The sequence below is a fragment of the Steroidobacter sp. genome (assembly GCF_036402275.1).
Classification (GTDB): domain Bacteria; phylum Pseudomonadota; class Gammaproteobacteria; order Steroidobacterales; family Steroidobacteraceae; genus Steroidobacter.
In genome coordinates this window covers 169,072-253,754 of record NZ_DASWTF010000029.1, presented here as the reverse complement: position 1 = coordinate 253,754, position 84,683 = coordinate 169,072, and the positions used below count along the sequence as shown (strand labels likewise).

Annotated in this window: 80 protein-coding genes (1 of these 80 running past the window's edge); 28 read left to right on the top strand and 52 right to left on the bottom strand. The window is 62.9% G+C overall.

The window, feature by feature from the left end:
- Window positions 1–105: 105 nt before the first annotated feature.
- The 12 genes from VGD45_RS14605 to VGD45_RS14550 form a co-directional block, all read right to left on the bottom strand.
- The gene (locus tag VGD45_RS14605; RefSeq protein ID WP_331156053.1) at window positions 106–609 is read right to left on the bottom strand and encodes a tetratricopeptide repeat protein; all 504 of its coding nucleotides are present in this window, start codon (window positions 607–609) and stop codon (window positions 106–108) included.
- 148 nt (window positions 610–757) lie between these two features.
- Complete coding sequence (locus VGD45_RS14600; RefSeq protein WP_331156052.1) at window positions 758–1,174, bottom strand: DUF4124 domain-containing protein; 417 nt, start codon at window positions 1,172–1,174, stop codon at window positions 758–760.
- Between the two features lie 116 nt (window positions 1,175–1,290).
- A complete protein-coding gene (locus VGD45_RS14595) occupies window positions 1,291–2,199 on the bottom strand; it encodes a 5'-3' exonuclease (protein WP_331156051.1) in 909 nt (302 codons plus the stop codon).
- Between the two features lie 11 nt (window positions 2,200–2,210).
- Window positions 2,211–2,765 (bottom strand): HNH endonuclease, encoded by a 555-nt coding sequence (locus VGD45_RS14590; protein WP_349263275.1) that lies wholly within the window; start codon window positions 2,763–2,765, stop codon window positions 2,211–2,213.
- Between the two features lie 181 nt (window positions 2,766–2,946).
- A complete protein-coding gene (locus VGD45_RS14585) occupies window positions 2,947–4,347 on the bottom strand; it encodes an efflux transporter outer membrane subunit (RefSeq protein WP_331156049.1) in 1,401 nt (466 codons plus the stop codon).
- Window positions 4,334–5,500 (bottom strand): efflux RND transporter periplasmic adaptor subunit, encoded by a 1,167-nt coding sequence (locus VGD45_RS14580; RefSeq protein WP_331156048.1) that lies wholly within the window; start codon window positions 5,498–5,500, stop codon window positions 4,334–4,336. Before VGD45_RS14580 ends, VGD45_RS14585 begins: the two co-directional genes overlap by 14 nt.
- Window positions 5,487–8,675 (bottom strand): efflux RND transporter permease subunit, encoded by a 3,189-nt coding sequence (locus tag VGD45_RS14575; RefSeq protein ID WP_331156047.1) that lies wholly within the window; start codon window positions 8,673–8,675, stop codon window positions 5,487–5,489. The genes VGD45_RS14580 and VGD45_RS14575 overlap by 14 nt, the downstream gene beginning before the upstream one ends.
- A 77-nt stretch (window positions 8,676–8,752) precedes the next feature.
- Window positions 8,753–10,147 carry a HAMP domain-containing sensor histidine kinase gene (locus VGD45_RS14570; protein ID WP_331156046.1) on the bottom strand — a complete coding sequence of 465 codons (1,395 nt, stop codon included), beginning with the start codon at window positions 10,145–10,147 and terminating at the stop codon, window positions 8,753–8,755.
- Window positions 10,134–10,811 (bottom strand): response regulator transcription factor, encoded by a 678-nt coding sequence (locus VGD45_RS14565; RefSeq protein WP_331156045.1) that lies wholly within the window; start codon window positions 10,809–10,811, stop codon window positions 10,134–10,136. Before VGD45_RS14565 ends, VGD45_RS14570 begins: the two co-directional genes overlap by 14 nt.
- Window positions 10,812–10,904: 93 nt before the next feature.
- Window positions 10,905–12,338, bottom strand: a complete 1,434-nt coding sequence (locus VGD45_RS14560) for an NAD(P)(+) transhydrogenase (Re/Si-specific) subunit beta (protein ID WP_331156044.1) — start codon at window positions 12,336–12,338, stop codon at window positions 10,905–10,907.
- A 6-nt stretch (window positions 12,339–12,344) separates the two neighbouring features.
- Window positions 12,345–12,671 (bottom strand): NAD(P) transhydrogenase subunit alpha, encoded by a 327-nt coding sequence (locus VGD45_RS14555; protein ID WP_331156043.1) that lies wholly within the window; start codon window positions 12,669–12,671, stop codon window positions 12,345–12,347.
- A gap of 69 nt (window positions 12,672–12,740) precedes the next feature.
- Window positions 12,741–13,865 (bottom strand): NAD(P) transhydrogenase subunit alpha, encoded by a 1,125-nt coding sequence (locus VGD45_RS14550; protein WP_331156042.1) that lies wholly within the window; start codon window positions 13,863–13,865, stop codon window positions 12,741–12,743.
- Between the two features lie 203 nt (window positions 13,866–14,068).
- Between VGD45_RS14550 and VGD45_RS14545 the strand changes: the two genes are divergently transcribed.
- From VGD45_RS14545 to VGD45_RS14520, 6 genes are read left to right on the top strand one after another with little or no spacing between them, the layout of a single operon-like run.
- Window positions 14,069–14,680, top strand: a complete 612-nt coding sequence (locus VGD45_RS14545) for a hypothetical protein (RefSeq protein ID WP_331156041.1) — start codon at window positions 14,069–14,071, stop codon at window positions 14,678–14,680.
- Between the two features lie 5 nt (window positions 14,681–14,685).
- Window positions 14,686–15,003 (top strand): hypothetical protein, encoded by a 318-nt coding sequence (locus tag VGD45_RS14540; protein ID WP_331156040.1) that lies wholly within the window; start codon window positions 14,686–14,688, stop codon window positions 15,001–15,003.
- Window positions 15,000–15,968, top strand: coding sequence for a hypothetical protein (locus tag VGD45_RS14535; protein ID WP_331156039.1), 969 nt, complete (start codon window positions 15,000–15,002; stop codon window positions 15,966–15,968). The genes VGD45_RS14540 and VGD45_RS14535 overlap by 4 nt, the downstream gene beginning before the upstream one ends.
- The gene (locus tag VGD45_RS14530) at window positions 15,928–16,554 is read left to right on the top strand and encodes a LolA-related protein (protein ID WP_331156038.1); all 627 of its coding nucleotides are present in this window, start codon (window positions 15,928–15,930) and stop codon (window positions 16,552–16,554) included. The genes VGD45_RS14535 and VGD45_RS14530 overlap by 41 nt, the downstream gene beginning before the upstream one ends.
- A complete protein-coding gene (locus tag VGD45_RS14525) occupies window positions 16,551–18,884 on the top strand; it encodes an MMPL family transporter (protein ID WP_331156037.1) in 2,334 nt (777 codons plus the stop codon). The genes VGD45_RS14530 and VGD45_RS14525 overlap by 4 nt, the downstream gene beginning before the upstream one ends.
- The gene (locus tag VGD45_RS14520) at window positions 18,874–19,299 is read left to right on the top strand and encodes a hypothetical protein (protein ID WP_331156036.1); all 426 of its coding nucleotides are present in this window, start codon (window positions 18,874–18,876) and stop codon (window positions 19,297–19,299) included. Before VGD45_RS14525 ends, VGD45_RS14520 begins: the two co-directional genes overlap by 11 nt.
- Here the strand turns inward: VGD45_RS14520 and VGD45_RS14515 are convergent.
- Genes VGD45_RS14515 through VGD45_RS14495 form a run of 5 tightly spaced genes read right to left on the bottom strand, consistent with a single transcriptional unit; the run spans window position 19,283 to window position 23,674 of the window.
- A complete protein-coding gene (locus tag VGD45_RS14515; RefSeq protein ID WP_331156035.1) occupies window positions 19,283–20,902 on the bottom strand; it encodes an NAD(P)/FAD-dependent oxidoreductase in 1,620 nt (539 codons plus the stop codon). The genes VGD45_RS14520 and VGD45_RS14515 overlap by 17 nt on opposite strands.
- A gap of 8 nt (window positions 20,903–20,910) precedes the next feature.
- Window positions 20,911–21,705: a beta-ketoacyl synthase chain length factor gene (locus VGD45_RS14510; protein ID WP_331156034.1), complete on the bottom strand. Its 795-nt coding sequence runs from the start codon at window positions 21,703–21,705 to the stop codon at window positions 20,911–20,913.
- On the bottom strand, window positions 21,702–22,886 hold the full coding sequence (locus VGD45_RS14505; protein WP_331156033.1) for a beta-ketoacyl-[acyl-carrier-protein] synthase family protein: 1,185 nt from the start codon (window positions 22,884–22,886) through the stop codon (window positions 21,702–21,704). Before VGD45_RS14505 ends, VGD45_RS14510 begins: the two co-directional genes overlap by 4 nt.
- Window positions 22,887–22,914: 28 nt before the next feature.
- The gene (locus VGD45_RS14500; protein ID WP_331156032.1) at window positions 22,915–23,328 is read right to left on the bottom strand and encodes a hypothetical protein; all 414 of its coding nucleotides are present in this window, start codon (window positions 23,326–23,328) and stop codon (window positions 22,915–22,917) included.
- Window positions 23,329–23,383: 55 nt separating this feature from the next.
- Window positions 23,384–23,674 (bottom strand): phosphopantetheine-binding protein, encoded by a 291-nt coding sequence (locus tag VGD45_RS14495; RefSeq protein ID WP_331156031.1) that lies wholly within the window; start codon window positions 23,672–23,674, stop codon window positions 23,384–23,386.
- A gap of 144 nt (window positions 23,675–23,818) precedes the next feature.
- On the opposite strand from VGD45_RS14495, the gene VGD45_RS14490 reads away from it, so the two are divergent.
- The gene (locus tag VGD45_RS14490) at window positions 23,819–24,847 is read left to right on the top strand and encodes a hypothetical protein (RefSeq protein WP_331156030.1); all 1,029 of its coding nucleotides are present in this window, start codon (window positions 23,819–23,821) and stop codon (window positions 24,845–24,847) included.
- A gap of 1 nt (window position 24,848) precedes the next feature.
- Here the strand turns inward: VGD45_RS14490 and VGD45_RS14485 are convergent, their stop codons facing one another.
- The 8 genes from VGD45_RS14485 to VGD45_RS14450 form a co-directional block, all read right to left on the bottom strand.
- Complete coding sequence (locus VGD45_RS14485) at window positions 24,849–26,165, bottom strand: AMP-binding protein (protein WP_331156058.1); 1,317 nt, start codon at window positions 26,163–26,165, stop codon at window positions 24,849–24,851.
- A gap of 16 nt (window positions 26,166–26,181) precedes the next feature.
- On the bottom strand, window positions 26,182–27,405 hold the full coding sequence (locus tag VGD45_RS14480) for a beta-ketoacyl-ACP synthase (protein ID WP_331156029.1): 1,224 nt from the start codon (window positions 27,403–27,405) through the stop codon (window positions 26,182–26,184).
- The gene (gene fabG, locus VGD45_RS14475) at window positions 27,405–28,133 is read right to left on the bottom strand and encodes a 3-oxoacyl-ACP reductase FabG (protein ID WP_331156028.1); all 729 of its coding nucleotides are present in this window, start codon (window positions 28,131–28,133) and stop codon (window positions 27,405–27,407) included. Before fabG ends, VGD45_RS14480 begins: the two co-directional genes overlap by 1 nt.
- The gene (locus VGD45_RS14470; protein WP_331156027.1) at window positions 28,130–29,353 is read right to left on the bottom strand and encodes an NAD(P)/FAD-dependent oxidoreductase; all 1,224 of its coding nucleotides are present in this window, start codon (window positions 29,351–29,353) and stop codon (window positions 28,130–28,132) included. Before VGD45_RS14470 ends, fabG begins: the two co-directional genes overlap by 4 nt.
- Before the next feature lie 9 nt (window positions 29,354–29,362).
- Window positions 29,363–29,818: a thioesterase family protein gene (locus tag VGD45_RS14465; RefSeq protein ID WP_331156026.1), complete on the bottom strand. Its 456-nt coding sequence runs from the start codon at window positions 29,816–29,818 to the stop codon at window positions 29,363–29,365.
- Between the two features lie 5 nt (window positions 29,819–29,823).
- Window positions 29,824–30,612, bottom strand: coding sequence for a glycosyltransferase family 2 protein (locus VGD45_RS14460; RefSeq protein WP_349263274.1), 789 nt, complete (start codon window positions 30,610–30,612; stop codon window positions 29,824–29,826).
- 26 nt (window positions 30,613–30,638) lie between these two features.
- Complete coding sequence (locus VGD45_RS14455) at window positions 30,639–30,887, bottom strand: acyl carrier protein (protein WP_331156024.1); 249 nt, start codon at window positions 30,885–30,887, stop codon at window positions 30,639–30,641.
- Window positions 30,888–31,012: 125 nt separating this feature from the next.
- Window positions 31,013–31,837 carry a lysophospholipid acyltransferase family protein gene (locus VGD45_RS14450; RefSeq protein ID WP_331156023.1) on the bottom strand — a complete coding sequence of 275 codons (825 nt, stop codon included), beginning with the start codon at window positions 31,835–31,837 and terminating at the stop codon, window positions 31,013–31,015.
- Between the two features lie 26 nt (window positions 31,838–31,863).
- Here VGD45_RS14450 and VGD45_RS14445 point away from each other — a divergent pair, with 26 nt between their 5' ends.
- On the top strand, window positions 31,864–32,574 hold the full coding sequence (locus tag VGD45_RS14445; RefSeq protein ID WP_331156057.1) for a 4'-phosphopantetheinyl transferase family protein: 711 nt from the start codon (window positions 31,864–31,866) through the stop codon (window positions 32,572–32,574).
- Here VGD45_RS14445 and VGD45_RS14440 read toward each other — a convergent pair.
- From VGD45_RS14440 to VGD45_RS14425, 4 genes are read right to left on the bottom strand one after another with little or no spacing between them, the layout of a single operon-like run.
- Complete coding sequence (locus VGD45_RS14440; RefSeq protein WP_331156022.1) at window positions 32,525–33,004, bottom strand: DUF3106 domain-containing protein; 480 nt, start codon at window positions 33,002–33,004, stop codon at window positions 32,525–32,527. The genes VGD45_RS14445 and VGD45_RS14440 overlap by 50 nt on opposite strands.
- On the bottom strand, window positions 33,001–33,249 hold the full coding sequence (locus VGD45_RS14435) for a hypothetical protein (protein ID WP_331156021.1): 249 nt from the start codon (window positions 33,247–33,249) through the stop codon (window positions 33,001–33,003). The genes VGD45_RS14440 and VGD45_RS14435 overlap by 4 nt, the downstream gene beginning before the upstream one ends.
- A 2-nt stretch (window positions 33,250–33,251) precedes the next feature.
- Entirely contained in the window at window positions 33,252–33,620 is a 369-nt protein-coding gene (locus tag VGD45_RS14430) for a hypothetical protein (protein ID WP_331156020.1), read from the bottom strand.
- Window positions 33,614–34,276, bottom strand: a complete 663-nt coding sequence (locus tag VGD45_RS14425) for an RNA polymerase sigma factor (protein ID WP_331156019.1) — start codon at window positions 34,274–34,276, stop codon at window positions 33,614–33,616. Before VGD45_RS14425 ends, VGD45_RS14430 begins: the two co-directional genes overlap by 7 nt.
- Before the next feature lie 112 nt (window positions 34,277–34,388).
- On the opposite strand from VGD45_RS14425, the gene VGD45_RS14420 reads away from it, so the two are divergent.
- The 3 genes from VGD45_RS14420 to VGD45_RS14410 all read left to right on the top strand — a co-directional run bounded on the left by VGD45_RS14420 (window position 34,389) and on the right by VGD45_RS14410 (window position 39,057).
- Complete coding sequence (locus VGD45_RS14420; protein WP_331156018.1) at window positions 34,389–36,638, top strand: primosomal protein N'; 2,250 nt, start codon at window positions 34,389–34,391, stop codon at window positions 36,636–36,638.
- Between the two features lie 36 nt (window positions 36,639–36,674).
- Entirely contained in the window at window positions 36,675–38,387 is a 1,713-nt protein-coding gene (argS, locus tag VGD45_RS14415) for an arginine--tRNA ligase (RefSeq protein ID WP_331156017.1), read from the top strand.
- 88 nt (window positions 38,388–38,475) lie between these two features.
- Window positions 38,476–39,057: an SPOR domain-containing protein gene (locus tag VGD45_RS14410; protein WP_331156016.1), complete on the top strand. Its 582-nt coding sequence runs from the start codon at window positions 38,476–38,478 to the stop codon at window positions 39,055–39,057.
- A gap of 548 nt (window positions 39,058–39,605) precedes the next feature.
- Here the strand turns inward: VGD45_RS14410 and VGD45_RS14405 are convergent.
- The 6 genes from VGD45_RS14405 to def form a co-directional block, all read right to left on the bottom strand.
- Window positions 39,606–40,967, bottom strand: a complete 1,362-nt coding sequence (locus VGD45_RS14405; RefSeq protein WP_331156015.1) for a sigma-54 dependent transcriptional regulator — start codon at window positions 40,965–40,967, stop codon at window positions 39,606–39,608.
- Window positions 40,964–43,198, bottom strand: coding sequence for a sensor histidine kinase (locus tag VGD45_RS14400; RefSeq protein ID WP_331156014.1), 2,235 nt, complete (start codon window positions 43,196–43,198; stop codon window positions 40,964–40,966). Before VGD45_RS14400 ends, VGD45_RS14405 begins: the two co-directional genes overlap by 4 nt.
- Complete coding sequence (locus VGD45_RS14395; protein ID WP_331156013.1) at window positions 43,180–43,752, bottom strand: DUF4390 domain-containing protein; 573 nt, start codon at window positions 43,750–43,752, stop codon at window positions 43,180–43,182. Before VGD45_RS14395 ends, VGD45_RS14400 begins: the two co-directional genes overlap by 19 nt.
- A gap of 172 nt (window positions 43,753–43,924) precedes the next feature.
- The gene (gene rsmB / locus VGD45_RS14390) at window positions 43,925–45,277 is read right to left on the bottom strand and encodes a 16S rRNA (cytosine(967)-C(5))-methyltransferase RsmB (RefSeq protein WP_331156012.1); all 1,353 of its coding nucleotides are present in this window, start codon (window positions 45,275–45,277) and stop codon (window positions 43,925–43,927) included.
- Window positions 45,274–46,215: a methionyl-tRNA formyltransferase gene (gene fmt, locus VGD45_RS14385; protein WP_349263268.1), complete on the bottom strand. Its 942-nt coding sequence runs from the start codon at window positions 46,213–46,215 to the stop codon at window positions 45,274–45,276. Before fmt ends, rsmB begins: the two co-directional genes overlap by 4 nt.
- A 142-nt stretch (window positions 46,216–46,357) precedes the next feature.
- Window positions 46,358–46,894, bottom strand: coding sequence for a peptide deformylase (gene def / locus VGD45_RS14380; protein WP_331156055.1), 537 nt, complete (start codon window positions 46,892–46,894; stop codon window positions 46,358–46,360).
- A gap of 311 nt (window positions 46,895–47,205) precedes the next feature.
- On the opposite strand from def, the gene VGD45_RS14375 reads away from it, so the two are divergent.
- From VGD45_RS14375 to VGD45_RS14350, 6 genes are all read left to right on the top strand, one after another.
- Window positions 47,206–48,366 carry a LysM peptidoglycan-binding domain-containing protein gene (locus VGD45_RS14375; RefSeq protein WP_331156011.1) on the top strand — a complete coding sequence of 387 codons (1,161 nt, stop codon included), beginning with the start codon at window positions 47,206–47,208 and terminating at the stop codon, window positions 48,364–48,366.
- Between the two features lie 33 nt (window positions 48,367–48,399).
- Window positions 48,400–49,419 carry a DNA-processing protein DprA gene (gene dprA, locus VGD45_RS14370; RefSeq protein WP_331156010.1) on the top strand — a complete coding sequence of 340 codons (1,020 nt, stop codon included), beginning with the start codon at window positions 48,400–48,402 and terminating at the stop codon, window positions 49,417–49,419.
- Window positions 49,416–49,895 carry a DUF494 domain-containing protein gene (locus VGD45_RS14365; protein ID WP_331156009.1) on the top strand — a complete coding sequence of 160 codons (480 nt, stop codon included), beginning with the start codon at window positions 49,416–49,418 and terminating at the stop codon, window positions 49,893–49,895. Before dprA ends, VGD45_RS14365 begins: the two co-directional genes overlap by 4 nt.
- A gap of 62 nt (window positions 49,896–49,957) precedes the next feature.
- Window positions 49,958–52,528 carry a DNA topoisomerase I gene (locus VGD45_RS14360; RefSeq protein WP_331156008.1) on the top strand — a complete coding sequence of 857 codons (2,571 nt, stop codon included), beginning with the start codon at window positions 49,958–49,960 and terminating at the stop codon, window positions 52,526–52,528.
- Window positions 52,529–52,628: 100 nt separating this feature from the next.
- Window positions 52,629–53,549 carry an oxygen-dependent coproporphyrinogen oxidase gene (hemF, locus tag VGD45_RS14355; protein WP_331156007.1) on the top strand — a complete coding sequence of 307 codons (921 nt, stop codon included), beginning with the start codon at window positions 52,629–52,631 and terminating at the stop codon, window positions 53,547–53,549.
- A gap of 306 nt (window positions 53,550–53,855) precedes the next feature.
- Window positions 53,856–57,041, top strand: a complete 3,186-nt coding sequence (locus VGD45_RS14350) for a S8 family serine peptidase (RefSeq protein ID WP_331156006.1) — start codon at window positions 53,856–53,858, stop codon at window positions 57,039–57,041.
- Window positions 57,042–57,091: 50 nt separating this feature from the next.
- Here VGD45_RS14350 and VGD45_RS14345 read toward each other — a convergent pair whose 3' ends face one another.
- On the bottom strand, window positions 57,092–57,469 hold the full coding sequence (locus VGD45_RS14345) for a hypothetical protein (RefSeq protein WP_331156005.1): 378 nt from the start codon (window positions 57,467–57,469) through the stop codon (window positions 57,092–57,094).
- A gap of 173 nt (window positions 57,470–57,642) precedes the next feature.
- Between VGD45_RS14345 and VGD45_RS14340 the strand changes: the two genes are divergently transcribed.
- On the top strand, window positions 57,643–58,488 hold the full coding sequence (locus VGD45_RS14340; RefSeq protein WP_331156004.1) for a 23S rRNA (adenine(2030)-N(6))-methyltransferase RlmJ: 846 nt from the start codon (window positions 57,643–57,645) through the stop codon (window positions 58,486–58,488).
- Here the strand turns inward: VGD45_RS14340 and VGD45_RS14335 are convergent, their stop codons facing one another.
- Window positions 58,489–59,073, bottom strand: coding sequence for a DNA-3-methyladenine glycosylase I (locus VGD45_RS14335; RefSeq protein WP_331156003.1), 585 nt, complete (start codon window positions 59,071–59,073; stop codon window positions 58,489–58,491). It lies immediately after the preceding gene.
- Window positions 59,074–59,156: 83 nt separating this feature from the next.
- On the opposite strand from VGD45_RS14335, the gene hemB reads away from it, so the two are divergent.
- Together hemB and aroE are read left to right on the top strand one after the other, a co-directional pair.
- Window positions 59,157–60,170, top strand: coding sequence for a porphobilinogen synthase (hemB, locus tag VGD45_RS14330; protein ID WP_331156002.1), 1,014 nt, complete (start codon window positions 59,157–59,159; stop codon window positions 60,168–60,170).
- Window positions 60,171–60,173: 3 nt separating this feature from the next.
- Complete coding sequence (gene aroE / locus VGD45_RS14325; protein ID WP_331156001.1) at window positions 60,174–61,004, top strand: shikimate dehydrogenase; 831 nt, start codon at window positions 60,174–60,176, stop codon at window positions 61,002–61,004.
- A 10-nt stretch (window positions 61,005–61,014) separates the two neighbouring features.
- On the opposite strand, the gene VGD45_RS14320 is transcribed toward aroE, so the two are convergent.
- From VGD45_RS14320 to VGD45_RS14285, 8 genes are all read right to left on the bottom strand, one after another.
- Complete coding sequence (locus VGD45_RS14320; RefSeq protein WP_331156000.1) at window positions 61,015–61,545, bottom strand: gamma carbonic anhydrase family protein; 531 nt, start codon at window positions 61,543–61,545, stop codon at window positions 61,015–61,017.
- On the bottom strand, window positions 61,542–63,551 hold the full coding sequence (locus VGD45_RS14315) for a M3 family metallopeptidase (protein WP_331155999.1): 2,010 nt from the start codon (window positions 63,549–63,551) through the stop codon (window positions 61,542–61,544). Before VGD45_RS14315 ends, VGD45_RS14320 begins: the two co-directional genes overlap by 4 nt.
- A 132-nt stretch (window positions 63,552–63,683) precedes the next feature.
- Window positions 63,684–64,454, bottom strand: coding sequence for a sulfite exporter TauE/SafE family protein (locus VGD45_RS14310; protein WP_331155998.1), 771 nt, complete (start codon window positions 64,452–64,454; stop codon window positions 63,684–63,686).
- Window positions 64,455–64,497: 43 nt separating this feature from the next.
- On the bottom strand, window positions 64,498–65,310 hold the full coding sequence (locus tag VGD45_RS14305; protein ID WP_331155997.1) for a hypothetical protein: 813 nt from the start codon (window positions 65,308–65,310) through the stop codon (window positions 64,498–64,500).
- Between the two features lie 2 nt (window positions 65,311–65,312).
- Entirely contained in the window at window positions 65,313–65,579 is a 267-nt protein-coding gene (locus VGD45_RS14300; RefSeq protein ID WP_331155996.1) for a hypothetical protein, read from the bottom strand.
- Window position 65,580: 1 nt separating this feature from the next.
- Window positions 65,581–66,408 carry an alpha/beta hydrolase gene (locus tag VGD45_RS14295; protein WP_331155995.1) on the bottom strand — a complete coding sequence of 276 codons (828 nt, stop codon included), beginning with the start codon at window positions 66,406–66,408 and terminating at the stop codon, window positions 65,581–65,583.
- A 20-nt stretch (window positions 66,409–66,428) separates the two neighbouring features.
- Entirely contained in the window at window positions 66,429–67,601 is a 1,173-nt protein-coding gene (locus VGD45_RS14290; protein WP_331155994.1) for a Rieske 2Fe-2S domain-containing protein, read from the bottom strand.
- 58 nt (window positions 67,602–67,659) lie between these two features.
- Entirely contained in the window at window positions 67,660–68,436 is a 777-nt protein-coding gene (locus VGD45_RS14285) for a 2-keto-4-pentenoate hydratase (protein ID WP_331155993.1), read from the bottom strand.
- A gap of 60 nt (window positions 68,437–68,496) precedes the next feature.
- On the opposite strand from VGD45_RS14285, the gene VGD45_RS14280 reads away from it, so the two are divergent.
- The gene (locus VGD45_RS14280; protein WP_331155992.1) at window positions 68,497–69,528 is read left to right on the top strand and encodes a 2Fe-2S iron-sulfur cluster binding domain-containing protein; all 1,032 of its coding nucleotides are present in this window, start codon (window positions 68,497–68,499) and stop codon (window positions 69,526–69,528) included.
- 176 nt (window positions 69,529–69,704) lie between these two features.
- Window positions 69,705–70,028 (top strand): non-heme iron oxygenase ferredoxin subunit, encoded by a 324-nt coding sequence (locus VGD45_RS14275; protein ID WP_331155991.1) that lies wholly within the window; start codon window positions 69,705–69,707, stop codon window positions 70,026–70,028.
- Window positions 70,029–70,076: 48 nt separating this feature from the next.
- Here the strand turns inward: VGD45_RS14275 and VGD45_RS14270 are convergent, their stop codons facing one another.
- The 5 genes from VGD45_RS14270 to VGD45_RS14250 all read right to left on the bottom strand — a co-directional run bounded on the left by VGD45_RS14270 (window position 70,077) and on the right by VGD45_RS14250 (window position 75,466).
- Complete coding sequence (locus tag VGD45_RS14270; protein ID WP_331155990.1) at window positions 70,077–71,867, bottom strand: gamma-glutamyltransferase family protein; 1,791 nt, start codon at window positions 71,865–71,867, stop codon at window positions 70,077–70,079.
- The gene (locus tag VGD45_RS14265; RefSeq protein WP_331155989.1) at window positions 71,867–72,397 is read right to left on the bottom strand and encodes a cupin domain-containing protein; all 531 of its coding nucleotides are present in this window, start codon (window positions 72,395–72,397) and stop codon (window positions 71,867–71,869) included. The genes VGD45_RS14270 and VGD45_RS14265 overlap by 1 nt, the downstream gene beginning before the upstream one ends.
- 11 nt (window positions 72,398–72,408) lie before the next feature.
- Window positions 72,409–73,641 (bottom strand): NAD(P)/FAD-dependent oxidoreductase, encoded by a 1,233-nt coding sequence (locus VGD45_RS14260; protein ID WP_331155988.1) that lies wholly within the window; start codon window positions 73,639–73,641, stop codon window positions 72,409–72,411.
- A 189-nt stretch (window positions 73,642–73,830) separates the two neighbouring features.
- Window positions 73,831–74,559: a GntR family transcriptional regulator gene (locus VGD45_RS14255; protein WP_331155987.1), complete on the bottom strand. Its 729-nt coding sequence runs from the start codon at window positions 74,557–74,559 to the stop codon at window positions 73,831–73,833.
- 91 nt (window positions 74,560–74,650) lie between these two features.
- A complete protein-coding gene (locus VGD45_RS14250) occupies window positions 74,651–75,466 on the bottom strand; it encodes an aspartate dehydrogenase (RefSeq protein WP_331155986.1) in 816 nt (271 codons plus the stop codon).
- A gap of 95 nt (window positions 75,467–75,561) precedes the next feature.
- Between VGD45_RS14250 and VGD45_RS14245 the strand changes: the two genes are divergently transcribed.
- From VGD45_RS14245 to VGD45_RS14235, 3 genes are read left to right on the top strand one after another with little or no spacing between them, the layout of a single operon-like run.
- Complete coding sequence (locus VGD45_RS14245) at window positions 75,562–76,506, top strand: acetaldehyde dehydrogenase (acetylating) (protein ID WP_331155985.1); 945 nt, start codon at window positions 75,562–75,564, stop codon at window positions 76,504–76,506.
- Window positions 76,503–77,567: a 4-hydroxy-2-oxovalerate aldolase gene (gene dmpG / locus VGD45_RS14240; protein WP_331155984.1), complete on the top strand. Its 1,065-nt coding sequence runs from the start codon at window positions 76,503–76,505 to the stop codon at window positions 77,565–77,567. Before VGD45_RS14245 ends, dmpG begins: the two co-directional genes overlap by 4 nt.
- Before the next feature lie 32 nt (window positions 77,568–77,599).
- Window positions 77,600–78,451, top strand: a complete 852-nt coding sequence (locus VGD45_RS14235) for a TauD/TfdA dioxygenase family protein (protein ID WP_331155983.1) — start codon at window positions 77,600–77,602, stop codon at window positions 78,449–78,451.
- A 66-nt stretch (window positions 78,452–78,517) separates the two neighbouring features.
- On the opposite strand, the gene VGD45_RS14230 is transcribed toward VGD45_RS14235, so the two are convergent.
- Both VGD45_RS14230 and VGD45_RS14225 read right to left on the bottom strand, forming a co-directional pair.
- Entirely contained in the window at window positions 78,518–79,771 is a 1,254-nt protein-coding gene (locus VGD45_RS14230) for an MFS transporter (RefSeq protein WP_331155982.1), read from the bottom strand.
- Between the two features lie 95 nt (window positions 79,772–79,866).
- Window positions 79,867–82,107: a TonB-dependent receptor gene (locus VGD45_RS14225; RefSeq protein ID WP_331155981.1), complete on the bottom strand. Its 2,241-nt coding sequence runs from the start codon at window positions 82,105–82,107 to the stop codon at window positions 79,867–79,869.
- Between the two features lie 285 nt (window positions 82,108–82,392).
- Here VGD45_RS14225 and VGD45_RS14220 point away from each other — a divergent pair, with 285 nt between their 5' ends.
- From VGD45_RS14220 to VGD45_RS14210, 3 genes are all read left to right on the top strand, one after another.
- Complete coding sequence (locus tag VGD45_RS14220; protein ID WP_331155980.1) at window positions 82,393–84,033, top strand: tannase/feruloyl esterase family alpha/beta hydrolase; 1,641 nt, start codon at window positions 82,393–82,395, stop codon at window positions 84,031–84,033.
- 144 nt (window positions 84,034–84,177) lie between these two features.
- Complete coding sequence (locus VGD45_RS14215) at window positions 84,178–84,645, top strand: hypothetical protein (protein WP_331155979.1); 468 nt, start codon at window positions 84,178–84,180, stop codon at window positions 84,643–84,645.
- Window positions 84,642–84,683: the 5' end (the start) of a hypothetical protein gene (locus VGD45_RS14210; protein ID WP_331155978.1), read on the top strand. Its footprint extends 336 nt past the window's final position; the window shows 42 of its 378 coding nt (coding positions 1–42); it begins with the start codon at window positions 84,642–84,644; its stop codon lies beyond the right edge, outside the window. The genes VGD45_RS14215 and VGD45_RS14210 overlap by 4 nt, the downstream gene beginning before the upstream one ends.

The following is an 84,683-nucleotide window of genomic DNA, read 5'->3' as shown; positions in this document are numbered from 1 at the left end:
ATTGAGAAACAGGGAAGTTTCGCCAATCAGCCCTACAGGGACGTATTCACGCGGCGGTGCCGGAAGGCCCTCCCCCCGGGACCGCTCGCGAGCCACCGGGCCTCTTCAGCTCTTAGCTAGTTGATCGGCCTTAGCCTCATCCGCCTTGGCCTCCGCTTCCTTCCCCATCTCTCGGTAGATATCCGAGCGACGGTAATAGCAATCCGGCTCTTTGGGATCGAGCTCGATGGCCTTATTCGCGTCAGCGAGCGCCGACTCCGCCTTGTCCATCGAAATATAAATCCGCGACCGGTTCAGGTAGCCGAAGGCGTCGCTCGGCTCCATCTCGATGTACTTGTTGGCGTCTTCCAGCGCGCCATCGTACTTGCCCGACGAATCACGCGCCCTCGAACGCAGCATGTACAACTCCGCTCGCGTCGGCGCCGCTTCGATAGCCTTGCGGAGCAGGTTCTCCGCCTCGCGCGGCTGCCCCTTCTGCAGGGCCTTTTGCGCCTGAGCCATCATCTCGTCGACCGCTTTGTCCTGCGCCGACGCCAGCGGCGTCGCGAGCAGCCAGGCGGCTGCCAGCAGCCCGGCGACCACCCCTCTGAATCCTATGCGAGTACCCATGACGACCCCCTGACTTTGGCCATGCCTGCCGAATTGGTTCTAGCTGATCTCGTGACCTCCGCAGCCGGCGGGTCCGCGGCACACGACTGACTCCATACGACGACATTATGCGCTCACATTTCACGACGCAGGTATAGCGCCGCCTGGCTCAATCGCACTTTTGCGCTCGCCGCTGCTCCTCCAACTGCCGCCGCCGCTCTTTCAGCCGCTCGCCTTCCTGCACGCCGTAACCACTGCGCATCTTGATACGAACATCGCGCAATCCCTGGTCCAACCGGACGCATTTGAGCCGCTGCTGGCCGGGATCGGCGGCCTTGCTCGGCTTGGTTCGGCCGGCCTTGGGACGCTTCGACGGGCTCGCCGCCGAGGCGCGCTCGTCGACCGGCGCCGGGGTGTAAACGGTCACGCGACTGTCATCGATTTCGTGGGGATCCGCACCGGCCTCGCAGCCCCGATCCGAAAACACCACGCCGTCTTCGCCCTCGCAGCGATAGATGACGGTCTGAGCATGGGGCGCGGTCGCACCGATCAACAGCAAGGATAGGAAAGGGGTCGCGGCTCTCATGACGGCTCCTAATGCACGGGGGCATTCAGGATCCGTCCGCGACGCGACTGGAAGTGATCGGCTAAAGAGGCTTTTCCCGCGGTAATTGCTTACCCGCGACAACAAGAAAAGGCTAGCTAGCTCAGCGCCGCGATCCGTTCCGCCTGGTTCCGCAGCAGGCGCCCGAAACCGACGGTGTCGTAGAACTTGTTGAGATCGCCCAGATCCGGCGGCCGCCGGCGCAACTGGGCCATCTCCACATCCAGCGGCATATCGCAGGCTATTTCGGTGAGCTGCCGGGCGAGAAACGCAGCCTCGCGATAGTCACGCAACTGGCCGCAGACGAAGCCGGCATTGCGCAGCTTGATCTTCAACACGCGATCCAGATCGTCGTACAGATGACTCAGCGATTCGAAGTGCTGTAACAACGTCGAAGCCGTCTTGCGCCCCACGCCGGGCACACCCGGAATGTTGTCCACCGCATCGCCCATCAGCGCGAGGAAACAGGCCATGCGCTCGGGCCGTACGCCGAAACGTTCGGCGCAGTCGTCGTAACCAAAGCGCTCGTCGCCCAGGTAATCCCAGTATTCATCGCCGGGCCGGACCAGCTGTGACAAATCCTTGTCGCGCGTCACGAGCACAACCTTGCGCCCCGCGGCGCGAGCACGAGTGGCGAGCGTGCCGATGATGTCGTCGGCCTCGTATTCGCTGCTGACGAACGAAGCAATACCCAGGCCGGCGCACACGCGCTGGCACTGCAGGAACTGACGTTTCAATTCGACCGGCGCCGGCTCGCGATTGGCTTTGTACGCCGGATATAACTTGTTACGAAACGAAGTCACCAGGCTCGCGTCGAACGCGACTGCGATGTGCTCGGGCCGCACGCGCTCGACCAGATCGCCGAGGAAACGGCTGAACCCATGCAGCGCGTTGACCGCGTTGCCGTCGGGATCGACCAGCTCGATGGGGACGGAATGCCAGGCACGGAACACGAACACCGATGCATCTATGAGATACAGCGGCTGCGAGACGAGGGGATCGGCCAATGAATCAAAACCTAACACTGCAGTTTGAGTCGGGCGTGCAACGGGCTCGAGCGGGGGAAGTGCGCCAGCAGATATTCCATCTGGTCCGCCAGCACGCGCCGGCCTTTGAGATAAATGTATTCGGCGTACGTCGGCTTGAACGGCACGGCGATGAGCTGCAGGCCGGCCTGTTCGGGTGTCTTCGACGCCTTCAGGTTGTTACAACGACGGCAAGCCGTCACCACGTTGGTCCATAGATCCAGCCCACCCTGGCTCAAGGGGCGGATGTGATCCCGCGACAGCATGCTCGAGGGAAACCGCTGCCCGCAGTACATGCATAGATGCGCGTCGCGTTTGAACAAGGTCTGGTTGTTCAGCGGCGGCGTATAGTCGTGACGCAGGTTGCCGGGATTGTGCGTGTGACCGATGGTGGCGATGATCGAATTCACCTCGACCACGGTCTGCAATCCCGAGCGGGCATTGGTGCCACCGAGCAGCCGATACAACTGGGTGCCGCAGGTGTAGGCCACCTGTTCCGTGTGATACAGACGTACCGCGTCCCGGTAGTCAATCCACTCCAGGGGCATTCCTGAGACATCGGTCCGCAGGATCTCTTGGGTCAAGTTGTACAGTTGAGGTTGCACGACTCGGACACGGCAAGGTGACTGCACCTAAGATACGCGACTGTTGTGTAAAGATTCAACGGGACAAGTGTTTCAGCTGAAAGACTAAATTTATCAGCTGTTTCGCCCTGACCACGCGCGCCGCTCAACCCTCCCAGCCGCCGCCGAGGGCGCGGATCAGGGCCACGCTGGCCCGTAATTGTCGTGTTTCCAGGTCCAGAGCCTCGCGTTGGGCGTTCAGCGCAGTGGTCTGGGACTGCACGACTTCCAGGTAGCTCACCGCACCCTCACGATAGCGATTCATCGCGAAGTCCAGGGATTGCTGGGCCGAAGTGACCGCCGAGCGCTCGGATTCTGCGGCGTTCCCGTAGTGGTGAAGCAGGGCCAGGCTGTCTTCGACTTCCTGAAAAGCGCTCAACACCACACCCCGGTACGTCGCGCCCGCCTCGTCCAGCACCGCCCTGGCCTGCTCGACCCGCGCGCGGCGACGGCCTGCGTCGAACAACTCCAGCAGGAGACTGGGCCCCACCGACCAGGCGGCGTTCGGGGCGGTCAGCCAGTCGCTCGACCGGTTACTTTCGAAGCCATAGACGCCGTTCAGGGCGATGGCAGGGAAAAAGGCGGCGCGAGCCACTCCCACACTGGCGTTCGCGGCGGCCGTGCGGCGCTGAGCCGCGGCGATATCCGGCCGGCGTTGCAACAGGTTCGTGGGCACTTCGCGGGGGATTTGAGGGAGTTGCAAGGGAACCGAACGCGGTTCCAGAGAGAATTGCGACGGCGATTCGCCCACAAGCGCCGCGATGGCGTGTTCGAGCGTCGCGCGCTGAGCCTGGTTCTGCGAGCTCTGCGATCGCGCCGTCTCCAACTGGGTTTGCGCTCGCGCGACGTCGAGGCCGGACACGATGCCAGCTTCATGGCGTTCCTTGGTCAGCGACAAGGCGCGGTCGTAGGCCGCGACGGTGTCCGCGAGCAAGGCGGCTTCGCGATCCAGGCCGTAGAGCGCGATGTAGTAATCAGCGAGCTGGGCTTGGAGGCTCAACCGCGCTGACTCCAGATCCGCGGCGGCAGCGCTCGCTTCGAGATCGCCCGCCTTCACGTCGTTGCGGACACGACCCCACAGATCGACTTCATAAGTGGCCTCGATGCCCGCGCCATACGAATTGTAATAGCGAGGCGACGCCTGGCCGGCAGGCGGGCTGGTTTCGGACTGCCGCGCACGGACGCCATCGGCGCGCAATCCGAAAGATGGAAACAAACCGGAACGCAACTGATCGGCAAACGCCTTTGCCTGTTGATAGCGCGCGAGCGCGGCTTGCAGATCGGGACTGTTTTGAATCAACTGCGCCTGCAATTTATTCAGCTCGGCGTCGCCGTACGGCTGCCACCACGCATCGCGGGGCAATCGATCGGCAGGCGCGGCCTCCGTCCATGGCGCGGGCTCTTTGTAAGAATCCGCAGCGGGAACTTCAGGCAGCTCCAGTTTGGGTGCGAGCGAGCATCCGGCCAGCGCCAGCGCGGCGACGATCGAGAGCTCAACCCGCCGCATTGCCGGCTTCTTGCACTGTCGGTTCGAGGACGCGCACGGCGCTGCCGGCGATCAAGCCGTCGGGCGGCGTGGCGATCACGCGATCGCTGGCATCGAGGCCGGTGGCGACTTCAATGAATGCGCCGTGATCGCGAGCGATGGTGACCGGCTTCATGATCACGCGATTGTCGGATCCAACCGTCGCCACGCGCAGCCCGGACTGATCGAATATCAACGCGCTCGCCGGCACTCGCAGCGCGTGCGCTTCGCCCTCCAGCTCGAAGCTGACGCTGGCATAACCACCGGGCAGTAACTCGCCCGACTTGTTATCGACAATGAGCTGCATCAGCGTCGTGCCCGTCGCGACATTCACGGCTCGCGCTGAAGCTTCCACTGCGGCCGAATATTTCTTGCCGGGCTGGTCGGGCACCGTGATCGTCGCCTTCGCATCGGTGTTGAGCTGGCTCGCGTAGACCTGCGGCACGTTGACGTACACACGCAGCCGGCCCGTATTGGAAACGACGAACAACTCCCGACCAGCGCCGCCGCCGGCGGTAATCAACTCGCCGATATCGGTATTGCGAGCCGTGACGACACCGTCGAACGGCGCCACGATTCGTGTGAAGCCCTTCATGGTCCGCAGCCGCTCGACATTGGCCCGCTCGGCTTTGACCAGCGCTTGCTTGGCCGCGAGATCGCCCACCTTCTCTTCTACTTCCTGACGCGACACCGAGTCGCGACCCAACATCGACTGCCAACGTTTGGCCGTGCTCGCGGCAAGCGCGGCGTTTGCCTCGGCGCTGGCAAGGTCGGCTTCCGCTTGTAACAACTGCTGCTCGATATCCGGCGCTTCGATTTCCGCCAATAGCTGCCCCGCCTTCACCGGCGCACCGATATCGACCTTCCATGTCTTCAGATAACCGGACACGCGCGCATGCAACGGCGCACGCGACAGCGCCTCCAACCGACCGGGCAACTCGATCCGCGCCGCTGCATCACCATTCGTCGGCGTGACCACGGCGACCGTGGGGATCGCCTGCTCCTCCGTCCATTCGCTCAGCTCGCGATGATCGCTGACGCGCATCCCGATCCCGGAAACGACGATCACGATGGCGATGACGGCGATAACGATGCCGGCGCGACGCAACGCGCGATGGGAATCAGTGGGCGGCATGAGGCTCTCCTGCAAGCAACGGCTCCGCCGTTGGCTTGCGGGCGTAATGACGATGCACGATGCTGAAAACGACAGGCACGAAGATGAGCGTGGCCACTGTGGCGAAGATCAATCCGCCCACCACAGCACGCCCCAGCGGAGCGTTCTGCTCGCCACCTTCACCGAGGCCGAGCGCCATCGGCGCCATGCCAATGATCATGGCCAGTGCGGTCATCAGCACCGGGCGGAAACGAACGAAACCGGCGTCGATGGCGGCTGCCACCGGATCCGCCAGCTGCTCCAAACGTTCGCGCGCGAAGCTGACGACGAGCACGCTGTTCGCCGTGGCAACACCCATGCACATGATCGCGCCGGTCAGCGCCGGCACCGACAGCGACGTGAACGTCGTGAACAACATCCACACGATGCCAGCGAGCGCGGCAGGCAGCGCGCTGATGATCACCAGCGGATCGCTCCAGGACTGGAAGTTCACCACGATCAGCAGATAGATCAGCACGATGGCGCCGACCAGACCGAACAGCAGGCCCGAGAACGAGCTGTCCATGGTGCGCACCTGGCCGAGCAGTTCGACGGAAGATCCTTTCGGCAGGTCCTTCGCGTGCGCGTCGACGATCTCGCGAATGCGCGAAGTCACCGCCCCCAGATCGGCTCCTTGGGTGGTGGCATAGATCTGCACCATCCGTTGGATGTTGTATTGGGAGATCACACCGCTCGACGTCGTCCGGGTAATGTCGGCGATGCCGCCGAGCAGATGTGACGTATCGGAATTCGCACCTGTCACCGGCAGCGTCGCCAGCGAGCTCAATTCATCCATCTTGTACTGCGGCGTCTGCACGACGATGGGGTATTGAATGCCGGTCTCCGGGTTGAGCCAGAACGTCGGCGCGACCTGCACCGAGCCGGCCAGGTTCACCACCATGCTGTTGGTCACATCGCGTTCGGTGAGGCCCGCGAATTGCGCCCGCGTGCGATCGACGTCGACGTTGAATGTCGGCAAGCCACGCGCCTGCTGAATGCGCGCATCCGCGATGCCCGGAATCCGCTTGATGTCGGCGAGCAGGTTCTCCGCATAAGCGAAGTTCGCTTCCAGGTTGTTCCCGCGAATCTGCAGGTCGATGGGCGCCGGCGAACCGAAGTTCAGAATCTGACTGACGATGTCTGCCGGCGTGAACGAGAAGCTGGCCCCCGGGAATCGCTTGGGCAACTCTTCACGCAACTTCCGCACGTAGTCCGCGGTGGGCCCGTGATCTTCCTCCAGCGTCACCTGGATATCGCCGTCCTGCGCGCCGATGGTGCCGGTGTTGTTGTACGTCATATTGATGCCGGAGAACGGCATGCCGACGTTGTCCACCAGCAGCATCAGCTCGTCCGGCGGAATGACCTGACGAATGACGTCCTGAATCCGCGCCGACATATTCGCCGTTTCCTCGACGCGCGTGCCGGGCTGCGCGCGGAAGTGAATCATGATCTGACCGGAGTCCACCGAAGGAAAGAAATTACGGCCGAGGAACGGCACGAGCAGAAATGACGCCAGCACAAACAACATGAAACCAGTGACGAACACGCGCCGGTGTGACATGGCCATCGTCAGCAGCTCTTTGTAGCTGCCGCGGAATCGTTCGAACTTCTCGGAGAACGAACGCTGGAACTTCACCAGCGGATTGGACGACGGCGCCGTCGTCTCTTCATGCGAATGGGGACGCAACAGATACATCGCCATGGTCGGCACCAGCGTGCGCGACAGGATGAACGAACAGACCATCGCGAAAATCACCGCCAGCGCCATGGGCACGAACAGGAAGCGAGCGACGCCTTCCAGGAAGAACATGGGCACGAACACGATGCAGATACACAGCAGCGAGACGAACGCAGGCGTGACGATCTGCGCCGCGCCGTCGAGGATGGCGGTTTGCACGTCCTTGCCGTGCTCGAGATGCCAATTGATGTTCTCGATGGTCACGGTCGCATCGTCGACCAGAATGCCGACCGCGAGCGCGAGGCCGCCGAGCGTCATGATGTTCAGCGTCTGACCGGTCATCGACAGCAGGAACACGGAGCCCAGCACCGCCAGCGGAATGGACGTGGCGATGATGACTGTCGAGCGCCAGCTGCCGAGGAACAACAGAATCATCAAACTCGTCAGCACGGCCGCGATTGCGCCTTCCACGACCACGCCGGTGATGGCGCTGCGAACGAAAATGGACTGATCGCCGATGGGCTTGATCTGCAGCTCATCCGGCAGCTGCGCCTTGAGTTGCTCCGCCTTCCTTTTTACGCCCTCGATCACGGCCAGCGTCGATGCCGAGCCGTTCTTGAGCACGTTGATGAGCACCGAGCGCCCGCCGTCCACGTGCACGATGTTCGTCTGAGGCGCAGCGCCATCACGCACGTGCGCGACGTCCCGCAGGTAAACCATCGCGCCATCGACCACGCGAATCGGCAAGCGGCCCAGCTCTTCGATGACTGACGGGCTGTTGTTCAGATTGACGACATATTCGAAGCCACCGATCTTCTGCGTGCCCACTGGCGTGATGAGATTCTGCGCGGCCAGCGCATTCGCCACGTCCGTGCCGGACAAGCCGCGCGCCTGCAGCGCCGTTGGATCGAGATCGATCTGGATCTGACGATTCTTGCCGCCAAAGGGAAATGGCACGGCCGCGCCGGCCACGGTCACCAATTGCGTGCGAATCGTATTCAAGCCCAGATCGCCGAGCTGCTGCTCGTTCATGCCCTCGCCAGAGAGCGCGAGCTGCAGGATCGATACCGTAGAGGCGTTGTAGTTGAGGATCAGCGGCGGATTCACACCCGGCGGCATTTGCCGAAGAATGGTTTGCGCAATCGCCGTCACTTGCGCGTTGGCAGTGTTGATGTCGGCGGTCGGCTGGAAAAAGATTTTGATGACGCCGAAGCCGGTATACGAATTCGCTTCGATGTGCTGGATGTCATTGACCGTCGTGGTCAACGTGCGCTGGAAATTGGTGGTGATGCGTCCGGCCATACCGTCGGGCGGCAAGCCTGCGTACTGCCACACCACGCTGATCACCGGGATGCGAATGTTCGGAAAGATATCCGTGGGCGTGCGCAGGATGGCGAGCACGCCGAAGATGAGGATGAGCACCGCCAGCACCACGAAGGTGTACGGGCGACGCAAAGCGATTTTGACGATACCGAGCATGCGGGGCGAACGATCCTGGAAGGACCATTATGGGTCCGGTCGCCGCCTGTGAAGGCATCGAGCAGATGAAAGCTTTTTTAGGTGCTGGGTGTCTGTGCCGCCGTCGGCCCGCACGACAGCGAGAACCACGCGCCGCCGGCGGGGTTGTCGACGATCTGTAATTTGAAGCCGTGCAATTTGACGATGGCGGCCACGATCGACAGACCCAGTCCCGAGCCTGAAACATCCTTGCTGGTGCAAGTACCGCGATAAAAGCGCTGTAAAACAGCGTCGCGCTCCGCGGTTCGAATGCCCGGACCGCTGTCGATCACGTCGATGCGCACACCCTCGGCGGCATCCTGAAGTAGGCGCAGCCGGATGCTGCCGCCGGAAGGCGTGAACTTGATGGCGTTGTCGACGATGTTAGATACGGCTTCGAGCAACAGATGCGGATCGCCCCGCACCGAAGGAATATCGTGCGCGACCTCGAAAGAAAACGCGATGTGCTTGTCCTCGGCCAGCGGCGTATAGATCTCCCGCACGTGATCGATGGTCTTCACCAGATTCACGTCCGTGAATCCGGCGCGGCGATGCATATCTTCCAGCTCCGAGATACGCAGCAATGCACGGAAACGATCCAGCAACGAATCCACATCGAGGATGGCCTGCTCCATCACGGGGCGATGAGCACTGTCGCTCGGTGCTTCACGGTGCATGCGATGCAGCTGGGTGCGCAGCCGGGTCAGCGGCGTGCGCAAATCATGGGCGATGCTGTCGCAGACGCCTTTGACCTCGCTCATCAAACGTTCGATTTCTTCGAGCATCGAATTCACGATGCCGGCGAGCATGTCGAGCTCGTCGCGACGACCGGAGACCGGCAAGCGTTGGTGCAAGTCGCCGCGCATGATGGGTTGCGCGGCTGTTTCGAGTGCACGAATACGTCGTAGCGGGCCTCGCGCCAGCCACAATCCACCGATGAGGCCCGGAATAATCGTGAGCGACAGGCCCCACAACAGCGATCGATAGATGATGGCGTTCACTTCATCCACGACGCTGGTGGCGCGCGCGAGGATCAAAACTTCGCCGGTGCCGAGTCTGGTTGCGAGACCTCGGGCGCGAATCGGCCGTCCGGTGCCCTCCTGACGCACGCCGCCGGGCAGGAAATGAACCACGCCGTCCAACGAAACGCCCTCCGGCATCCGCTCGATATTGCCGATGGTTTTTCGGCCCTGCTGATCGAACAGGCCGTAGAGCATCACGCCCTGCAGATCCAGCGCGACGGTCTGCGCCATGGCGTCGGGCAGCCGTTCCCGGTCGATGTGATTGAGATAGTGCATGCGCTGGCGCAGGATCTCGTCGACCACGCCAGACAAATATCGTTTGGTGTCGTACTGCACCCAACTCACCAGCAGCACGCTCCACAACACGAACAGGATGCCGTAGATCGGCAGCACCCGGACCGTGCTGATGCGTGACAGCTCAGCGAGCTTCAAGCACGTACCCTACCCCGCGAACGGTGTGGATGAGCGGCTCCCGTTCGGGTGGATCGAGTTTGCGACGCAGGCGACCGATGTGCACCTCGATGACGTTGGTGCCCGGGTCGAAGTGATAACCCCACACGGCTTCGAAAATCATGGTGCGCGTCAGGACGCGACCGCTGTGACGCATGAGAAATTCGAGCAGACGGAATTCGGTGGGTAACAGATCCAGCAGCGTGCCGCCGCGACGCGCCGTGCGATCGATGAGATCGAGCTCGAGATCGCCGACCCGCAGCACCATGGGGCGCGAGACGTTGGCATGGCGGCGCAGGAGCACTTCGATGCGCGCGGCCATTTCGTCGGGATTGAACGGCTTGGTGAGATAGTCGTCGCCGCCAGCACGCAGGCCGCGGACTCGTTCGTCTGCGTCGGACAGAGCGCTGATCATCAGTACGGGCGTCTGCACGCCGGACTCGCGCAGGCGAGTAACCAGCGTCAGTCCATCCATGCCTGGGAGCATGCGATCGAGCGTGATGGCGTCATAAAAACCCCCTCGCGCGCGCTCGAGCCCGGTGTTGCCGTCGCCGACCCACTCCGTATCCAATCCGTACCGCTGCAACTCGGCGCAGATTTCGTCGGCGGTCACGCGGTCGTCTTCGATGATGAGTACTCTAGCCACGGCTCCAAGCCACGCCATCATGGAACCGCCAGCCTACCGCCCCGGCGCAGGACGGGCAATTAAGGATCCTTTAAGTTGCGTCGCTCCCCAAGGCTAGTGGCCGCCGCCTTCGAGCGACTTCACGGCCTGGATCATAGACACCATCACCTTCTGCGCGTCGCCATACACCAGGTTGCAGTTGTCGGCGAAGAACAGCTCGTTCTCTACGCCCGAGTAGCCCTTGCCCTGGCCGCGCTTGATCACATACACCTGCTTGGCCTGGTCGACGTTCAGAATGGGCATGCCGTAGATCGGGCTGGATTTGTTGGTGCGCGCTGCCGGGTTCACCGTGTCGTTGGCGCCGATGACGATCGCGACGTCGGCTTCCTTGAACTCGCCGTTGATATCTTCCAGGTCGTAGATCATGTCGTAGGGCACGCCCGCTTCCGCGAGCAGCACGTTCATGTGACCCGGCATGCGGCCGGCGACCGGGTGAATGGCGAACTTCACTTCCACGCCCGCATCGTTGAGCAGCTTCACGAATTCATAGAGCTTGTGCTGGGCCTGAGCCACCGCCAGACCGTAGCCCGGCGCGATGATGACCTTCGAGGCATAGCGCATGTTGATCGCGGCATCGCCTGCCTCGGCCGGCTTCTGCGAACCTTTGATCTCGCCCTGCTGCTCGCCGCCGCCATCGCCGAAATTACTGAAGATCACATTCGACACGCTGCGGTTCATGGCCTTGGCCATCAGCAGCGTGAGCAGCGTACCGGCCGAGCCCACCACCATGCCCGCGATCATCAGCGCCGGGTTTTGCAGCACGTAACCTTCGAAACCGACCGCCAGGCCGGTGAACGCGTTGTAGAGCGAGATCACCACCGGCATGTCTGCGCCGCCAATGGGCATCGTCATCAACACGCCGAAGATCAGCGCGCCGATGAAGAACGCAGCGACCACGCCCGGATGCGCGTGACCATGCGCGACGAACACGATGTATGCGCCGACACCCAGCGTCGCAAGAAACACGATGCCGTTGAAGATCTGCTGACCGCTCATGCGCCACACGCCGTTGATGCGACCGTCGAGCTTGGCCCACGCGATCAACGAACCGGACAGCGAGACCGCGCCGATCAACGCACCCACCACCGCCAGCAGCAGCGGAACCGTTTGATGTACGGCATTCGTTCGCAGCAACTCGACCGCTGCAATCGCAGCCGCCGCGCCACCGCCCATGCCGTTATAGAGCGCGACCATCTGAGGCATTTCCGTCATGGCGACGCGCTTGCCTTTCCACCACGCCCACCCGGTGCCTATCGCCAGCGCCGTAATCGCGTACGCGACGTTTTCGCCCAGCAGCGGGATCGCTGCCTCGTTGACGCCGAAGTAATAGAGAAAGCTGGCGAGCACTGCGACCAGCATGCCGACGCCCGCGACCACGATGCCGGAGCGCGCCGTCACCGGCGACGACATGCGCTTCAAGCCATAGATGAAAAGAAACGCCGCCGCGAAATAGCTCGCGTCGATGACGAACTGCGGAGTGATGTTCATGGGCGCTTATGCCTTCTTCTGGTCGCCAGCGCTCTTCTTGTCGCTGGGTTTGAACATTTCCAGCATGCGCTCGGTGACCACGTAACCGCCGGCGGCGTTACCCGCGCCGAGCAGCACGCCGAGAGTGCCGATGACCTGCTCCACCGTCGATGTCGCGTTGAGCAGCGCATACATCGCGCCGACCACCACGATGCCGTGCACGAAGTTGGAGCCCGACATCAGCGGCGTGTGCAGAATCGCCGGCACCCGGCCGATGATCTCGTACCCGGTGAAGGCCGCGAGCATGAAAATGTACAGGGCGACGAAGCCCGTCAGCGTCGTAGCTAGATCCATAGTTTCCTCGAAGTCATGGGCTAACTTCTGAATGCTTTGGGAGAGCGGCCCGGCTGGCGCCGGGCGCTCTCAGGGGCCGATGAGTTTCTGTGCAGCTTCGTTGACGATCTTGCCGTCGTGCGTGAGTGCGGTCTTGGCGATGACCTCGTCGCTCCAGTCGAACTTGATCGCGCCGTCCTTCAAGAACAGCTCGATCAGGTTGAATTGGTTCTTGGCGTACAGCTCGCTCGCGTGCTCGCCGAGCAGGCTGGGCACGTTGAGCGGCGCGACGATGGTGACCTGACCGATCTGGATGGTTTCGCCCGGTTGCGTGTATTCGCAGTTGCCGCCGCCCTCGGCGGCCAGATCCACGATCACGCTGCCGGCCTTCATGCCCTCGACCTGCGCCTTGCTGATGAGCTTGGGCGAGGGCCGGCCGGGGATGGCGGCCGTGGTGATGATGATGTCGGCTTGTTGGATGTGCTTGGTGACGACGCTGGCGATCTTGTCTTTTTCTTCCTGAGTAAGCTCACGCGCGTAGCCGCCCGCGCCGCGTGCGTCGACGCCAGTATCGACGAACTTCGCGCCGAGCGATTCGGCCTGCTCCTTCGTTTCGGGCCGCACGTCATAACCTTCTGTCATCGCGCCGAGGCGACGCGCGGTCGCGAGCGCCTGCAGACCGGCGACGCCGAGGCCCATCACCAGCGTGCGGGCCGGACGGATCGAGCCGACGGCCGTGGTCATCATCGGCAGGATGCGCGCCAGGTGCGTGGCGCCCAGCAACGCTGCGTAATAACCGGCAAGCGCGGCCTGGCTCGACAGCGCATCCATGGCTTGAGCGCGAGTGATACGTGGCACCAACTCCATCGCGAAGGTGGTGATGCGCCGGTCGCGAAGCAGCTTAGTGAGATCCACTTCCTTGTGCGCGTAGACGAATGAAATCAGGATGGCATTCGGTTTCATCGCATTGACGATGGCCGCATCGGGCGGCTGCACGCTCACGACCACGTCGGCGTCGCGCACCAGCTCGAGCGGATCGGCGCTGAATTTCACGTTCTTGAATGCCGTATCGGCCAGTTTCACGGCCGTGCCGGCGCCGGCCTGCATGTGAATCTCGGCGCCGAGCTTGCTCAGCTTGTCAGACACCGCGGGGACCATCGCGACGCGTTTCTCGTTGGCGCGCGTCTCTTTCAGAACGGCTATCTTCACCGGCATGCCGATTCAACCTCCCCCGAACGGTTCCAAGCCTGGCTCCAGACCCCAGAGCAAGAGATAAAAATTCCCGCCATTGTGGATGCCTTGCCCGCGCTCGGCAACACGCGCATTCTTCGCCACCGATGTCCAACATCAGCCGCTACAAGGCCGTTTCGGCGCTCGCCTACCCGCTGGTCGCTCACTTCGCCGTCATCCATAACAGCATGACGTTGATCGTCGTCGCGCTGGCGCTGCTGATTCTTGTACCCATGTTGCCGGCCTTGGCCCGTGGCAGCGTCGCGGCGTGGCTTGCCGTGCCGCCGCTCGCCGCCTGCCTCTGGTGGCTGTCTCGGTCCACGCACGCGACGCTGCCGCTGTATATCGCACCGGTGCTGGTCCCAGGATTCATGGCGGGCGTATTTGGCAGCACGCTGCTGGCCGGTCAGTCGCCTCTGATAGAACAGATCGTCCGCCTGATGGATCCGGTCGAGCCCGAGCCGGACGTGCTCATCTACGCCCGCAAGCTGACACTGGCCTGGACGCTGTTCTTCATCGCGCTGTCCGCCACCAATCTGGTGCTGGCGCTGCTCGCCGAGCCGGACGGGCTGCTGCTGGCTGGCGGAATAACGCCGCCGTTCACGGTGCCGCAGGAATGGTGGTCGCTATTCGCCAACCTGATCGGATATTTGCTGGTCGCGGCCTTCTTTCTGATTGAGTACGCTTACCGCAGCCACCGCTTTCCGCGGCAACCCTATCGCAACATGCTGGATTTTTTTGTACGAGTACTCGCGATCATGCCGCGCCTGGTCAGCAATGTCGCCGCCCCGCGCCGCTGAACGACATGACCCCCATCGCTCACGCAACTGTTCTGCGCATCGGCGCGAATCATCCTTCGCTGCCGGGCCATTTTCCAGGCCGGCCCATCGTGCCCGGCGTGGTGCTGCTCGACTGCGTGCTGCAGGAAGCGGAGCGATGGCTCCAGCGCCCGTTGCACGTGGTCGCTTTGCCCAATGCCAAGTTCACCGCGCCGTTGCTGCCCGATGAAGCCGCGGAACTGCAGCTGAAGCTCGACGCTCAGGAACTGCGCTTCAGCCTGAGCCGCGCAGGTGCGGCCATCGCGCAAGGTCTGTTTCGAATCGCAGAGCCCGGCCAACCGTGAAACAGCAATGGCTGGATCGTCCCGAAGCCGGCTCGGCCTTCGGGTATCGGCTGATCAGCACGTTCGCCATGCTGTGCGGGCGCACGGCCGCGCGCCTGGTGCTGTTCCCCATCACAGCTTTTTTCCTCATGAAACGCGCCCCGGAGCGGCGCGCGTCGCGTGACTACTTGCAACTGGCGCTCGGTCGCAAGCCGACGCTGCGGGATGTGGCCAAACAGTTTTACACCTTCGCCGCCGTCATCCTGGATCGCGTCTTTCTACTGTCCGAGCGCTTCAAACGTTTCGACATCCGGGTGCACGGCCTGGACGGCCTGCGCGAGCAATGGGACAAGAAACAGGGCGTCCTGGTGTTCGGCTCGCATCTGGGCAGTTTCGACGCCCTGCGCGTGCTGGCCGAGTTCCGCAAAGACGTGAAAGTTCGAGTGGTGCTGGATACGGAACAGAATCCGCAGCTGACCCGCGTCCTGAACGCGTTCAATCCCGAGCTCGCTCGCTCCATCATCAATGCCCGACAGGACGGCACTGTCACGGCGCTGGCCATCAAGGAAGCGCTCGACGAGGCTGCGCTGGTCACACTGCTGGTCGATCGCGCGCGGCCGGGCAATCAGGTCGCGATCGTCGACTTCCTGGGCCGCCCGGCGCCGTTTCCGACCGGGCCCTGGCAGATCGCGGCGGCTCTGAAAGTACCGGTGGTGCTGTGTTTCGGCCTGTACCAGGGCGGCAATCGATACGAGCTGCACTTCGAGGTGTTTGCCGAAACGCTGCGCGTGGAACGCGCCGACCGCGAGGCGAGTCTCAATGCCATCATCCAACGTTATGCCGACCGGCTGGCTCACTACACGCGCGGCGCGCCGTACAATTGGTTCAACTTCTATGATTTCTGGCAGCTCAATTCACATTCGGACAATAGCGGCTCTGCTCGCGATGTGCCTCCACGCCCTGGCGTGGAGCGCCGCTCAGAGTGATTCCGCTTCGAGCGATCCGACCGAGCAGCGCATCGACGAGCTGGTCGCGCGCCTGGCCAAGCCCGCTCCGGCGACGATTTCTTTCACGGAGGTGCGCTTTTCCAAGCTGCTGCGGGCGCCGCTGATCGTCTCGGGGGATCTCGGTTATTCCGGCCCGGACAGTCTCGACCGACGCGTCACCACGCCTTATCGCGAACATACGGCCATCCGCGGCCAATCGGTGAAAGTGGAGCGTGAAGGCGAAAAGCCGCGCAGCTTCGCTTTGAAACATGCGGAGGAACTACGTGGGTTGCTGTCCGGATTCTCCGCCCTGCTGTTGGGCGACGCCGCGGCGCTTCGCAAGGCGTTCACTGTTGAGCTGACTGGCAACGACGACGCGTGGACGCTCCATCTGACCCCGCCCGAGACCAAGCTGGGCCGCCGCCTGCGACAGATCGATGTCAATGGCCAACAGAGCGAGCCCCACTGTTTCACCATGACCCTGGCCGACGGCGCCTCCAGCGTGCTGCTGCTGGGTAACGCGGCCATGGAACCGGTCCCCGCGGATGTGACTTTGATTGCCTTGCAGCGGCGCTGCGGCGGATGAAGTTCTCGCGCCTCGCGCTGCTGATTCTGTTCGTATGGGTCGCGCTGCTGGCGGGCCTGACCTGGTTCGTGCAGCGGCAGCTGCAGATCGGCACGGATCTGCGGCTGTTTCTTCCCAGCCCGACCACCGCCGACCAAAAGCTCCTGCTGGAAGAGATCGGCGAAGGCCCGGCCTCACGTGTGATGGTCATCTCGCTAGAAGGCGCGGCTCCCGAGCAACTCGCCGACGCCTCACGCTCGCTCGTCGAGCGTTTGCGATCCAGCCCCCAGTTTCGCCTGGTGACCAACGGCGAAGTCTCGATCGACAGCGTGCCGGACGAGTTGCTGGCGTATCGATATCTGCTGTCGCCGACCTTGGACGAGCGGCCGCTCGATCAGAAATATCTGCATGTGGAATTAGAGGCGCGCGGACGGGACCTGGCCTCGCCTGCCGGAACATTCCTCGAACCCTGGCTGGCTCGCGATCCCACCCTGGAACTGCTCAAGGTGTTGCAGCGCTGGCAGCCGATGCAGGAGCCGAACCGGCTGTACGACGTCTGGTTCGATGGCAAAGGCGAGCGCGCATTGTTACTTGCACAGACACGCGCTGCCGCGTTCGATCCAGATCAGCAACGCCTGGCGGTCGACCGGCTGAACGCCGAATCCGTGCGGCTGGCCCGCGAAGACCACGTCAAAATGACGTTCAGCGGCGCGGGCAAGTTCTCGGTGATGATGGAGCAGCGTACTCGCGGCGAAGCTCAGCAACTTGGCGCCGCCGCGACTATCGGCATGATCGTTTTGTTGTTGGTTGCTTATCGCCGCATCGGTAGCGTCGTGTTGAGCGCACTGCCGCTCGCCAGCGCCGGGTTGGCGGGACTGGCGGCTGTGAGTGCGCTATTCGGCACCGTTCACGGCATCACGCTCGCATTCGGTTTCACCCTGATCGGTGTGGCGCAGGACTATCCGATTCATCTGCTCAGCCATCGTCATGCCACTCGCACACCGGTCGAGGTCGCGCGAGAGTTGTGGCCGACGCTCGCGACCGGCGTGGCGAGCACGTGCATTGCGTACCTAACATTCCTGTTTTCGGGCGTCATCGGGCTCGCGCAGCTTGCCTGCTTCACAGTGGCTGGCCTGGCCGTCGCGGGCCTGACGACGCGCTATGCCCTGCCCGCCTTGATGGCTGAGACGGGCCGGGATTTCGGCGACTCGGCCTGGCTCGACAAAGTGTGGCGCCGGATGGAACGTTTGCCTCGGCCGCGCTGGGCCGGTGTAGCGGCCATCGTCACATCCATCGCTGCCATCGTGCTCGCGCCTCAGCCGATGTGGGAAAGCGATCTGAGCAAGCTCACGCCCGTACCGAAGGAATTGCTGATCCTGGACCAGGAGCTGCGTTCGGAGTTGGGAACACCGGATGTGCGTTATCTGCTGGTCATCGACGCCGAAGATACGGAGTACGCGTTACAGCGCCTCGAGAAACTCGACGCATCGCTGCAGGCCTTGGTCACTGAAGGTGCAATCACCGGTTATGACCACGCCGCGCGCTACGTTCCGACAGCAGAGAAACAACGCCAACGACAATCTCGCCTTCCCGAGCCGGCGACACTGCGCGCCGACATCGCAGCGGCGGTGAAGGACACGCCGTTCCGGCCTGACGTGTTCGAGCCGTTGCTCGAAGATGTCGAGAAGGCTCGCCGCTTGCGCCTGCTGACGGTCGAGCAGCTGCGCGACTCTCCACTCGGCGTCAGCGTCGAGATGCTGCTGACTCATCACGACAAACGGACGACCGCGCTAGTGACATTCAGCGGCGTTCGAGATGTGGCCGCGCTGGAGCGCTTCGCCAAAGCCGCTGGCCCGGACGTGACCTTGCTCGATACCAAGAACGCGTCGGAAACATTGGTGACCCAGCAGCGGGTCAAGATTCTGTGGAGTCTGGCTTTCGCCGCTGTCTTGCTGGCGGCCGTGGTGGCCTTCGCATTGCGCCGAGCCTCACGCGTGTATCGCGTGCTCGCTCCAATGGCGCTGACGACTTTGCTCATCATCGGCATCCTGCAGGCGGCCGGCGTATCGATGACTCTGTTCCATCTGATCGCTCTGATCCTCGCCGCCGGCCTTGGCCTGGACTACGCGCTGTTCTTCGAGCATGCGGCCGACGATCCCATGGAGCAGCGGCGCACCTTGCACGCCTTGCTGGTCTGCTCGGCCTCGACCCTGATGGTGTTCGCGCTGCTGGCCACATCGAGCCTGCCAGTGCTGCGAGCCATCGGCTTGACGGTGTCGCTGGGCGTTGTTTCTAATTTCGTGCTCGCATTACTGCTGACCCGACAAGCCACACCCGCCCATGGCACGTGAAGACATCGCTGCGCTGATTCCGCATCAAGGCGGCATGTGCCTGTGGGAGCACATCGTCGAGTGGGACGGCACGCGCGTCGTGCTGGCAACCAGCAGCCATCGCTCGCTCGACAATCCCTTACGCTCGAATAACCGCTTACGGTCGGTGCACCTGTGTGAATACGGCGCGCAAGCGATGGCAGTGCACGGAGCATTGAGGGCCGCACCGGGACGCGCACAGCCGGGCATGTTGGTGTCGCTGCGCTCAGTGACTTTCGCTTGCGACTATATCGACGATCTGGCGGACGAGCTTCGCGTCGAGGCACTCTGCCTGCAGTCCGCAGAATCCAGCCAGCAGTACAGCTTCAAAATTACTCACGCGGGCGAAGTGGTGGCGGAAGGCCGCGCCGCCGTGCTGCTCAAGCTGCCTGCGTAAACAGCAACGATTCCCCAGCGGTCGCGACCTCGCCGCTCAGCAGCTTGCGAACTTCGCTGCTGTCGAGTGCAGGATGCTCGGCGCAGGCGCGCTCGATGATTTCCTTCGCGAGAGAGTCCAATAAGCCCGTGTACTCGATGACGCGCGCGCGGAACGCCTCGTCGTCGAGCTCATCGCGCAAGCCACGGTTCAGTTCCGCGAACCAGGGCAACGATGCCTGATCCAGCAGCACCGCATCGTTACGACGGGCGCTGAGCCGCGACCATTCGCGCATGAAGTTCTGCATGGCCAGGTTCAAATCGCGCGAATGATTCAAATGATCCGACAGCCGACCCAGGTTGCTCATGTCGGTCAGCCGCCGCTGGAAGAACAGCTGGCACAGCACGCCCCAGTAATAGGTGTAGTCCCAGATGACCTTGATGGGCATGACCTCGGGATCGCCGAACATGGCGTATTGATTCGTGTACAGCGACAGCGTGCTTTCGTAAAACGAAAAGTACAGCTGCTGATACACGTGAGCGCGGCCGTTGATCAACTCGCCTTTGAGATCGCGGGCGATCAGATCGGCGATGTAGGTGTTGCTGATGCCGATGAAATCGCTGCCCGGTGAGTAAAACGGATCGAGGAACACGCCGGCCTCGCCTGTCAGCGCCCAGCGATCGCCGGAGAACACCTGCTTGCACCCATAAGAGAAATTGCGCAGGAAACAAAAGTCCTGCAGCAGGTGCTGTTTGCTCTCCAGCTCGCGCGCCAGGCGGGGTTGATGCACGCGGAACCATTCGAGCGCTTTCTCGAAGGTGTTCATGGTTTCGAGCGGATGCGTAACCGCGTCGCAGACAATGCCCACCGAATGCGAGCCAGACGAGAGCGGAATCAACCAGGCCCAGTAACCTTCCCCACACAGATGATTGGTGGACAGCCAGCGATACGGCGGATCGCAGCGCTCCAGCCAGGCCGAGTCGGATGACCACTCATCCACGTCGATCTTGGCGCCGATGCGAAACCAGACCGCGTTGGCATTGTGAGCGTTGTCCTGAGCCAAGCCGAGCTTGCGCTTGATGAGACCGGCGCGACCGGAAGCATCGATCAGCCAGCGAGAGCGAACCTCGTGCTGCACGCCCTCGACTTCGTAACGCACACGATGCTCGGCGCCCTGAGCGCCCATGTCGAAGCTGCGCACCACGGCGCCGTCGATAAATTCAACGCCGAGCCCGCGCACATGCTCGCCAAGGTAATTCTCGAACACGCCGCGATCGAGCTGGTAGCTGGGCGTGGACAGATAGCGGCTCGCTCCCAGCTCGGTGACGTTGTCCAGGTCTTCGCGCCCTTCGGAAAAGAAAAAGCGGAAGCCGAATTTCTTCAGCTGCTGGCTGGTCAGGTGATCTTTGAGGCCGAGCACCGTATCGAAGTAATGCGCGCCGATTTCCACCGACGACTCGCCCACTTTGTGCGCGGCCAGCGGCACCGGATGCCGGCGACGCTCGACGACCCGTATCGACAGCGAAGGAAACTGCTGGCGCAACTGAATCGCGAGCGTCAGCCCAGCCAGTCCGCCGCCCAGGATGACCACGTCAGCGGTGGGGCTTTCGCTCGATGTATTCATGGTGTCAGCTAATTGACCTGGACGTTCAGCGCCATCTGCCGACTCAATGCCAGACAAAGCGTCCGCGGCTGGGACATCGCCAGCACTTCGAAGAACGGCAGGCACGGCGCCAACGCGTTGTCGGCCACCAGAGGCGCGGCTGCCGAGCGCGCAGGTGTAGGACGCGCCTCGGCGACAGTCTCGGTCGTGAGGATCAAGCTGCGATGTTGTTGCGACTGACTCGCCGGCGCGAGCACCAACGCCGCACCCAACAACCCACGACTCGGCGCCATGCTTGCGAGCGCGCCCTTCGCTTCGATATCGAACGCGACGTACAACACGGGACGCTGTTCGCATGCCACTTGGGTGGCGGCTTCGATCAAGCCCGCGGCGAACGTGTATTCGTAGGCGCTGATCGCGGTGTACGGTGCCAAGCTACCCGTGCCGATGCTCCAGTAACCCGCAGCGGCGTTGTGAACCGAGTTATGAAACTTGATTGGCGAGATCAACGCGGGCGTGGCGGCCAACGTCGAGCACATGTAATCGCTGATCGCGAGATCGCCGTGAGTCGACGCAAACACGGACGGCAAGTCAGACGGCTTGCGTCCGGCAACTTCACAAGCGCGAGCCGCGACTTCGAGCGCCACAGCCACTGTATCGGGCGCGCGTCGTCGCTCTGTCGGCGCAAGTAACGTAGGTGCGGGTCGAGCGCTGGCCGCTTCGGGCGGCGCTTGTTCGCCGCGAACCACGGCGCGCGCGATGTCCCAACCAGGAAGCCGTGACGCCCAGAAGGCGACGCCTTCGACCGCGACCCGCAGCGTCATCGATCTCTCCCGAACACCAGCACGCAATTGCTGCCGCCGAAGCCGAACGAGAAGCTCAACGCATGGCGCGCCTTGCGTTGAACGTTGTCGCGCTGGATCTGCGGACCGCAGGCGGGATCGGGAACCTGCAAATTCAACGTGCCGGGCAACAACTGATGCTCGAGCGCGATCAGACTGATGGCCGCTTCGACGATGCCGGCGGCGCCGAGCGTGTGCCCCGTCCAGCCCTTGGTCGAGCTGGCGCAGGTGGTCGCCGGAAACAGATCGGCGACGATCTTTGCTTCGACTTCGTCGTTCTTCTGGCTGGAGGTGCCATGCAGATTGATGTAGTCGATATCGTTCGGCTGGAGTTCGGCGCGCTTCAACGCGTCGCTCAGCGCCAGCCGCGCGCCCAGCCCTTCGGGATGCGGCGTCGACATGTGATGGGCATCGTTCGATTCGCCATAGCCCAGCAGCCACGCGCCCCGCGGCGCTTGTTTTTCCAACAGCGCGAAGCCGGCGGCTTCGCCGAGGTTGATGCCACGACGCTCGACATCGAACGGACGACAAGGCTCCGGCGACACCAGCTCGAGCGAGTTGAAGCCGAACAGGACACTGCCGCACAACGTATCCACGCCGCCGACGATGGCGGCGTCGGCGAGGCCGGTGCGGATCAAACGTTCCGCCTGCGCGAAGACTTTGGCGCTCGACGAGCACGCCGTCGCCACGGTCACGCTGATGCCAGTGAGGCCGAGCGCTTGTTGAACGAAATCACCCAGCGAATGCGGGGTGTGAATGATGGGTCGGCGCAGATCTTCCGGATAGCGTCCGTCGGCTTCGAGCCGTGTGTACGCTTCCTCACTGGCGCCGATGCTGGAGGTCGAAGTGCCGACTACGACGGCGACGCGCCCAGCGCCATAGCGTTCGCGCGCTTCACGTGCAGCTTCGATGAACCCGTCTGCGACCAGACCGCGCCACGCGAGACGGTTGTTACGACACTCCCAATTGGCGAGATCCGCTGGCAGCGGCTGCTCTTCGAGTCCCGCGACCCGCCCGATCCACGTGGGAATGGGCGATGGGCCAAAATCATTTTGCGTCAGGCCGCTGCGACGCTCGCGAAGCGCCGCGAGCGTCGCCGCACGTCCTTCCCCGACCGCGGAGCAGAGTGAGTAAGCGGTGATTCTCAGAGGTCGGGATTGCATTACTGCCGTTGACTAGTTCATGAGGCGGCTATTCGCCCGCCAGGATCATGTTACGGCTGATGTCGCCGACCAGGTTCTGGATCCAGCTGAGATAGTTGCGGTGAATGACCTTCACGCCCTTTTTCTCGCCGTACATCAGCTCGCTGGAGTCGAGATAGCGGACCGCCACCTGCTTGGTGTCGAACGGAATCTCGATCTTGGCCATGTGGGTGCGCAGGTTGAGGGTCGCGATGATTTTGCCGGGCTGCTCCTCGCTGATCACCCAGGTACGACCTACCAGCGCGGCCTTGATGGCCTTGGCGACTCGCGCCTCGGTCAGGCCGGCCGGGACCGCGATCGGATCCGGATCGACCAGGGGCACCTGACGCGCACCCATCAACAGCGCCAGCAACGGCAGCAGTAGCAGACCGGACCACAGACGCGCACGCTTGGAACGAATCATTACAAGACTCCCTATTTACTGTTGTGACTTCACTGACGCCGGCCCGAGGCTTGCCTCAGCCGGTGACTCGATGCGTCTGGATGTGGGCCGCCAGCGACCGCAGCGAGCTGAAAATACGCACATTGTTCTCGTCGTCCGAGCGCAGTTGGAAGCCATAGCGCTTGGAGATCTCCAGCGCCAGCTCCAGGGCGTCGATGGAGTCGAGCGCGAGGCCGGTCTTGAACAGCGGCGCTTCGGGATCGATGTCCGCCGGCGCCACGCCTTCCAGGTTGAGCGCGGTGACAATGAGTTCGGCGAGCTCACGCTCGGCGGCCGACTGAGCGACTGTGGATTGTGATGCTGACATGAACGAAACAGGCCCTGTACTAAAGGCTGATTTGAGCGCTGGAGCGGCGAACCGCGGGGCGCGAAGTGTATCATCCGGCCCGCGCGCGCTCCGAACGGCGCGCACGTTTTCCAACCCAAACCAACGAAGTCATTCGATTCAGTGATGCGCAGCAGTTCCGGCGAGCAGCCAGCCCAGCCCCTTCCCGCCGCGCTCCGCGTCGCCTACCAGCCCCTCCACGGCGCCCAGACCGAGATCCCCACCGGGGTCCTGGCGGCCATTCGCTTCGGGTCGGAGCTGGGTGAGGCGGGCGCTGGAACCGACACGCTGACCATCGACGTGGGGCTGGATCCGCTGCACGGTCCGTCCGACGCGCCCGCCTGGGCGGAATTATGGTTTGCCACCGGACCGGTCCGCACTGGCCGATGGTCCGATAGCGCCGCCAGCGTGCCGGCGCATGTTCGCTATGCGCACGATGAGCATTATTTGTTCGCGGTCATCGAGTTGGACGAGCGCGAGCACGGTGGGATTCTGCTGACAGCCGAGCATGCCTACGCGGCGATCCGGCGCTTCCAGCAGCAGTCGCGCTTTGCTCATCTATTGCGGATGTGGAATTACATGGACGCAATCAACGAAGGCGCCGGCGATATGGAGCGTTATCGCCAGTTCTGCGTTGGTCGCGGCCGCGGGCTGGGCGAGGTTTCGCAGAGTTATCCGTCGGCCACGGCTATCGGCCGCCAGCGGCCGGACCACATCCTGCAGGTGTTTTGGCTCGCAGGTATCGCGCCGGGCCGATCGCTGGAAAACCCGCGGCAGGTCAGCGCATATCACTACCCACGGATTCATGGGCCGGTCAGCCCCACGTTTGCGCGGGCCCTTGTCGCGCCCGACGACACGCTGCTGATTTCAGGGACCGCCAGCATCGTCGGTCACGTCTCCCAGCATCACGACGACGCGATGGCGCAGCTGGAAGAAACCGTCAGGAATCTCGGCTCGTTCGCGCCGCATGTCAGCCGTAGCCGGACGGCGGAAAGCAGGGATTTGCTGAAGGTCTACGTGCGGGACCCGGCGTTGACTCCGCATCTCGTCGAGCGACTGGGGCAGCTCTATCCGGATAGCGACATCATCTTCGTGGCCGCCGATATCTGCCGGCGCGAGCTGCTGCTTGAGATCGAAGCGGTAGTAGGAACTTAATTCACTCGCGTCGTAAGGCGCGCAATAGATTCTCACGCGGCAGCTTGCCGAGCTCGTTGCGAGGGAGTTTATCCACGATCAGTAACGGCCGCGGCAGAAACGCGCTGTCCACACCTGCCGCCAGTCGATCCAGTACTTCACGCGACGTGAGATTCGGCGCGACCACCAGCGCCGCCACCCGCCGGATGGTGCCGACGGCGTCGGGGTCCGGCTGAAACACCGCCGCTTCCTGCACGCCCTCGATCGCAAGCAACCGCCGAGTGATATCGGACAGCGACGCGCGCTTGCCCGCCACTTCGATCATGTCCGAGCTGCGTCCACGTACCATGAAGCGGTCGTTGGGCAGCAACTCGACGATGTCCTGTAACAAGACGGGCTCGACAAACCACGGCGCATGTACCAGCGTGCCGTCGGTGCGCGGTTCGAGCCGCACGCCTTCATATAAACGCCACTGATCTTCCTTCGCTGTCAGGCGGCTGGCGAACACACAGGTCTCAGTGGATCCAAACATCTCGACCAGCTCGCCGCCGAGCTTGGCGGTCACGGCCGCGGCCAGTGGCTGATCCAGGGGCGCGGTCGCGCTGACGATGACATCCACCTGCGGGAACTCCTGCTCGGATCCCACGATGGCGCGCAAATGGACCGGCGTACTGACGAGCACCCGAGGGCGTGGCAGCTCCGCCAGGGCCGCGGCAATGTCCGCAGGAAACAACGGACGGCCCGCGTGAACCGCCATGTCGCCGGCCAACGGCAGCAGCACGCTCATCTCCATTCCATACATGTGCTGCGGTGGAACCGTGGCGAGCACCCATACGCTGGAGGTCTTGTCAGCAATAGCGGCGCGAATGGACGCGGCGTTGCGCGCGTTACTCCCATTCACGCTGCGCAAGAGCTTGGGAAATGTTTTGGGTTGGCCGGTGCTGCCCGAGGTGTAACCCACCATCACCGTCATGTCCGCTGGAATGCGCGTGTTGACGGCCGCGGCGGAGGGTTGCTCCAGAGCGGCGTCCACGGCGGGATCGTCGATGCGATAGCTGCCGGCGTTCGCCTTCTCCACATCGGCGACGACTTGCTCGGCGCGCGAGGAAGGCAACAGCACCGTGTGCCCGACGCTCAGAGCAGCGGCATAGGCGACCAGGAATCGATAGCGATCTTCACAGAGATTGATCATCGCCGCGGCCTGTTTCGGGAGCCGATGAACGACGGACGCAACGTGACTTTGGAACTCGGCGAGCAGCACGGGCGCGCCACGGCGCCAGGCGATGGGCCGCTGCGGATCGGCGGAGACGAACAATGGCAGGGTCGCTGCCGCGGACATGCTCACGAGTGGCGACTCACTTCCAGCGCTTGAACACCATGGACGTGTTCACGCCGCCGAAGGCGAAGTTGTTGTTCATCACATAGTCGGTGTGCAGAGCGCGGCCTTCGCCCGTGATGTATTCGAGCTCGCCACAGCGCGGGTCGATGTTGTCCAGATTCAACGTCGGCGCGAACCAGCCGGCCTTCATCATTTCGATGCTGAACCACGCTTCCAGCGCGCCACACGCGCCGAGCGTGTGACCGAGATAACTCTTCTGCGAGCTGAGCGGCATGCGCGAACCGAACAACGCCGATGTTGCTCGCGTCTCGGCGATGTCGCCGTGCTCGGTGGCGGTGCCATGACCGTTGACGTAGCCGACGACGTCAGGCGAGATGCCGGCATCTTTGAGCGCCAGCTCCATCACGACGCGCATCGTGCTCTCTTCCGGCTTCGTGACGTGCACGCCGTCGGAGTTGCTGCCGAAGCCGACCAACTCGGCGTGGATCCGCGCGCCACGTCGCTGCGCATGCTCCAACTCTTCGAGGATCAGCATCCCCGCGCCCTCGCCGACTACCAATCCGTCACGATCGCGGTCGTAAGGGCGAGGCGTCGTGTGCGGCTGATCGTTACGGCGGCTGGTCGCATACAACGTATCGAAGGCCATCGCTTCGGTGGGGCAAAGCTCTTCCGCGCCACCGGCGATCATCACGTCCTGACGCCCGAATTTGATGGCTTCGTAGGCATAGCCGATGCCCTGACTGCTCGACGTGCAGGCGCTCGAAGTCGGAATGATCCGGCCTTTCGCGCCGAAAAAAATGCCGACGTTGGCGGCGGTGGTGTGCGGCATCATGCGCACATAGGAATTCGCGTTCAGCCCGCTGGCGTCGTTGTCGAGGATCATCTTGGCGAAATCCTTGATATCCGACGTGCTGCCCGTCGAGGAGCCCGACGCCACACCGGTGGCGCCGCTGGAAATGACGGGATGACCAGTCAAGCCAGCGTCCGCGACAGCCAACTCGGCAGCGCGAACCGCGAGTTGCGACACTCGGCCCATGCTCCGCAATTGTTTGCGAGTCCAGTGCGCAGGCGGCGTGAATTCGATCGGCCCGGCGAGCCGAGTATTCATGTCCGTGTAACGATCCCACTCGTGCATGGTGCGAATCGCATTCCGACGCGCACGCAGACCGGCCAGCACTTCCGTCCAACTCGCGCCGAGCCCGCACAAGCCGCCCATGCCGGTGACCACTACACGACGCATCAGCAGAGTCCCCCGTTGACCGCGAGGACTTGGCGAGTGATGTATGAAGCGTCGCGCGACAGAAGAAACGCGACCGCAGCGGCGACTTCCTCGGCGGTGCCGGCGCGCTGCGCTGGAATCGCCTTCAGAATCTCCTCGATGGGCACGTTCTCGTCGACCATGTCGGTGCCGATCAAGCCCGGCGCCACGCAGTTCACTGTGATCTGACGTTTGGCCAATTCGACGGCGAGCGCTTTGGTCGCGCCGATGATGCCGGCCTTCGCCGCGCTGTAATTCACCTGCCCGCGATTACCGATCAGTCCCGAGACGGAGGCGAGCGTGACAATGCGACCCGGTGCGCGTCGGCGGACCATCGGCATGATCAAAGGCTGGAGCACGTTATAGAAGGCGTCGAGATTGGTACGAATCACGCCGTCCCATTGCTCCTCCGTCATCGCGGGGAACGCGGCGTCGGAGTGAATGCCCGCATTGCAGACCACACCGTAGTAAGCGCCGTGCGCGCTCACGTCGGCGGCCAGCGCTTGTGAGCAAGCGGCGCGGTCGGAAACATCGAACTGCAGGATGCGCGACTGTCGGCCAAGCGCCTTGATCTCGCTCACCACTGCTTCTGCTTCCTCTCGCCGCGAGCGGCAATGCACGACCACATCGAAACCGTCCGCCGCCGCGCGAAGCGCGATGGCTCGGCCGATGCCGCGACTGGAACCAGTGATGAGAATGGTATCGCTCATGCCGCGCAGAGCTTAGCAACCATGTCGAGGCGGCGCTCGGGTTCAGCGACGAAGGGGTTGGCTTCGTCCCACGCATAACCCGCGAGGATGGCGCAGATCATGCCGCGAATGCCGGCAGGCTGGTTCTTGGCGAACATGATGTCCTGAAAGCGGCCGTCGTACCACGCGCGAACATAGGCGCGGAACGTATCCACGCCCTTGCGCAGTGGGATTTCGAAGTCGCTGGTCCAGTCGACTGTCTCGCCGCGCAGCTGACGATTCAGCAGCCCGGCGGCCATGCTGGCCGAGCGCATCGCGATGGTCACGCCCGAAGAAAACACCGGATCGAGGAACTCGGCCGCATTGCCGAGCAGCGCGAAACCCCTGCCGTGCATGGACTTCACGTTCGCCGCGTAACCCGACAACTCACGCGCCGGCGTGTCCCACGTGGCATTCGCCAGCACGCGCGTCAGGAACGGCTCCTCGCTCGCCAGCTTTTTGAGACGTTCATCCAATGGCGCTGGATAGCTCGCAAAGAATTCCTTGCGCGCCACGCAGCCCAGCGAGCAGCGGCCGTTAGGGAACGGGATCAGCCAGAACCATACGTCGCGATGCTGGGGATGAACGATGACCTGAATCTTGTTGCGATCGAAAGCGTCGGGCGCGGCGCCATCGGCGACGTGAGTGAACACGGCATTGCGCACCGGAAAATTCGACGGCGTTTCCAGATCGAGCAGCTTGGGCAGCACGCGACCGAAGCCGCTGGCGTCCAGCAGAAACTTGCCCTCGACTTCATATTCCGCGCCCTTGGCGTCGACCGCGCGCACACGCGGCTTGGCGTTGCTGTTGTCGACGGCGGTCACGCGAGTCTCATAGCGGATCTCGACGCCTTGTTTCTCCGCCTCGTCGGCCAGCACCTTGTCGAAGGCGGCGCGCTGCACCTGGTATGTCGAGTTGCGACCTTGCGTGAACTTGTCGCCGAAATCGAAATCGCCGTATTCATCGCCGCGCACGAACGCCGCGCCGTTCTTGAACTGAAAGCCGGCGCGCTCGACCGCCGGCATCATGCCGGCCTCGTCGACGAAATCCAGGCAATGCGCCAGCAGGCTCTCGCCGATGGAAAAGCGTGGGAAACGCTGACCTTCGAGGACCAGCACCTTCCAACCCTGTTTGTTCAACAATGCCGAAGCGATCGCGCCCGAAGGGCCCGCCCCAATGACGATCACATCACGTTGTTCCAAGATCATTCCTCACCGATGTGCGCCCACGTCCGTCGTCCGTGCGCTCAATGCTCGTTGCACGCGCTCCAGCAGCGGCTGCGGAGTTACGAATTGCAGCGCGTGCGTCTTGGCGTCCACCGCCGCCTGCACACTCTGGGCGCGCGCCAGACGCTCTTTGTCCGCCACGCGCGTAATCAAATAATTCATCACGAGCCGGCTCTGCCACTCGACCAGCGACGCGCGCACGTTCAAGCGATCGCCCATGCGCGCCGCATGCAGATACTTCACGTGCATTTCCACGATGGGCCAGGCATAGCCGGACGCGGACATGGTTTCGTAACCGAAGTCGAGATCGTCCATCAGCGCCCAGCGCGCGCTTTCGAAGTACTTCAGATAGTGGCCGTGCCACATGACGCCGATGATGTCGATGTCGTGAAACGCCACCGTCACATCGATGCTCGCGCTGATCGCGCCTTCCTTACGCATGCGCCTCAGGCATTCGCGTCACGCTCCCGCACCTCGCGCGTGGGCTTGGATCGCGCGACTTTTCGCCACAGCAAAACCGGCAGGCGGATCAACATCCCGCAGGTCAGCCGGATGTGCAGCGTGGTCATGCGCACGTTGTCCAGGAACATGCGGAAGTGCGAGACGCCGTCGATGGGATACGACACGCGCGTGTCCAACCAGCGCATGGGCATCTGGCGCCAATGCATCCGCACCAGGATTTCCGAATCGAAGTCCATGCGCTCGCCGATGTGCTGGTGATCGATCAGATCCAGCGTGGCCGCGAGCGGATACAGGCGGAAGCCGCACATGGAATCGATAATGTCGAACGACAGCGTCTGCAGCCAGACCATGCCGTGCGTGAGATAGCGGCCGTAGTAACGTGACTTGGGAATGCTGGCGTCGAACACCGGCCGGCCGCAGATGACCGCATCGGGTTCTTCACGCGCCGCCTCCACGAACCGCCGCGCGTCGCTCAGCGTGTGCTGACCATCCGCATCGACTTGGATTGCGTGCGTAAACCCGAGTTTGGCGGCTGCGCGAAAACCCGTGATGACTGCCGCGCCCTTGCCACGATTGGTGTCATGACGGAATAACGTCACTTCGGGCAGCGCGCTCAGTCGATCCAACTCCTGCGCGCAGGCTGGACTGCAGCCATCGTCGACGAGGATCACCGGTAACGCCTGCGCGCGGAGGCTGTTCACCACGACGCCAATGGCGTGCTCGTGGTTGTAAACCGGGATGACCACGCAGACGGAAAACTTGGCGGGAAACATCTGCACGCTCTCAGACGCCACGCATCTCAGGCTTGCATCAACCGCTGCACCACTGTCGCGAGATCGCCCACGGTGCGCACGGATCGAAAATCCTGGGGCGTGACCTTGCGCCCGGTGTGCTTCTGCACTTCGTCCATCAGGTCGACCACGTCGATGCTGTCGATCTCCAGATCCTCGTACAGGCGCGCATCCGACGTGATCCGCGCTGGCTCGAGCTCGAACAGCTCGACCAGCGTCCCGCGGATGCGTTCGAGGATTTCATCTTGCGACTGCATGGACTGCTCTGTTGGGAAATGTCGGGAGTAGCACGTCTACGCGCGCTGCATCGGGTCCGCGAACTCGGCGCGCAGTTTAATTCGCGGAGGACACACCGTACAGCCGCAACGGCTTCCGGGCAGTCTTACGGCCGTCCGGCCCTCGGCCGGGCGAGTTCCTGCTGAAAATGCCGATGCATGGCCTCGTTCAAGGCTCGTGATGCTAGCGGTAACGGCGCATTCCGGTAGGGACTTAAGTCCAGGTCTTCGCCGACGGCCAGGCTGAAATGCGGGCGCCGGGGCGGGATCCGGTACCACGGCTCGGCCTTGGTAAGCGTGGTCGGCTCGCAGCGGATGTAAACCGGCGTGAGCGCGGCCGCGGCGCGCAGGCCGATATTGGCCGCTCCACGGTGAAACACCATTGGCTCGTTCGGCCGGGTGCGTGTCCCCTCAGGAAAAAAGATCAGCGCCTGCCGGTCGTGCAAGGCGCCGGCCGCGCCTTCGATCATGCTGGCGGTCTGATCGTTGGGAATGAATTCGACCAGGGTCACGGCCCAGCGCGTCAACGGGTTGCGCCACAGGCCCTGTTTGACCACACAACTCGTCCCGGGCACGAATGCCAGGAGAAACACCACATCGATCAACGTCGGGTGATTGGCGACAATCATCTGGCCTGGGAGGCCGAGGCGCTCCTGGCCCTGGAACTCATAGGTCAGCACGCCGCCTCGATGCATGATGCCGATGAACAGGCGAAGCGCGGCGCTCATGACCGCGCGCGCCCGCTTACGCTTCACATCGCGTGTCGCCGGGATCAGCTTCACGATGGGCAACAGCACCGCGCCGACCACCAACGCGCCCAAACCGAACAGGAAAAAGCTGAACCCGGTCATGAACAGCCGCCAATGCCACGCGTCCCGACGGCGCTCGGGGCTGTCGGTGGCGGCTTCGGCGAGTTGCGGTTCGGCGTTCATGGGGACGGAATTATGATGTGCCTGTCATGCACGGCAACCCACACGCGCATGCCGACACTCGCGTCGGCCTAAACAGTGGCCTCGCGGAGGGCGACCTAGCTCTGTGGCTGGGCTTGCCGGCGGCGCGCGAGCATTTCGATCCGTCCACGCTTTCAGCGGCGGACCGTTCTCGTCTCAGCGCGCGGCGTCGGCGCGCGGATTTCGAAGTCAGCCGGGCCTTGCTTGCCCTGGTCGATGCGGGGTCTACACCGCACAGCCTCAGTCATAGCGCCGAGCACGCTGCACTCTTGGTCGCGCCGGCGGGATGGCAGGTGGGTGTGGATCTGGAGATCAATCGGCCCCGCGATGTGCTCCGACTCGCGTGCTTCGCGTTTCATGAACGCGAGGTTCTTGCCATGGAAGCGGCGTCCCCGGAAGCGAGACCGCAGCTGTTCTACACGCTGTGGACCCTGAAGGAAGCGGTCGCGAAAGCTCTGCATCTCGACCTGATCGATGCGCTTCGCCAATGCGTGTTCTGGAAGGAGGATGGCGAGTGGCAGGGGCGCGTGCCCACGATCTCCGCCTGGGGCGCGGCAGTGTTTCAGCCTCGACCGGACATCTTCCTGGCCGCGGTGTGGATCGGCGGATCAGAACCCGCGCGAGTTCAACAATGGGAATGGCCACCCAAGCAGCGCGCCGATTGGCCAGTCATTGCTTGCGCAAGCTCTCCCGCAAGCGCTGACGCTGCTCCGGCGTGAGTTGCTGGAACTGCTTGCGCAGCTTCTGCCGCTGTTCCGGCGGCAGATCCTGGAACCGGCGGTAGTTCTCGCGGATCCGCGCCTGTTCAGCCGGCGGCAGCTTCTTGAACTGATTGAACGCGCGGCGCATGGCGCGCCGCTGCTCCACATCCAGTGACTGCCAACGCTGGAAGCGCTGCTTCGCCTGCTGGCGCTGCTCGGGCGGCATGTTCAGCCAGCGCTGCGAGCCTCGGGCGAGCGACTGCTGCCGCGCCAGGGGCAACTGGGCCCAGCGCGATTCGAACTTGGCCAACAGCTTTTGCTGCTCGGGAGACAGCTCGTGCCAGCTCACTCCGGCGGGTCCTGACTCGATAGCCTGGGCTGCCGGCGTCGCGGCCAGCAGCGCGGCGCTGAGTAGCAGGGGAAGAAGGCAGGTCAGCCGGATAGTCATCGATCTTCCACGGCGGGCTTGGCCGTCTGTTTCGTGGGCGCCTTCCCGGCCGGTTTGTCTTTGGAGTTCTCGGTGGGCTCAGCCTCATCCGCTTCGGGCGGGGCAACTAGCGTCCAGTCGCCATCCTCCGCTTCCAAGTTGGCCAGATATTCCAGAAATGCGCCGTCTAAAGGCTCGATCTCGTCGGCTACCGCGCCACCGGCAACCGCCCAAGCCAGCATCACGGATAGGGCCGAGATACGCATGATCAGCCAGTGTTTTCGGTCACTTCGCCCACCCAGGAGTAAAACTCCACCTCGCGAATCATCTCGAAACTGTCGGTATCGGCCACGATATCGAAGTCATCCAGCAACATTCCGCCATTTTCGAGCTGCGGCACAGCGGGCTCGCCCCCGCTTCGAATCAAAACGAGCGCGATAAGAGCGGCAGCGGCCAAGCCGCCCAGCGGCGCGCCGAGCCAGTACCTGCGGGTCGAACCCTTCTTCAGCTCGTCCAGCGCGCGCTGTCGGGCTTGGTTGAGCCGCGAACGCGTGCGCGCGTCGAGGCGCTCGACGCTCTCCTCGAACAACTCCCGGCTGCGCCCCTCGAATGGATCGGGCGTGGGTGTGTTCACCATGCAGCCCCCAATTCCTCGCGCAAAGTGTGCACGGCGCGAGAATAGTGCGTCTTCACGCTGCCTTCGCTACAGCCCATGGCCTCGGCGGTCTGCGCCACGTCCATCCCCTCGAAGTTACGCAACATGAACGCCTCTTGCTGCCGGCCCGGCAACTCGGCCAGCGCCTGTTCGAGCTTGGCCATGGCCTGATCGGTCGCGAGCAGGTCCTGCGGCAATGGCCGCCCGTCGGGGACGCCGTCGTACGGATCCGCGCCTTCATCGTCGTCAGCCTTCCAGCCGGGCAGCCAGCTCAACAGCTTGGCGCGAACCATCCGGCGGCGCTGACAGTCGCGAATCCGGTTTTGCAGAATGCGGTAGAACAGCGGGCGCCATTCCTCGGCGGGGCGCTGGGCGTAGCGACGCGCCAGCTGCAGCATCGCGTCCTGTACGATATCGAGCGCATCGTCGTCGTGGCGCACGGCAATCCTGGCGATGCGAAACGCACGCTTCTCGACGCTGACGAGAAATCGGTCCAGCGTGCGCACCTGATCCAGAGACTGTTCCTCCACGGCCGCCGGGGCGTCGCCCTGCCCAAGGTTGAGCAGCGCCCAGGCCGAGGTAGAGGCTGCGCGGAGAGTAGCAGAGGGCCGCATGCGTTCCAGAAACCTGCGTGTCATGACCAGGGTGATTCCTCGTGCAACGCTGGTGGCGGCGTCGCGTTGACACTGACCGTGTGTGACTCCCGTCTAAAAAATGAGCAACTCGTAAACACGTCCGTGGAATGAGCACTTGAGTCGGTTCACCCCAAACAATGCACAGACTTTTCCACAGGTTTTGTGCATAGACCGGACGCCGTATCTGGCCGTCGCGATCGACACACCTCTGCGGCAGGTGTTCGACTATCGCGCGCCGGCTGATGGCGAGCCGGCCGCGCCGGGCCATCGCGTGTGGGTTCCATTCGGTCGCCGCCGCGTGGTGGGCGTGGTGGTCGAAGGTCGCGATGACACCGAAATTCCGTCAAATAAGTTGCGCGCGGCGTTCGAAGTCATCGACAACGAGCCGACATTCAGCGCTGAACTGCTCGCGTTGTTGACGTGGGCTGCCGAGTACTACCGCCATCCGGTGGGCGAGGTGCTGAGCTCGGCGATGCCAGTGCACTTGAGAAGCGGCGCGCCTCTTCGCGAGGAAAAAATCGTGTGGCGACTCACGGCGCAGGGACGCGAGCAAGCGCTTGCGACGCTGCCGGCACGCTCCGTTCGTCTTCGCGCCATCGCCGAGTACCTCTCGAATCACGCGCAAGCACCCGCCTCTGAAATCCTCGGCGCGACCGAGAGCCCGCTCTCAGCGCTCCGCAATCTCGAATCGCGGGGATTCGTCGAGCAATTCGCTCGCGAAGCGCCCGAGACGCCGCCTGTATCGATCGTTCGCGAAGGCCCGCCGCTCAATGAAGCGCAAGCCGCCGCGGTTGAGCGAATTACAAACACACTGGGTTCCTTCGCCTCGCATTTGCTTTACGGCGTCACCGGCAGCGGCAAGACAGAGGTGTATCTGCACGCGATCGCAACGGTGCTCGCGCGCGGGCAACAGGCACTGGTCCTCGTGCCTGAAATCTCGCTGACACCGCAGCTGATCTCGCGCTTTCGTGGACGCTTCGACGCCCCTATTGCAGTACTGCACTCCGGTTTGAACGACACCGAGCGCTTGACCGCATGGCGCGACGCGCGTGAAGGGACGGCGCGAATCATCATTGGCACGCGCTCCGCGATTTTCAGCCCGCTCCCACAGCCCGGGCTGATCATCATCGACGAGGAACACGATCCCTCCTTCAAGCAGCAAGATGGGTTTCGTTATTCCGCGCGCGACCTGGCGCTGGTGCGCGCACAGCGGCTCGGCATTCCCGTCGTGCTCGGTTCCGCCACGCCCTCGCTGGAAACATTGGCTCGCGCTCGAAAACAGCCAGAGACGCTCTCGCGGCTGCCGGAGCGCGCGGGCAGCGCGCGACCGCCCAAACTGTTCCTCGTGGACCTGCGTAAGAACGCGACCACGCAGGGAATCGCCACGCCGACGGTGATGGCCATTCGTCGTCATCTGGATGCGGGCGGACAAGTAATGCTGTTCATCAACCGCCGCGGTTATGCGCCGGTGCTGTTCTGCCCGACCTGCGGATGGTCCGCGCACTGCCGCCGATGCGACGCGCACCTCACCGTGCACACGCGCGGACGCGACCTCATCTGTCATCACTGCGGCTCGCAGGAACCGTTGATCGAGGGATGCCCCAACTGTTTCGCCGATGTGAAACCGGTGGGCCAGGGCACGGAGCGGATCGAAGAGACGCTTGAGAACTTATTTACCGGCTTTCCGCTCGCGCGCATCGATCGCGACAGCATGCGGCGTAAAGGCGAGCTGGAAGCAACGCTGGCCCGCGTGGACAGCGGCGAGATCCGCATCCTGGTCGGCACGCAGATGCTGACCAAAGGGCATGACTTTCCCAAAGTCACACTGGTGGTCGTGCTGAACGCCGACCAGGGCCTGTTCAGCACGGATTTTCGCGCGCCGGAGCGCCTCGCCCAGACCATCGTCCAGGTCGCCGGCCGCGCCGGTCGCGCCGAGCGCGCGGGCGAAGTGCTGATCCAGACGGAATATCCGGATCATCCGTTACTTACACTGCTGCTGACGGGCGGCTACGCAGCGTTTGCGGACGGCGCGTTGACAGAACGTGAACAAAGTAACTGGCCGCCATTCGCGCGGATCGCGCTCCTGCGTGCGGAAGCAGCCGATCAAGAGGCTCCGCTGCAATTCCTGCACGCCGCCCGCGCCCTCGCCGACGACTATATGGTTCGCGGCGTGAAGCTGCTCGGTCCCGCGCCCGCGCCCATGGAGCGCCGCGCCGGCCGCTTCCGCGCGCAACTGCTTCTGCACGCACCCACCCACTCGCCCTTACAACGATTCATGAGCGGCTGGCTGACCGCCCTCGGCATGCTGCCGGAGGCCCGGAAGGTCCGATGGTCGATCGATGTGGATGCGGCCGAGTTGAGTTGAGTACACTGTCGTGAACCCACTTTTTCCCTGCTCTTTGTGAAGTACCAGATCGAACGCCTAGTGCAGGCCGCCCTGGCCTGTTTGCCGGCCGACATTGTCCCCGCGGATGTGCATCCCACGGTGGATGTCGAGCGCACGCGCGACGCCGCACACGGCGATTTCGCCACCAACATTGCGTTGCAGCTGGCCAAGCCCGCGCGCAAGAACCCGCGGCAGCTGGCGCAGGCCATCGTCGATTGCATCCCGGCGAGCGAGCTGGTCGACAAGATCGAGATCGCGGGTCCGGGCTTCATCAACTTCCATCTGTCGCCACAGGCGTATCAGCAGGAGCTCTCGCGAATCTTCGATCTCGGCGTGGCGTACGGTTACAACAAGCGCGGCGCTGGGCAGAACGTGGTCGTGGAATTCGTTTCCGCGAATCCCACGGGTCCGTTGCATGTCGGACATGGTCGGCAGGCGGCGCTCGGCGATGCGCTCGCGGCGCTGTTGCAGTCACAGGGCCATCCGGTCAGCCGTGAGTTCTACTACAACGACGCCGGCGTGCAGATTCAAAACCTGGCGCTGTCCGTCCAGGCCCGCGCGCGCGGCTTCAAGCCCGGCGATCCGGAATGGCAGGAAGGGTGGTACGCGGGCGAATACATCCAGGACATCGCTAACGACTTCCTCGCGCGCAAGACCGTGCACGCGTTCGACGGCGAACCGATCCGCGCGAGCGGCAAGATCGAGGATCTCGATGCGATCCGTCGCTTCGCGGTCACCTGTCTACGCCACGAGCAGGACATGGATCTGCAGAAGTTCGGCGTGCGCTTCGACACCTATTACCTGGAGTCGAGCCTGTACAGCGACGGCAAGGTCGACTCGACCGTACAAGGCCTGATCGCGAGCGGCCACACTTACGAGAAGGATGGCGCGCTATGGCTGAAGACCACCGACTTCGGCGACGACAAAGATCGCGTCATGCGGAAATCGGATGCCACCTACACCTACTTCCTTCCTGACGTCGCATATCACGTCACGAAGTGGCAGCGTGGTTTCTTCCGCGCCATCAACGTGCAGGGCACGGATCACCACGGCACGATCGCGCGCGTGCGCGCGGGGTTGCAGGCGCTGAACATCGGGATCCCGAAAGGCTATCCGGACTACGTGCTTCACAAGATGGTGAAGGTCATGCGCGCCGGCGAGGAAGTGAAGATTTCCAAGCGCGCGGGTTCGTATGTGACGGTCCGCGATCTGGTCGACTGGGTGGGGCGCGATGCGTTCCGCTTCTTCCTGGTGTCGCGGAAGGCGGATTCGGAGTTCGTGTTCGATATCGACCTCGCGCTGGCCGAGGGTGAAGAGAATCCCGTTTACTACGTGCAGATGGCGCACGCGCGCGTTTGTAGCGTCTTCCGTCAGCTGCAGGAGAAAGGACTCACGCACGAACGAGAAGTTGGCGAGGCGCACGTTCAGCTGCTAACAGAGCCTCACGAGAAAGCGCTGATCCGTCGACTGACCTACTATCCCGAGTTGCTGGAGAACGCCACGCGCGCTCTCGAGCCGCATCAGCTCGCGCATTACCTGCGTGAGCTGGCGGGCGACTTCCATGCCTACTACAACGCGCACAAGTTCATCATCGATGACGTGAAGCTGCGTAACGCGCGCTTGAACCTGGTCGGCGCCACCCGCCAGGTCCTGGAGAACGGCCTGAAACTGCTCGGCGTGTCCGCGCCCGAGTGGATGGAACCGAAAAAAGCCGCTGGTGAGGAATAGTGCGCCGGCGCAAAATTACGCGACTGGCGCTTCGCCAGGCGCGTGGCTGAGATTCGTTTCCTGCTGATCGGTTTTCGATTTTTCCTTCATGGCCAAGGACTACAAGCATTCCAAACGTCGTTCCGGCGGTTCGTCCGGCTTATCGGGCATGGCCGGCTTCGTCTGCGGCCTGGCGCTCGGGCTGGCCGTCGCCTTGGGCGTTTATCTCTTCGACCGCCGCACCGAAGCTCGCCTCGCTTCTCAGCAGACCGCCGCTCCTATGGTCCGCGACGACGCCCAGGCGGAGAACAAGCCTGCGCCCGCTTCACAGAAGGAAGCGGAGACGCAGGAGTTCGACTTCTACGAAATGCTCCCGAAGTACGAAGTCGTCATCCCCGAACAGGATTCCCGCAGCGGCGCCGCCCCCGCCGTCGTCGCCGGCCCGGTGGAGAAGCCCGGCGCTTACATTCTCCAGGCCGGCTCGTTCCGTAATCACAAGGACGCCGACCGCGTCCGCGCGCTGATTGCCATGCAGGGCGTCGAGTCCAAGATCCAAAAGGTGACCATCGATAAGGACACCTGGCACCGAGTCCGCGTCGGTCCCATCACCAACCTGCAGAAACTCGAAGACACTCGCAGCAAACTTCGCCAGGCTCAAATCGACGCGTTGGTTATCCGCGTCGGCGAGTAGCTCACGCGGTGGGCGCTATCGCCGAAGAGAAGTTCGCCAAGGGAGCAGGACCGGAATCGAGCCGATCTCCGATTCGCTGACCGCCACGTTGGTGGGGAAACATCGAGTCGAGCTCGCGGGGCGTCGACTTTGCCGGCCGGGCCGGAATTTAACTTTCGGAGTTTCTGCGGAAACGTGAGGCATCGAATCGTGCATCTTCGAGCTGGGGCGTAGGTGGGGGTCTTGGGATGTTCGCAACCACGGTGACTGTACCGCCGCGGTCATTCGAGCAAGCCGCTGCACGCCGGCTGTACAAATGACGACGCGCGTTGCAGCTCGGAGCGCGACAGCGCGATCGAGCGATACTGCCCTCAACGCAGCAGCCGAGCTAATCGTGCGGGCACCATCGAACGACTTTAAGCCAACGTTGAAGACGCTCGCGAGTTTCCCAAGACCCCCACCTGCGCCACAGCTCTGCCGCCAGGCTGCGCGCAACGCGTCCGCGCACGGCGCGCAGCGCCAATCGCGTCAGCGAAAGCCGCGCGCGAGAGCGCAAGCGGCAAGGCCTCTCAGTCTTCGGCGAGTTGGCGGAAGTCGACGCCGAGGGAGCGGAGTTTGCGGTAGAGGTGGGTGCGCTCCATGCCCACGCGCTTGGCGAGTTGGCCGACTTTGCCGTTGCAAAGGATAAGCTGCTGCTGCAAGTAAGCTCGCTCGAAATGCTCGCGAGCCTCGCGAAGCGGCAGCGCCAGCAGATCCTGTTTCACCAACGGCTCGTTGGTCGGAGCGTGCGCGGCGAGCTCCCGCTCGATCTCATCGAGGCGAATCTCTTCTTCGCCGCCAAGGATCAACAACCGCTGCACGAGATTACGCAGCTCACGAACGTTGCCCGGCCAAGGATAATTGCGCAGTCGATTCTGAGCAGCCACGCCGAAGCGGCGGAAAGGCAGATGCTGTTCGTCGACCAGACGATCGACGTAGTGACGTAACAAGTCCGGCACATCCTGCGCGTAATCACGCAGCGGCGGCACATTCAAAGTAATGACATTCAGCCGCGACAGCAGCTCGAGCCGCACGCCCGTGCCCTCGGCATTCAAAAATCGCGACGTCGCGGACCCGATGATCCGAACATTTGTATTCACCGGCGTCGCGCCGCCAACGCGCGTAAACGTGCGCGTCTCCAACGCGGCGACCAACAGCCCTTGCGCCTTAGGCGGCAGATCTTCGACGCCGTTGATGAACAACACACCGCCGGCGGCCTGCTCGAACACGCCGGCGTGCACGCCGTTCGAATCCTCAGTGCCGTGTAACGCCGCAGCGGCGCCCTCGTCGCTGACGCCGGTGGCAACCAATTGCACAAACGGCCCCTGCGCGCGCGGGCTCAAGGAATGAATGTAGCGAGCGAAAGCTTCGCGACCGCTGCCCGGCTCACCGATGATGAGCACCGGCGTCTCATGGGGAGAGACCTGCTGGACCTGCTCCCGAAGCGCGGCCATCGCTCGGCTCTTACCCACAGGCGCAATCAGCGGCGGCACCAGCGAGCGAGCGCTCTGCCGCTTGTTACGGCCGGAATCCAACGCCCGCTCCACGGTACGGAGCAACTTGGCCAGCGACAGCGGCTTCTCGACGAAATCGAACGCGCCGAGCCGAGTTGCTTCGACCGCGGTCTCGACCGTGCCGTGGCCCGACATCATGACCACGGGGCACGAGCTGCCATTGGGCTGCACCCATTCACGGAGCAAAGTGATGCCGTCCGTATCGGGCATCCAGATATCGAGCAGGACCAGATCGGGATCGTGGGCCGCACGAGCGGAGCGCGCCTCCGCGGCGTCCGCGGCGACGTCCACCTCGTAACCTTCGTCCGCCAGGATCTCCTTCAGAAGCCCGCGGATCTCGCTTTCGTCATCGACGACTAATATGCGCGCTGCACTCATGCCCGCTCCCTCCTCGGTCCGGTGCGCCGTTCGCGAATCGGACCGCCGCCGCGGACCGCAGTCAACGGCAACTCGATACACACCCGCGCACCTCCTGTGCGTACATTATCGGCATCTATGGCGCCGCCGTGTTCTTCGACTATTTTTTTCACGATCGCGAGCCCCAGGCCCGTGCCCTTCGGTTTGGTCGTTACATAAGGATCGAACACCTGGCCGATCACGTCCGGCCGGAAGCCCGGTCCACTGTCCTCGACGACGATCTCCACCGCCCGGCCCGTCGTGACCCCGCTGCTGCCCTTCTCGATCAGCCGCGTGCCCACGCGCACCGAGGGATTCGCCACGCCTTCCAACGCTTCCCAGGCATTGGCCAGCAGATTATGAATGATCTGTCGCATGCGGCCACGGTCGGCTTCGATGTCCGGCAGCCCCGGCTGCAGTTGCAGGGTCGTGCCCGGCCGGCCCGGCGCGCGATACAGCTCCGCCACTTCGCCGATGAGCTGGTTCAGGTCGAAGCGTGACACATCCATCTCCGGCGCGCGCGCGTATTCGCTGAAGGCGTTGACCATCTCCTTCATGGCCTCGACCTGCTGGACGATGGTATGGGTCGCGCGATCCAGCACCTGCCCCTGTGTCTCGTCGATATGCCCCAACAGCTTACGGCGCAGCCGTTCCGCGGACAGCTGGATGGGAGTCAGTGGGTTCTTGATCTCGTGGGCCAACCGGCGCGCCACCTCGCCCCAAGCGGCGTCGCGCTGGGCCTGCAGCAGGGTGGTGATGTCGTCGAACACGATGACGTAACCGCTGGGCGTCTGGTCCTCGCCCGACAGGGTAGTACAGGCGCACATCAGGATACGGCGGGTCGATTCGCCCTGGAGCACCAGCTGTTCGCGCCACTCGCTCAGGCCCGCGGCCAGGTGCGCGCTGCAAGCGGACTGGAACTGGTCGAATAGCGTGCCATCGCTGCCCGTCTGCGCGAGCGGCTTGCCGATGAGCGCGTCCACGTCCACGCCGAGAATCGAACACGCCGCCTGGTTCGCCGTGCGGATGGTCTGATCGGCCTCCAGCGAGATCACACCCGTGGACAAGCGCGCCAGAATCACCGCCAGATTGGCGCGCTCCGCCTCGACCGCCTGTTGGACACGCCGAGTCTCCTCGCGTGATCGCGCCAGCCGCTTGGTCATGTCGTTGAACGAGTGGACCAGGATGCCCATCTCGTCGTGCGAGGTCAGCGGCAAACGCAAATCGAAATCGCCTTTGGCCACCGCGCGCGTGCCCACCACCAGATCTTGAATAGGACGCACCAGCCGTCGCGCGGCCCAGAAGGCGCCGTACAGTGCCCCGAACAACGACAGCAGCAACACCAATGTCAGTGTCAGAGTAAAGCTGGTCTTCAACGGCTCGCGCAGCCGCGCTTTCTCGCCGTAACGCTGATACGACGACTCCACCGTATCGGCCAGCTCGCCGAGCCGCCGCTCGATGGGATATATCGCCTGCAACACACGCAGCTCGTCGCCCGGCAACACCTGCGGCACGCGGACCGCCGTGCGCACCAGATAACCACCGCCGGCCGCGGGATCGAGCGCGACGTAATCGCGACCTTGCCGGACCTGCATGGTCATTTCATCGCTCAACGGCGCGGGCACGATCTCGCCCAGCCGATCCGAGCTGGTGGCGAGAATGCGGCTGTTGGAAGCGAGCAGCGTCAATTCCACTGCTTCGTTCTCACGCCGCAATTCATCCAGCGCCTGGAATGCGCCTACACGAACCGGAGCGATGCGGGCCGCCACGGAACGCGTGCGCTCCAGATATTCGCGCATGCGCAGGTCGAGCGCGGCGCGCGACAATTTCAGCGCGTCTTCCAGTCCCTGGCGAATCTCGACGTGGAACCAGCTGTCGATGCCGCGGTTCAGGAACACCACCGAGAAATAGAACACCAGCAACAGTGGCGCCATGGCCAGCGTCGCCGACATCCACACCATGCGCGCTTCGAGCCGAGAGCCGACGACTCGCTTGCGCCAGTCGCGCACCAGCTGCGCGAGACGACCGCCAATGAGAATCAGCAGGACCAGCAGGCCCGCAACGTTCACGCCGACGATGAAAGGATGCAGATCGCTGAAGTGCGCCGACTGCTGCACGGTCTGCGCCATGATGAGCAGCGCAGCCACCCACAGCCCCGATCCGATGAGCACCAGGATCGAGACCAGTGTGCGTTTCAGAGTTGCGGCGACCATGTGTACCACTCGCTGCGCTGCCGCCAGTCATCCGACCAGAACAGCACGAAGCGCAAGGCGTCGGGCATCGTGCGCACATCGAGATTGCCGCGTACGCTGATTTCGTGCCGCCGGTTCGGCGACACCAGCGCCTGGTCCAGGATGGGCAGGCGGCTGATCACGCGCAGCGCGTCGAGCGCGGCGTCCAGCGTCGCATACGACGCTTGTTCGCCGCTATTCAAGTTGCGCACCAGATAGCGCTCGCTCAGCGCACGGTACGCCAGCTCGTAGGACTGATCCAGCGTCGCGACCGTTTCGTCCAGCCAGTAACTGCGCTTGCGCTTGACCACGATCTCCAGGTGCACGGTGAGCGGCACGCCTTCGCGGATCGCGGCCCGCGCGCCCTCGGGCAAATCGAAATTGAGCGTGGCGTTCAGCTCGAACACGCCCTCGGCCGGCTCGACATAGGCGGAGCGCACTTCGAACCGCGCCGGCGGGGCCTGGGCGAACGCGCCGCTGGCGACGAGCACGCAGCCGAGCACCGCCATGAGCCATGCGGTGCCGGTCCTGCGCATCCCTGCGCCCCCGGCATTCGGGCGTCCTGCCCAGCATAGCCGCTGGACGATCCAGTCCAGGCTACCGGGGCAAAGCACATCGCGACAGGTTGGGCGTACCGCCACGAAGGGTCCTTAACCGAGATTGCGGGCGACTGGGGTCATGGGATCAGGCCAGGTGCTGGGCCATGCTTCAGCACGGCTTCTCGAGCAGAGCATAATAAAAACCATCCATGCTGGCGGAGCCCGCCGCGATTCTTAAGCCATGAACGCCCGAGCGCGTTCCCTCGTGCGCTGCCGGGACCTGTCTCGACCAGTCTGGCAACTCTTGCAGCCTTCGGTCCGTAACGTCACGCGCGCCCGGCTCGGCGCGCAGAAAATCATCGATCACGGCAACGGTCTCCGCCTGTAGGGCGGAGCAACTCGCATAAAGCAATCGGCCGCCCGGCTGCAACAGCGACCACGAGGTCCGCAACAGCTGCGACTGCCGCGCCGCCAGCGCCGCGATGTCATCGCTCCGACGCAGCAACTTGATATCCGGGTGACGACGGATCACGCCGGTCGCCGAGCACGGCACATCCAGCAGGATGCGATTGAACGGTTTGCCGTCCCACCAACTCTTGGGCTCGGCGGCGTCGCCGGCTAGCACCTGCGCGGTGAGTTGCAACCGCTGCAGATTCTGCGTGACTCTCGTCAGCCGCTCGGGAGAAACATCGACCGCGGTCAGCGCGGCAAGTTCAGACGAGAGCTCCAGCAGATGACCGGTCTTGCCACCGGGCGCGGCGCACGCATCGAGGATTCGCTCGTCCCGCTGCGGATCGAGCAGATGGCCAGCGAGCTGCGCGGCTGCGTCCTGCACCGAAACCAGACCGGCGTCGAAGCCCGGCAATTCACTGACATCCATGGCCCGGTCGAGCAGTAACGCCGTGTCCTCGAACATGCTGGCGGCCACGCCGATCTGCCTGGCCTGCAATTGTTCCCGATAGTTCGCAGGCGTCACGCGGAGCCGATTCACGCGAATCCAAAACGGCGGGCGTCGATTGTTGGCGTCGAGAATGTCGCTGGCGCGATCGCCCCAGTCTTTACGAAGTTCTTCGACCAGCCAGCGCGGATGTGCCGTGCGCACGGCGAGATCGCGATCGATCTGCGGCAGCAGCTTGGCATGCTCGCGCTGACAGCGGCGCAGAATCGCGTTAACAAAGCCGGCAGCGCGCGGTTGTTTCAATAGTCGGGTTGCAGCGACGGTTTCAGCGACCGCCGCATGCGCGGGAATATCCGTGTATATCAGCTGACACAAGCCGACGATGGTGAGCGCGCGAATTTCCGGATCGAGCGTTTGATTCGGGCGACTCAGCAGACGCGCGAGCAACGCGTCGAGCCGGATATACCAGCGAATGCTGTCGTAACTCAGCGAGCGGAGCAGCCCGCGCTCTTGCTTATTGGCCGAGCTTTCTGCGCTCAACGCGGCATCGAGCGACCGGCCGCGCTCGGCAACATCCGCGACGATTTTCGCGGCTTTCGCTCTGACTGCAGCTGATGCGCTCACGAGCCAAGAACCGCGCCCTCGGGGCGATGCGCTCTGAGGAAATCCGCGGCCGGCATGGCCTTGCGACCTGCCGCCTGCACGCGAGTGAGTTGTAACGTTCCTTCGCCCGTGGCGACTTCGATGCCTGCGTCACTCGCCGCGACGACTGTGCCCGGCGCGGCGGATGTTTGCTTATCGATGGGCAGCGATTCCCACACGCGTAATTGCTGACCGTTCCAACGTGTCTCTGCGATCGGCCACGGATTGAACGCACGCACCAGTCGATCGATTTCGACGGCCGGCTTGGACCAGTCGATCAACGCTTCTTCCTTACGAATCTTCGCCGCGTACGTAGCGCCTTCCTTCGGCTGCTCGCGCGGCGTCGCTTTACCGGCGGCGATCGCTTCGATCGCTGCCAGTACAGCTTCGGCGCCCAGCCTCGCCAGACGATCATGCAATGTACCGCCCGTGTCGCGTGGATCGAGAGGAGTCACTCGTTCGAGCAACATTGGCCCGGTATCGAGACCGACGTCCATCTGCATGATGGTCACGCCACTCTCTTTGTCTCCCGCCTGGATGGCTCGTTGAATCGGTGCAGCGCCTCGCCACCGCGGCAACAGCGACGCGTGAATGTTCACGCATCCCAAACGAGGTGTGTCCAACACGTTCTTCGGCAGCAGCAAGCCATACGCAACCACGATCATCAGATCGGCCGACCATTGCGCCAGCCTCTCCACGGCGGCGGGATCTTTCAAAGTCTGCGGTTGCTCGACCGGCAACTGATGCTTGAGCGCACATTGCTTCACCGCGCTCATCGTGACCTGCTGCCCGCGACCGGCGGGCCGATCCGGCTGCGTATAAACAGCGAGCACGCGATGCCGCGAAGCGACCAGCGCTTCGAGCGCGGCCACGGAGAACTCGGGCGTGCCGGCGAAAATGAGGGACAGCGGCGGGGACATCGAAAGCTCAGCGATGACTCAGTCAGGGGGCATTGTAGTTGTTCTTGGGCCGCTCAAAGAGCGGAAGGTCTTCCAGCGAGGAAGACCGGAGAAAGCGCGGACTTGACCGGCGGCGCGGGTGTAGCGCCGCCGGTCCTGAAGATCAAAGCGCTTTGGAGCGAGCGCGAGCGGCTGCGTCGGCCTTCTCTTTGCGCTCCTTCTCCAGCTTCTTGCGAATGCGCGTGCGCTTCAGGTCGGAGAGATAGTCGACGAACAGCTTGCCTTCCAGGTGATCCATCTCATGCTGAATGCACACGGCCAGCAAGCCGTCGGCGTCGAATTCGATTTGCTTGCCGTCGCGGTCCAGGGCTCGCACGCGGATCTGATCGGCGCGCTTGACCTTCTCGTAGATGCCGGGGACCGACAGGCAGCCCTCCTCGGTCTCCTCCATGCCGCTGTGGCTGACGATTTCCGGGTTGATCAGCGCCAGGCGCTCATTGCGCTTTTCGCTGATGTCCAGGACCAGCAACCGTTTATGAACGTTCACCTGGGTGGCGGCCAGCCCGATGCCGGGCGCGGCGTACATGGTCTCGAACATGTCGTCGATCAGCTTGCGCAGGCCCGCATCCACCTGTTCCACGGGCTGCGCTTTGGTGCGCAGGCGCGGGTCCGGGAATTCGAGAATCGGAAGTAGTGCCATGTTCGAAAGGGTCAAAAGGTGGAAACTGCCGTCCAGTTCCGGTCTGCGTAGTCTGCAGCCGATTTGGCCGGAAACAAGTGTTTCGTGCCAAAGACGGCGATAGAAAGCGCCAATCGGCACGCCTGGAGCAGGAATGAGAACCACGTCTCGGGCTGGGAGCCCATTTCTGCACTCGTTGCAATGTTGCTGCTAAAGTTCGGCCACTGTTGAACTTAATGTCGGCCCCGAGTGGGTTTTTGCGCGCCTATACAGAGGCTTACGCGACGCAACAACCGTTCGGCAGGGATCTCTAATGGGAGCTCGTTGAGCGCATGAAAACTGCGAATCTGGCACTTCGTCCGGCGATTCTGCTCAGCCTGGTCGCTGGCCTGACCGTCACCGCGGGCGTGCTGGCGCCCCCGAGCATTCTGGCCCAGGACGGCCCGGCACAGACTGTCGGCTCCGGCAGCAACATTCCGCTGACCGCCGACGCCCCCGATCAATACGTGGTCAAGACCGGCGACACCCTCTGGGACATCTCCAAGGTGTTCCTGCGCGAGCCCTGGTACTGGCCCGAAATCTGGTACGTGAACCCGCAGGTCGCCAACCCGCACCTGATCTATCCCGGCGACGTGCTGAAGCTGGTGTACATCGACGGCCAGCCCCGCCTGACCGTGGCCCAGCGTGGCGGCGAGACAGTCGAAAGCGGTCGCGGCGGCAAGCGCCTGTCGCCCGAAGTGCGCCGGCAGCCGCTCAGCCAGGCTGTCACCGCCATCCCGTATGACATCGTCGCCAGCTTCATGGGCCGGCCGACGCTGTTGAGCAAGGACGAGGTGAAGACCGCGCCGTACGTGGTCGCGATGCGCGACTCGCACATGATCGGCGCGATTGGCAACGAAGTGTACGCACGCGGCATCGAAGACGCGGCGGCGGAAACCCGCTACAGCGTTGTGCACGTCGAGGAAGAACTGCGCGATCCGGACAACAACAAGCTGCTGGGTTACTCGGGCATTTACGTCGGCTCCGGCCCGGTGGCGACCGAAGGCGATCCCGCCAAGCTGGTGATGACGGATTCGGCTCGCGAAGTCCTGCAAGGCGACAAGTTGTTCCCGGAGTCGGTGGAAGTGAATGTGGACTTCGTGCCGCACGCGCCCAGCGACGAAATCGACGCAAGCATCATCGCCGTGCGCAGCCACACCGTGATGGGTCAGTACCAGGTTGTCGCACTCAACCGCGGCAGCAACGACGGTCTGGAGCCCGGACACATTCTCGCCGCGTATCAGCGCGGCGGCGTGGTGCGCGACACCTTCGCAGAGGGCGGCCTCGCGGCGCGCCGCACGGGCCGCAGCTCGAATTTCGGTAACAACGTGCAGCTGCCCGACGAGCGCGCCGGCGTGATCATGGTGTTCAAAGCCTTCGATAACCTGAGCTACGCGTTGGTGATGGAAACCACGCACGAAATTCGTCAGGGAGACCGCGCTAAAAATCCATGAGCGCGGTTGGGTTCAGCTTATGTTTCCGGGCTCATGGACGAGCTCGAAACATGGCTGAGCGTGGCGCGGATTCCCGGCTGTTGCGCGGGAACGCTGGACCAATTGCTTGCACGGCACCAGCGCTGGCTCGAGCGGCCCGGGCATCATTTCATTCCATCAGGCTCTCCTCGCTACCCCGCCCTGCTGGCGGAGCTTTCCGATGCGCCAGCCGCACTGCTAGTGCGCGGCGATCCTGATCTGCTCAGCCTTCCGCAACTGGCGATCGTTGGCTCGCGCAATCCCACCCGCGCCGGCCTGGACAATGCGCGACAATTTGCCGCACACCTGACTCGTGCGGGCTTCGCGATCACCAGCGGCCTTGCCATCGGCATCGACGCCGCCGCGCATCGAGGCGCTCTCGAGAGCGGCGGGCGCACCGTCGCGGTGTGCGGCACGGGGCTTGATATTGCCTACCCCCGCGCCAATGCTGGGTTGGCGGAGGAGATTGCATCCAGCGGCGCGCTGGTCAGCGAACTTCCTCTGGGTGCGCCGGCGAGCAGAAATAACTTCCCTCGGCGCAATCGCATTATCAGTGGATTGTCACTGGGCACGCTGGTGGTGGAGGCTGCGGTGCGGAGCGGATCGTTGATTACAGCCCGACTGGCCGCCGAGCAGGGCCGCGAAGTGTTCGCGATTCCGGGCTCGATCCACAACGCGCTGGCGCGTGGCTGTCATCGATTGATCCGGCAGGGCGCGAAGCTGGCGGAAACCGCCGACGATATATTCGTCGAGCTGGGCCCACTGACCGGCGTGCTCCGCGAGCATGCCCGCGCCGATGCGAAAACCGCTGAAACTGCAGCAGTTTTATCCCCGGCATTGGACAAAGGGTATGAAATCCTGTTAGATGCGCTCGGCTTCGAGCCGGCCAGTGTCGACGATTTGATCGCACGCACCGGGCTCAAGGCCGACGAGGTAGCGTCCATGCTGCTGATCCTCGAATTGGAGGCGCGCATCGACGCCTGCCCTGGCGGACTTTATGTCCGGCGCGCGTCCCTGGTTAAGGCAGCGAAATGAAGGAAAGCGTTCTCGATATCCTGATCTATCTCTTCGAGAATTACTTCGACGCCGACTTGGACTGCGCCCCCGAACCCGACCGCGACACACTCCGGGACGAACTGGAACGAGCTGGTTTTTCCGAACGAGAAGTGGGCCGCGCGCTGGAATGGCTCGAGCAGCTGTCGGCCGATCCGAACCGCGTGGGGGGGATTCCCGGATCGCGAGCGATTCGCATCTTCGACGCGCGAGAACAGGCGCGGCTCGACACGGACTGCCGCGGGTACATCCTGTACCTGGAGAACATCGGCATCATCAGCCCCGCGCAGCGTGAACTGGTCATCGACCGCCTCCTGGCGCTCGATGTGCAACAGATCGACATTGAACAGGTGAAGTGGGTGGTGCTCATGGTGCTGTTCAGCCAGCCGGGCCAACAGAGCGCTTACCTGCGGATGGAGGACTTGGTATTCGATAACCGTCTGCAAGTGGTGCACTGAAGAGCGGCAGTTAATACCACGCCGAATTCAGCAGCACCGCGGCCACCGCGGTTTCTTTTTTTATGGAGCAGAAGAATCTAGTCATCGTGGAATCGCCTGCAAAGGCGAAGACCATCAAGAAGTACCTCGGAAAAAATTTCGAGGTGCTGGCGTCGTATGGCCACGTGCGCGACCTGGTGCCCAAGGAAGGCGCGGTCGATCCGAAGCGCAAATTCGCCATGCGCTATCAGATCCTGGAAAAGAACGAGAAGCACGTTCAGGCGATCGCCAAGGCGCTGAAGAAATCCGACGCCTTGTATCTGGCGACCGACCCTGACCGCGAGGGCGAGGCCATTTCCTGGCATCTCACCGAACTGCTCAAGGAACAAGGCGTGCTCGACGGCAAGGACGTGCATCGCGTGGTGTTCTACGAGATCACCAAGAACGCCATCAAGGAAGCCATCGGCCAGCCGCGCGACATCTCGCAGGATCTGGTGAACGCGCAGCAGGCGCGTCGCGCGCTCGATTATCTGGTCGGTTTCAACATCTCGCCGCTGCTTTGGAAAAAAGCGGGTCTGCCGGGCGCCTCCGCGGGCCGCGTGCAGAGTCCGGCGCTGCGCATGATCTGCGAGCGTGAGGAGGAAATCCTCGCCTTCAAGCCGCGCGAGTACTGGACCATCGACGCCGACGCCGAGAAGTCCAAACAAACATTCCCGGCGCGCCTCATCGAGTATCGCGGCGAGAAGGTCGAACAGTTCACGGTGACCAACGAAGGCCAGGCCACCGATGTGCGCACGACCATCGAGAACGCCGCCAAGGGCAAGCTCAGCGTCGCCAACATCGACAAGAAGCAGCGCCGGCGCAATCCGTCGCCGCCGTTCACCACCTCGACCCTGCAACAGGAAGCCGCCCGCAAGCTCGGCTTCGGCGCTCAGCGCACCATGCGCCTCGCGCAGCAGTTGTACGAAGGCGTCGATTTCGGCGAAGGCGCGGTCGGTCTCATCACTTATATGCGTACCGACTCGCTGAACCTGGCCGCCGAGGCCGTGGCCGAAATCCGGCAGGTCATCGGCAGCATGTACGGCGCCGATGCGCTGCCCGACTCGCCGCGGACTTATAAGACGAAGTCGAAGAACGCCCAGGAAGCGCACGAAGCCATTCGTCCGACCTCGGCGGCGGTCACACCCGAGCGTCTCGCCGGCAAGATCGACAACGATCAGTTCAAGCTCTACAGCCTGATCTGGAAGCGCGCGGTCGCGAGCCAGATGGAAGCGGCCGTGTACGACACCGTGGCCGTGGACCTGGTGCCGGGAACGAGCGCCAAGCGCGAAGGCTCGACGGCCGTGTTGCGAGCCAACGGCTCGACGCTGGTGAAGCCGGGCTACATCGCCGTTTATAAGGAAGGCCAGGACGACACGGTCGACGACGACAACGACCGCATCCTGCCGGCCATGGAAGTGGGCGACGAAGTCGCACTGCTCGCCTTGCGTGGCGAACAGCACTTCACCGAGCCGCCGCCGCGCTTCTCCGAAGCGAGCCTGGTGAAGGCGCTCGAAGAGCACGGCATCGGCCGGCCTTCGACGTACGCCAGCATCATCTCGACCCTGGTCAACAAAAAATATACGGAGCTGGTCAATCGCCGCTTCGTGCCCACCGATCTGGGCAAGATCGTCAACAAGTTCCTGACGCGCAATTTCCATCACTACGTCGAGTACGGCTTCACCGCCAAGATGGAAGACGACCTCGACGAAATCGCCGACGGCCGCGAAGCCTGGGTGCCGGTGCTGGAGCGCTTCTGGAGCGAATTCAAAGAGCGCGTCGACGTCGTCGATGAAACGGTCACGCGTGAAGATGTGTCCGAAGCACGCGAGCTCGGCAACGATCCCGTCACCGGCAAACCCATTTCGGTTCGCTACGGCAAGTACGGCCCGTTCGTGCAGATGGGCACCAAGGACGACGAAGAGAAGCCGAAGTTCGCCAGCCTCAAGGCGACGCAGCGCATGGACACCATCACGCTGCCGGAAGCGCTGGAGTTGTTCACGTTGCCGCGAACATTGGGCCAGGCGGCGGATGGTCACTCGATCCGCGTCGCCATCGGCCGCTTCGGTCCATACATTCAATATGGCGCGAAGAAGTTCGTCTCCATCAAGGACGACGATCCGTACACCATCGAGTTGCCGCGCGCGCTGGAGCTCATCAAGGCCAAGGAAGAGCTGGATGCGAATCGCACCATTCTGAATTTCGAAGAGGCCGGCATTCAGGTGCTGAACGGCCGCTTCGGCCCATACATCACCGACAAGGTGAAGAACGCCAAGATTCCCAAGGAGCGCGATCCCAAGACGCTCACCTTGGACGAATGTAAGGAGTTGCTCGCCGCCGCGCCGGAACGTGGCAAGGGCCGCTTCGGTCGATTCGCGAAGAAGACTGCCAAGCCTGCTGAAGGGGCCGCCGCTGCCGCGCCAGCCGAGAAGCCACTGAAGGCTGCGGCCAAGAGCAAGACGACGCCGGCAAAGACCGCGAAGGCTCCGACTTCAGCCACGGCCAAGAGTGCGAGCAAGGCGCCCGCCAAGACCGCCGCACCCGTGCGCGCCGCCGCCAAGACTGCCGCGAAGAAAACGGCGGCGAAGAGCAAGTCTCCGGCCAAGCCGAAGTAACGAGCGTCCGCGCTCTGCTATCGAGGGAAGTCGATTGCGACTTCCCTGAATCCAATCGTGGCCGCATCATGGCCGCAGTCAATCTTCCGGAGACGATTCGATGGTTGTCGACGCCGATGCCGTGCTCGCCTACCTGCGTGGACTGCAGGATCGCATCTGTTCGGCGATCGAGCAGGCCGACGGCGGCGCCACGTTCATTCGCGATCGCTGGGAGCGAGCGGAAGGTGGCGGCGGCGAAAGTCGCGTGCTACGTAATGGCTCCGTGTTCGAGCAGGCCGGCGTCAACTTCTCACACGTGATGGGCTCGCGTCTGCCGCCGAGCGCAACAGCTCAGCGGCCCGAGCTTGCCGACGCGCAATGGATGGCAACCGGCGTGTCGCTGGTCTTCCATCCCTGGAATCCGTACATCCCAACCACGCACGCCAACGTGCGCTTCTTCTCTGCCATGCCGAAGAACGGCGCACCCGGCGCATGGTGGTTCGGCGGCGGTTTCGATCTCACGCCTTACTATCCTTTCGAGGAAGACGTCCTGCATTGGCATCGGACCGCGCAGCAGGCATGCCAGCCGTTCGGTGAGAATGTTTATTCGAAGCACAAGGAGTGGTGCGATCGCTATTTCTTTCTCAAGCATCGCAACGAGACCCGCGGCGTCGGCGGCCTGTTCTTCGACGATTTGAACGAATGGGACTTCGAGCGCTGCTTCGCCTATCAGCGCAGCGTCGGCGATCATTTCCTCGACGCCTACCTGCCCATCGTCGCGCGCCGCAAGGATCATCCGCACGGCGAGCGCGAACGACAGTTTCAACTGTATCGACGCGGCCGCTACGTCGAGTTCAATCTGGTCTACGACCGCGGCACTTCGTTCGGCCTGCAATCCGGCGGGCGCACCGAATCCATCCTGATGTCGCTGCCGCCGCTGGTGCGCTGGGAATACAACTGGACGCCCGAGCCCGGCTCGCCCGAAGCACGCCTGTATTCAGATTTCCTCCGGCCGCGCGACTGGCTGGCGGAGCTGAAATAAAACACCAACAAAAAATTTTTTCGCACTCGTTGTGAGGGTGTCGAATGCATTGACACTTCGTCTGTATACATCCTAACTTTTGTTAGTGATGAGTCTCGTGCAGCCGTCGCTGGCAGGTTTTGCATTATTGAATTAGCTGCGCTGCAGGAGTAGCGTCGGTCGCTGCGATTGCGCACATGACCTAACCCGTCTGGCCACGGAATGCAGCACGCCGCGCTCGATGGCGAATGTCCGCGCGATCGTTTCCTTTTTTCTCTGTTCGTCTGATCGCCGTCAGTGGCGGAATCCAAGAACTAGGGGACAATCATGCAAAGAAACATTCGCAGGAGGGCGGCAGTAGGCTCACTGTCGCTGATCGCCACTACCGTGCTGACGGTAGTGGCCGCCGACGCCAGCGCCGCTCAGCGCGCTGCGGCGGCAGGCTCCAAACGTCTGGAGTCACGCATGCCAGCGCCGGCACGCTCTCAGCTCAACGACGTCACGCAACTGCTGCGTGACTCCGGGATCGCAAATCGGGTTCAAGTTGCAGTCTCGCTGAACACCGCAGCCGTCGGCGACGGCGCCGGCACGTCGAAAGCCGAGGTGCTCATCGAACAAACCGCATTTATCAGCCGCATCGCGCAGTCTGCGCCCAGCGCGACAGTGATCGGCTCGGTGCAGCTGGTCGCGAACACAGTGTTTCTCGAGCTCGACGCCAGCGAAGTGAAAGCGATCGAGAGCGATCGCGCCGTCACTCGCGTCGCGCCGGCGGGCAACTACAAGCGCGATCTCAGCGAAACCGTTCCTTACATCGGCGCTGAAACGATGCAAGGACTGGGCGTCACCGGCAAAGGCGTGCGCGTTGCCGTGATCGATAGCGGCATCGACTACACGCATGCATCGTTGGGTGGTGCAGGCACTGCCGCTGCGTACGCAGCGGCATGGGGCACGTCACCCGCCGATGCTCGTAACACGACCACCGACGGCCTGTTCCCCACCGCCAAAGTCATCGGCGGCTACGACTTCGTCGGCGAGTCCTGGTCGGGCGCGGCTGGCAGTCCGCCGCTCGCTCCGGACCCGGATCCGATCGCGGCTCCCGATGCAAGCACCTTCGGCGGTCACGGCACGCACGTCGCCGACATCATCGGCGGCAAGGACGGCGTCGCGCCGGACGTGAAGTTGTATGCGATCAAAGCCTGCGCCGTGCCGACTTCGACTTGTAGCGGCATCGCGCTGATGCAGAGCATGGAGTGGGCGGTCGACCCGAACGGCGACGGCGACACTTCCGATCGCGCCGACATCATCAACATGTCGCTCGGCTCCAATTACGGCCAGCCGTTCGACGACGATCTGTCCGCGGCGGTCGATCGCGCCACCAAGCTCGGTGCGTTCACGGTGGCCTCGGCGGGCAACGGCTCGGATAAACCTTTCGTGACGGGCTCGCCTGCTGCCTCGGTCACCGCCTTGTCGGTCGCGCAGACCGCGGTGCCTTCGGCGGTTGTCGATCTGATGACGATTGTTTCTCCGGCCGTCACGCCGGCGGATCGTGGCGCGATTCATCAATCGTGGTCGCCCGAACCGACCTCGCCGATCACTGCGCCAGTGGTGTACACACCTTCGAACGCACTCGGTTGCACGCCCTTCCCCGCAGGCTCGCTGACTGGAGTGATCGCGCTGGTGAATCGCGGCACCTGCGCGTTCGCCGACAAGATTCGTAACATTCAAGCGGGCGGCGCGTTGGTCGGCATCATCGGCATGGTGGACGGCACCGCGCCGTTCGATGGCGCGTTCCAAGCGGGCACGCCCATCTTGATTCCGGGCTACATGATCAGCCTCGCCGACGCGAATGCCATCCGCAGCGGCGCGACCGTGCGCTTCGATCCTGACAACGTCTTCCCGTTGATCAGCTCGGTCGTGTCGACGTCTTCGCGCGGACCGATGTTCGAAGACTTCCGCATCAAGCCAGAGATCGGCGCGCCGGGCGCTTCAGTGTCGGCGATGTCGGGCTCGGGCAATCAGTCCGACGCCTTCGGCGGCACGTCCGGCGCGGCGCCGATGGTGACGGGCTCGGCTGCATTGCTGAAACAGTTGTATCCGAACGTCGCTCCGCAGCGTCTGAAACAACTGCTCATCAACAATGCCGAAGTCGGCATCGAGCAGCCAGGCAGCCCCTCCAGCGTGATTCCAGATTCGCTGGCGCCGATCTCTCGTATCGGCGGTGGTGAAGTCCGTGTGGATCGCGCAGCCAAAGCGACAGCCGGCGCCTATGGCTTCGACCTCGTGAAGACGGGCACTCGCAGCGGCGGCGTGAGCTTCGGGTTCGTCGATGTCGCTGTGGACGCGGTGGTGCAACGGCGCGTGCGCGTCTTCAATCGCGCCGATAAGCCGGCGACGTTCAAAGTGCGGCCGACCTATCGGTTCGCCAACGACGTGGCCAATGGCGCGGTGAAGATCCATACCGCGGAAGTGGTGACGGTGCCCGCCAAGGGCGATCTCACATTCGATGTGACCCTGGCCATCAACGGCAGCAAGCTGCGTAACAACCTGATGAACGCGGGTCCGGACGGTCCGAATCCGGTGCCGCTCACCTTGCTGGAATACGACGGCTATCTGGTGTTCGAGAAAGTCGGCTCGACCGAAAAGTTCTCGCTGCCCTGGCACGTGTTGCCGCGTAAAGCCGCAAATACGGTCTTGGCGAGTGGTGCGAACTGGAAGGCTGGCACTGGCGGTGTTGGCGAGATCAGCTTGAAGAACCGCGGCGTCGGCGCTGCGCAGCTGAACACCTATGCGCTGCTGGCGACGAGCCCAAACACTCCGCCGGGCGGACGTGGCGAGAATGCGCCGCGCCCCGACCTGCGCGCGGTGGGCGTGACGACGTTCCCAGTCCCGGTCGAGGTCTGCACCTCGGGCTATCTCTGGTCGTTCGCGGTGAATATGTGGGAGCGTGAGACGCTGCCGGTGGCAGTCGATCATCGCATCGCGCTGGACACTAACAACGATGGCGAGGACGACTACTGGCTGCTCAATCGTGACGTGTCGTTGAACGCGCTCAGCGACGGTCGGCAACTCGCGTGGTCGATCAATCTGGCCACGGGTGACGCCGAAGCGTTCTGGTTCGTCGAGCATCCGACCAACTCCAGCACCACGGTGCTGAACGCGTGCCTCGAGCAATTCGGCCTGACGGCCGACGATGTCGAAGCGCGTCAGCTGGTCGGCGTGTCGGTGTTCGCCGATGACTTCTATTTCGGCGGTCCCGGCGACGCCATCGAAGGCCTGACCATCGTGCCGTTCGGCGAACGTTACTTCGCGGCGCCGGATGGAGATTTGCCGGGCGGAGCGAGCGGCAACGTGGACGTGCATGACTTCGGTCAGATCCCGGGCACCACCAAGGAGCTGGGTGTGATGATTCAGACCGACGGCGATCGTTGCGTATCCGCGGGTAACTGCGGTGCCGCTACGGCCAGCACGGAAGCGCTGTTAGTTGCGCCGCCGGGCGGCAAGATCGCGTTCTGATCGAGTTGACGATCGAGGCCCCGGGCAGAAATGCTCGGGGCCTTTTTGTTTTATTCGGCGGGCGGCTTGCCTTTGACCTGTTCTTTCACGGGCGGAAACGCCAGCCCGTTGGAGCACACGACAAAGTTACCGCGGCGATCCGAGTGATAGCTGTATTTGTTGCCCGCCGCCTGCAACACGACGCGATAGCCGGGCACGATCATCTGCGTATACATCTGCCCGGGTTGTGGACAACCCATCGCGCCATCCGACCACTGCTGCTCCGTCGCGCTGACGACAGTGATCGCCTCGTGCTTCACCAACGCACGCCGTGCGAGATCGTCCTGGAAGATTGCCAGTAATTGCGGCGGCACTTCGCCGGCGCCTTGAGTCGTGGCGTTGGTGCGGGGCGCGCGCTGCGGCGGATTCTGCTTACCTTCGTTCTCCACGACGGCCCTCCTCTCGTCAACGGGTGTGGGCTCGGCCGCGCGCGAACTATTGGTACATCCCGTAAGTGCGGTTGCGAGCCCGACCATCGCCAGCGCCGCGGCGCCTCGGAACGAGCAGCCTCGCGCTGGAGAATTCAGTACGATCATGGGTTGTCTCCCGTTAAAGTTCTGCCGTGAATTATCGCCACGTGTTCCATGCCGGCAACTTCGCCGATGTCCACAAGCACATCGTGCTGTTGGCCCTGCTCGAGCGACTCGGGCGCAAGCCCAAGCCGTTGTTCTATCTGGACACCCATGCCGGACGCGGCTGGTACGACCTGTTGTCCCACGATGCATTACGCGGCAACGAATGGCAGGACGGCGTGGCACGCGTGACGCGCATCAACCGCGCCAGTCCTGACCTTCGGCGCTATCTCGACGCCGTTAGTTCCCCGGAAGAGATTTCGGCGATTACTACTCAGCGCTACCCCGGCTCGCCGGTGCTCGCGGCGCGCGTGCTGCGGACTGGCGATCGGATGGTCTTTGTCGAAAAGCAGATCGCGGAGGCTCAGGCACTCGATCAGGCGTTGCGCGGCCGGCGCGGCGTATCGGTGGTCTGCGGCGATGGCTATGCCGCGCTCAAAACCTATCTGCCGCCGCGCGAGAATCGCGGGCTCGTTTTGATCGACCCGCCTTACGAATCGGAAAATGAATTCACGCAAGTCGAACGCGCGCTGATGCTCGGCTTGAGTCGCTGGCCTAACGGCATGTTCGCGCTGTGGTATCCCATCAAGCTGGGTCGCGAAACACAGCGACTGCACCTGTCGCTACAAAACTCCGGGCTTCGCAAGTTGCTGCTGGTGGAACTGAGCGTGCGGCCCGCCGATTCGCCGCTCGGCCTGAACGGCTCCGGCCTGATCATCGCGAATCCGCCCTGGCAGTTCGATGAAGAAATCGCGCCGGCGCTGCGTGAAGCGCACGCCGCGCTGGCCGAAGACGGCGCGGGTGGTGTGAACGTGCGCTGGCTCGTTCCCGAGTAACTACGCCGGCCGCTTCGCCAGCGCTTTGCACTGCTTGTAGCGGAAGCAGCTGGTGAGATGGTCGTTGACCATTCCCGTCGCCTGCATGTGGGCGTAGATGATGGTGCTGCCCACGAAACGGAAGCCGCGCTTCTTCAGATCCTTGCTCAGCGCGTCCGACTCGGGACTGGTGGCCGGCACCTTGCCGTGCTCGGCGATGTTGTTCTGGATGGGCTTGCCGCCGACAAAGCTCCACAGGTGCTTGGCAAAGTCGCCCTGAAAAGCCAGAAACGCCTTCGCATTGCCGATGGCGGCCTCGATCTTGAGCCGATTGCGCACGATGCCGGGGTCTTTCATCAGCCGCGCCACGTCGCGCTTGCCGAAGCCGGCGATGCGTTCAGGATCGAAGCCGGCGAACGCCGCCCGATAGCCCTCGCGCTTATTGAGAATGGTGGACCAGGACAGGCCCGCCTGCGCGCCTTCCAGGATCAGGAACTCGAACTGGGTGCGATCGTCCCAGGCCGGCACCCCCCATTCCTTGTCGTGATACTCGATGTACAGCTCGTTGCCGCCGAGCGGCCAGGTGCAGCGGGTGGGTTCACGCATGGGGGTTATTATGCTACGGGTGTAGACTTGTTCGGCCCAAAGTAGGGCATCGAGTTTGACAGTCACGCACGCCGGAAGCCGTCATGTTTAATTTGCAGTCAGGAGAATTCCCCCGCACGCGCCTGAGACGCATGCGCTACAACGAGTTTTCACGCCGCCTGATGCGTGAGACCTCGCTGAGCGTCGACAACCTCATCTATCCCATGTTCGTGATCGAGGGCCAGTCGCGCCGCCAGACGATCGACAGCATGCCCGGCATCGAACGCGTCAGCGTCGACGAGCTGGTGCGCGAGGCGGAATCGCTGGTCGAGCTGGGCATTCCGGCGCTGGCGCTGTTTCCCGTGACCGATCCGGCCGCCAAGAGCAACGACGGCAAGGAGGCCTGGAATCCCGAAGGCCTGGCGCAGCGAGCCGTGCGCGCCGTCAAGAAAGCCGTGCCAGAGCTGGGCGTGATCACCGACGTGGCGCTCGATCCGTATACCTCGCATGGCCAGGACGGCATCACCGATGCTAATGGTTACGTCGTCAACGACATCACCGTCGAAGCGTTGGTCAAACAGGCGTTGTCGCATGCCGAGGCCGGAGCAGACGTGGTTGCCCCCAGCGACATGATGGACGGCCGCATCGGCGCCATTCGCGAAGCGCTGGAGCTCGGCGGCCACACCAATACGCGCATCCTCGCCTATGCCGCGAAGTATGCGTCGAATTTCTACAGCCCGTTCCGTGAAGCCGTCGGCTCGGCTGGCAATCTCGGCAAGGGCAACAAGTACAACTATCAGATGGATCCCGCGAACTCGGACGAAGCGCTGCGTGAAGTGGCGCTGGATCTGCAGGAAGGCGCGGACATGGTGATGGTCAAGCCCGGCCTGCCGTATCTCGACATCGTGCGCCGGATCAAGGACACCTTCGGCGCGCCCACGTTCGTCTATCAAGTGAGCGGCGAGTACGCCATGCAGATGGCGGCGTTTCGCAACGGCTGGCTGGACGAGCGCGCCATCGTGTTGGAAACATTGATGTCCATTCGCCGCGCCGGCGCGGACGGGATTCTCACTTATTTCGCCAAGAAGGCGGCGGCCTGGCTCAGAGAAGCGAGATAAGTCATGAACGACTCCAGCGTCGATCGCTACGCGGTGGTGGGCTACCCGATCCAGCACAGCTGGTCGCCCTTCATTCACGGCCTGTTCGCCAAGCAGACCGGCCAGGCAATGAGCTACACGCGCCTCGCGGTGACGCCGGAGAACTTCGAGCGGGACGTCGGCGCGTTCTTCGCCACCGGCGGCAAAGGGTTGAACATCACCGTGCCTCACAAGCAGGCCGCAAACATCTTCACTCGGTACCGTACACCGCGCGCAGAGATTGCACGCGCCGTGAACACACTGGTATGGAGGAGCGATGGCCTGCTCGGGGACAACACAGATGGCGCTGGTCTCGTGACCGATCTCACACGCAATCTCGGCTTCGACATCGCCGGCACACGCATCCTGTTACTCGGCGCCGGCGGCGCAGCTCGCGGCGTCATGGGCCCGCTGCTCGCAGCAGCCCCCGAATGCATCGAGATCGCAAATCGAACCGCAAAGCGCGCCATCGAATTGGCTGAGGAGTTCGAGCTGCTAGGGACTGTGCGCGGCTGCGCCTTCGAAGAAATCAGCGACGGCACCTTCGACCTGGTGCTGAACGCCACCTCGGCCAGCTTGCAGGATGAGATCCCGCAAATTCCTCGCGGCGCCATCGGCCCCGCGACGCTGTGTTACGACATGGCCTACGGCAAAGGCGACACCGCCTTCACCCGCTGGTCCCGGACCATGGGCGCCGGCCGCGCCGAAACAGGTTGGGGAATGTTGGTGGAGCAGGCAGCTGAAGCGTTCCTGCTCTGGCGCGGATTGAAGCCCGATACCAAACCCGTGCTCGAGGCGATCAAAGCCCAGGCATGACGCTCGCGCGTCAGCCTTTCAGATATTCGTCCTTTACCTTGACGTAGTGGGCCGGTGAGTACGTCAAAAACGCGATCTCTTTATCGGTGAGGTCGCGGATGCGACGCGCCGGACTGCCAACATACAGGCCGCCGGTCTTCAACACCTTGCCTGGCGTGACCAGGCTGCCCGCGCCGATCATCACCAGATCTTCTGTCACCACGTTGTCGAGCAGGATCGCGCCCATGCCGATCAAGCACGCGTTGCCAACCGTGCACGCATGCAAAGTAACGCGGTGACCTACTGTGACATCCGAGCCGATGATCAAGGCGCGACCGCCCGGCGCGTATGGACCGTCGTGCGTGACATGTAGCACCGATCCGTCCTGAATGCTGGTGCGCGCGCCGATCTCGATGGAGTGCACGTCGCCGCGAATGACGGCGGTCGGCCAGACCGAAGAATCGTCGCCGATCGTCACCTTGCCAATGACGACCGCCGACGGGTGAACGAAGACGCGCGCGCCCAGTGTGGGCGCGATGCCTTTGTAGGTTTCGATGGTCACGCCGCGAGGCCCAATTGTTTCAACAGCGGCTCGATAGTCGGCTTGCGGCCACGAAACTCGACGAAGGCTTCCATCGCGTCCCGGCTGCCGCCCTGCTCCAGGATGGACGACAGGAACTTGGTCGACACCGAGCGATTGAAGATGCCGCCTTCCTCGAACGCGCTGAACGCATCGGCCGCGAGCACTTCCGCCCACTTGTAGCTGTAGTAACCCGCCGCGTAGCCGCCTGAGAAAATGTGCTGGAAGCTGTTCGGGAACCGGTTGAACTCCGGCGGCTTCACGACCGCCACTTGCGCGCGCACTTCATTCAACGTCTGGAAAATCTTGCTCGCAGCGCCCGGCGCGAATTCGCTGTGAATACGCAGATCGAACAACGCGAACTCGAGCTGACGAACGGTCTGCATGCCCGCCTGGAATGTGCGCGTGCCGAGCAGGCGATTCAGCTCCGCTTCGGGCAGCGGCTCGCCGGTTTCCACGTGCGAGGAAATCATCGGAATCACTTCGGCGCGCCAGGCAAAGTTCTCCATGAACTGGCTCGGCAATTCCACCGCGTCCCAGGCGACGCCGTTGATACCGGCGATGCTCGGGTAATCGACGCGCGTCAGCATGTGATGCAAGCCGTGGCCGAATTCATGGAACATGGTCACGACTTCGGAGTGCGTCAGCAGCGACGGCTGCGAGCCCACCGGCGGCATGAAGTTACAGACGAGATACGCGACGGGCAGCGAGGTCGCCCCCGCCAATTGTTTGCGACCGACGCACTCATCCATCCACGCACCGCCACGCTTCTTGGCGCGAGCATACAAATCGACATAGAAACTGCCACGGCGTGAGCCGTCGGCATTGAGAATGTCGTAGAAACGAACGTCCGGATGATAGATATCCACGCCAGTTCGCTCGGCGATGTTCACGCCGTATAACTTCTCGGCGACCGAGAACATTCCGGACAACACGCGAGGCAGCGGGAAATACGGCCGCAATGCCTCTTCGGAAAGATCGAAGCGTTCACGCTTGAGCTTCTCGGCGTAGAAAGCCACGTCCCATGCTTTCAGCTCGTGGCCCGCGAACTGGGTCAGTTCGTCGAACTCCTTCTGCGCCACCGGCCGGCTCTTGCCAGCCAGCTGCTCCAGGAACCCACGCACTTCCGGCACCGACGAGGCCATCTTGGTCGCGAGCGAATATTCGGCGTAGTTCGGGTATCCGACGAGGTTGGCCACCTCATGACGGACGCCCAGAATCTGGTCCATGAGCGCGGTGTTGTCCCACCGGCCCTCGTTGCCATCTTGATCAGACGCGCGCGTGGTCCAGCCATGATAGAAGTCACGACGCAGCGGCTCGTGCGCGCCGTGCATCATCACCGCCTGATAGTTCGGCGCGTCAAGCGTGAAGAACCAACCGGTCAGCTGCTTCGCCTCGGCTGCGGCGCGAGCGCGCTCGACGATGGGCGCGGGCAATCCTTCGATCTCTTTCTGATCGGTGATGTGGCGCGACCAAGCATTGGTCGCATCCAGCACGTTCTCATCGAACTTCGACTGCAACGTGGCCAACTGCTCGACCAGCGCCTTATAACGCTGCTTCCTGTCGGAGGGCAGCGCCACGCCAGCAAGCCGGAAATCGCGCAACGCGTTTTCGACCAGCTTGCGCTGTCCGGGCGTGAGGCGCGCGCCTTCATTCTTCAGAACAGTCTCGTACGCCTGATACAGGCGCTCGTTCTGAGCCAGATCCGTATTCCACGCCGTGAGCAAGGGCAAGCAGGCGTTGTAGGCAGCGCGCAGTTCGTCACTGTTAACGACGCCGTTCATGTGTCCGATGGGAGACCAAGTCCGCGACAACCGGTGCTGCATCTCTTCCAGCGGCACGATCACCGAGTCCCAGGTCGGCGCGTCGGTGGCCAGCAGGCGCTCTAATTCGGCGCGGTTGCTGTCGAGCAAAGCACGCAGCTTGAGCTCTACTTCAGCGGGCTTGATCGCAGAAAATACCGGCAGATCGTTGCTCGGAGCAGTCATGTTGAACCCCGGATCATTCACGCATGGGACAGCGGACTGCCGATTTTAAAGAGCTTGGCAGCCCAATGACACCCGCCCTTTCCGGCGGAAAGGGGCGGGCCTGTTGCGTGTTTGGGGGCGACTAGGCGGATTTCACCGGGCGGATTTCACCCAGTAGGCGATGGCGATCGCGATGCCGGCGACCACGACGACCCAGCGCAGCACCGCCGGCGGCAACTTTCCGGCAAGCTTACCGCCCAGCGCGCCGCCGACCAGCGCACCGACAGCCATGACCGCAGCCGCGATCCAGACCACCTGATCCGAGAACAGGAAGAACACCGCCGCCGCGATGTTCACGCTGAACGCCAGCACTTGCTTCAGCGCATTCAGGCGGGTGAGCGAGTCGTCGAGCGTCAGGCCGAGCACCGCAAGCAGGAGCACGCTCATCCCGGCACTGAAAAATCCGCCATAGATGGCTGCCGCAGCGATGGGCAAAGCGGACAGCGCCATCGTGTGATGCTTGTGTTCGGGATTCGACAGCCGCTTGACGACGAACTTTTTCACCGGCTCCTGAACCGCGAGCAGCAGCGACGCAGCCAGAATCATCCACGGCACCAGCGCAGTGAACGTCCGCTCACCCGTTCGCACCAGGATCATCCCGCCGGCAAGACCGCCGAGTACGGCCACGGGCACCAGCAACAAAAGCTGCGCGCGTTGTCCCTTGAGATTGGGTAATTGCGCGAGAGTCGCGCCGAAGTAGCCCGGGCACAGCGCCACCGCATTAGTGATATTCGCAGCGACCGGCGGCACGCCCACCGCAACGAGCACCGGAAAGCTGATCAACGTACCGCCGCCCGCCAGCGCATTGATCGCGCCAGCCCCGACCGCCGCCAGCGCGGCGATCAACAGATCCCAGGAAGTCATCGCTTAAATGCTGCCTCTCGTCATGGCGGCCGGTTTTTATCGGTCAATTGACCCGAAACGCCATTCCCGCCATGCCACTGGCCCACGCGGGAATCGCTTCATAAAACAAACATTCGCCCGTCACGCCGGGAATCGCCCCGGCGACAGCGATCCACGAGTTTACTTCCAACCCGCCGTTGCCGGCATCGGCAAGAATTTGCTCGTTGGTCAGCTTCGACAGGCCCGCGCCCTGTCCAGTGGCCAGCATCTCCATGAACCAGCGATCCCACGCCTCATTGACCTGCCCTTCCTGCGGCACACCGAGCCAATGTGACAAACCGCCGCCGGCGAGTAACACAACCCGCTCTTCGGCCTTGCAGTGCTCCGCCACGTACGCTCGAAGCAACTCGCCGAGCCGCCAACTCTCTTGCGGCGTAGGCGCGGGCGTGTAAACCGTATTCACATACAGCGGTACGATCGGCAACTCGCGTTTGGGATCGACGATGCCCAGAGGAATCATCACGCCATGATCCGGTCGCAGCCGCGGCGGCTTGGCCAGCTTGAAACCGCGATCGTTTGCAAACATCGCGAAGCCCGTCGAGAACGACGCGTCACCGCGAATCGGCTCCGTCGGCAGGCCCATGTCGCCATAGGGTGTGTAAGTATCGGCAGTGCCGATGGCGAACGGCATGGGTTGATCGAGCCGGAAGTTGTTCAGATGATCGCTCGTGATCATCACCAGCAACGTCGGATGCAACTCGCGCAGCTGACGGCCCAACTCTTTCATGCCGACGAACACGCGCTCGGCCTGCTCCTCTAGGCCGTACGGCGAGCCAAGCACGTGCGACATGGCGAACGCGCCGACGATCTTGCGCATGGTCAGCGCCTCGCGAAGTAATAATCGATGGGAAAGAACGGCATGGTCGGCCGGCCCGACCAGATCAGCCACTTGATGACCAGATTGGGATGAATCCCGAGACGATGCAAGTCGTCACGCCCCCCGGTGCGCAGCACTTCGCGCACCTCCGCCGGAACGTCGAAACGATCGAACAGCACGTCCGGCGTGGTCCGGATCAAGCTGCGATCGCCGGGCGTCTCGATCAGATGCTCGATGAGCTCATGCACACCCTGCGGCGCGGCTGGCACGTCACTTCACCGGCTGAGTGAGGAAACGTTCGACGGCGCTGCAGAAATCCGCGGTGTGCTCGATCATGGCCCAGTGACCGCAGTGGGGCACGATGTAGCCCCAGCTGTTCTCGAACAGCTCCAGGAAACGATAGGCGCGCGCCAGCGTCGACACACCGTCTTCCTTGCCGTTGACCACGAGCACGGGTTGTTTGATTTTGCGCAGCTCATCTTCCGGAAAATTCAACGTGCCCTTGCGCGTCTCCGCGTTCACGGCCGCGAGCGCAGCCTTGGCGCCGGGCTCTTCAGTCAGGTTGTAACGATACTGGACCAGCTCTTCCGGCGGCGTGTAACTCGGCGACGTGAGACCGGCGATCACGCGTCGCATGCCGTCGACCGTGAAGTCGTAGTTCAAGTTGTGCAGCAACTGCGGCGAGGGCTTCTCCGGAATCGGCAGACCGGCGCTGCCCATCAACACCAGCTTTTCCACCCGCTCGGGACGCTGCAGCGTCGCGCCGATGCAAGTCGCGCCGCCCATGGAGTTGCCGACCAGGAAGGCTTTATCGATGTTGAGCACATCGAGCAAGGTCACGAGCTGACGATTGCGACCCGGCTGATCGTACGTGTAGCTGTCCGGCGAAGGCTTGTCGCTACGACCGAAGCCCACAATGTCTGGCGCGATCACACGAAACTTTTTGGCGAACACGGGAATGCATTCGCGCCAGTTGCCATAGGCGTCGGCGCCTGCGCCGCCGCCATGCATGAGCACCAACGTCGGGCCCTTGCCCGCTTCGAGGTAGTGCGTGCGAATGCCATTGGTGTCGACGAAATGCGAAGCGAATTCGGTCATGCTGGTCATGGCTCGAGAAATCAGCGCAGGTCTTGAGGAGTCTGAATTCCGCGATTCGCGCGGCTGGCGAGCTTGCGCCACGCCAGAATCGTCGTATCCGGCTCGCACAACATTTCGTCCACCCAGCCGTAGTCGTCCGCATAGAACGGCTCCGTCACTTCGCGCGCCCAGATGTCGTCGGCGTTGAAACCGTCGAGGCCGTGCGGCTTGTAAATGGATTCGAAATTGTTGGCAAACTCAGCGCGATCCTCGTCGGTCTGCACTTTCTGGCCGATGGTCTGTACATACAGATGAGTCTTGCCGTCGAGCGGCACGTACCACTCGAACTGCGTCAGCCCCGGCATCGGAAACGATTCGACTTTCAGTACGCCCGGCAGCCAGATCGACGTACCCACCGACGCCGATGTGCCCTGCACCTGCTGAGAGCGCGGACCGCGCACGACCACGCGACCGTCGATCTCGCCATCCCAAATCGGCTTGTGTTGAGCGAAGTCGTCGATGACACCTTTCGGACCTTCGGCATCTTCCACCACTTTCACCGCGCCCGGCAGCGGCGTATGGCCGATGGGGAAGTTGAACGTGCGGAAGTGACGCAGCGTCGTGTCTTTGTGAATGAAGATGTGGAGCGCGTCGAAACCATTCTCGGCACCCAGACGCCAGTTGGAATTCACGACGCGATGCTTGCCCAGAATCATCACGTCGTCATCGAGGAAGCCCGGCGGTACGTCCTGGCTGAGCGGCGGCGTCGGATCGAGATCGCCGATGAACACGAAGATCAATCCTTTCGCCTCCTGCACCGGGAAGCTCATGATCTTGCGACGGCCGATCAGGCGGCTGTCGGGCACGGCGAGAATGTTCACCAGCTCGCCGGTCTGGAAACGATACGTGTAACCGTGATACCAGCAGGTGATCGTGTCCTTGGTGTAACAATCGGGCTTGCGCGACAGCGGCACGCCACGGTGCAGACAACGATCGCGAATCGCGTACACCTTGCCGTCGATGCGTTTCAGCAGCAGCTTTTCGCCGAGCACCTGCACGGTGATGAGCTGACCTTCGACCAGCTCGTTGGAAAAGCGCACCGGATACCAGTGGTTGCGGAAGCCCATCTTGGCTTCCACATAGGCGCGCCAGTCGCCCACCGCTGCGGCAACTTCGGGGCGGACGCCCTCCGGGGTTTGCGCGTCATCACTCATGGTTCACTGCATCCTCGAAACAAAAACTCTGGTCGATCCAGACCTGGCCGATCGCGATTCAAGCGAACTGCACGCCGACCTGGCCGATGCCGGCGATGGTCGCCTGCACTACGTCGCCTGCCTGTATCGACACCATCGGTCCGAGCGCGCCGGTCATCACCAGCTCGCCTTGCTTCAGCGGCCGACCCAGTTCGAGCGAACGTCGCGCGAGCCACACGGCTGCATTCAGCGGACCGCCGAGACAATCGCGACCGTAACCGGTCGATACCGTCTTGCCATTCAGCGTCATCGTCATCGCGCAATTCACCAGGTCCAGACCTTCAAGGCGTTGCGCAGGTCCGCCGAGCACGAGCACTCCTGACGACGCGTTGTCCGCGATGGTGTCGACGATGTCGATCTTCCAATCGGCGATGCGACTGCCCACCACTTCAAGCGCCGGCAACACGCAGCTGACCGAAGCGATCACATCGGCAATCGTCGCGTGCGTCATGTCCAAGTCACGCGACAAGATCAGAGCGATCTCGGCCTCGATGCGCGGCTGTTGCAGGCGTGACACCGGAATGGTCTCGCCCGTGCCGTACACCATGTCCGCGAACAGTTGGCCGAAATCCGGCTCGGCCACACCCAACTGTTTCTGAACGGCCGGGGACGTGAGCCCGATCTTGCGGCCCACCGGCCGACGGCCCTTCTCGATCCAGTGCAACACCTGGGCCTGTTGGACGGCATAGGCCACGCGCGTGTCGCCCGCCTCGAATCGACTGCGAATGGGAGGCAGCGGCGCGCCGCTATAGGCGTCCAACAAAGCTTGCGCGGTTTCGCCGACTCTCGAATCCATGGGTTCGCCCTCTTGCTGGGGCAACGTTATATGATTGTATGATAATCATGCAATACGGCCATGTCGGTCGGACGGGGCACGGCGGGTTACTTAATGCATCGGGCGCGATTGATTTTTCAGGATGGCGCGGAGCTCACCGTCTCGGTGGAGGCCGGACAAACCCTGCTCGAGAGCGCGCTCGCCGTCGACGCGCCCGTCCGTTATGACTGTTGCACGGGCAGCTGTGGCAGCTGCGTGGTCCAGTGCGTGGATGGGACCACTGTCGTCGATTCGACGCACCAGGTCCCCGTCAATGCGGACGAATTAGCGGAAGGCTTGCGGCCGGCGTGCCTCACTCGGTTGAGCTCGGACGCGGCGTTCGAACTGCCTTATTCGCTGAACGCTCCAGCCTCCATGCCTGCCAAGCATTCGGCGCAGATCGTCGAGTTGCGCCGGGCTGCGCCTTCGGTCGCGTTGCTCACGTTGAAGCTCGACCGCGCCGATGGGCTCGCTTTCCAGAGTGGCCAGTATGTGCGCCTGGCGGCACCGGGCGTCGGCGAAGCGCGGGCCTATTCAATTGCCAGTACTGCCGCTGAATTACCGCTGATCGAGCTGATGATCCGGCTCGTGCCCGACGGCAAGATGTCGCGCTGGGTGCAGGAAATCGCGAAAGTCGGCGATCGCGTGAAACTGCAGGTGCCGCTTGGATCATTCGGCCTGGATGATCGCGCGCGTCGTCATGTGTTCGTTGCCGGCGGCACGGGACTGGCTCCGGTGTTGTCGATGATCCGGTCACTGCGCGGCCGCGCACGGCCGGCACTCTTGTGCTTTGGCTGTACACGGCGACAGGAATTGTTTTACGAACAAGAGCTAGCGGCGCTCGCGGCGGCGATGCCGGAGCTCGAAGTACGCATCGCCGTCATGGAAGGCGCAGACGGCACCTTGCGCAGTGGCACTGCTGTGTCGCTGCTTCAGCGTGAAGACTTCGATGCCGAGACCGTCTGCTATCTTTGTGGCCCGCCGCCCATGGTCGACGCCGCGCGTAAGGCTCTGACGGCGCACGGAGTCGCTTCCAAAGCGATCCGCGCCGAGCGGTTCCAGCCCGGCGGCTAAGTCCGTCTCGGCAAGCGCAAATCCACTGCTGAATCAGCCCGGACCCGCCCGCCCAGGGCGCGGAATGGCGTCAGTTCGCGCCCGGGTGCACACACCGGTTGACCGCGAGAACTTTGTATGACAATACTACAACAAGTTCTTTTCAGGTTGCTTCAGTGAGCTGCGAACCCGCCGTCATGATTCGTGTTGACCGACGCCTTCTTTGCGAGGCGGGCGACGTTGCGCCCGGCGGCATGTTGAAAGTCCAGCTCGAGGGGCTCGACCCCATCCTGGTGTGCAACGTCGACGGCAAGGTCTACGCGGTCGACGACGAGTGCACTCACGCGATTGCGTCGCTGTCCGAGGGGCGACTGCAAGGAAACATCGTGTTCTGTCCGCTGCACGGTGGCAGCTTCGATGTTTGCTCGGGCAAGGCCAAGAGCTTGCCGTGCAAACAGGCGCTGCGCACCTGGCCAATCGAAATCGCCGACGGCAAAGTTTATTTGCTGCAGAAAAGCTGAGCGCACGTTCGCCGCCTGCGGCGGCGAGGTGCCTATAATTATCGCGAGCTAGCGACCCACGGCATACGCCTGCATCAACCGCGGCGTGGCGGCAGCGCGCAATATTCCATCTGTTCCTCGCGCGGCCGCAGTGAGTCGGCCTGCCGACCACTCCGGCGCGACCTTCACCTTGTGGCCACGACGACGTAGCTCCGCGATGACGTTCTCACCGCAGCTCTCTTCGAGCACTGCCGTACCCAACAGCGCTTCGCGCGGATAGAACGACGCCGGGAAGTGAACGCTGTGAAACAACGGCGCGTCGATGGCCTGCTGCAGATTCAGTCCGTGGTGGATGTAACGAAGCAGCAGGATGAGCTGCCACTGATCCTGCTGATCGCCGCCCGGCGTACCGCAGATAAGTGACAACCCGTCATCGCGCACCGCCAGCGTGGGCGTAAGCGTCGTGCGTGGGCGTTTGCCTGGGGCCAGACTGCCAGGCAACCCAGGCTCCAACCAAAACATCTGCGCGCGCGTATTCAGCGCGAATCCAAGCTCTGGAATCGTGGGTGACGATTGCGGCCATCCGCCCGACGGCGTCGCGGAGACCATGTTGCCGAAGCGATCGATCACGTCGAAGTGCACGGTGTCGCCCGGCTTCAGCGTGGGCTTCAAATGCATCATCGTGGGCTCTCCGACACCGAGCCCGCCGCTTTCATTGGTAGCGATGCGCAACGTGCTCAAGGTCTTCTCGACCTGCGCTTCGAATCCCGGCAACACTCCGGGACGCAACTCCAGCGATGCGTCCTGACCGATCAGCTTGCGACGCTCGGCCACGTAGCTTTCGCTCAACAACACATCGAGCGGCACTCGCGTGAAGTTCGGATCGCCGTAATACGCCTCGCGATCGGCGAACGCGAGCTTGAGCGCTTCCAACACGACGTGCGCAAACTCCGGCTCGCTCGCCGGCATCTTCGCAAGGTCGAAGCCGGCGAGGAGCGAGAGTGCTTGCAGCAAAACCGGTCCCTGCCCCCACGGACCGGTCTTGCTGAAGTTCCAATCGCCGTAACGGAATGTTTGTGGCGACTCGTACGTCGCCTGCCAGCGCGCCATGTCGTCGCCCGTGAGCAGACCTTTGTGGCGGTGACCGCTCGCATCCATGAGTTCCTGCGTTTGGCAGAAACGATCGATGGCCTCCGCGACGAATCCACTCGACCACACCGTACGCGCGCGCTCGATCTGTTGTTCGCGAGTGCCGGTGCCCGACTCGCTGAGAATTCGTCGCCACGTTGCCGCTAGCGTTGGATTACTGAACAGCTGGTTTGGCGCGGGCACTTCATTATTCGGCAGCCAGACCGGCGCCGATGTCGGCCACTCCTTCCGGAATGCATCGGCGACATCAGCAATGGCGCGCGACACTCCAGGTAACAACGGATGTCCTGCTTCCGCGTAATGAATCGCAGGCTCCAGCACATCGGACAGCCGCATGCTGCCGTGATCGCGCAGGAGCGTCATCCATGCATCGAACGATCCAGGAACAACCGCGGCGATCAGACCTGAGCCCGGCACCATGTCGAGATTCATCTCGCGCATGCGCTCGATCGTCGCGGCGGCAGGCGCTACACCCTGGCCACACAGCACTGTCGGTTTCTCATCGCGCGCCGATCTAAAAATGATCGGCACCTCGCCCGCGGGCCCGCACAGGTGCGGCTCGACGATTTGCAGCACGAAGCCGATGGCAACCGCCGCATCGAACGCGTTCCCACCGCGCTCGAGCATGGCCATGCCCACACCGGACGCGATCCAGTGCGTCGAGGCAACGACGCCGAACGTGCCGCGAATTTCCGGGCGGGTGGTGAACATCACTTACGCGTCAAATGCGCGTCACGATTCTCGAACAGTTTCTGATCGACAAAGCCCGCGGTCTCGGGTCGTCCGCGACCCAGCACCACCTGCAGATACACGGGCTCGTCGGTCTCATTCACATAGCCATGAATGACGCCCGGCGGACAGGAAATCATTTCCCACGGCTGCAACTCCTTGCTCACGCGACGACCGTCTTCGTCTTCGATGAACACGACGCAACGGCCCTGCAGGACGAAAAATACTTCCTCGACTTCATGCGTATGCGGCGCGTTGCCCTGACCGGGCGGCACCAACATGATGGACAGCGTGAAGTTACCGGCCGGCACGACCTTGCTGTCGTCATGCTTGCCCGACGCGCCGGCGCCCACGAAGCGATGCTGGGCGCGTCGATAGCCGTCGATGTTTGCATCCGAAAAAGCGTTCCAGTCCGCCACGCGATCGGCGAAGCGCGCGACGTAACGCTCGATGATCTGCTCCAGCGGAACTCCGACCAGTTCGGGCGGACGAGGATGGCGGGCGATGGCCATGGCGCGGTCCTTTAAAGAGTAGCGTTAGCGTCGCGCAGACTGTCGATCAGACAGGCGCGGCGGATGAAAGCATCGTGCAATTCGGGATCGGCGGACTGGCGACGGATACCGTCCAGCTTACGTTTGCGCTCGGCTGGATCCTTCTCACCAAGCGTCTGTTTGTTCTGAATGCTCTGCGCCTGCACGTAGTCGACCTGCGCCTTACGACGCTGCCGCGTGTAGCGATCGAGTAGCGGCTGTGCGTCGGCGCCTTCGAACCAGATTTGTTTCAGCTTGTCGGCGAGGTTGATCGCGTCGTGAATGCCGCCGTTCATACCCATGCCGCCGACCGGGTTATTCACGTGTGCGGAATCGCCCGCGAGCAGCACGCGGCCGCGGTTGAATGTGGCGGCGACACGCTGATGGACTTTGTAGAGGGCGATGGTCGCAATTTCATAACGACCGGGCTTCGGACAGAACTTCTGCAGGCGCGCTTCGACCGCATCGGGCGAGAGCAGCTCTTCGTCAGTTTGTTCCGGCAACGTCGGGCTCACCGCTCGCCACATGCCCTCGCCGCTTGCGCCGCGGGCTTTGAATAAGTTGAGCCACTCGTCTGGATCGGAGAAGTAGTTGCGATTGCTGAGCTCGGGGCGCAGGCCGAAGAAATCGAAGCGCGTATCAATTTTCAGGAAACGCTCGGGCCAGGTGAAACCTTCGAATTCGATATCCGCGAGCTTGCGAATGGTGCTACGGCCGCCATCGCATCCGACGAGATAGCGCCCGGAGAAAACATCACTGCTGCCGTCGGGGAGAGTGACCGTCACATCAACCTTATCCGCATCCTGCGCGATCGCAACCACGCGCGTCGACATGCGGATCTCGGCGTCTGGATCATTTTCCAGACGCTTCAACACCGTGCCGACGATCTTGTACTGCTCCCACTGCAGCACATAAGGATGCGCCGGCCGGTCGCGCATCGCCCCGATGTCGAAGCGCCCGATCAGTTCGCCCGTGACGCGGTCGAGATAGTTGAAGACAGGAGAGACCAACCCCTGATCGAGGCCATCCTCGAGCAGGCCCAACTCATCGAGCATCGCTACCGTGGGCGGATGACACGAGGCCGCGCGGCAATCTATCTCCGGCGCAGCCAGCGCCTCGATCAGCAGGACAGGGATGTCACGCTGCCTGAGCGCGTAAGCCAGGATGGCCCCGATGGGCCCCGCACCGGCAATGATGACCCGCTCCGCGCCCCGATCTTTGGCCATGAATCAAGCTTCCGCTGACGATGGCAAAGAGTGTAGCCGGCGTGACTTTGTATGACAAACATAGAATCATACGTCGCCGCCGGGTACGGAAGCTCTTCGCTGCCGCCCGGGACGTTTCTGCAGCAACGCCGAATGTTAAATTCGGCCGAGCGAGGCAGCGCTAAGGGGAGCGCTGCGCCACCAACCTTCTTAGCCCGAGCGCCGCGTAGCGGCAGCTCGCTCTGGCACAGCGGCGGCGGCCTGCTCTTCTTCCTGCTGGAGTTTGGCCACGATTGCCCGACGGGCGTTCGCGAGATGCTCGCCCATCGCCTTGGCCGCGGCATTGGCATTGCGCTCGACGATGGCCTCGATCAAACGATCCCACTCGTGCATGCCGTCTTCCAGACGGTGCGGCTCAGCCATCGACCGCATGCGCAGGTAGTTCACTCGCGTCAGCAACTGGCGCGCCATGTCGGCAATTACCTTGCTGCCCGAGCCGTTCAGGATGGTCTCGTAGAACTCGCCGGCCATGATGGCCAGCTCGCGCACGTCGCCCTTGTTGAGCACCTTGCGCAGGTCCTTGTGGATGCGCACCAGCTTCTTGATGGCATTCTCATCGGCCAGCGCCACGAACCGTTTCACCGCCAACGTCTCGAGCATTTCGCGCATGAGATAAATGTCTTCGGCGTCCTTGGCGGAGACCACCGCGACAGTGATATTGCGACGCTTGCCGACTTCGATCAGGTTCTCGGCCTGCAGCTGACGCAAAGCCTCGCGCACGGACGTGCGGCTGACGCCCAGCGCCTCGCACAGCTCACGTTCCACCAGCCTCATGCCCGGTGGATACAAGCCACGACTGATGGCGTTGCGAAGTTTGTCCAGCGCGTGCTCGCGCACCAGCGTCGGATTTTCAACGATTCGTAGATCCTGGTATTCCAAGGTCTTTCCTCAAGCTTGCTTGCCGCTCATTTTACGCGAGCTGCGCGGCGCTAAAAGAAACACCGCGCGTGCGCCGAACTCACGGCAAAAATCATGGAGATGCTGGCGTCCGTCGCTGGCACAACCCCGCTATGGGCAAAGCGCCGCCAAGGCGGGCACATTGCAGGATACTGTACGCTGTCAGAGCCGAAGTTTTCGGATTATCCGCGGCTGCACGCGCGAAAATATCGAAGCGGAAATGTCCGAACGCGCCACTGGCCTCGATGCGCCCGAGCGGATCGGTGACGTTGCGCGACGACACCAGCTTCACGCGGGTTGCATCCATTCCCAACCCCACCAGGGCGATGGTCACGCCCACATTGACGTTCTTGGGATAGGCAAGCGCCGCCTCGCGCGCCGAGCCGGCAAAGAATTCGCGCTCGGGCTCCGAATGGTTTAGATCCAGCACCTGTTCGGCGGCCGTGCCGCGCCAGGCATGCGGCGGTTTGAAAGATGTGTAGGTCACCTCATCTAAGCCCGCGAGCCTCGCCGCCAGTAACCCGTCGAGCCCCGCGATTGCTCCCGCGGGCAGCAAAGCTCGCCCGCCGCCTCGTTCCGCATCGAGCAACTGAGTTCTGACATCGTCGTCGGCGAGCACTCCCACTGACGAGATGATCACGTCGATTCCAGCACGCAGCAGCGGCGCGGCGAATTCCTTGACCGCGGCATGGCCTGCGCATTCCAGTACGACCTGCGGGCGCGTCTCGATCAGGGCCCCGATCTCATGAACTGCGTTGGGCGCATCGCGCCCGGGCCGGACGAGTACCGCCTTCATGGTCGAGGTCTCGCCCAGTTTGGAAAGCGCCGTCATGACCTCGCGCCCGATGGCGCCAAACCCGATCATGCCCAGCTGCGGATTACGTCGCATCGCCAGCCTCGCGGCCCCGGGCGGTCCCGAGGTGTATTTGATAATATTGTATGATCATACTACCTTAATGCCCTCCCTTCACCCGGAAGACAGCCATGGCCACCTCAGACCGCGTCCCAGTAGCGATCATCGGCTCAGGCAACATCGGCACGGACCTGATGATCAAGGTCCTGCGCAACAGCCGCACACTGCGCATGGCCGCCATGGTGGGTGTGGATCCGCAATCTGAAGGCTTGGCGCGCGCCAACCGGCTGGGAGTCGCGACGACTTCGGCTGGCATCGACGGATTCCTGGCGATGCCGGAGTTCAAAGACGTGCGCATCGTCTTCGACGCTACGTCCGCCGGCGCGCACAAACATCACGACACCGTGCTTCGCGCTCACGGCAAAACATTGATCGATCTGACTCCCGCCGCGATCGGTCCGTTCGTCATTCCGCCGGTCAATGGCGAGCAGCATCTCAGCGCAGCGAACCTGAACATGGTGACTTGCGGCGGTCAGGCCACGATTCCGATCGTCGCGGCGGTCGGCAAAGTCGCACCGGTGTTGTATGCGGAGATCGTCGCATCCATCGCCAGCCGCTCCGCCGGCCCCGGCACGCGAGCAAACATTGATGAGTTCACTGAGACCACGGCACGAGCCATCGAACAGGTAGGCGGGGCGCGGCACGGTAAGGCCATTATCGTGCTGAACCCCGCCGAGCCTCCGCTGGTCATGCGCGACACGGTGTACTGCCTCACGGCGCTCGCCGATGAAAGCGCCATCGAAGCCGCGGTGCAGGCCATGGTCACCGAAGTGCAGAGCTACGTTCCGGGCTATCGTCTGAAACAACGCGTGCAGTTCGAACGCGTCGGTCCAGGCATCAAGCTGCCGGACGTGGCCGCCGACTTCGTCGGACTCAAAGTCAGCGTCTTCCTGGAAATTGAAGGCGCCGCGCATTACCTGCCGGCATATGCCGGAAATCTCGATATCATGACCTCCGCCGCGCTGCGCACTGCCGAGCGCGTGGCGCTCAATCTCCGTGAGGAGATCGCCGCATGAGCCCGACCAGCAAGCTTTACATACAAGATGTGACATTGCGCGATGGCATGCACGCCATTCGCCATCAGTACGGCATCGATCACGTCAAGACGATTGCCCGAGCGCTGGACGAAGCGCGCGTCGACGCCATCGAAGTCGCGCACGGCGACGGCCTCGCCGGCTCGTCGTTCAACTACGGCTTCGGCAAGCACACCGATTGGGAATGGATCGAAGCTGTCGCGAGCGTCATCAAGCATGCGAAGCTCACGACGCTCCTGCTCCCCGGCATCGGCACCGTGCATGATTTGCGGCACGCCTTCGATCTGGGCGTGCGCTCGGTTCGAATCGCGACTCACTGCACCGAGGCCGATGTTTCTCAACAGCACATCGACTACGCACGCAAGCTGGGCATGGATGTGTCTGGCTTTCTGATGATGAGCCACATGATTCCGCCCGAGCAGCTCGCCGCTCAGGCGAAGCTCATGGAAAGTTATGGCGCGCACTGCGTGTATGTCACCGACTCCGGCGGCGCGATGACGATGGATGACACGGCCGCGCGGTTCCAAGCTTACGATCGCGTGCTGAAGCCTGAAACTCAGCGGGGCATTCACGCGCATCACAACTTGAGCTTGGGCGTTGCGAACTCCATTCTCGCTGTAAAGAACGGCGCGATTCGCGTCGACGCCAGCCTCGCCGGCATGGGCGCGGGCGCGGGCAATGCGCCGTTGGAAGTGTTCATCGCCGCTGCCGATGTGTACGGATGGCAGCATGGCTGCGATCTGTTCAAGCTGATGGACGCCGCCGAGGACTTGGTTCGCCCGCTGCAGGACCGTCCGGTGCGGGTCGATCGCGAAACGTTGACGCTCGGCTATGCCGGCGTTTATTCCTCGTTCCTGCGCCACGCGGAAAAGGCCGCGGCGATGTATGGCCTCGACACTCGAACCATCCTGGTCGAGCTCGGCCGTCGCCGCATGGTCGGCGGCCAGGAAGACATGATTACCGACGTCGCGCTCGATCTCGTGCGAGCCCGCGACGCCGCCGTTGCAGACTCTGCGCCCCGCACCGACAAACTTGCGTCGTAAATAAATCGTCCCTTTTGCAGCTCGAGATTTTTATGGCCGCCAATCCGAAGCCAGCCGTTCCGCCCAGCCAAAGCTACCAAACCATCAAGGCCGACCGGCTCACGCCGACCATCGGAGCCATCATCTCGGGCATCGATCTCGCTCAGCCGCTCTCCGAGCAGCAGATCGCCGACCTGCACCAGGCCATCGCCGATCATCAGGTGATTTTCTTCCGCGACCAGCGTCTCGATCCGCCGTCGCTGAAGCGTGTCGGTCAGTGCTTCGGCGAGTTGCAGATCCATGCGCTGCAGGGCCTGCCGGATCATCCGGAAGTTCGTAAGCTGCAGGCGGATGCGAATTCAAAGCACGTGGCGGGTGAGGAATGGCACACCGACATGTCGTGCGCGACGATTCCGCCGATGGGCAGCATCCTGTATTTGCATACGCTGCCGACGATGGGTGGCGACACGGTGTTTGCGAGCATGTACGCCGCATATGAGGCGCTGTCGGATCGCATGAAGGCTTATCTCGAAGGCCTGACCGCGACTCACGACGGCAAACTCGCGTTCGGTCGTTTCAATCCCGACGGCAAGTTCCCCGTCGCGGTTCATCCCGTGATTCGCACGCATCCGGTGACGGGCCGCAAGGTCCTGTTCGTGAACAAAGGCTTCACGGCGCGCATCAACGAAGTGCCGGAAGCGGAAAGCGCGGCGATCCTGCAGTTCCTGTTCCATCATTGTGAGAACGCCTACTTCCAGGTGCGCTTCCGCTGGGAGCCGCATTCGGTGGCGTTCTGGGACAACCGCTGCACGCAGCACCTGGCTATCTGGGATTACTACCCGCAGCTGCGCTCGGGCTTCCGCGTGCAGATTGCGGACAAGGGCGGTCCGAAAGAATCGGCATAACGCCGCACTGATACTTTTGAGGCAGGCCCGGGGCGCACGACCCCGGGCCTTTTTTTATGCTTGTAGTCAGGTGACCGAGATCGGTCCGCCACGAGCGCGCTCACCATACGGGCGCAGCATCAACACGAGCACGATCGCCAGCAGGCACAAGGGGACACCCAAACCGAGAATGGATTTGTACGAGCCGGTGTAGTCGTACACAGCGCCGAACGCCAGCGGACTCAGGCTCATCGCGACCATCACGGCCGAGAACATCGCGCCGAAAATTTGCGCGAAGTTCTTCAGACCGAAGTAACGGCTCGTGAGATACGCGAGCATGTCGACTTCGGCGCCCAGACTCAGGCCCAGCATGATCGCAGCGACCGTGAACGCCCAGATGGGCATCTGCACCGACAGCAGCGCGAGTCCCACGGCCGACAACGAGAAGAACACGAAGGCGATGCGGCGCGCATCGTAACGATCGACCAGGAATCCGATCAGCAAACGACCGCCGAACGCAGCCCAACCGAACGCCGAAGCCAGCCACGAGGCCTGACTCACCGGCACGCCGCGATCTTGAAGCATGGGCACCATGTGCGGGATCAGGCCATAAAGCACGAAGGCCAGGCCGGAGAAAATCACGATCAAGCTCCAGAAGTCACGCCGCTGCATGGCTTCGCTCAGAGAATCGCCGGTCGCCACCGGATGTGCGGCGGGCTCATCGGAAACTGCGCCATCCGGATGCAAGCCCAAGGACTGCGGCTTCTCGTGCAATAGGAACACGACCATGGGCAGCGTGAACAACAACATGATCAGGCCGAGACCGAAGTAACCGCCGCGCCAGCCGAAGTGCGAAACCAGTTGCTCGGTCACGAGCGGCACGTAACCAAAACCTAGACCGGTGCCGCTGCCCGCAATGCCGATCGCCAGTCCGCGCCGGCGATCGAACCACGAGGTCAGCACGCGCATGTATGGAACGCTGTTCGTGCCCACGGCGATGGTCCCCATCGCCACGTACAGCGCGATGAATTGCCAGTAGTTGGAAATCATCGAGGCCGCGAGGAAGCACAACCCGAATATGACAATGGAAGGCACCAGCACCTGCTTCACGCCGAACCGATCGACCAGCCGGCCCATGATCGGTAGCGAGAAGGCAGTACACAGCATCATCACCGACACGGCCGTGCTGATGGCCGTGCGACTCCAGCCGAATTCGTCACCGAGCGGACCGCCCAGCAGAAACAACGACGCCAGGCCGAACGCCGCCGGACCGGTGGAGATACCCAGCAGGCACACCACCACTGTCACCCAGCCACGGAAAAATATTTTCTGTTCTGTCATGAACGGCGAACACGCAAGCGGGCCACGCGGCCGGGATCTCACAAACGAACGGCGGCCGCCCCGCGCGGGAGCGGCCGCCGCATTTTCCCTTCGGCTTAGAAGCGAGTCGAGACGCGCAGGCCCGCGGTCATGGGACGTGCGGTGTAGACGCGATAACCGTCACCGGTCACGCGCAGACCCAGATCCGGCACTTCGTCGGTGACGTTGTCGACGAAGATGCTGGTGTCCCACGAGCCGTAGCGCACGCCGACGCGCACGCCCATCAGGAAGTAATCATCCAGCTCCTGATAGTTGGTCGGCCCGAACGTGCTGTTGAAGGCCGTGTACGACACGCTCCGATAGTTGAAGGTCGTGCCCGCATAGCCGGTCACGTCCGACGAGAACGGAATCTCGTACTGAGCCGAGCCCGCGAACGACCACTTCGGGCTGTACGGGACGCGATCGCCTTCGCGGCCGTACGGAATCGAGGGCAGCGGCGGCAACGGCATGTCTTCGGACAGGCGCGAATCGGTGTAGGTCGCGCCGAGGTTCAGCGTCAGGCTGTCCGTGGGCTGGGCGTTGATCTGCAACTCCACGCCGTTCACGTAGCTCTTACCCGCATTGCCGATGTACGCAAAGATGGCGTTCGGATCCTGCAGCGAGATCTGCTGATCCGACCAGTCGATGCGGTACAAAGACACTTCGGTGTACAGCGCGCGATCGAACGAGTAGCTCTTCACGCCCACTTCGTAGTTCCACAGCGTGTCCGAGTCGTACTTCGGGGGCACGATCACGTCGCGAGCCGCTGCCGAGCGCCAATCGTTCACGCCGCCAGGCCGGAAGCCCGAAGCAATGCGCGCATAGAACGTCGTGTCGTCGGTGGCCGCATACGCCAGCGCGAAGTTGTAGCTGAGCTCGTCTTCGCTCACGGTTTCGTTCAGCAGCACCTGCGGCACGGCCTGCGGCGGCCGCGCCAGCGCCTGCGTTTCGATCTTGCCCTCGAAGATATCCGCGTCGTAGTAGCGGATGCCGAGCGTGCCGGTCCACTGGTCCGCGAACTTGTATTCGACTTCGGAGAACAGCGCGAGCTGATCGATGTTGGTCTGGTTGATGGCCGAATTGATGTCGTTCGAGGCGAAGCCGTTGGCCACGCAATCCTCGTGGAAGCGGCACGGGGCGACGCCGCTATCGTCGAACACGAACAAGGCGGCGTTGTGGATCTCGGATTCGAGCTCGGCATAGAACGCGCCGGCGACGAACTGCACCGGTCCGTCGAACGTGGACGCGAAGCGCACTTCCGAAGACCAGTTGGAAATGTCCTGGCCCTGGTGATAGGCCAGATCGAACGGCAAGCCGAAGAAGCGCGCGGTCGGCGTGCTGTCGCGAGAGAAGAACAGCTCGCGATCCATGTACGAGCTGGTCGCCGTGAACACACCGAAGTCGGTGGTGTAATCGGCCACCAGGCTGAACAGCCTGGTCTCGTCCTCGAACGGCTCGAGGGTCGGCGAAATGTTCTGATAATCCGGCTCGCCGAACTCGAAGTACTGCGAGCCGTCGGCTTCGCTCTCCTGATACAAGCCCGTGGCGGTGACCTTCAGCGCATCCGTGACTTGCGAGGCCAGTATCAAGCGACCGCCCCAGATGCTCTGGTCGTTCACGTTCTCGGCGAAACCGGCCGAGCTGGTCTGGTCGATGTAACCGCCGCCGGAGTCGCCCCACACCACGGCGCGGGCGCCCAGCTTGTCCTGTATCAGCGGCACGTTCGCCATGAATTCGCCCTGATACAACTCGTTGCCGTCTTTCACGCTGGCAGCCGAACCGCTAAAGCCGAAGGCCGACTGTGACAGATCGGGCTTGTTGGTAATGAAGCGCACCGTGCCGCTCATCGAGCCCGCGCCGAACAACGTGCCCTGCGGACCTTTCAGCACTTCCACACGCTCCATGTCATGCAGTTGGATGTTTGGCTGATTGTCGCTGCCACCGTCGAGACCGAGGCCTGTGATGACGGCTTCGTCGAAGTACAAACCGACGGTGGGCTTGCCCGACGAGGAGATGCCGCGGACGATGATCTGGTTGTCACCCACGCCGCGGTTGTTGACCTGGATGGACGGATCCAAACGCGTGAAGCTTTCCAGCGAGAACGCCTGGCTTTCTCGAATGGCGTCGCCACTCACTGCGGCGATGGCCGCCGGGGTGTCCTTCATCGTCGTTTCGCGCTTGGTCGCGGTGACCACGAGTTCTTCTAAGACCACCTCCTGCGCGTTGGCGACCGTTACCGCGGCGGTCGCTGCCAGCGCGACGGCCTGGCCCATCCGCAGGGCGAACCGGCCAGCGAACCCGGTAGTGCTGAATCTCATGCAAGCTCCTCAAAAGTTAAGTGATCCCTTGCGGCATCACGCATCCCCACACGCTTCCAACTTCCGATACGGCTCAGGCCACGACCCGAGCAATGCAACTTGCATACCACCATCCGAACAGATAATACGATGGTATTTTTGTATGATGTATGACGATCATAGAGAGCCAGGCTGTAAGAATTCAAGCCTGATTCGCGCCGGGCGAGCGGCGAAGTTGGTGCGGGAACGCACAGTTCATGCACCGTCATCGCGCTCGAGCCGGTCAGACGAGAAGAATTCTCAACCATGCGAGCCGAGAGGAAAGCCGTGCAGTCCACGATCAAAGTCCTTGGTGCCCACTTCATGTATGTGGCTCACTTCCTGTGGGGTGTAGCTTCACTTGCTGCGCCTAGTGGCGCATACGCATCGCAGCCCACTGCTCCCGTCGCGGTCCTCGATGCTCAGATCGGCGGCGCCATGCAATGCGAGCGGCTGATCGAGGAAGATTTTAAGAACAGCTTCGAAGCGCCGCTGTCCGTGCTTTCGGCAAAGCTGGTGCCGGCGAGCGATGGCGCGGGAGAATATTGTGCGGTCAACGGCTATATCCAACCGCAGATTCAGTTTGAAGTACGGCTGCCGAGCAAGAACTGGAACGGCCGCTATTTTCAGGTGGGCTGCGGCGGCTTCTGCGGCGTCATCAACATCAACAACTGCGCCGACGCACTCGCGGCGAACTTCGTCGTCGCCGCTCACAACATGGGGCACGTCGGGCAGGTCGTCAAAGATCCCATCTGGGGAAGCGATCCGACGCTTCGCGAAGATTACGCAGGCCGTTCCACGCATCTGATGTCCATTGCCGGCAAGGCACTGGCGGAACGTTACTACGGCAAACGGCCGGCGCGCTCATATTTTCGCGGCTGTTCCACTGGCGGGCGTGAAGGCCTTACAGAGGCGCAGCGCTATCCCGAAGATTTCGACGGCATCATCGCAGGCGATCCCGCCTTCCCCGGTCGCTTGGGCGCGATCGCGAACAACTGGGATGCTCAGAAGTTGCTGCGCGACGACGGCTCGGAAGTCTTCACTCCCGCCAAGCTCGCCGTGCTGAACAACGGCGTCATGAAGGCGTGTGACAAGCTCGATGGTTTGTCCGACGGTATTCTCACCGACCCGCGGGCGTGCAAGTTCGATCCTGCGAAGCTTCAGTGCAAGAAGGAGGATGGACCCGATTGTTTGACTGCCGAGCAGGTGGCGGCTGCTAAAGCTTTGTACAGTGGACCGGTCAACAGCCGCGGCGAGAAGCTGATGCCCGGTGCGACTCCTTACGGCAGCGAGCTTTCGTGGAGCGGCGCGGGCCGTCGTTCGCTCGCGGAAGGATATTTGCGTTATCTCGCCTTCCCGACCAATCCGCCGGCCGATTACAACTATCGCACGTTCAACTTCGACACCGACGTGGCGAAGACGGAACAGATGGCCGCTTTATATGACCCGGTCGCTCCGTTCCAAGCGCCGGATCTTCGCGCGTTCGAAAAGCGCGGCGGCAAGCTCATCGTCTATCACGGCTGGGCCGACGCCGGCGTCTCGCCGATGGCGCTGCTCGATTACTACGCCCAAGTGACATCCCGCCAGGGCGGCGGCGAAAAGGTGCGCGAATGGTTCCGCGTGTTCATGGTCCCCGGCATGTTCCATTGCCGCGGCGGCAGCGCGCCCAACACGTTCGAGATGCTGCCCGAGATCGTGAAATGGGTTGAACAAGGCCAGGCGCCCGATCGCGTCGTCGCCACTCAAAGCGGCCCGCAAGGCGTGATTCGCACTCGACCTCTGTTCCCCTACCCTGCCTTTGCAAAGTACACAGGCAAGGGCGATGTGAACGATGCCGCGAACTGGGTGAGCGCGTCGCCTAAGAAGGAGCCTGACGATCGGTTGGATTGGATACGCGCGCCGAAGTAGACCGCTTCAGTCTCCATCTGACTTAATGCACGCAGGCACGTGCGTTTTCGCACGCCGCCTGCGGCGCATTGTGAACCGACTCCTGGCGCGCCTCGGCGCGAGTGCAGTCCAATGGGCCCTTCGTGGCTTGGGTCTGCAGCCCGCATGCACGCTGGATTCGCGCTGTTCCGGAAGATCTACTTCGTGTTCCTGACGCTGGCCACGTCCATGGCCGGCACGCACCTCTTTCTGAACAGGGATACCATCTTTCCCGACGCGGAGACGGTGGTGGTCTATGGAAGGGATAGCTGCAGCATCACTGCTTTGATGATCGCTGACCTGGAACGCAGCGGCGTTCCATATCTGTATCGAAACGTCGACCGGTTCTTGGTCAGCCATGAAATGTGGTATCACCTGGACCGAAGCAAAGCCCCAGACGACGATGCCACGTTGGCCGAATTTCCAGTGGTCGTGGTGAATGGCCACACCTTGGAGCGAGCTATACAGCAACAGGTCATCGCGCTCTACCGCCAGGCCAATGTCGCCATCGATGAGAACGATGCTCGCCCGCCAGCCCCATCGCAGGAAGGCGCCATCCCTCTGGTCCTGACCCATCGGGCTAACAAGCAATGAGCGCCGACATTTTGTTCGTGAAGCGACCGCCGCTGCTG

Coding starts and splice junctions, on each gene's coding strand:
- VGD45_RS14605 (WP_331156053.1), bottom strand. CDS start 609: ATGGGTACTCGCATAGGATTCAGAGGGGTGGTCGCCGGGCTGCTGGCA.
- VGD45_RS14600 (WP_331156052.1), bottom strand. CDS start 1,174: ATGAGAGCCGCGACCCCTTTCCTATCCTTGCTGTTGATCGGTGCGACC.
- VGD45_RS14590 (WP_349263275.1), bottom strand. CDS start 2,765: ATGCCCCTGGAGTGGATTGACTACCGGGACGCGGTACGTCTGTATCAC.
- VGD45_RS14585 (WP_331156049.1), bottom strand. CDS start 4,347: ATGCGGCGGGTTGAGCTCTCGATCGTCGCCGCGCTGGCGCTGGCCGGA.
- VGD45_RS14580 (WP_331156048.1), bottom strand. CDS start 5,500: ATGCCGCCCACTGATTCCCATCGCGCGTTGCGTCGCGCCGGCATCGTT.
- VGD45_RS14575 (WP_331156047.1), bottom strand. CDS start 8,675: ATGCTCGGTATCGTCAAAATCGCTTTGCGTCGCCCGTACACCTTCGTG.
- VGD45_RS14560 (WP_331156044.1), bottom strand. CDS start 12,338: ATGAACATCACTCCGCAGTTCGTCATCGACGCGAGCTATTTCGCGGCG.
- VGD45_RS14555 (WP_331156043.1), bottom strand. CDS start 12,671: ATGGATCTAGCTACGACGCTGACGGGCTTCGTCGCCCTGTACATTTTC.
- VGD45_RS14550 (WP_331156042.1), bottom strand. CDS start 13,865: ATGCCGGTGAAGATAGCCGTTCTGAAAGAGACGCGCGCCAACGAGAAA.
- VGD45_RS14545 (WP_331156041.1), top strand. CDS start 14,069: ATGACGTTGATCGTCGTCGCGCTGGCGCTGCTGATTCTTGTACCCATG.
- VGD45_RS14540 (WP_331156040.1), top strand. CDS start 14,686: ATGACCCCCATCGCTCACGCAACTGTTCTGCGCATCGGCGCGAATCAT.
- VGD45_RS14530 (WP_331156038.1), top strand. CDS start 15,928: ATGTGCCTCCACGCCCTGGCGTGGAGCGCCGCTCAGAGTGATTCCGCT.
- VGD45_RS14525 (WP_331156037.1), top strand. CDS start 16,551: ATGAAGTTCTCGCGCCTCGCGCTGCTGATTCTGTTCGTATGGGTCGCG.
- VGD45_RS14520 (WP_331156036.1), top strand. CDS start 18,874: ATGGCACGTGAAGACATCGCTGCGCTGATTCCGCATCAAGGCGGCATG.
- VGD45_RS14515 (WP_331156035.1), bottom strand. CDS start 20,902: ATGAATACATCGAGCGAAAGCCCCACCGCTGACGTGGTCATCCTGGGC.
- VGD45_RS14510 (WP_331156034.1), bottom strand. CDS start 21,705: ATGACGCTGCGGGTCGCGGTCGAAGGCGTCGCCTTCTGGGCGTCACGG.
- VGD45_RS14505 (WP_331156033.1), bottom strand. CDS start 22,886: ATGCAATCCCGACCTCTGAGAATCACCGCTTACTCACTCTGCTCCGCG.
- VGD45_RS14500 (WP_331156032.1), bottom strand. CDS start 23,328: ATGATTCGTTCCAAGCGTGCGCGTCTGTGGTCCGGTCTGCTACTGCTG.
- VGD45_RS14495 (WP_331156031.1), bottom strand. CDS start 23,674: ATGTCAGCATCACAATCCACAGTCGCTCAGTCGGCCGCCGAGCGTGAG.
- VGD45_RS14490 (WP_331156030.1), top strand. CDS start 23,819: ATGCGCAGCAGTTCCGGCGAGCAGCCAGCCCAGCCCCTTCCCGCCGCG.
- VGD45_RS14485 (WP_331156058.1), bottom strand. CDS start 26,165: ATGTCCGCGGCAGCGACCCTGCCATTGTTCGTCTCCGCCGATCCGCAG.
- VGD45_RS14480 (WP_331156029.1), bottom strand. CDS start 27,405: ATGCGTCGTGTAGTGGTCACCGGCATGGGCGGCTTGTGCGGGCTCGGC.
- fabG (WP_331156028.1), bottom strand. CDS start 28,133: ATGAGCGATACCATTCTCATCACTGGTTCCAGTCGCGGCATCGGCCGA.
- VGD45_RS14465 (WP_331156026.1), bottom strand. CDS start 29,818: ATGCGTAAGGAAGGCGCGATCAGCGCGAGCATCGATGTGACGGTGGCG.
- VGD45_RS14460 (WP_349263274.1), bottom strand. CDS start 30,612: ATGTTTCCCGCCAAGTTTTCCGTCTGCGTGGTCATCCCGGTTTACAAC.
- VGD45_RS14455 (WP_331156024.1), bottom strand. CDS start 30,887: ATGCAGTCGCAAGATGAAATCCTCGAACGCATCCGCGGGACGCTGGTC.
- VGD45_RS14450 (WP_331156023.1), bottom strand. CDS start 31,837: ATGAACGCCGAACCGCAACTCGCCGAAGCCGCCACCGACAGCCCCGAG.
- VGD45_RS14445 (WP_331156057.1), top strand. CDS start 31,864: ATGCACGGCAACCCACACGCGCATGCCGACACTCGCGTCGGCCTAAAC.
- VGD45_RS14440 (WP_331156022.1), bottom strand. CDS start 33,004: ATGACTATCCGGCTGACCTGCCTTCTTCCCCTGCTACTCAGCGCCGCG.
- VGD45_RS14435 (WP_331156021.1), bottom strand. CDS start 33,249: ATGCGTATCTCGGCCCTATCCGTGATGCTGGCTTGGGCGGTTGCCGGT.
- VGD45_RS14430 (WP_331156020.1), bottom strand. CDS start 33,620: ATGGTGAACACACCCACGCCCGATCCATTCGAGGGGCGCAGCCGGGAG.
- VGD45_RS14425 (WP_331156019.1), bottom strand. CDS start 34,276: ATGACACGCAGGTTTCTGGAACGCATGCGGCCCTCTGCTACTCTCCGC.
- VGD45_RS14410 (WP_331156016.1), top strand. CDS start 38,476: ATGGCCAAGGACTACAAGCATTCCAAACGTCGTTCCGGCGGTTCGTCC.
- VGD45_RS14405 (WP_331156015.1), bottom strand. CDS start 40,967: ATGAGTGCAGCGCGCATATTAGTCGTCGATGACGAAAGCGAGATCCGC.
- VGD45_RS14400 (WP_331156014.1), bottom strand. CDS start 43,198: ATGGTCGCCGCAACTCTGAAACGCACACTGGTCTCGATCCTGGTGCTC.
- VGD45_RS14395 (WP_331156013.1), bottom strand. CDS start 43,752: ATGCGCAGGACCGGCACCGCATGGCTCATGGCGGTGCTCGGCTGCGTG.
- fmt (WP_349263268.1), bottom strand. CDS start 46,215: ATGTCCCCGCCGCTGTCCCTCATTTTCGCCGGCACGCCCGAGTTCTCC.
- def (WP_331156055.1), bottom strand. CDS start 46,894: ATGGCACTACTTCCGATTCTCGAATTCCCGGACCCGCGCCTGCGCACC.
- VGD45_RS14375 (WP_331156011.1), top strand. CDS start 47,206: ATGAAAACTGCGAATCTGGCACTTCGTCCGGCGATTCTGCTCAGCCTG.
- dprA (WP_331156010.1), top strand. CDS start 48,400: ATGGACGAGCTCGAAACATGGCTGAGCGTGGCGCGGATTCCCGGCTGT.
- VGD45_RS14365 (WP_331156009.1), top strand. CDS start 49,416: ATGAAGGAAAGCGTTCTCGATATCCTGATCTATCTCTTCGAGAATTAC.
- VGD45_RS14360 (WP_331156008.1), top strand. CDS start 49,958: ATGGAGCAGAAGAATCTAGTCATCGTGGAATCGCCTGCAAAGGCGAAG.
- hemF (WP_331156007.1), top strand. CDS start 52,629: ATGGTTGTCGACGCCGATGCCGTGCTCGCCTACCTGCGTGGACTGCAG.
- VGD45_RS14350 (WP_331156006.1), top strand. CDS start 53,856: ATGCAAAGAAACATTCGCAGGAGGGCGGCAGTAGGCTCACTGTCGCTG.
- VGD45_RS14335 (WP_331156003.1), bottom strand. CDS start 59,073: ATGCGTGAACCCACCCGCTGCACCTGGCCGCTCGGCGGCAACGAGCTG.
- hemB (WP_331156002.1), top strand. CDS start 59,157: ATGTTTAATTTGCAGTCAGGAGAATTCCCCCGCACGCGCCTGAGACGC.
- aroE (WP_331156001.1), top strand. CDS start 60,174: ATGAACGACTCCAGCGTCGATCGCTACGCGGTGGTGGGCTACCCGATC.
- VGD45_RS14315 (WP_331155999.1), bottom strand. CDS start 63,551: ATGACTGCTCCGAGCAACGATCTGCCGGTATTTTCTGCGATCAAGCCC.
- VGD45_RS14310 (WP_331155998.1), bottom strand. CDS start 64,454: ATGACTTCCTGGGATCTGTTGATCGCCGCGCTGGCGGCGGTCGGGGCT.
- VGD45_RS14305 (WP_331155997.1), bottom strand. CDS start 65,310: ATGCGCAAGATCGTCGGCGCGTTCGCCATGTCGCACGTGCTTGGCTCG.
- VGD45_RS14295 (WP_331155995.1), bottom strand. CDS start 66,408: ATGACCGAATTCGCTTCGCATTTCGTCGACACCAATGGCATTCGCACG.
- VGD45_RS14290 (WP_331155994.1), bottom strand. CDS start 67,601: ATGAGTGATGACGCGCAAACCCCGGAGGGCGTCCGCCCCGAAGTTGCC.
- VGD45_RS14285 (WP_331155993.1), bottom strand. CDS start 68,436: ATGGATTCGAGAGTCGGCGAAACCGCGCAAGCTTTGTTGGACGCCTAT.
- VGD45_RS14280 (WP_331155992.1), top strand. CDS start 68,497: ATGTCGGTCGGACGGGGCACGGCGGGTTACTTAATGCATCGGGCGCGA.
- VGD45_RS14275 (WP_331155991.1), top strand. CDS start 69,705: ATGATTCGTGTTGACCGACGCCTTCTTTGCGAGGCGGGCGACGTTGCG.
- VGD45_RS14270 (WP_331155990.1), bottom strand. CDS start 71,867: ATGTTCACCACCCGCCCGGAAATTCGCGGCACGTTCGGCGTCGTTGCC.
- VGD45_RS14265 (WP_331155989.1), bottom strand. CDS start 72,397: ATGGCCATCGCCCGCCATCCTCGTCCGCCCGAACTGGTCGGAGTTCCG.
- VGD45_RS14260 (WP_331155988.1), bottom strand. CDS start 73,641: ATGGCCAAAGATCGGGGCGCGGAGCGGGTCATCATTGCCGGTGCGGGG.
- VGD45_RS14250 (WP_331155986.1), bottom strand. CDS start 75,466: ATGCGACGTAATCCGCAGCTGGGCATGATCGGGTTTGGCGCCATCGGG.
- VGD45_RS14245 (WP_331155985.1), top strand. CDS start 75,562: ATGGCCACCTCAGACCGCGTCCCAGTAGCGATCATCGGCTCAGGCAAC.
- dmpG (WP_331155984.1), top strand. CDS start 76,503: ATGAGCCCGACCAGCAAGCTTTACATACAAGATGTGACATTGCGCGAT.
- VGD45_RS14235 (WP_331155983.1), top strand. CDS start 77,600: ATGGCCGCCAATCCGAAGCCAGCCGTTCCGCCCAGCCAAAGCTACCAA.
- VGD45_RS14230 (WP_331155982.1), bottom strand. CDS start 79,771: ATGACAGAACAGAAAATATTTTTCCGTGGCTGGGTGACAGTGGTGGTG.
- VGD45_RS14225 (WP_331155981.1), bottom strand. CDS start 82,107: ATGAGATTCAGCACTACCGGGTTCGCTGGCCGGTTCGCCCTGCGGATG.
- VGD45_RS14220 (WP_331155980.1), top strand. CDS start 82,393: ATGCGAGCCGAGAGGAAAGCCGTGCAGTCCACGATCAAAGTCCTTGGT.
- VGD45_RS14215 (WP_331155979.1), top strand. CDS start 84,178: ATGCACGCTGGATTCGCGCTGTTCCGGAAGATCTACTTCGTGTTCCTG.